This window comes from Serratia sp. CY83965 (genome assembly GCF_052166375.1).
GTDB classification, from domain to species: domain Bacteria; phylum Pseudomonadota; class Gammaproteobacteria; order Enterobacterales; family Enterobacteriaceae; genus Serratia; species Serratia marcescens.
In genome coordinates, this window is record NZ_JBJNOV010000010.1 from 282,397 (window position 1) to 397,739 (window position 115,343).

Annotated in this window: 95 protein-coding genes, 1 tRNA gene and 1 riboswitch (1 of these 97 running past the window's edge); of the genes, 48 read left to right on the forward strand and 48 right to left on the reverse strand. The window is 60.3% G+C overall.

From position 1 onward, the window contains the following. Positions 1-1,573, forward strand: partial view of a PglL family O-oligosaccharyltransferase gene (locus tag ACJ8PL_RS19205; RefSeq protein ID WP_079450129.1) — the 3' portion only. It extends 110 nt beyond the left edge of the window; the window shows 1,573 of its 1,683 coding nt (coding positions 111-1,683); the start codon falls outside the window, past its left edge; it ends in the stop codon at positions 1,571-1,573. Between the two features lie 59 nt (positions 1,574-1,632). On the opposite strand, the gene ACJ8PL_RS19210 is transcribed toward ACJ8PL_RS19205, so the two are convergent. From ACJ8PL_RS19210 to csrD, 10 genes are all read right to left on the reverse strand, one after another. Then, positions 1,633-2,397, reverse strand: coding sequence for a CDP-diacylglycerol diphosphatase (locus ACJ8PL_RS19210; protein ID WP_442531334.1), 765 nt, complete (start codon positions 2,395-2,397; stop codon positions 1,633-1,635). Between the two features lie 151 nt (positions 2,398-2,548). Beyond that, the gene (gene tldD / locus ACJ8PL_RS19215; protein ID WP_016930234.1) at positions 2,549-3,994 is read right to left on the reverse strand and encodes a metalloprotease TldD; all 1,446 of its coding nucleotides are present in this window, start codon (positions 3,992-3,994) and stop codon (positions 2,549-2,551) included. 7 nt (positions 3,995-4,001) lie between these two features. Next, positions 4,002-4,862 carry a deaminated glutathione amidase gene (gene nit1 / locus ACJ8PL_RS19220; RefSeq protein ID WP_060445053.1) on the reverse strand — a complete coding sequence of 287 codons (861 nt, stop codon included), beginning with the start codon at positions 4,860-4,862 and terminating at the stop codon, positions 4,002-4,004. Further along, a complete protein-coding gene (gene yhdP / locus ACJ8PL_RS19225) occupies positions 4,859-8,662 on the reverse strand; it encodes an AsmA2 domain-containing protein YhdP (RefSeq protein WP_442531328.1) in 3,804 nt (1,267 codons plus the stop codon). Before yhdP ends, nit1 begins: the two co-directional genes overlap by 4 nt. A gap of 88 nt (positions 8,663-8,750) precedes the next feature. After that, on the reverse strand, positions 8,751-10,220 hold the full coding sequence (rng, locus tag ACJ8PL_RS19230; protein WP_016930237.1) for a ribonuclease G: 1,470 nt from the start codon (positions 10,218-10,220) through the stop codon (positions 8,751-8,753). Positions 10,221-10,258: 38 nt separating this feature from the next. Beyond that, on the reverse strand, positions 10,259-10,843 hold the full coding sequence (locus tag ACJ8PL_RS19235) for a Maf family protein (RefSeq protein WP_004936921.1): 585 nt from the start codon (positions 10,841-10,843) through the stop codon (positions 10,259-10,261). Between the two features lie 10 nt (positions 10,844-10,853). Continuing rightward, on the reverse strand, positions 10,854-11,342 hold the full coding sequence (gene mreD / locus ACJ8PL_RS19240) for a rod shape-determining protein MreD (protein WP_004936918.1): 489 nt from the start codon (positions 11,340-11,342) through the stop codon (positions 10,854-10,856). Then, positions 11,339-12,364 (reverse strand): rod shape-determining protein MreC, encoded by a 1,026-nt coding sequence (mreC, locus tag ACJ8PL_RS19245; RefSeq protein ID WP_028127540.1) that lies wholly within the window; start codon positions 12,362-12,364, stop codon positions 11,339-11,341. The genes mreD and mreC overlap by 4 nt, the downstream gene beginning before the upstream one ends. 94 nt (positions 12,365-12,458) lie before the next feature. After that, on the reverse strand, positions 12,459-13,502 hold the full coding sequence (gene mreB, locus ACJ8PL_RS19250) for a rod shape-determining protein MreB (protein ID WP_003855260.1): 1,044 nt from the start codon (positions 13,500-13,502) through the stop codon (positions 12,459-12,461). A 412-nt stretch (positions 13,503-13,914) separates the two neighbouring features. After that, positions 13,915-15,849: an RNase E specificity factor CsrD gene (gene csrD, locus ACJ8PL_RS19255; RefSeq protein WP_016930238.1), complete on the reverse strand. Its 1,935-nt coding sequence runs from the start codon at positions 15,847-15,849 to the stop codon at positions 13,915-13,917. Positions 15,850-16,052: 203 nt separating this feature from the next. On the opposite strand from csrD, the gene acuI reads away from it, so the two are divergent. The 17 genes from acuI to ACJ8PL_RS19340 all read left to right on the forward strand — a co-directional run bounded on the left by acuI (position 16,053) and on the right by ACJ8PL_RS19340 (position 32,669). Further along, positions 16,053-17,030 carry an acrylyl-CoA reductase (NADPH) gene (gene acuI, locus ACJ8PL_RS19260; RefSeq protein WP_016930239.1) on the forward strand — a complete coding sequence of 326 codons (978 nt, stop codon included), beginning with the start codon at positions 16,053-16,055 and terminating at the stop codon, positions 17,028-17,030. Between the two features lie 159 nt (positions 17,031-17,189). Continuing rightward, entirely contained in the window at positions 17,190-18,191 is a 1,002-nt protein-coding gene (gene msrP, locus ACJ8PL_RS19265; RefSeq protein WP_016930240.1) for a protein-methionine-sulfoxide reductase catalytic subunit MsrP, read from the forward strand. Continuing rightward, a complete protein-coding gene (gene msrQ, locus ACJ8PL_RS19270; protein ID WP_016930241.1) occupies positions 18,192-18,791 on the forward strand; it encodes a protein-methionine-sulfoxide reductase heme-binding subunit MsrQ in 600 nt (199 codons plus the stop codon). Between the two features lie 287 nt (positions 18,792-19,078). Continuing rightward, complete coding sequence (gene aroQ, locus ACJ8PL_RS19275; protein WP_004936891.1) at positions 19,079-19,531, forward strand: type II 3-dehydroquinate dehydratase; 453 nt, start codon at positions 19,079-19,081, stop codon at positions 19,529-19,531. 32 nt (positions 19,532-19,563) lie between these two features. After that, on the forward strand, positions 19,564-20,031 hold the full coding sequence (accB, locus tag ACJ8PL_RS19280) for an acetyl-CoA carboxylase biotin carboxyl carrier protein (protein ID WP_004936889.1): 468 nt from the start codon (positions 19,564-19,566) through the stop codon (positions 20,029-20,031). Positions 20,032-20,043: 12 nt separating this feature from the next. After that, entirely contained in the window at positions 20,044-21,393 is a 1,350-nt protein-coding gene (gene accC / locus ACJ8PL_RS19285) for an acetyl-CoA carboxylase biotin carboxylase subunit (protein ID WP_004936886.1), read from the forward strand. A 418-nt stretch (positions 21,394-21,811) separates the two neighbouring features. Then, the gene (locus tag ACJ8PL_RS19290; protein ID WP_028127541.1) at positions 21,812-22,879 is read left to right on the forward strand and encodes a cupin domain-containing protein; all 1,068 of its coding nucleotides are present in this window, start codon (positions 21,812-21,814) and stop codon (positions 22,877-22,879) included. 25 nt (positions 22,880-22,904) lie between these two features. Then, complete coding sequence (locus ACJ8PL_RS19295) at positions 22,905-23,858, forward strand: lactate/malate family dehydrogenase (protein ID WP_079450126.1); 954 nt, start codon at positions 22,905-22,907, stop codon at positions 23,856-23,858. Next, positions 23,858-26,089, forward strand: a complete 2,232-nt coding sequence (locus ACJ8PL_RS19300) for a hypothetical protein (RefSeq protein ID WP_442531329.1) — start codon at positions 23,858-23,860, stop codon at positions 26,087-26,089. Before ACJ8PL_RS19295 ends, ACJ8PL_RS19300 begins: the two co-directional genes overlap by 1 nt. 47 nt (positions 26,090-26,136) lie before the next feature. Then, entirely contained in the window at positions 26,137-27,342 is a 1,206-nt protein-coding gene (locus tag ACJ8PL_RS19305) for an MDR family MFS transporter (protein WP_016930245.1), read from the forward strand. A 196-nt stretch (positions 27,343-27,538) separates the two neighbouring features. Continuing rightward, positions 27,539-27,615 (forward strand) — tRNA-OTHER (locus ACJ8PL_RS19310). A gap of 219 nt (positions 27,616-27,834) precedes the next feature. Next, on the forward strand, positions 27,835-28,077 hold the full coding sequence (locus tag ACJ8PL_RS19315) for a YhdT family protein (protein WP_004936865.1): 243 nt from the start codon (positions 27,835-27,837) through the stop codon (positions 28,075-28,077). Next, the gene (panF, locus tag ACJ8PL_RS19320) at positions 28,067-29,512 is read left to right on the forward strand and encodes a sodium/pantothenate symporter (protein ID WP_004936863.1); all 1,446 of its coding nucleotides are present in this window, start codon (positions 28,067-28,069) and stop codon (positions 29,510-29,512) included. The genes ACJ8PL_RS19315 and panF overlap by 11 nt, the downstream gene beginning before the upstream one ends. An 11-nt stretch (positions 29,513-29,523) precedes the next feature. Next, on the forward strand, positions 29,524-30,405 hold the full coding sequence (gene prmA / locus ACJ8PL_RS19325; RefSeq protein ID WP_016930246.1) for a 50S ribosomal protein L11 methyltransferase: 882 nt from the start codon (positions 29,524-29,526) through the stop codon (positions 30,403-30,405). Positions 30,406-30,797: 392 nt separating this feature from the next. Then, positions 30,798-31,802: a tRNA dihydrouridine synthase DusB gene (dusB, locus tag ACJ8PL_RS19330; RefSeq protein ID WP_004936856.1), complete on the forward strand. Its 1,005-nt coding sequence runs from the start codon at positions 30,798-30,800 to the stop codon at positions 31,800-31,802. Next, entirely contained in the window at positions 31,784-32,080 is a 297-nt protein-coding gene (gene fis, locus ACJ8PL_RS19335; protein ID WP_000462905.1) for a DNA-binding transcriptional regulator Fis, read from the forward strand. Before dusB ends, fis begins: the two co-directional genes overlap by 19 nt. 241 nt (positions 32,081-32,321) lie before the next feature. Continuing rightward, positions 32,322-32,669, forward strand: a complete 348-nt coding sequence (locus tag ACJ8PL_RS19340; RefSeq protein WP_016930248.1) for a YkvA family protein — start codon at positions 32,322-32,324, stop codon at positions 32,667-32,669. A 173-nt stretch (positions 32,670-32,842) separates the two neighbouring features. Here ACJ8PL_RS19340 and ACJ8PL_RS19345 read toward each other — a convergent pair whose 3' ends face one another. After that, positions 32,843-33,184 (reverse strand): hypothetical protein, encoded by a 342-nt coding sequence (locus tag ACJ8PL_RS19345; RefSeq protein ID WP_016930249.1) that lies wholly within the window; start codon positions 33,182-33,184, stop codon positions 32,843-32,845. Positions 33,185-33,432: 248 nt separating this feature from the next. On the opposite strand from ACJ8PL_RS19345, the gene lpxO reads away from it, so the two are divergent. The 4 genes from lpxO to ACJ8PL_RS19365 all read left to right on the forward strand — a co-directional run bounded on the left by lpxO (position 33,433) and on the right by ACJ8PL_RS19365 (position 41,008). Beyond that, positions 33,433-34,338 carry a lipid A hydroxylase LpxO gene (gene lpxO, locus ACJ8PL_RS19350; RefSeq protein WP_234213223.1) on the forward strand — a complete coding sequence of 302 codons (906 nt, stop codon included), beginning with the start codon at positions 33,433-33,435 and terminating at the stop codon, positions 34,336-34,338. Between the two features lie 301 nt (positions 34,339-34,639). Next, the gene (gene lpxP, locus ACJ8PL_RS19355) at positions 34,640-35,560 is read left to right on the forward strand and encodes a kdo(2)-lipid IV(A) palmitoleoyltransferase (RefSeq protein WP_016930250.1); all 921 of its coding nucleotides are present in this window, start codon (positions 34,640-34,642) and stop codon (positions 35,558-35,560) included. A gap of 115 nt (positions 35,561-35,675) precedes the next feature. Next, positions 35,676-36,371 (forward strand): CTP synthase C-terminal region-related (seleno)protein, encoded by a 696-nt coding sequence (locus tag ACJ8PL_RS19360; RefSeq protein WP_232036907.1) that lies wholly within the window; start codon positions 35,676-35,678, stop codon positions 36,369-36,371. A 701-nt stretch (positions 36,372-37,072) separates the two neighbouring features. Next, positions 37,073-41,008: a non-ribosomal peptide synthetase gene (locus ACJ8PL_RS19365; RefSeq protein ID WP_442531330.1), complete on the forward strand. Its 3,936-nt coding sequence runs from the start codon at positions 37,073-37,075 to the stop codon at positions 41,006-41,008. A 41-nt stretch (positions 41,009-41,049) separates the two neighbouring features. On the opposite strand, the gene ACJ8PL_RS19370 is transcribed toward ACJ8PL_RS19365, so the two are convergent. Both ACJ8PL_RS19370 and ACJ8PL_RS19375 read right to left on the reverse strand, forming a co-directional pair. After that, entirely contained in the window at positions 41,050-41,739 is a 690-nt protein-coding gene (locus tag ACJ8PL_RS19370) for an LrgB family protein (protein WP_004936833.1), read from the reverse strand. Continuing rightward, entirely contained in the window at positions 41,732-42,154 is a 423-nt protein-coding gene (locus ACJ8PL_RS19375; protein WP_028127545.1) for a CidA/LrgA family protein, read from the reverse strand. The genes ACJ8PL_RS19370 and ACJ8PL_RS19375 overlap by 8 nt, the downstream gene beginning before the upstream one ends. A gap of 140 nt (positions 42,155-42,294) precedes the next feature. Here ACJ8PL_RS19375 and ACJ8PL_RS19380 point away from each other — a divergent pair, with 140 nt between their 5' ends. Beyond that, complete coding sequence (locus tag ACJ8PL_RS19380) at positions 42,295-43,182, forward strand: LysR family transcriptional regulator (RefSeq protein ID WP_016930254.1); 888 nt, start codon at positions 42,295-42,297, stop codon at positions 43,180-43,182. A gap of 75 nt (positions 43,183-43,257) precedes the next feature. Here the strand turns inward: ACJ8PL_RS19380 and ACJ8PL_RS19385 are convergent, their stop codons facing one another. From ACJ8PL_RS19385 to ACJ8PL_RS19405, 5 genes are all read right to left on the reverse strand, one after another. Next, positions 43,258-44,907: a Na+/H+ antiporter gene (locus ACJ8PL_RS19385; protein ID WP_016930255.1), complete on the reverse strand. Its 1,650-nt coding sequence runs from the start codon at positions 44,905-44,907 to the stop codon at positions 43,258-43,260. A gap of 197 nt (positions 44,908-45,104) precedes the next feature. Then, positions 45,105-46,466, reverse strand: coding sequence for an NCS2 family permease (locus tag ACJ8PL_RS19390; protein ID WP_004936819.1), 1,362 nt, complete (start codon positions 46,464-46,466; stop codon positions 45,105-45,107). Positions 46,467-46,798: 332 nt separating this feature from the next. Further along, positions 46,799-47,206 carry a VOC family protein gene (locus tag ACJ8PL_RS19395; RefSeq protein WP_016930256.1) on the reverse strand — a complete coding sequence of 136 codons (408 nt, stop codon included), beginning with the start codon at positions 47,204-47,206 and terminating at the stop codon, positions 46,799-46,801. Positions 47,207-47,253: 47 nt separating this feature from the next. Further along, a complete protein-coding gene (locus ACJ8PL_RS19400; protein ID WP_016930257.1) occupies positions 47,254-47,922 on the reverse strand; it encodes a glutathione S-transferase family protein in 669 nt (222 codons plus the stop codon). Continuing rightward, positions 47,919-48,362 (reverse strand): lipocalin-like domain-containing protein, encoded by a 444-nt coding sequence (locus ACJ8PL_RS19405; protein WP_033639278.1) that lies wholly within the window; start codon positions 48,360-48,362, stop codon positions 47,919-47,921. Before ACJ8PL_RS19405 ends, ACJ8PL_RS19400 begins: the two co-directional genes overlap by 4 nt. A 195-nt stretch (positions 48,363-48,557) precedes the next feature. Here ACJ8PL_RS19405 and bhsA point away from each other — a divergent pair, with 195 nt between their 5' ends. From bhsA to ACJ8PL_RS19425, 4 genes are all read left to right on the forward strand, one after another. Next, entirely contained in the window at positions 48,558-48,818 is a 261-nt protein-coding gene (gene bhsA / locus ACJ8PL_RS19410) for a multiple stress resistance protein BhsA (protein WP_033639277.1), read from the forward strand. Between the two features lie 149 nt (positions 48,819-48,967). Next, positions 48,968-49,717, forward strand: coding sequence for a 3-oxoacyl-ACP reductase family protein (locus ACJ8PL_RS19415; protein ID WP_016930260.1), 750 nt, complete (start codon positions 48,968-48,970; stop codon positions 49,715-49,717). 231 nt (positions 49,718-49,948) lie between these two features. Then, positions 49,949-50,161: a DUF1471 domain-containing protein gene (locus ACJ8PL_RS19420; RefSeq protein WP_004936800.1), complete on the forward strand. Its 213-nt coding sequence runs from the start codon at positions 49,949-49,951 to the stop codon at positions 50,159-50,161. A gap of 220 nt (positions 50,162-50,381) precedes the next feature. Then, positions 50,382-51,338 (forward strand): cyclase family protein, encoded by a 957-nt coding sequence (locus tag ACJ8PL_RS19425; protein ID WP_015379212.1) that lies wholly within the window; start codon positions 50,382-50,384, stop codon positions 51,336-51,338. A gap of 86 nt (positions 51,339-51,424) precedes the next feature. Here the strand turns inward: ACJ8PL_RS19425 and ssb1 are convergent, their stop codons facing one another. Further along, complete coding sequence (gene ssb1 / locus ACJ8PL_RS19430) at positions 51,425-51,955, reverse strand: single-stranded DNA-binding protein SSB1 (RefSeq protein WP_004936793.1); 531 nt, start codon at positions 51,953-51,955, stop codon at positions 51,425-51,427. 277 nt (positions 51,956-52,232) lie between these two features. Here ssb1 and uvrA point away from each other — a divergent pair, with 277 nt between their 5' ends. Beyond that, positions 52,233-55,061, forward strand: a complete 2,829-nt coding sequence (gene uvrA / locus ACJ8PL_RS19435) for an excinuclease ABC subunit UvrA (RefSeq protein ID WP_015379213.1) — start codon at positions 52,233-52,235, stop codon at positions 55,059-55,061. 229 nt (positions 55,062-55,290) lie between these two features. After that, complete coding sequence (locus ACJ8PL_RS19440; protein WP_016930261.1) at positions 55,291-56,343, forward strand: NAD(P)-dependent alcohol dehydrogenase; 1,053 nt, start codon at positions 55,291-55,293, stop codon at positions 56,341-56,343. A gap of 20 nt (positions 56,344-56,363) precedes the next feature. Here the strand turns inward: ACJ8PL_RS19440 and maa are convergent, their stop codons facing one another. The 5 genes from maa to ACJ8PL_RS19465 form a co-directional block, all read right to left on the reverse strand. Then, a complete protein-coding gene (maa, locus tag ACJ8PL_RS19445) occupies positions 56,364-56,921 on the reverse strand; it encodes a maltose O-acetyltransferase (protein WP_049299927.1) in 558 nt (185 codons plus the stop codon). A 149-nt stretch (positions 56,922-57,070) separates the two neighbouring features. Continuing rightward, positions 57,071-57,424: an MmcQ/YjbR family DNA-binding protein gene (locus tag ACJ8PL_RS19450; RefSeq protein WP_016930263.1), complete on the reverse strand. Its 354-nt coding sequence runs from the start codon at positions 57,422-57,424 to the stop codon at positions 57,071-57,073. A gap of 4 nt (positions 57,425-57,428) precedes the next feature. After that, entirely contained in the window at positions 57,429-57,845 is a 417-nt protein-coding gene (locus ACJ8PL_RS19455; protein WP_016930264.1) for a secondary thiamine-phosphate synthase enzyme YjbQ, read from the reverse strand. A 125-nt stretch (positions 57,846-57,970) separates the two neighbouring features. Beyond that, positions 57,971-59,164, reverse strand: coding sequence for an amino acid aminotransferase (locus ACJ8PL_RS19460; RefSeq protein ID WP_016930265.1), 1,194 nt, complete (start codon positions 59,162-59,164; stop codon positions 57,971-57,973). A gap of 82 nt (positions 59,165-59,246) precedes the next feature. Then, positions 59,247-59,714, reverse strand: coding sequence for an Lrp/AsnC family transcriptional regulator (locus ACJ8PL_RS19465; RefSeq protein WP_016930266.1), 468 nt, complete (start codon positions 59,712-59,714; stop codon positions 59,247-59,249). A gap of 215 nt (positions 59,715-59,929) precedes the next feature. Between ACJ8PL_RS19465 and ACJ8PL_RS19470 the strand changes: the two genes are divergently transcribed. Next, positions 59,930-60,697, forward strand: coding sequence for a transporter substrate-binding domain-containing protein (locus ACJ8PL_RS19470; protein ID WP_016930267.1), 768 nt, complete (start codon positions 59,930-59,932; stop codon positions 60,695-60,697). Positions 60,698-60,741: 44 nt separating this feature from the next. Here ACJ8PL_RS19470 and alr read toward each other — a convergent pair whose 3' ends face one another. Beyond that, on the reverse strand, positions 60,742-61,821 hold the full coding sequence (alr, locus tag ACJ8PL_RS19475) for an alanine racemase (protein WP_016930268.1): 1,080 nt from the start codon (positions 61,819-61,821) through the stop codon (positions 60,742-60,744). Between the two features lie 17 nt (positions 61,822-61,838). Next, positions 61,839-63,263, reverse strand: a complete 1,425-nt coding sequence (gene dnaB / locus ACJ8PL_RS19480; RefSeq protein ID WP_025160134.1) for a replicative DNA helicase — start codon at positions 63,261-63,263, stop codon at positions 61,839-61,841. A 173-nt stretch (positions 63,264-63,436) separates the two neighbouring features. Here dnaB and ACJ8PL_RS19485 point away from each other — a divergent pair, with 173 nt between their 5' ends. Continuing rightward, complete coding sequence (locus ACJ8PL_RS19485) at positions 63,437-64,420, forward strand: quinone oxidoreductase (protein ID WP_261106427.1); 984 nt, start codon at positions 63,437-63,439, stop codon at positions 64,418-64,420. A 300-nt stretch (positions 64,421-64,720) separates the two neighbouring features. Here ACJ8PL_RS19485 and pspG read toward each other — a convergent pair whose 3' ends face one another. Continuing rightward, positions 64,721-64,939 carry an envelope stress response protein PspG gene (gene pspG / locus ACJ8PL_RS19490; RefSeq protein ID WP_261106428.1) on the reverse strand — a complete coding sequence of 73 codons (219 nt, stop codon included), beginning with the start codon at positions 64,937-64,939 and terminating at the stop codon, positions 64,721-64,723. A 157-nt stretch (positions 64,940-65,096) separates the two neighbouring features. Continuing rightward, positions 65,097-66,107 carry a tRNA dihydrouridine(20/20a) synthase DusA gene (gene dusA / locus ACJ8PL_RS19495; RefSeq protein WP_016930271.1) on the reverse strand — a complete coding sequence of 337 codons (1,011 nt, stop codon included), beginning with the start codon at positions 66,105-66,107 and terminating at the stop codon, positions 65,097-65,099. 202 nt (positions 66,108-66,309) lie between these two features. Here dusA and ACJ8PL_RS19500 point away from each other — a divergent pair, with 202 nt between their 5' ends. Both ACJ8PL_RS19500 and ACJ8PL_RS19505 read left to right on the forward strand, forming a co-directional pair. After that, positions 66,310-66,843: a tetratricopeptide repeat protein gene (locus ACJ8PL_RS19500; protein ID WP_016930272.1), complete on the forward strand. Its 534-nt coding sequence runs from the start codon at positions 66,310-66,312 to the stop codon at positions 66,841-66,843. Between the two features lie 18 nt (positions 66,844-66,861). Continuing rightward, positions 66,862-67,407 carry an RNA polymerase sigma factor gene (locus tag ACJ8PL_RS19505; RefSeq protein WP_261419975.1) on the forward strand — a complete coding sequence of 182 codons (546 nt, stop codon included), beginning with the start codon at positions 66,862-66,864 and terminating at the stop codon, positions 67,405-67,407. Positions 67,408-67,437: 30 nt separating this feature from the next. On the opposite strand, the gene ACJ8PL_RS19510 is transcribed toward ACJ8PL_RS19505, so the two are convergent. Next, entirely contained in the window at positions 67,438-68,010 is a 573-nt protein-coding gene (locus ACJ8PL_RS19510; RefSeq protein WP_442531335.1) for a sugar O-acetyltransferase, read from the reverse strand. 245 nt (positions 68,011-68,255) lie between these two features. On the opposite strand from ACJ8PL_RS19510, the gene zur reads away from it, so the two are divergent. Further along, a complete protein-coding gene (gene zur, locus ACJ8PL_RS19515; RefSeq protein WP_015379223.1) occupies positions 68,256-68,768 on the forward strand; it encodes a zinc uptake transcriptional repressor Zur in 513 nt (170 codons plus the stop codon). A 101-nt stretch (positions 68,769-68,869) separates the two neighbouring features. Here zur and ACJ8PL_RS19520 read toward each other — a convergent pair whose 3' ends face one another. From ACJ8PL_RS19520 to ACJ8PL_RS19535, 4 genes are all read right to left on the reverse strand, one after another. After that, on the reverse strand, positions 68,870-69,079 hold the full coding sequence (locus ACJ8PL_RS19520; protein WP_004936743.1) for a CsbD family protein: 210 nt from the start codon (positions 69,077-69,079) through the stop codon (positions 68,870-68,872). Between the two features lie 314 nt (positions 69,080-69,393). Continuing rightward, positions 69,394-70,731, reverse strand: coding sequence for an MATE family efflux transporter DinF (dinF, locus tag ACJ8PL_RS19525; RefSeq protein ID WP_079451598.1), 1,338 nt, complete (start codon positions 70,729-70,731; stop codon positions 69,394-69,396). Positions 70,732-70,834: 103 nt separating this feature from the next. Further along, positions 70,835-71,443 (reverse strand): transcriptional repressor LexA, encoded by a 609-nt coding sequence (gene lexA / locus ACJ8PL_RS19530; RefSeq protein WP_004936736.1) that lies wholly within the window; start codon positions 71,441-71,443, stop codon positions 70,835-70,837. Between the two features lie 102 nt (positions 71,444-71,545). Beyond that, positions 71,546-71,914 carry a diacylglycerol kinase gene (locus tag ACJ8PL_RS19535; RefSeq protein ID WP_016930276.1) on the reverse strand — a complete coding sequence of 123 codons (369 nt, stop codon included), beginning with the start codon at positions 71,912-71,914 and terminating at the stop codon, positions 71,546-71,548. A gap of 148 nt (positions 71,915-72,062) precedes the next feature. On the opposite strand from ACJ8PL_RS19535, the gene plsB reads away from it, so the two are divergent. Further along, positions 72,063-74,528 carry a glycerol-3-phosphate 1-O-acyltransferase PlsB gene (plsB, locus tag ACJ8PL_RS19540; RefSeq protein ID WP_028127547.1) on the forward strand — a complete coding sequence of 822 codons (2,466 nt, stop codon included), beginning with the start codon at positions 72,063-72,065 and terminating at the stop codon, positions 74,526-74,528. 66 nt (positions 74,529-74,594) lie between these two features. Here plsB and ubiA read toward each other — a convergent pair whose 3' ends face one another. After that, positions 74,595-75,467, reverse strand: a complete 873-nt coding sequence (ubiA, locus tag ACJ8PL_RS19545) for a 4-hydroxybenzoate octaprenyltransferase (protein ID WP_028127548.1) — start codon at positions 75,465-75,467, stop codon at positions 74,595-74,597. A 17-nt stretch (positions 75,468-75,484) separates the two neighbouring features. Beyond that, entirely contained in the window at positions 75,485-76,000 is a 516-nt protein-coding gene (gene ubiC / locus ACJ8PL_RS19550; RefSeq protein ID WP_015379228.1) for a chorismate lyase, read from the reverse strand. A 392-nt stretch (positions 76,001-76,392) separates the two neighbouring features. Between ubiC and ACJ8PL_RS19555 the strand changes: the two genes are divergently transcribed. Genes ACJ8PL_RS19555 through ACJ8PL_RS19565 form a run of 3 tightly spaced genes read left to right on the forward strand, consistent with a single transcriptional unit; the run spans position 76,393 to position 79,807 of the window. Further along, a complete protein-coding gene (locus tag ACJ8PL_RS19555) occupies positions 76,393-77,775 on the forward strand; it encodes an MFS transporter (protein WP_016930279.1) in 1,383 nt (460 codons plus the stop codon). A 24-nt stretch (positions 77,776-77,799) separates the two neighbouring features. Beyond that, positions 77,800-78,801, forward strand: a complete 1,002-nt coding sequence (locus tag ACJ8PL_RS19560) for a LacI family DNA-binding transcriptional regulator (RefSeq protein ID WP_033639262.1) — start codon at positions 77,800-77,802, stop codon at positions 78,799-78,801. 22 nt (positions 78,802-78,823) lie between these two features. Then, positions 78,824-79,807, forward strand: a complete 984-nt coding sequence (locus ACJ8PL_RS19565) for a nucleoside hydrolase (protein WP_016930281.1) — start codon at positions 78,824-78,826, stop codon at positions 79,805-79,807. Positions 79,808-79,862: 55 nt separating this feature from the next. Here ACJ8PL_RS19565 and malM read toward each other — a convergent pair whose 3' ends face one another. The 4 genes from malM to ACJ8PL_RS19585 all read right to left on the reverse strand — a co-directional run bounded on the left by malM (position 79,863) and on the right by ACJ8PL_RS19585 (position 84,261). After that, positions 79,863-80,768, reverse strand: coding sequence for a maltose operon protein MalM (gene malM / locus ACJ8PL_RS19570; RefSeq protein ID WP_079450119.1), 906 nt, complete (start codon positions 80,766-80,768; stop codon positions 79,863-79,865). A gap of 97 nt (positions 80,769-80,865) precedes the next feature. Beyond that, the gene (locus ACJ8PL_RS19575) at positions 80,866-82,155 is read right to left on the reverse strand and encodes a maltoporin (RefSeq protein ID WP_028127550.1); all 1,290 of its coding nucleotides are present in this window, start codon (positions 82,153-82,155) and stop codon (positions 80,866-80,868) included. 32 nt (positions 82,156-82,187) lie between these two features. Continuing rightward, positions 82,188-83,297, reverse strand: a complete 1,110-nt coding sequence (malK, locus tag ACJ8PL_RS19580) for a maltose/maltodextrin ABC transporter ATP-binding protein MalK (protein WP_016930284.1) — start codon at positions 83,295-83,297, stop codon at positions 82,188-82,190. Beyond that, complete coding sequence (locus tag ACJ8PL_RS19585) at positions 83,290-84,261, reverse strand: alpha-amylase family glycosyl hydrolase (RefSeq protein ID WP_116403823.1); 972 nt, start codon at positions 84,259-84,261, stop codon at positions 83,290-83,292. Before ACJ8PL_RS19585 ends, malK begins: the two co-directional genes overlap by 8 nt. 358 nt (positions 84,262-84,619) lie before the next feature. Between ACJ8PL_RS19585 and malE the strand changes: the two genes are divergently transcribed. Genes malE through malG form a run of 3 tightly spaced genes read left to right on the forward strand, consistent with a single transcriptional unit; the run spans position 84,620 to position 88,350 of the window. Then, positions 84,620-85,813: a maltose/maltodextrin ABC transporter substrate-binding protein MalE gene (gene malE / locus ACJ8PL_RS19590; RefSeq protein ID WP_116403824.1), complete on the forward strand. Its 1,194-nt coding sequence runs from the start codon at positions 84,620-84,622 to the stop codon at positions 85,811-85,813. 57 nt (positions 85,814-85,870) lie between these two features. Continuing rightward, positions 85,871-87,448 (forward strand): maltose ABC transporter permease MalF, encoded by a 1,578-nt coding sequence (gene malF, locus ACJ8PL_RS19595; protein ID WP_016930287.1) that lies wholly within the window; start codon positions 85,871-85,873, stop codon positions 87,446-87,448. A gap of 11 nt (positions 87,449-87,459) precedes the next feature. Then, positions 87,460-88,350, forward strand: a complete 891-nt coding sequence (malG, locus tag ACJ8PL_RS19600) for a maltose ABC transporter permease MalG (RefSeq protein ID WP_004936696.1) — start codon at positions 87,460-87,462, stop codon at positions 88,348-88,350. 208 nt (positions 88,351-88,558) lie between these two features. On the opposite strand, the gene psiE is transcribed toward malG, so the two are convergent. Further along, complete coding sequence (gene psiE / locus ACJ8PL_RS19605) at positions 88,559-88,966, reverse strand: phosphate-starvation-inducible protein PsiE (RefSeq protein ID WP_015379238.1); 408 nt, start codon at positions 88,964-88,966, stop codon at positions 88,559-88,561. 225 nt (positions 88,967-89,191) lie between these two features. On the opposite strand from psiE, the gene ACJ8PL_RS19610 reads away from it, so the two are divergent. Continuing rightward, entirely contained in the window at positions 89,192-90,625 is a 1,434-nt protein-coding gene (locus ACJ8PL_RS19610; RefSeq protein ID WP_016930288.1) for a capsule assembly Wzi family protein, read from the forward strand. 61 nt (positions 90,626-90,686) lie between these two features. Here ACJ8PL_RS19610 and pgi read toward each other — a convergent pair whose 3' ends face one another. Further along, complete coding sequence (gene pgi, locus ACJ8PL_RS19615; protein ID WP_033639258.1) at positions 90,687-92,333, reverse strand: glucose-6-phosphate isomerase; 1,647 nt, start codon at positions 92,331-92,333, stop codon at positions 90,687-90,689. A 229-nt stretch (positions 92,334-92,562) separates the two neighbouring features. Between pgi and ACJ8PL_RS19620 the strand changes: the two genes are divergently transcribed. From ACJ8PL_RS19620 to ACJ8PL_RS19640, 5 genes are all read left to right on the forward strand, one after another. Then, positions 92,563-94,371: a cation:proton antiporter gene (locus ACJ8PL_RS19620; RefSeq protein WP_028128300.1), complete on the forward strand. Its 1,809-nt coding sequence runs from the start codon at positions 92,563-92,565 to the stop codon at positions 94,369-94,371. Positions 94,372-94,423: 52 nt separating this feature from the next. Then, a riboswitch (Lysine riboswitch) is annotated at positions 94,424-94,617 on the forward strand. A gap of 107 nt (positions 94,618-94,724) precedes the next feature. Next, the gene (gene lysC, locus ACJ8PL_RS19625) at positions 94,725-96,092 is read left to right on the forward strand and encodes a lysine-sensitive aspartokinase 3 (RefSeq protein ID WP_028128299.1); all 1,368 of its coding nucleotides are present in this window, start codon (positions 94,725-94,727) and stop codon (positions 96,090-96,092) included. A gap of 143 nt (positions 96,093-96,235) precedes the next feature. Beyond that, a complete protein-coding gene (panS, locus tag ACJ8PL_RS19630; RefSeq protein ID WP_033639257.1) occupies positions 96,236-97,153 on the forward strand; it encodes a ketopantoate/pantoate/pantothenate transporter PanS in 918 nt (305 codons plus the stop codon). 385 nt (positions 97,154-97,538) lie between these two features. After that, on the forward strand, positions 97,539-99,218 hold the full coding sequence (locus tag ACJ8PL_RS19635; protein WP_016930293.1) for a ShlB/FhaC/HecB family hemolysin secretion/activation protein: 1,680 nt from the start codon (positions 97,539-97,541) through the stop codon (positions 99,216-99,218). Between the two features lie 45 nt (positions 99,219-99,263). Further along, a complete protein-coding gene (locus ACJ8PL_RS19640) occupies positions 99,264-104,090 on the forward strand; it encodes a hemagglutinin repeat-containing protein (protein ID WP_442531331.1) in 4,827 nt (1,608 codons plus the stop codon). A 47-nt stretch (positions 104,091-104,137) separates the two neighbouring features. Here the strand turns inward: ACJ8PL_RS19640 and ACJ8PL_RS19645 are convergent, their stop codons facing one another. The 6 genes from ACJ8PL_RS19645 to ACJ8PL_RS19670 all read right to left on the reverse strand — a co-directional run bounded on the left by ACJ8PL_RS19645 (position 104,138) and on the right by ACJ8PL_RS19670 (position 110,519). After that, a complete protein-coding gene (locus tag ACJ8PL_RS19645; RefSeq protein ID WP_016930295.1) occupies positions 104,138-105,787 on the reverse strand; it encodes a Na/Pi cotransporter family protein in 1,650 nt (549 codons plus the stop codon). Positions 105,788-105,994: 207 nt separating this feature from the next. After that, positions 105,995-106,987, reverse strand: coding sequence for an ABC transporter ATP-binding protein (locus tag ACJ8PL_RS19650; RefSeq protein ID WP_033651200.1), 993 nt, complete (start codon positions 106,985-106,987; stop codon positions 105,995-105,997). A 4-nt stretch (positions 106,988-106,991) separates the two neighbouring features. Beyond that, positions 106,992-107,777 (reverse strand): ABC transporter permease, encoded by a 786-nt coding sequence (locus ACJ8PL_RS19655; RefSeq protein WP_033639254.1) that lies wholly within the window; start codon positions 107,775-107,777, stop codon positions 106,992-106,994. A 17-nt stretch (positions 107,778-107,794) separates the two neighbouring features. Then, positions 107,795-108,640, reverse strand: a complete 846-nt coding sequence (locus ACJ8PL_RS19660; protein ID WP_016930298.1) for an ABC transporter permease — start codon at positions 108,638-108,640, stop codon at positions 107,795-107,797. Continuing rightward, positions 108,637-109,446, reverse strand: a complete 810-nt coding sequence (locus tag ACJ8PL_RS19665) for an alkaline phosphatase family protein (RefSeq protein WP_016930299.1) — start codon at positions 109,444-109,446, stop codon at positions 108,637-108,639. The genes ACJ8PL_RS19660 and ACJ8PL_RS19665 overlap by 4 nt, the downstream gene beginning before the upstream one ends. Before the next feature lie 11 nt (positions 109,447-109,457). Next, positions 109,458-110,519, reverse strand: a complete 1,062-nt coding sequence (locus tag ACJ8PL_RS19670; protein WP_016930300.1) for an ABC transporter substrate-binding protein — start codon at positions 110,517-110,519, stop codon at positions 109,458-109,460. Between the two features lie 190 nt (positions 110,520-110,709). On the opposite strand from ACJ8PL_RS19670, the gene ACJ8PL_RS19675 reads away from it, so the two are divergent. Then, positions 110,710-111,420 carry a UTRA domain-containing protein gene (locus ACJ8PL_RS19675; protein ID WP_004936656.1) on the forward strand — a complete coding sequence of 237 codons (711 nt, stop codon included), beginning with the start codon at positions 110,710-110,712 and terminating at the stop codon, positions 111,418-111,420. A gap of 38 nt (positions 111,421-111,458) precedes the next feature. Here ACJ8PL_RS19675 and metH read toward each other — a convergent pair whose 3' ends face one another. Continuing rightward, positions 111,459-115,154: a methionine synthase gene (gene metH, locus ACJ8PL_RS19680; RefSeq protein ID WP_028127552.1), complete on the reverse strand. Its 3,696-nt coding sequence runs from the start codon at positions 115,152-115,154 to the stop codon at positions 111,459-111,461. Positions 115,155-115,343 lie beyond the last annotated feature (189 nt).

A 115,343-nucleotide genomic window follows, 5' to 3' on the forward strand; every position in this document is an offset into this window, starting at 1 on the left:
TCTGGCGCTGCCGCAAAACATTCAGGCCTGGGGCGTCATGGCGCTCACTACGCTGATCGTGACGTTTACCGTTTGCCTGGGTCGCATCCGCCTTTCGCTTACCCCCACCGCCCGGCTATTGCTGCTCGGCATCGCCGTGCTGGCGCTGCCGCTGCTGTATACCCGCCCCGAGTGGCGCGAAGACGCCCTGTGGCGCTGCGCCGGCCTGCTAGGCGGTTGGCTGTTCTATGTCGCCTGCCTGCAGCTGCGCCTAACCCCCAGGCAGCGCAACCTATTGCTGTACGGTCTGCTGTTCGCCGCTGGCGTTCAGGCGCTGCTGGCGGCTCTGCAACTGTTCGCCCCCACGCTGGCGTGGGTATCCCCTCACGGAAGCCGGGTCTACGGCGTCTTTCAGCAACCGAACGTGCTGGGCAGCTTTATCGCCACCGGGCTGGCTTTGGCGCTCTGGCTGCTGCTTGCTCCCCTCTCTGCGCCGATGCGGCGGCGGCAAATCCCGCTGCTCGCGCTGCTGGCCGTTTTCTCCGCCCTGCTGGTGCTGATCCAGTCGCGCGCCGCCTGGCTCGGCGGCGCCTTGGCGGCGGCATTGCTGCTGTGGCGTTTTGCCCGCCAGCGCCCGGCCGCAAGCCGCTGGGCCGGCGGCGCGCTGCTGTTGGGTATGGCGATCGGCCTCACGGTGCTGTTCACCGGTTTCGGTCTGGAGGGTCACACCGGCCTGATCGGTCGGGGGCTATCCAACAGCGCGCGTCTGACCATGCTGCACGACGTCGGCGCCATGATCCTGGCCAAGCCGCTGCTGGGCTGGGGTTACGGCGGTTTTGAATACGGCTTCGCGCACTTCCGCCTGCAGGAAATGCCCTGGCGAGAAGTGCTGGAAGTCGCCGGGCATCCGCACAATGAAATCCTGCTGTGGTGGGTTGAGGGTGGTCTGCCGGCGCTGGCGGGTATCATGATCGTCCTCGTCGCCGGCGCGCTGCTGCTGAAATGCGCCTGGCAACGGGATCGCGCGCAGCGGGACGGCGCGCGCGTCGGGCTGTTCCTGGTGCTGCTGCCAATGCTGGTGCATACCCAGCTGGAATACCCTTTCTATCTGTCTGCGCCGCACTGGCTGGCGTTTCTGTTGCTGCTGGCGTTGCTGGACGGCCAAACCGGCGAGCCCCGCCCGCTGCCGTTCGCCAAAGCCCTGAGCCTGCCGGTGGCGATGGCGGCGGTCGGCGTGCTGGCGATGGCGGTTTTCGCCTGGCAAGGGCGCATGGCGCTCACTCAGTCGGAACGCACGATGCTGGCCAACATCGACAGCATCGAGCAAATGCCGCCGCCAGCCGCCTGGATCTACCGGGAGCGCAAAACGTTCGACGAGCAATCTCACGCGCTGCTGGTCTATAACCAGACACGTGACGATGCCCTGTTGACCGGCTATCGGCAGTGGGCCAATGCCTATCTGCAGCGCCGTATCGACGCCAACGTCTACGCCACGCTGATCATGATCTTGCGCTATCAGGGGGCCCAGGCGGAAGCCGACGCTCGCCTGCGGGAAGCCGCTTTCCTGTTTACGCGGGATGCGCGGTTTAGGTAGGGACAACAAGGTGAGAGCGATGCCTCGTCGCTCTCACCTGCGTCATTTATGTAGCAAAATTAACGCGGCAATATCGCGCACTCTTTATCCAGCAGCGATTCTACCGACGCGCGATTGCCGACGTCCCAGCCGCGCTTCGAGGCCAGCAAGATAAAACCCCGTTGGCCGCCAAACGTGGTGGGCACTAACGCCACGCCATATTCCGCCATCTGCGGCGGCGACAGATGGAAATAATCCGCCAAATCCTTAATCGGGTAGATGCCCATCACGGCTGGCTGCATCACGCGGCGAGCATAATAGGTGTGGCGCAACAACTTATCCGGCAAAGGCCGCCATCGCTCCTGTATGTAGGGGCGTTCCGCCTGCAATTGGCGCCGCACATCTTCGCGCAGACAGGTCAGGTGAATATGCAATTGGTTCTGGCTGCGGCCATAAGCGGAGTTGATCGCCATGCCCAACATATCATCCGGCACCGGCCCGCCATACTCAGCGGCCAGCCGGTAACGCATCAGCCATGCATAGCCAAAATAGTCCGTCCGTTCCCCGGCCAGCAGCTGCGGGCTTTCGATGCCGGAGAGCGGCGCCGTCGGCACCAGGATGAAGTGATAGGGATAACGCGGGTTTTGCAGCACGCTGAAGCCCTGCGCTTTCCCCTGCGGCATATAAATCTGCTCACACGGGGCCGGATCGCGCTTTTGCTGATAGTTGGCCATGCAGAGCTTATCGACCACGCCCCACAGCGCATCGGAACGGGCGCACCCCGTCAGAGAGAGAACCCCCAGCACCAGCAGCCAATGCCGGGCGGATAAAGCCAGGCGCGTCATTCTCGTAGTGATCTGTTTTTTCGCCACGTCAATTTTATTCCATTATGTCGTACAGGCTACGGCGTCCTGCCGCGCTTAGCGTTACGAATGCGAGAAAGGCCGCAAAATGGAGAATGGTTGAGGGGCCAACGCGCGGCCCCTTGAGGAAAGATTACGCCGTGCCGCCGACGGTCAACGTATCCAGTTTCAGCGTCGGTTGGCCGACGCCTACCGGCACGCTCTGGCCTTCCTTGCCGCACACGCCCACGCCTTTATCGAGCGCCAGATCGTTGCCGACCATCGAGATCTGCTGCATCGCCTCAATGCCGGAGCCGATCAGCGTCGCCCCTTTCACCGGCTTGGTGATACGGCCCTTTTCGATCAGGTAGGCTTCGGTGGTGGAGAACACGAACTTGCCGGAGGTGATGTCCACCTGGCCGCCGCCAAAGTTCGGCGCGTACAGACCGTACTCGACGCTGGCGATGATCTCTTCCGGCGTCGATTGGCCCGCCAGCATGTAGGTGTTGGTCATGCGCGGCATCGGCAGATGCGCGTAGGACTCGCGGCGGCCGTTGCCGGTCGGGGCGACGCCCATCAGCCGCGCGTTGAGCTTGTCCTGCATGTAACCTCTCAATACGCCGTTTTCAATCAGCACGTTGTACTGGCCCGGCACGCCTTCGTCGTCGATCGCCAACGAGCCGCGGCGCCCTTGCAGAGTGCCGTCATCCACCACGGTGCACAGTTCGGACGCCACCAGCTCGCCCATATGGCCGCTGAACACCGAGGTGCCGCGTCGGTTGAAGTCGCCTTCCAGGCCGTGGCCCACCGCCTCATGCAGCAGCACGCCCGGCCAGCCGGCGCCCAACACTACCGGCATATTGCCGGCCGGCGCCGCCACCGCGCCAAGATTAACCAGCGCCATGCGCACCGCTTCTTTGGCGTAGGCATCGGCGCGCACGTCGCCGTCGACGGTTTCCAGGAAATAGTCGTAACCGAAACGGCCGCCGCCGCCGCTGGAGCCGCGCTCACGCTTGCCGTCCTGCTCCACCAGCACGCTGACGGAGAGGCGCACCAGCGGGCGAACGTCCGCCGCCAGCGTGCCGTCGGTGGCGGCCACCAACACCTGCTCGTAAACGCCGGTAATGCTGGCGTTCACTTCCTGCACTCGCGCATCGGCGGCGCGCGCCACCTTGTCGACGCGGTGCAGCAGGGCGATTTTCTCTTCGCGCGGCAGACTTTGCAGCGGATCGAGCAACGGATACAGCGCCCGGTAACCGATCTCACCCAGGGTATGCGCCCGCCCGTCGCCCTGCTCACGCACGATGCTGCGCGCCGCCTGGGCGCTCTGCTGCAGCGCATTCAGGGTGATCTGATCGGCATAGGCGAAGCCGGTCTTCTCACCACTTACGGCGCGCACGCCGACGCCCTGGTCGATATTGTAAGAGCCATCCTTGATGATGCCGTCCTCGATCACCCAGGCTTCATGATAGCTGGACTGGAAATAGAGATCGGCGTAGTCGATACGGCGTTCTGCCAGTTGACCCAGTACCCTGTACAGGTCTTGATGACTCAGCTTGTTGGTAGCGAGTAACTGCTCACTGACAAACGTCAGGCTCATAATGGTTTCACTCTTGATTGGAGGATAGCTTGTCAGACGGCGCCGTCAGCGACGTCTGGAATCGGTTGTGCTGCAGCACCGGCATCTGCGCACGAATATTTTTCAGGCTTGCGGCGTCCACGCGCACTTTCAGCGCCGCCACGGCGTCCGCGTTCTCGGCCAGCACCTTGCCCCAGCCGTCAACCGCCAGCGTGTGGCCCCAGGTGCGACGAGTCGGCCCGTGGCGCCCCACCTGCGCCGGCGCCAGGATCACGCACTGGTTCTCGATCGCCCGGGCGCGCAGCAGGATTTCCCAATGCGCCTCGCCGGTGACCCGGGTAAAGGCCGCCGGCACCGAAATCAATTCGGCGCCCTGCGCCCGCAGCGCCTGGAACAGCGCGGGGAAGCGCAGATCGTAGCATATGGTCATGCCCAAACGCCCGACCGGCGTATCCACCACCGTCAGGTGCTGCCCGTGCTGGTAGGTATCCGACTCGCGGTAGCGGCCGTGCGCATCGTTGATGTCCACATCGAACATGTGCAGCTTGTCGTAGCGGGCGCGGATCTCGCCCTGCTCGTCGAACAACAGGCTGCTGGTGGTGATAAGTTCCGGGTTTTCACGGCTGATCAAGGGCATCGAGCCCACCAGCAACCACACGCCATAGCGGCGCGCCAGCTCGCGCACCGCGTTCTGCAGCGGGCCATCGCCCTGTTTTTCCGCCTGTTGGCGGTAGGCCGCGGAGTTGGCGAACAGCAGCGCGTTCTCCGGCGTCATGACCAGTTTTACCCCGGCATTGAGCTGCTTGATCTGCTGTTCAATCTGGGCCAGGTTATCGCGCACCTGATCGCCACTGCACAACTGCAACAACGCAACGTTAGCATTCCTCATGACGCCTTATCCTCCTTTGCCTTACGAAGTACCTCATTGATCTTCGGCTGGTCGAGATCGCCGCCGATATGGTAGCGAATCAGCGAAATCTTGCTCCACAGCGGCCCCAGCACCTGCGAGGCGGCAAATACCGCCGCGCCGACGATCGGGTTGACGACAAACGCCGTGGCCACGCCGACGGTCGCCGAAATCGCCGGCGCCACCACCGCCTCCATATCGATGCGGCGGCGCGCCAGATCGATCTGGCCGCTCATGGCGATGTCCGCCGCCAGGCCATCGATCAATAGATTATCAGTATGCATTATGCCATCTTTCAGCCAGGCGGTGCTGCGGATGGAATCAAAGTAGAAACCTTTGCCGAAGGTATCGCTGAAATCGAACTGCAGCTTGCGCAGCAGGGCGTCGAAGCTGACCAGCCGCAGCAGCTGGCCGGCGCGGCCGCCGCCCATGCTGTCGATCTCGCCCTTGCCCATCTTGACCTGCAGCGCGCCGCTCAACGTATTCACCTGCGGCTGCCACGGCGCGCCGTGCCAGTACAGATCGAAGTCCACGTCGTAAGGCGCCCCTTTCAGCGGGATAGTGATGCCGAAGAAGGCGGCGGTTTCATCGATCTTGCCGCCGAGCAGTTTGCCTTTCAGCGAGCTGCGCTCTTCCTGCGCGTTTTGTTTCCACAGGCCGGTGGCGGTCATGCGCCCTTTGCCGGTATCGACCAGGCCGTGATCCAGCGTCAGGGTATCCCCCCGATTAGTCAGATCCGCCTCGACCTTGCCAAGGTTCTGCCCCAGCACCCAGCACGACTTGCAGCGCAACATCAGCGAAGGCCAGTCGCGGAAGGAAAGTTTCTCGGGCGACGGCGCCGCCGCGCCCGCCGCGTTTTTCGTCTCGGCGAACTGTGGGTTGTAATACAGGTAGTTGATATCGGCGCGCCACGGCCCGCGATCGGCCACCCGCAGGCTGCCGTCCACTTCGTCGCTCTTGGCGCTCACCAGGGTAGCGCCAAGCTGTTTTTCGGCCGACAGCGTCAGCTTATGCCAGGCCTGGCCGCCCAACAGCAGCTGCGGCGTGGTCAGCGCCACGGTGGTGGGGAAGCTGAAACCGCCCACCTGACCGCTGCCGCCGCCCTGTTTCAGCGCCGGCGCCAGCAGCGCCAGCCATTGCTCGCCGTCCAGCGCCGGCAGGTTCAGCGTCATCGATTTGCCGGCCGGCAGCGGCGGGGTGCCGCCACCGTTGGTTTGCCACGCGGCGCGCGCCAGATTCACCTGTTTTTTGTCGAAGTTCCATTCACTGTTGAAGCGGTTCTGTTTGCCCGCGCTGCCGGTCAACATGAAGCCGTTCAAACCGCCTTTGACCTTGACGTTCACCGGTAGCGCTTCGCCCGGCGCCTTGTCCAGCGGTGAAGATAAGTGACTGCTCACTTTCTTCAGGTCTGCGTCAAGTCCGATATCGTAGCTGGCCGAACCTTGGTGCGGCAGCGTGATGGCCACCTGGCTCTGCCAGGGTGCGCTGCCGCTGAGCGCATCGGCGGCCTCTTTCGGCAGGCCGGGGAACTTGCCCGGCAACCAGTCTCCTTTCAGGCCGACGTTGACCTTGTAGTCACGCTCGCCTTCCTGCGTGGAAAAGTTGACCGCCACCGGCTGCCCGAACCAGTTGGCCGACAGGGGGTCGCTCTGCAGGTTGCCGTTGTCGAAGCGGAACTTGCCGCTGAGCTTTTGCAGTTCGCTGTCCAGCGGCTTTATCAGCAACGAATTGTTGTTCAGCGCCACTTCGCCGGTGGCTCTGACCTGCTCGCCGTCCAGGGGGATATCAAGATGTAAGCGCCCACTGACATCACCGCCAATCTGCAGCTGCTCCAGCGCCGCCCCCAGCGAATCGTGCAACGGTGTCTGCATGAAGTAGTCATGTACGTCGCTGCCCGCACCCGCGACGTCGGCGTCGATCAGCAACCGCTCTTTCAGGTAATCCGGGATCACCGCGCTGATATTTTTGCCCGCCACCTTGCCCAATCGGGTTTGCGGCGCATGCATCCACAATCCCTCGTTGGCGAAATCGAGATCGATAGCCAAATCGGTCAGCGCCGGCCAGCCCGGTTGGAACTGGAAGGTGGCGTGACGCAGCGGCACGAAAACTTCAAACTGCCCTTCGTTTTTACGATACGGGAAGTGCTGCGGATCGCCGGAATAAATCAGCGTGGCGTTATCCACCTGGCCGCCCTGAATGGCGCCGCTCAGGTAGTCCACCAGATGCTTGCCCATCAACGGCTCCGGGAAATAGCGCCAGGCGTCGGCGCCGTCATACAGGCGGATGCCCGCCAGAATGTTCAGCCACGGCTCGCCCTTGGCCGGCTGCTGATAACGGAAATCACCGTTGACCCACAGCGACTTCGCCTTGACGTCCAGGCCCTGGCTCGCCAGCTCCCAACCTTGGTCGTTGTAACGCCAGGTCAGCGCGCCGCGTGCGCTGCTGATTTCAAGCGGAGCGCGGAACATGTCGCCGTAAGGCAGGGTGCTGTCAGTGAGCCCCAGCGTCAGGCGGCCGTTCTCCACCCCGCCGCTCAACGCGCCGGAGAAGTGGTTGACGCCCGGCAGCAGTTCCCAACGCTGCCAGCTGACATCGCGCCACAGCGCCTGAAAACGGCTCTTTTCCGGCTGCTTGAGCGGGATGTCCAGCGCCAGCGCAGCCACCTGCCCCTGCGGCTGCAGATCGTTCCAGCGCTCGAGCGCGTCCGGACTGAGGAACGAGAAGGTCGGCAGCAGCGCCGACAGGCGCTCCAGTTGAAGGTGAGTCGCGCGCACCCGCAGCTCTTCATTCTGCGCCGGCCCCATGAATTCGGTGTTTTCCGGCAGCCACAGCGCGGAAAGCGCGCCCTGCGGCCAGGCCTGGCCGTCGGTGCTCAACCGCAGCTGCGGCACGTCGAGCTGCCAACCGGTGCCCTGGCGGCGCAACGACAGCGCCAGATTGTCCACGTCCAGCCGGTGCTGCGCGGCGCCGGTATTCCAGTTGGCCGCCCCCTGCTTGAGCAACGCATGGCCGCCGGCGATTTCGCCGTTCTGCACCTGCAGCCAGGCCGCCAGACTGAAGTCGGCGCTTTCCAGCCCGGTATTGGCGCGCAGCCAGCGGGTAAACCAGGGTTTCATGTCGATGTTATCGGCCTGCAGATAGACCGTGCCGGTGTCCAGCAGGCCCTGATTATCGCGCAGGTCCATGCGCAGCTGCACCACGCCGTGTTGGCCATTCAGCGTCGACAGGCTGATCTGCCCCTCGGCGCGGTGGCGATCGCGGCCGTTGAGCCAGGTCAGTTGGGGAATGTCGAATTCGGCGCGCGCGCCGGCAGGTGTCAGGAACGAGATACGGCTGTCGCGCAGATCGAAATGGTCGAGCTGGCGCAGCATCAGATCGCTGATTTTACCGGGCTCAAGGCCGTCGCCCTCACGATCGCCGCCCAGCGTGGCGTTCAGATCGAGGCGGAATTGATAGAAGGTCAGATCGCGGAACTGCCAGCGCCAATGCAGCAGCGATTGCCACACGTCCAGCGCCAGCGTCACGCGTTCGATATGCACATCGCTTTTGGGCAGCGTAACGCTCAGGTTGCGCACTTCAAGCTGTGGGCCGAAGGTTTCCCAACTGCCCTGCAGGAAATCCATCTGCACAGGCACACCGGATAGCTTCTCCACCTGCGCCAGCAGTTGGGGACGATAGTCGTTCAGCTTCGGCAGCATCAGGCGCAGCCCGCTGATCAGCAGCGCCACAATCACGATTAGGGTGGCGCCTGTTGCTAACAGAATCCCAGGCAGTCGCCTCACGCAGTTCTCCTTGCTCCGCTGCCTGGCAACGGGAATATCTATGCACTGACGGGCCCGGCGTGCCGGACCCCTACCGATGTCGGGCGGGCTACATCATGACGACGTCGAACTGCTCCTGGCTGTACAACGGTTCGATCTGCACCTTCACCTGTTTGCCGACGAAGATCTCCACTTCGGCCAGCGCATGCGACTCTTCGCTCTTCAGCGCTTCGCCGACCGCCGCGGAGGCGTACACCAGGAAGCGATCGGAATCGTAAGCATGGTGCACGCGCACAATCTCGCGCAGGATCTCGTAGCACACGGTTTCCACCGTTTTCACGGTGCCGCGCCCATTGCAAGTAGGACAATCGTGACAGAGCACATGTTCAATGCTTTCACGCGTGCGTTTACGCGTCATTTCAACTAAGCCTAGCTGAGAGAAGCCGTTGATCGTGGTTTTTACCCGATCTTTACTCAACGCCTGCTCCAGCGAGTGCAGCACCCGGCGGCGATGCTCTTCGTTGTTCATATCGATAAAGTCGATGATGATGATGCCGCCCAGGTTGCGCAGCCGCAGCTGGCGCGCGATGGCCTGCGTCGCCTCGATGTTGGTATTGAAAATGGTTTCGTCGAGGTTGCGGTGGCCGACGAAGGCGCCGGTGTTGATGTCAACCGTGGTCATCGCCTCGGTCTGATCGATGATCAGATAGCCGCCGGACTTCAGCTCCACCTTGCGCTCCAGCGCGCGCTGGATCTCGTTTTCCACATCGTACAGATCGAAAATCGGCTGGCTGCCGGTATAGAGCTCGAGCTTGTTGGTGATGTCCGGAATGTACTCGCCGGTGAACTCCACCAGCAGATCGTGCGTCAGCCGCGAATCGACGCGAATGCGATCCAGCGCCGCGCCGGCGAAATCGCGCAAAATGCGCTGCGCCAACGCCAGCTCGCCGTACAGCTTGTATTTGGTCTGGTTGCGCTTCTTGCGCTCCATCACCTTGGTCCACAAGCGTTTGAGGAATGCGGCGTCCTGCGCCAGCTCTTCCTCGCCGATGCCTTCCGCCGCAGTGCGGATGATAAAACCGCCCAGCTCGTCGCAGTGCGGCGCCACGATCGCCTTCAGGCGCTCGCGCTCGGCTTCGCTTTCGATACGCTGCGACACGCCGACGTGCGCCGCGCCCGGCATGAAGACCAGATAACGCGAAGGCAGCGTGATATCGGTGGTCAGACGCGCGCCCTTGGTGCCAAGCGGATCTTTCACCACCTGCACCATCAGGTCTTGCCCCTGGCGCACCAGCTCGGCGATGTCGCGCACGTGGAAGTTTTTCCGCTCGTCGCCGGCGACGCATTCGGTATGCGGCATGATGTCGGAGGCGTGCAGGAAGGCGGCCTTGTCCAGGCCGATGTCGACGAACGCCGCCTGCATGCCCGGCAGGACGCGGCTGACGCGCCCTTTATAAATATTGCCGACGATGCCGCGTTTGGATTCGCGTTCGATATGGATCTCTTGCAGAATGCCGCCATCGATATAGGCGACCCGCGTTTCAGACGGTGTGATATTAACCAGTAGCTCAGCTGTCATGCCTTCTCCTCAGAGCCGGTCGATAATGGCAGCGCCCATCAACCGGTTCTTACATCACGTAATGCGACAAAATTACTGAGCAGCTCATGTGTTTCGACCAGCGGCAGACCAACCACTGCGTGATAACTCCCGGTTATCGTTCTGACGAAACAACCACCCTTTCCTTGAATTCCATAGGCGCCCGCCTTATCCATCGGTTCGCCCGTAGCAATATAGTCGCGGATATCCTGTTGTGACAGGCTGCGGAACGTCACGTCGGTCACCACCAGTTGGCAACGCACGTCGTGGCGATCGGCGATCGCCACTGCCGTCATCACCTGATGCTGCTTGCCGGACAGGGCCGCCAGCATGTCCGCCGCATGGGCTTCGTCGCGCGGCTTCTCCAGCACCCGGCCGTTGAGCACCACGATGGTGTCGGCGCCCAGCACCGGCCGATCTTCCTGCGCCAGCGCCACGCCCGCTTTGGCCTTGTCCTGCGCCAGGCGGCGCACATAGGCCTCCGCGGCTTCGCCTTCCCGGCGCTGCTCTTCGGTATGCGTCAGCAGAATGTCAAACGACACGCCCAGCAGGGTCAGCAGTTCACGTCGACGTGGGGAGCCGGAGGCCAGATAAAGCGAAGTCATTGATATACCCTTACTGTACGGCGAACTGACGGCGGATTTTGCGCATCAACAGGAATAACCACGGCCACAAAATGCCGTTTACCACACTACTCCAGAACACCTCTGGGCGGAAAGAGACGTTGATCACTAAAAACTCAGCCCAGAACACCACCACATCCATCGACAGCGACAGCAGCACGACGATAAGCGCCTGTTGCCACAGCGCCATATTGCGGAACAGTTGGAATTTGAACGCCACCAGATAGGCGATGATGCCCAGCGCCAGCGCGCGCACGCCCAGCGTGGAACCGAGGATCAGATCCATGATCAGCCCCAGCACGAAGCCGGTGCCGACGTTGACCCGGTGCGGCAAGGCCATCACCCAGTAGATCAGGATCAACACCAGCCAGGAAGGCCGGAACATGTAGATCTGTTCCGGCCACGGCATGATTTGCAGCACCAACGCCACCAGGAACGACAGCCAGATTATCCAGCGCCCGTGGCTGCGGTAGCTGTTCATTGCACCACCCCCGCCGCCGCGGGCTGAACCTGAGGCTGAGCAGAGGCCGGAGCCGTGGTTTGCGGCGCCACCCCGGTGGCCGGAGCCGGCAGTTGCGGCCCGACAGAACCGGCAGGCGGCAGCACCTGCGGCATCATCTGCATCAGGCGTTCATTGGCCACGCGGTGCACTTCGTCCGGCGGCAGCGGCATGTCGCCGTTGCGATCGGCGCCCCACAGCAGCAACAGATAACGCAAGCGCTGCAGACCGGCGGTCGGCCGCGCCTGAATCACAGTGTAAGCGCGCTGGTTGTCGACCTTGACCGAGGAGACCACCGCCACCGGATAGCCTTCCGGGAAGCGGCCGCCGAGACCGGAGGTGACCAGCACGTCGCCAACGCGGATATCGGTGTTGTTCGGCAGATGCTCCAGTTGCAGATCGTCGGCGCAGCCGCTGCCTGCGGCGATCACCCGAATATCGTTGCGCAGCACCTGGATCGGCAGCGCATGCGAGGCGTCGCAGATCAGCAGCACGCGGCTGGTGACTTTCGCCACCGCCACCACCTGACCGACCACGCCCTTGTCGCTGATGACCGGCTGGCCTTCATAGACGCCGTTGTCCGACCCTTTGTCGATCACCACCTGATCGCTATACGGATCGGAACCGGTGGAGATCACCTGGGTGACCATCTTGTGTTCGTCCTGACGCAGCGGAGAACCCAGCAGCTCGCGCAAGCGGGCGTTTTCCTGCTTGAATTGGCCAAGAAGAAGAATATCGCTGTTTTTCAGCAGCAGTTCCTGCCGCAGAGCGCGGTTTTCCAGCTCCAGCTGTTGGCGGGTGGCCAGCGTCTCTGACACGCTGTCCAAAACTTTACGTGGCCCGTTGGCCAGAAAATAGAAAGGGCTGACTGCGGTGTCCATGTAGTTGCGTATCTTCACGAACGTGCCGAGCCGGCTGTCGGCAACGATCAGGCCAATGGCCGCAATCACCGCCAAAAAAAGTCGCAGTTGCAGGGAAGGCCCCCTGCTAAAAATCGGCTTCATAAATTATGCGAGTTCCTCGACAACAGAAAGAGGAACCGTACCCGATTCTCGCTGTGCGCATTCATCCGATACGATTCCTCCTTCCAGGGGCTGACTATTCTTCGCTGAACAAATCGCCGCCGTGCATGTCGATCATTTCCAACGCCTTGCCGCCGCCGCGCGCCACGCAGGTCAGCGGATCTTCCGCCACTACGACCGGGATGCCGGTTTCTTCCATCAGCAGGCGATCGAGGTTGCGCAGCAGCGCGCCGCCGCCGGTCAATACCATGCCGCGTTCGGAAATGTCGGAGGCCAATTCTGGCGGGCACTGCTCCAGCGCCACCATCACCGCGCTGACGATGCCGGTCAGCGGCTCTTGCAGGGCTTCGAGGATTTCATTGGAGTTCAGGGTAAAGCCGCGCGGTACGCCTTCGGCCAGGTTACGGCCGCGGACTTCGATTTCGCGCACTTCGTCGCCTGGATAGGCAGAACCGATTTCGTGCTTGATGCGCTCGGCGGTGGCTTCGCCGATCAGCGAGCCGTAGTTGCGACGCACATAATTGATGATGGCTTCATCGAAGCGGTCGCCGCCGATGCGCACGGAAGAGGAGTACACCACGCCGTTCAGCGAGATCACCGCCACTTCAGTGGTACCGCCACCGATATCCACCACCATGGAGCCTGTCGCTTCGGAGACCGGCAGACCTGCGCCGATCGCCGCCGCCATCGGCTCTTCAATCAGAAACACTTCGCGCGCGCCGGCCCCTTGGGCGGATTCGCGGATCGCGCGGCGTTCAACCTGGGTCGCACCGACCGGCACACAGACCAGCACGCGCGGGCTTGGGCGCATGAAGCTGTTGCTGTGAACCTGTTTGATAAAGTGCTGCAGCATTTTTTCGGTCACGAAGAAGTCGGCGATCACGCCGTCTTTCATCGGGCGAATAGCCGCGATGTTGCCGGGGGTGCGGCCCAGCATCTGTTTGGCGTCATGACCGACGGCCGCAACGCTCTTTGGGGAGCCGGCACGATCCTGACGAATGGCAACCACCGAAGGTTCATTCAGTACGATGCCTTGCCCTTTAACATAAATCAGGGTATTGGCGGTACCCAAGTCGATGGACAAGTCGTTGGAAAACATGCCACGAAATTTCTTAAACATAACGAAAGGATAATCCTGCAAGCTGGGGGCGGAAAATAAAATCCGCCTACTTTACCAACCACACGAAGCAGCGACAAGGCGCAAAAACGTTCTACTTCGGTGAAAAATAGTCTGTATTGTTTCTGCTCGAATGCACGGAAATTGGATGAGGCCTGAATTCCCTGAACAAAGGCTCAGTTTACCACCCTGTCAACGCACGAAACGGCGTAACACAGCTCATAAAATCTAACATATTCCCTGATTGCCGCCGATGGTAAGCACCTACCAACGCCAACCAGATAAAAGCTGACAAGAGCCTATCTCAAATAGGCGTTGTTGTCGCAGGCAGTTTGGAAAAAACTCCAAAAAGACGGTAACGAGGCCCAGATGGATCCGGCCCTCATTCTACGTCAATTTTTGTCCGTCAATCAGCTTAAACGCGATAACGACGTGAATATTTTTTACGCCCTACGTCGATAGGTTCCGGCGATGCGAAAAAGTCGCCCTGCCCGCCATGGATCCCACGCTCTTTCAGCGTCTGCCATTCGTTGCGCGTGCGTACGCCGGCGGCGAACACCTGAGCACGCGTGCCCGCGCAGGCGCCGGTCAGGCTCTGCACGAACAGCTGGTTTTCGTCCCGCTTATCGATGCTCCGCACCAGCCCCGGGTGGAGCTTGACGATCTCCACCTGCAGCGACTTGATATAGGACGTACTGACCACGGTTAAACCCGCTTTGGACACCGCGAGACGGCAGCCCAGCCCTGACAGCAGCCTCAGCACCGGACGCAAACGGTCGATATGTTGACACACATCTGCCTCCGCAAGTTCAATCAGAATTCGCCGACGTTGGCTTTTTTCGCATTGCAACAGCGTATCGCGCAGCCAGCGCTGGAAAGAGCGCTGCAAAATCGAGTCCACGCACAGCGGAAACGCCAGCGTTTCCTCGGGCCACTGCGCCAACAAGGGAATGATGCGGCTCACCTGTTGGCGATCGTAACTCTCCGCCAAGCCGAGCTGCTGCACCAGCGGCATATATTCCGCCGGTAGCAATTCCTGGGTGCCGTCATAGATCCGGCTCATGATCTCACGATGGTGCACCTCGCCTTCCACGGTCACCGCCGGTTTCTGATACAGCCGCGGGCCACCGCGCGCCAGCACCTGTTCCAGCAGCGTGCGCCACTTGACGCTGCCGCGCCCCTTTTCCGGCACCTGGCTGTCGTACACATACCACCCGTTTTCGCCCTGCAGCGTAGCGTGGCGCGTCGCCTGCTCCGCATAGTCGATCACCTGCTCGGTGGTTTGACCGCTGCGGTACGCCACGATGCCGATGTGCAGGAAGGCCTCGCGATCGATCAGCGCCGTGGAAGGCAAGGCATCGATGGCGTTGACCAGCTGTGAAGCGATGCCGTCGGCTTCCTTCAGAGTTCGATGCGGCAACAGCACGGTAAAATCGCTGTGGAAGTAGCGTGCCAGCAACGCCGACGGGTAGCGCATCACGAAGGTAGACAGCAGGTTGACCAGCGAATACATCAGCTCTTGCACCGCCACGCTGCCGTGCGTCTCGCGCAGGGTCTCGAAATCGGGCAGTCGCACCATCATCACGATGCCGTGCGAGCCTTCATCTTCCAGCTGAGTGGTCAATTGGTTATCGAAGAACAGGCGATTATTCAGCCCGGTTTTGGCGTCCTGCGCGGCGAAGGCGCGGATCAGCGTATCGACCCGGCTGCGCTCTTCCCGCGCTTCCGCCAGATCGGCCAGCAGGCGGTCGAGCGCGCCGCTGACGTTGGCCGGCCACTCACGCACGTCGCCCTGCATGACGTTTTCACGCTCGCCGTTCAGAATGCGCCGCGCGCGGCGTTCCAGACGATCTTCGCCGTCGGCCTGCTCACGCAGCCAGCGCAGGCTGAACAGCAAAATCACCACCATGACGACGATCGACAGCGTGACGGCGGCGGTGGATTGCAGCGTGCGCACGTCGCTGGCGAAGGGATCGAGGTAGGTGATGTGCAGCGTACTGCCCGGGTGCTGCAACAGAGTTCGCGAGACCTGACGATAGCCGTTCAGCGCATCCCAGGGCTCTTTTTTCAGCGTCGGCAATTTATAGTCGAGCAGTTGGCTGGTCCCGGCCTCTACGCGGATCGACACAATGCCGAGCGGGCGCATGACAATCGGCAACCACTTCTCCTGATCGCGCGGCGATTCATGCAACATGGCTTGATCGAGAGAGGTGGCCAGCGAATCAAAGCGGCGCTCCTGGCGATCCTGGGTAACGTAAAAGAAGCTGTATGAGCATCCCATCAGCATCAAAAACATCGCCAGCGCGACCAACAGAGTGATCAATGCAGAGAGTTTGGTGGTAAATCGCATCCCTGTGCCTTGTCCGCTATGGTTAAGTGAGTGTGCCCCTTTTGCTAAAAGGAGCCGTCCAACCCTAACAAGCCTTGCCGAGGAATAAAACCTGCAAGCGCCGTTTTTGTCCTTTATCAGGACTTGGGCCGCTTATTATGCATATAGTCAAATAAATGTGATTCAGCCATTGATAGAAAAGTGTAAACGAGAGGAAGAGTGACATGCGTGCACTGTTATTGGAACAACAAGACGACCAAACTCTGGCTCATATCAAAGATATCGGCAGCGATCGGTTGCCGGAAGGCGATGTCACCGTCGACATCAACTGGTCCAGCCTAAATTATAAGGATGCGCTGGCGATCACCGGCAAAGGCAAGATCGTGCGCAACTTCCCGATGGTGCCGGGCATCGATTTCGCCGGCACCGTGCGCCACAGCCGCGACGATCGCTTCAAAGAGGGGCAAAGCGTGGTGCTCACCGGCTGGGGCGTGGGCGAACACCACTGGGGCGGCCTGGCCGAGCAGGCGCGCGTCTCCGGTGAGTGGCTGGTGCCGCTGCCGAACGGGCTGGATGAGCGCAAGGCGATGATCATCGGCACCGCCGGCTTTACCGCCATGCTGTGCGTGATGGCGCTGGAGGAAGGCGGCGTGCACCCGGACGACGGCGATATCCTGGTCACCGGCGCCAGCGGCGGCGTGGGCAGCACCGCCATCGCCCTGCTGGCGGCGCTGGGTTACCGGGTGACCGCCATCAGCGGCCGCGACAGCAATACCGAGTACCTGAAAGCGCTCGGCGCCAAAGAGGTGATGTCGCGCGATGGCTATATCGAAACGCCGCGTCCGCTGGAGAAACAACTGTGGGCCGGCGCAGTGGACACCGTCGGCGACAAACTGCTGGCGCGGGTGCTGGCGCAGATGAACTATAACGGCACCGTCGCCGCCTGCGGCCTGGCGGGCGGTTATCAGCTGCCGACCACCGTGATGCCGTTCATTCTGCGCAACGTGCGCCTGCAGGGCGTGGATTCGGTGCATACGCCGCTGCACCGCCGCCAAACCGCCTGGGAACGGCTGGCCGGCATTTTGCCGGACAGCTTCTATCAGCAGGCCACGCATGAAATCGCCCTCGAGCAGGCGCCGGCCACCGCCGCCGCGCTGCTGAACAACCAAATCACCGGCCGCACCCTGGTGAAAATCCGCTGACCTTCTTCCCCCCGACAACGGGGGGAGTTCTCCCGCTTCTGCGAAATTTCATATTTTCCCGTGCCCCCTCGCTTCCGGCCGGCTTTAGCGCCATGCTTATTTCATGAAGACCCGTCAGCCGCTCGCGGACGGCGGGCATCAGTCGCGGAGAACATAAGCATGAACAAACACCCGAAATTAACCGAGGCCGACGTCACGCCGGAGAGCGTGTTCCACCAGCGGCGCAAGGTGCTGCAGGCGCTCGGCATCACCGCCGCTACGCTGGCACTGCCTACCGGCGCGCAGGCGGACCTGCTGTCGTGGTTCAAGGGCAACGATCGCCCCAAGGCTCCGCCGGGCAAAGCGCTGGCATTCAGCAAACCGGCCGCCTGGCAGGCGCAGCTGGCGATGACGCCGGAAGACAAGGTGACCGGCTACAACAACTTCTATGAGTTCGGCCTCGACAAAGCCGATCCGGCCGCCAACGCCGGCGGGCTAAAGACCGAAGGCTGGAAAGTGCGCATCGATGGTGAAGTGGCGAAACCGATCACGCTGGATATCGACGATCTGATGAAGCGTTTCCCGCTGGAACAGCGCATTTACCGCATGCGCTGCGTCGAGGCCTGGTCGATGGTGGTGCCGTGGATCGGTTTCGAACTGGGCAAGCTGATCAAGCTGGCCGAACCGAACAGCAACGCGCGCTACGTGGCCTTCCAGACGCTGTACGATCCGGAGCAGATGCCCGGCCAGAAAGATCGCTTTATCGGCGGCGGCCTGAAATATCCCTACGTCGAAGGGCTGCGGCTGGACGAGGCGATGCATCCGCTGGCGCTGCTGACCGTCGGCGTATACGGCAAAACCCTGCCGCCGCAAAACGGCGCGCCGCTGCGGCTGATCACGCCGTGGAAATACGGCTTCAAAGGCATCAAATCGATCGTGCATATGCGTTTGGTGCGCGATCAGCCGCCGACTACCTGGAACCAATCCGCGCCGAACGAGTACGGTTTTTACGCCAACGTGAATCCGCACGTCGATCATCCGCGCTGGTCGCAGGCCACCGAGCGCTTTATCGGCTCCGGCGGCATTCTCGACGTCAAACGCCAACCGACGCTGCTGTTCAACGGTTATGCCGACCAGGTAGCGTCGCTGTATCGCGGCATGGATCTGCGGGAGAATTTCTAAGTGCGCCTGACGCCTGTTCATATCAAATGGCTGAAAGCCGCCCTGCATCTGGCGGCGTTTTTGCCCTTTTTGTGGTTGGTGCTGGCAGTGGATCAAGGCTGGTTCAGCGCCGATCCGTCCAAGGACATCCAGCATTTCACCGGCAGGATGACGCTGAAACTGCTGCTGGCCACGCTGGCTATCGCCCCGCTGGCGCGCTACGCCCGGCAGCCGCTGCTGATCCGCTGTCGCCGTCTGGTGGGGCTGTGGTGCTTTGCCTGGGGCACGCTGCACCTGATAAGCTACTCCACGCTGGAGCTGGGGCTGAGCAATCTCGGCCTGCTGGGCAGCGAACTGGTGAACCGGCCCTATCTGACGCTCGGCATCCTCACCTGGCTGATCCTGCTGGCGCTGGCGGCCACGTCGACGCTGTGGGCGATGCGCAAACTGGGCGCCAAATGGCAAACGTTGCACAACTTCGTCTATCTGGCGGCGATCCTCGCCCCCATCCACTACCTGTGGTCGGTCAAAACCTTTTCTCCCCAGCCGTTCATTTACGCGCTGTTGGCGGTGGCGCTGTTGGGCCTGCGTTACAAGAAATTCCGCGCCTGGTGGCGCTGAATCGCACGGCGATACGCGTTATCGCCGTAGAAAAACGCACGCCGCCGTCGGGAACTTTTTCTGTGTTCCAGCGCTCATATTCCCGTCGCGGCCCCCCGAGTTGGTCGATTTGGGGTTGAATATCTTCGCTGATAAGACCAGTATTTAGCTGCGAATTGCTACGATATCGTTATAATGCCCGACCTTGTTTCTGTTCTCAGGGTGAATTTGCCCCTTAACAGGTGACAAATCGGTAACATCGGGTTATTTTCTACGATGATGGTTTTATTGCCGGAGATACCAGCACAATGGCGGATAAGTTTCACATTTTGCTTCTGAACGGCCCCAATCTCAATCTGCTGGGGACGCGTGAGCCGGAGAAGTACGGCAGCACGACGCTGACAGAGATTGTTAACGGATTGGAAAACCAGGCATCCGCATTGGATATTACCCTGAGCCATCTGCAGTCCAACGCCGAGCATCAGCTGATCGATCGCATCCATCAGGCGCGCGGCAACACCGATTTCATTCTGATAAACCCGGCGGCGTTCACGCACACCAGCGTGGCGTTGCGCGATGCGTTGCTGGCGGTGCAGATCCCGTTCATCGAGATCCACCTGTCCAACGTGCACGCCCGCGAACCTTTCCGCCATCACTCTTATCTCTCAGACGTAGCGGTAGGCGTGATTTGCGGCCTCGGCGCGGATGGCTACGCTTTCGCTTTACAGGCAGCGGTTAACCGTCTGTCGAAAACCCACTAATTGCTCCACAAAAAGAGTACGGAATCACACTCATGGATATTCGTAAAATCAAGAAACTGATCGAACTGGTTGAAGAATCAGGTATTTCTGAACTGGAAATCTCTGAAGGCGAAGAATCGGTTCGCATCAGCCGTGCCGCACCGGCGCAGGCTTATCCCGTCATGCAGCAGGCTTACGCGATGCCGGCACAGCAGCAGCCAGCCCTGGCTACCGCCGTTGCCACCGCGCCTGCGGCAGAAACCCCTGCAGCACCGGCGGCCGTGAGTGGCCACGTCGTTCGTTCCCCAATGGTAGGCACCTTCTACCGCACCCCAAGCCCGGACGCGAAAGCCTTCGTGGAAGTGGGCCAGAAAGTGAACGCCGGCGATACCCTGTGCATCGTTGAAGCCATGAAAATGATGAACCAGATCGAAGCGGACAAGTCCGGCGTCGTGAAAGCCATCCTGGTGGAAAACGGCCAGCCGGTCGAATATGACGAGCCGCTGGTCGTCATCGAATAACGAGGCGCCCCCATGCTTGATAAAATTGTTATCGCCAACCGAGGCGAGATCGCGCTTCGCATCCTGCGTGCCTGTAAAGAACTGGGCATCAAGACCGTTGCGGTTCACTCCGCGGCCGACCGCGATCTGAAACACGTGCTGCTGGCCGACGAGACCGTCTGCATCGGTCCTGCGCCATCGGTAAAAAGCTACCTGAACATCCCGGCCATCATCTCGGCGGCGGAAATCACCGGCGCGGTGGCGATCCACCCTGGCTACGGCTTCCTGTCCGAGAACGCCGACTTCGCTGAGCAGGTTGAACGCTCCGGTTTCATCTTCATCGGCCCAAAAGCCGAAACCATCCGCCTGATGGGCGACAAGGTTTCCGCGATCAACGCCATGAAAAAAGCCGGCGTGCCATGCGTGCCGGGCTCCGACGGCCCGCTGACCGACGACATGGATAAAAACCGTGCCTTCGCCAAGCGCATCGGTTATCCGGTGATCATCAAGGCCTCCGGCGGCGGCGGCGGTCGCGGCATGCGCGTGGTGCGCAGCGACAAAGACCTTGAGCAGTCCATCAACATGACGAAAGCGGAAGCCAAAGCGGCTTTCAACAACGACATGGTGTACATGGAAAAATACCTGGAGAATCCGCGTCACATCGAGATTCAGGTATTGGCCGACGGCCAGGGCAACGCCATCTATCTGGCCGAGCGCGACTGCTCCATGCAGCGCCGCCACCAGAAAGTGGTCGAAGAAGCACCGGCACCGGGCATCACCAGCGAAATGCGCCGCTACATCGGCGAGCGCTGCTCGAAAGCCTGCGTGGAAATCGGCTACCGCGGTGCGGGCACCTTCGAGTTCCTGTATGAAAACGGCGAGTTCTATTTCATCGAAATGAACACCCGTATTCAGGTAGAGCACCCGGTTACCGAAATGATCACCGGCGTGGATCTGATCAAAGAGCAGCTGCGCATCGCTGCCGGTCAGCCGCTGTCGATCAAACAGGAAGAAGTGAAGATCCACGGCCACGCGGTAGAATGCCGCATCAACGCCGAAGATCCGAACACCTTCCTGCCGAGCCCGGGCAAGATCACCCGCTTCCACGCGCCAGGCGGTTTCGGCGTGCGTTGGGAATCTCATATCTACGCCGGTTATACCGTACCGCCGTACTATGACTCCATGATCGGCAAACTGATCACCTTCGGCGAAAACCGTGACGTGGCGATCGCCCGCATGAAAAACGCCCTGGCTGAACTGATCATCGACGGCATCAAAACCAACGTTGAGCTGCAGCAGAAGATCATGAACGACGAAAACTTCCAGCACGGTGGCACCAACATCCACTATCTGGAGAAGAAGCTGGGTCTGCAGGAAACCTAAGGCAGCCACGCAGCATCGTCTGACGAAAGGCCGGTTAATCACCGGCCTTTTTCTTTTCTCACGCCCGCCTGATTTTTTCATTCAATCGCGCAAAATAGAATCAAATCTTCACAGATAACTTTCTCTTCACATTTATCGACCCCCTCCCCCACATCGCCACAAAAAACATAACACATTATTTTTAAACAAAAAATATTTAACTCATAGCTTGAAAATAAATATTAGCAAGAAAAAAACTCAACTCCTCGCATTTTTACACGCCATAAGCTTTAACAAAATTAACGTATTAATTACAAAGCTTGACCCCGATCACATCCGCTCGGTGATAGCCCGTGCTATTGTCGCCGTCGATCGAATGCAGCGCGCTCTTTTTCTCTTTTTATTTATCCTTTTTATTGACTTAGATGAGTATGTCTTAATGAGCCATGTAACTGAATACGACCGTAAGCCCGTGTTTTCCCAGTACCACCGTGCTGACATGGAAACCATAAAAAGCATTAAGGAAAACGGGATAGAGAAGCTTTTGGGCGAAGTGAAGAATTTCCGCGCCAATGAGGAAATGAACCGCTTTATTCCCGAACAGGCACGCCTGGCAGTAAGCTGGGTGCGTCTGGCGAAAAACGAAAAGCTGGATGTGCATGTTCATCCAATATCTTCGCTGTATATCATTTGTGAAGGGGAAGCGATCCTGCTGGGAGACGGCGTTGACCGCCGGGCCGTTCCAGGCGATGTCATCTGCATTCCACCAGGCGCGGATCACGGCTTCATCGGCGCGGGCGACAACGGCTACTGGGGGCTGTCAATCCAGTTTGAGGAGCGCGGGCTCTATGAAGATCCAAGCAAGCCGCTGGTGACTTTCGATCAAGATCCCTACGCTTACTACCATCAGCTTAAAGCGCATAACGCCCGCTACATCGAGCGCTACCAGGACAACAAGATCTTTACCGCATTCGCCAAGGATAAAACGTTCTCCGAGGCGAAAAAATCCTTGTTCCTGGACTACCTGCAGATCCTGTCCGATCAGTTCCAAAAAATGGTGCTGCTGCGTAGCGCACTGTGTGAAGACGTTCGCTTCTCACGTTTCTTCAGTGAGCATCTGAAAGAAGAATTCGGCCATGACGAAGTGCTGCGCAACAGCCGCGATAACCTCCAAGTTCGCGAAGACGCGATCTTTGAAGCACTGTGCATCTGGTTCAACCACCAGATGATCACGCTGGATAATCTGGAACAGGCTATCCTGGTGCACTTTGTCATCGAAGGTTCGGCTTTCGTTTTCTATAACAACATCAAACACGTGTTCGATCCGAGCAAACAGAACCATTTCGAGGATCACTCCGAATTCGATGGCGATCATCAGGAAGTGGATAAAGCGTTCTTCAAGGGGATGACCGAAGAACAATTCCAGCGTGTCAAAGCCGTACTCGATAAAGGGTGGAGTATGGTTGAGAAGCAGTATGCAAGACTGGCCGAACTGATCGAAGCATAAGCCGGGCAGGTCATCAGGAGCGGTCATGAAAATTGTTTTATTGGGATTCGGCGGCATTGGGCAAGAGACGCTAAACGCGCTGTTAAGTACGACCGAGCGACGTGGCAGCGTCAATGAAGTCGTGATCATCTGCCGAAATACCGAAAAGTATTCAGCCGTTTGCGAAGATATTCTTGATGGCCTGCTGGCGGAAGCGCTCTTCTCACGCCATAACCGAACGTCTTTACCCAAGATTGTTGTGACGGATGACTACCGCCACATCGAGGGAGCTGGCGTGATCCTCTGTTGCTATGGCGTGCCTTCAACCTTTCCGATGCATGACCGCCAGGCGTTGCTGGACGATCACGTACGGCTCAGCGAGGCCATTTTTAGCCGAGCCAAACCCTTCATTGCTCCCGGCTGTCACATCATCAATGCGGTCAATCCGGTGGATAGCATCAGCTATTACATCGATAAAATCCTGCTCGACTCTCGCTGCCGGGTGATAGGTATCGGCGCCGCGCACAATACCGCCAGGCTGCTGAAAAGTATCTGCCGCATTTCCGGGATCGACATGCAGCGCATCGACGCGCGTAGCCTGACAGTCTGCGGCGAGCACGGCGCCGGGTTGGTGCCCTTGCTCAGCCAGGTAACAACCGACGAGGGACCGCTGAACCAGGTACTTTCGGCACAGGCGCTGGCGCAAATCGTCACCGATACCCGCAATCAAGGGTTGGACATATTTCACAAAATGCGGCGCCCTCCTAAATATGGCCCGTCCGCCTCCATTCTTATCTTGCTTGAGCGCATCATCCAACGGGACGAAACCCCCTGCTGCGGTTCGGTCTGGCTGCCGGAACTGGGCGTGTTCATGTCCTGGCCGCTGGCTCTGCGCGACGACGTCTTTACGCCGCTGTCGCTGATGCCCAATCAGGATGAACAACAACAAATCCACCAGGCGGCGCTCAAGTTAAAAAACATCATCCAAGGTTTTAGCTGATGACGACCGATCAAACCAGACAGACTTTCCGCGATCTCTACATGCCGTTCCGCCCTGAGTATCGTTTTCTTTCGCCACTGTACGGGGTGCTCTGGTGCAACAACGAACTCGCGGAAAAGTATTACCGTTTTCTTGGCGCCGATCACCCGATCGGCCAGGTGGCGCGCGCGTTGTTCTACCGTACTGACCTGGTCGAGTTTGACGTAAGCAAAGAGGTGAAGAACCCGTTCACCTGGTTTTCCCCCTCTACCCTTGCACGGCTGGTGGCTTTCATGAGCAGCCAGCGTTTCACCGACAATGATATCGCCTCGTTATATCAGCATGTACGAGATGAAACGGACTTTCACGCTGCCATTGAGCAGCAACATCGGCTTTCTGTGCAAATACGCCGGCTTTGCGACAGCGTGCTGCAACAGTTCGAGGACACAAAAGCGCAGATCGCGGCCGCAGAACGCGAAGCGCTCTCCCTCGGCGCCCATTTGAAAGCGCAAGAAAAAGCGCTGAACCAGATCCTGCAACAGGCGGAAAATGCCGCCAAAGCGCAGCCGTCACGGATCCCGCCACTTCGAACCGCGATCGCCGCGCTAAAAGCCGGTAAAAAAGCGCTGGGCAAGAGCGCTGCGGAAAATAAAGAGGCGCAACTGTTGGCGCTCAATGCCGAAATCGCCGAGCTGGAAGCACGCGTGAATGCGGCGCAGCAAGAAGCCGTGCATCAAGCCGGCCTGTTCCCCGCCTGGCAAAACGCGCAGGCCGCCGTCGAACATGCCCGCCAGCAAAAAGATGAAGCCACCTTGCGCGCCAGCATGCTGGCGGAAAGTTTTACCGAAAGCACCGTCACACGGCTGCAAACTGAGGGATTCAGCGCCGACTTCATTGCATTGCATCTGCCTTTCAACAAGTATCACCGCTATCTGCCGCGACGTGTGCAGGATTACGTCGGTATCCACTGTGCAGATCGCGACAGCTTGCTGGCCGAGTTGCACAATTTATGTCGTTTACTGATCGCGGCCAGCCGCACCGCCGGGCACGACAGAGAGGTGTTTCATTTGCTCAACGCGGCGCTGTGGCTGAAATGCAAGGGTAACTTCGGCAAGTTGACCGCCTACATGCAGCAACTGCGGGAGCTGAGCGGGGAGCTGTTCGGCGAAACGGCGACGGGCGAGACGCATTTCCCCGATCGCTGCCATGACTACTACGATCGCGAAGTGTACGGCCGCTATTTTCCGCCGCTGTGCATCACCAAAACCTGCCGCCCCGCGCCGGATTCTGACGTCTCGTTCTCAGATTGCGGGGAGAGTTCGCTGCGCAACTTCATCAATGTCCTGGTGAAAAACCAAGCAAGCGCGCAGCTTGACGCCGGAATACTCAAACGCAGCGGCCTGGCTGTCGATCCGCGCGTCATCGCGTTCTATGAAAAAAACCCTCGTTTGGAAACGATCAGAAGCCAGGAAGTACATAACCAGTGGGCTGAGATTGCCTCATCACTCAATGCACGCGACAGCCGAATCAAATACCTGACGCCAGGCAAAGACGCCTATTGCGAGTTGGCCGCCGGCGGTAACAACATGCAGCATATGCTGCAAGCGCTATTGGGCGAAGCTGATATCGCCACCATTTGCCGCCGAATCGCCTCCTCTTCCGGCATCGATATTCGTTGCGATCTCAGCGAATTCCACCCGGAACGGCACGATCTGGAAGACTTCACCAACGTTGTTCGCCTCGAATTCGACGGCAAATATGTCTTTCACTGGTATTTCCTCAAACAGCATTTCCGCTGCGCTTCGGCAGATCTGTTCAACGAAGAGGAAAATTATGTACGCCAGGCACTCGCCATGCTGAATGACGAGATGAAACAGGGCCGTCTGAATCGCGACCAGTTCCGCGCACTGCTCAGTTTCCATCTGAAAGAGAAGCCCGTGGCGCAAGTCAAAATGATATTCGACAGCCTTGGCGCTACCCTCGTCGGAGATGAAATGACGTTCTTGATGTTGGGTAAATTGAACTCCGTCGATTCCATGTTTGAATACTGCATGAACGTTCTGGCGATTCCAACGCTGGCGCATAGCGCGCCAGTCTCGGCGACTGTCGCCGCGATTATTCAAGGCATCAGCCCGCATCCGGTTATCTTCGATCAGCGGAAAAATCTCATCGCGAGGATTAGAGAGGCCGGAGTGACGCCGTTACTCACTCTGGCTAACCGATGGGAAAAGGAAAGTTTGGAAAAGGTGTAATACACTCGGTTCAACAGACGACGAGCAACATTTAAGGAGAAACCGCCTTGAGGTCAACATTCATCCCTTATTTCCCAAAAGAAATATGGGTTATCTTTATCGGGACGTTTTTGACGCGCGCCTGCTTTTTCATGATTTGGCCATTCATTACCATTCTCATGAGAAATAACTACGCGATGACTCCGGTGGAAATCGGCGTCATGATGAGCGTATCACTTATCGTGTCTATTTCTTTCGGCTATCTCTTCGGTGGCGCTTCAGACAAATATGGCCGTCGCACGTTGATTATTCTCGGTGCAATTGCCGCTATCATTTCATTTAGCGTACTTGCGTTGGCCAACTCACCGGCGTGGTATTTTGTCGGTATTTTACTCAATGGCATTTCGCGCTCATTGATCGAACCCGCCAGCAAAGCGGTGATCGGCGATATTCTCCATGACAGGCAAGAGCGAGAACGCGCGTTGAACATCCGCTACTTCCTGATGAACGTGGGCGCAGCCGTAGGCCCATTAGTGGGTGTCGCTCTCGGGCTGACGGCGCAGAAGGCCACCTTCTTCGTCACCGCATTGTCGTTCCTTTGCTATTTGCTGCTGGTGCTCGCGGTATTCAAAGCGGGGCACGGTAAAGAAACGCGCAACGCCACCTTCTCGTTCATTGGCTCTTTGCGGATTATCTGGAACGATCAGGCGTTCAAGGTTTTGGTTGTCGCCAACATTTTGGTGATGCTGGTCTACGGGCAGATCGACGTGACGCTGCCGCAATACCTCATGATCAGCCAGGTGCACAACCCCGAATACCTGCTCAGCGTGCTGATATTCATCAATGCAGCCACGGTGATAACGCTGCAGTATTTCACCGAGCGCTTTACCCGTCGCATGTCATTGGCACTGAAAACCAGCCTGGGCGTGTTCTTTCTCGCGCTTTCACAAATTGTCTTCCTGCTGGTTTCCAGTGAAAGCTGGGGGCTGTGGTTGGTCGCCATGTTCCTGCTCAGCCTCGGTGAAGTCATCCTGTTCCCTACGCTCAATATACAAATTGATCGTATGGCGCCGGCTAACCTAAAAGGGGCTTACTTCGGTGCCGCCACGTTTTACGAATTTGGCCTGGCGCTCGCCCCTTTTGTCGGCGGTTTGCTGTTAAAACAAGGTGGCGGTGGCGCCCTGTATGCCGTGATGTTCTTTTTATGCATCGGCGTCATCGTTCTTTATACTATTTCAGAAAGAATATCTGAGAAAAGAACGATAACCGTGTGACATTGTTAATCCGCTAATTAACGCCGCCCTTGTTTAAGCACATTAACGGGGCGGCTTTATCGTGATATTAATCACAGTAAATAAATAGCGAAGGATATGCAGGTTATTATTTAATCGAACGATTTATTTAATGCCAAAAAATAAAAGAAATCTATTTACATGAATGATTAGGAGATGTTATAAATTTGTTTATTGCAGGCGTGTAGCTCAGTGGTAGAGCGCTGTGTCATACTTCACAGAGGTCACCTGGTTCGATTCCGGTTGCGCCAACCAATATAAAACCCATTCCTTTCCCATTCTCTTTAATTATTTTCTCATCGAAATAAACCGGCAAAAATTTATATATTTACCCCTCTCTTTTCTTTCCATCGCCCCGTTGCGTTCACCGGAAAGGTGAATAATTTATTAGCCAAACGCCGCACATTCCGTACAATCCTGTTCCTTCATCTGTTCTTGTCACAAGCCATCATCGTAAACCTATGGGGGACACTGATGGACAAACGCTTTATTCAGGCGCACCGCGAAGCGCGCTGGGCGCTGGGGCTGACGCTGCTCTACCTGCTGGCCTGGGGGCTGGCGGCCTACCTGCCGGACAGCGCCATCGGCGTCACCGGCCTGCCGCACTGGTTCGAAATGGCCTGCCTGCTGGTGCCGCTGCTGTTCATCGGCCTGTGCTGGCTGATGGTGCGCACGGTGTTCCGCGACATTTCGCTGGAGGATCGCGATGCAAACTGAAGTGATCCTGCCGCTGGTCGCCTACTTGTTGCTGGTGTTCGGCCTGTCGGTGTACGCCTATCGGCGCCGCCAGAACGGAAACTTCCTCAGCGAATATTTCCTCGGCAACCGCTCGATGGGCGGCTTTGTGCTGGCGATGACCCTGACCGCCACCTACATCAGCGCCAGTTCGTTTATCGGCGGGCCTGGCGCCGCCTACAAATATGGCCTGGGCTGGGTGCTGCTGGCGATGATCCAACTGCCGGCGGTGTGGCTGTCGCTCGGCGTGCTGGGCAAGAAATTCGCCATCCTGGCGCGGCGCTACAACGCCATTACTCTCAATGACATGCTGTATGGCCGCTACCAAAGCCGCCTGCTGGTGTGGCTGGCCAGCCTCAGCCTGCTGGTGGCGTTCCTCGGCGCCATGACGGTGCAGTTCATCGGCGGCGCACGCCTGCTGGAGACCGCCGCCGGCATTCCTTACGACACCGGTCTGTTGATCTTCGGCATCAGCATCGCGCTGTACACCGCCTTCGGCGGCTTCCGCGCCAGCGTGCTGAACGACGCCATGCAGGGGCTGGTGATGCTGCTCGGCACCGTGCTGCTGCTGGTGGCGGTGATCCATGCCGCCGGCGGACTGGACAGCGCTGTGAGCAAACTGCAGCAGATCGATCCGGCGCTGGTGTCGCCGCAGGGCGGCGATCAGATCCTCAGTCTGCCGTTTATGGCGTCATTCTGGATCCTGGTGTGCTTCGGGGTGATCGGCCTGCCGCACACCGCCGTGCGCTGCATCTCCTACAAGGACAGCAAGGCGGTGCATCGCGGCATTCTGCTCGGCACCGTGGTGGTGGCGGTGCTGATGTTCGGCATGCACCTGGCCGGTGCGCTCGGCCGCGCGGTGTTGCCGGATCTCAAGATCCCCGACCAGGTGATCCCGACGCTGATGATCACCGTGTTGCCGCCGTACGCCGCCGGGATCTTTTTGGCGGCGCCGATGGCGGCGATCATGTCGACCATCAACGCCCAACTGCTGCAGTCCTCCGCCACCATCATCAAGGATCTCTACCTGGGCGTGCGGCCGCAGCAGATCCACAACGAGCGGTTGATCAAGCGCTTCTCCAGCCTGACCACGCTGATCCTCGGCCTGCTGGTGCTGCTGGCGGCCTGGCGCCCGCCGGAGATGATCATCTGGCTCAACCTGCTGGCTTTCGGCGGGCTGGAGGCGGTGTTCCTGTGGCCGCTGGTGCTGGGTCTGTATTGGGAACGCGCCAATGCTCAGGGAGCGCTTAGCTCAATGGTGTCGGGTGCGGTATGCTATACGCTATTGGCCAGCTTCAACCTGCAACCGGCGGGGCTGCATCCTATCGTGCCTTCGCTGTTGCTCAGCCTGTTGGCGTTTTATCTCGGTAACGTCGTCGGCGAAAAGCGCCGGGCGGCGTCATCATTACCCTCTTGAAGAGAATTGCTATGCCTTGGATCCAACTCAAACTGAACACCACCGGCAGCCAGGCGGAAGACCTGAGCGACGCGCTGGTGGAAAGCGGCGCCGTGTCGGTGACCTTCCAGGACACCCACGACAACCCGGTGTTCGAGCCGCTGCCGGGTGAAACCCTGCTGTGGGGCGATACCGATGTGATCGGCCTGTACGACGCGGAAACCGATATGGCCGAGGTGGTGGCGATGCTGGAGCAGCACCCGCTGCTGGGCGCCGGTTTCCGCCACAAGATAGAACAGCTGGAAGACAAGGACTGGGAGCGCGAGTGGATGGACAACTTCCACCCGATGCGCTTCGGCGAGCGCTTGTGGATCTGCCCGAGCTGGCGCGACGTGCCGGATCCTGACGCGGTTAACGTGATGCTCGATCCGGGCCTGGCGTTCGGCACCGGCACCCACCCGACCACCGCGCTGTGTCTGCAGTGGCTGGACGGCCTCGATCTGGCCGGCAAAACCGTCATCGACTTCGGCTGCGGTTCCGGCATTCTGGCGATCGCCGCGCTGAAGCTGGGTGCGGCGCGCGCTATCGGCATCGACATCGATCCCCAGGCCATTCAGGCCAGCCGCGACAACGCGCAGCGTAACGGCGTCTCAGAGCGTCTGGAGCTGTATCTGCCGAAAGACCAGCCGGCGGACCTGCTGGCGGACGTGGTGGTCGCCAACATCCTCGCCGGCCCGCTGCGCGAGCTGGCGCCGCTGATCGGTTGCCTGCCGAAGGCCGGCGGTCATCTGGGGCTGTCCGGCGTGCTGGCCAGCCAGGCGAGCAGCGTAGCGGAAGCCTACGAAGAGAAGTTCACGCTCGATCCGGTCGCCGAGCGCGAAGAGTGGTGCCGTATCACCGGCCGCCGTAAATAAGCACCACGGTATATTGCTCCCTCATCCACCGGCCCCTCGCCGGTGGATTTTTTTTGTCCGGCGATCGGCCACGGGCAAGACAAAATTTTATGCAATTTTTCGCCTTTCAACGATGGATCGCCCTGACAATGCGCCTTCCAGGCAGGCTATCCCGGCAAAAATAGCGGGCGAATGCAGATAATATCCTGTGCAAAGGCGAATATTTTACCGCACACAAAACAAGCGCTTTTCGTCAACTCATTGTAAAATATATACAATATTTTTATGAATCACTGCGCAGCGCATTTTTTGCCCTAATAGCGAGCCAATTGGTTAAAGTTTGGCCTTTCATCTCGGCGCAAAAATGCGTAATATACGCGCCCTTGCGGACACAGTATGGTCACTCTTTGTCTATGCGCATTGGACACCACCAGCTTACTAATTGCCTGATTGCGGCCCCGATGGCCGGTATTACAGATCGCCCGTTCAGAACCCTCTGTCATGCAATGGGTGCTGGGATGGCCGTATCCGAAATGCTCTCCTCCAACCCGGAGGTGTGGCGGACGGATAAGTCGCGTCTGCGTATGGTGCATAGCGATGAACCAGGGATCCGCTCCGTGCAGATTGCCGGATGCGATCCTGATGATATGGCCGCCGCCGCGCGTATCAACGTGGCCAGCGGCGCGCAGATCATCGACATCAATATGGGATGCCCGGCCAAAAAAGTGAACCGGAAGCTTGCCGGGTCCGCTTTGTTGCAGTACCCGGATCTGGTTAAACGGATCCTCCACGCGGTGGTTGACGCGGTGGATGTGCCGGTAACGCTGAAGATTCGCACCGGCTGGGCGCCAGAGCATCGTAACTGTGTAGAGATTGCCCAACTGGCCGAAGACTGTGGTATTCAGGCCCTGACGATTCACGGCCGAACCCGCGCCTGTCTGTTTAACGGCGACGCGGAATACGACAGCATTCGGGCAGTTAAGCAGAGTGTTTCCATTCCGATTATCGCGAATGGGGATATTACTGACCCGCATAAAGCCAGAGCAGTGCTTGACTACACCGGGGCCGATGCCCTGATGATAGGCCGCGCTGCTCAGGGGAGACCCTGGATCTTCCGGGAAATCCAGCATTATCTGGACACTGGGGAGTTGCTGCCGCCGCTGCCGCTTGGCGAGGTGAAGCGCTTGTTGATTGGGCACATTCGGGAATTGCACGGCTTCTATGGCCAAGGCAAGGGATTCCGGATTGCTCGTAAGCACGTGTCCTGGTATCTCCAGGAACACGCTCCGAATGACCAGTTTCGGCGCACATTCAACGCCATAGAGGATGCCAGCGAACAGCTGGAGGCGTTGGAGGCATATTTCGAAAATCTTAGCGTAAAAAAAGAGCTGACAGAACTATGTTCGAACAACGCGTAAATTCTGACGTACTGACCGTTTCTACCGTTAACTCACAAGATCAGGTGACTCAAAAGCCTCTGCGTGACTCGGTTAAACAAGCACTGAAGAACTATTTTGCTCAACTGAACGGTCAAGACGTAAATGACCTGTATGAGCTGGTACTGGCTGAAGTTGAACAGCCACTGTTGGACATGGTGATGCAATACACCCGTGGCAACCAGACCCGCGCAGCCCTGATGATGGGCATCAACCGCGGCACGCTGCGCAAGAAGCTGAAAAAATACGGCATGAACTGATACTAGTCAGTTAACGTGTTGATAAAAGGCGCTTTATCTCATTTGATAAGCGCCTTTTTCTTTTGGGTAATTTCATTTCCAAGCGTACTATCCTTCCTCATCTCATTGCTGCTCATCTTACAAATGGTATTCTGGCAGCCGCATTCAAAGCAGGATGCTTGCCAATCCTCAAATAAGTTAAAGAACAATAATCAAACTCAATAATAATTAGTATAATTAATTGTTTTAAAAGGAAATTAAATTGGAAAACAAACATACTACAGCAGAAGATTTCGACGACAGCAGCTTCTGGAATAAAATCATGCGTTACGCAAAGAAAGCAGGAAGCGAGGTGATTGAGAAAGCACTTTGGCTTTACTTTGCCGCTCAACGTCCTAATACCCCACTGTGGGCCAAAACAGCCATCTACGGGGCGTTGGCGTATTTTGTATTGCCAATTGATGCGATCCCTGATGTCGTGCCTGTGGTGGGATACACGGACGATCTGGGTGTACTCGCTACCGCTTTAGCTTCTGTTGGCATGCATATCGACGACGAAGTAAAAAATGATACAAAGGAAAAAATGGCTGATTGGTTTGATGCAAAATAATCATGACAACCAGGCATATATGTCCCAGTAAAAAGCGTTAGCTGATACCAGTCGTTAACGTGTTGAAAAGGCGCCCTCTTGCAAGAGGCGGCGCCTTTTTCTTTTGTGGCCTGCCCGGTTTGCGGGCAATAAAAAAGGCCGCGGCGCGGCCCTTGGGGTAAAAAGCGGAGACCTTACTCGGTCGCTTTGTTCTTGAGGCTTTCCGCCCCTTGCTTGGTCTTGTCCCAAGCCTTCTCCGTACCCTGTTTGGTGGAGTGCCAGGCTTTTTGCGAGCCTTCGCTCACTTTGCTGCCGACGCTGTCGCTCTTGCCTTCAGCGGCGTGCTTGGCTTTCAGCTTCAGCTCTTCACCCTTGTCCTGAGACTGGTGCAGCTTTTCTTTGGCGGTATCCGCCCCTTTATGCGCCTCAGCGACGACCTCGTTGCTGGCGTGAGCGGCGGTGTCGGTCGCGGTTTCAGCAGCGAACACCGGGGAAGCGAGCAGCAGTGCAGACAAGGCAATGATTGATTTCTTCATAAGTCCCTCTTTTCTCAGATACGTGCCATTCGTCATGACACAAGATGGCATGAAACACCCCTTGAACGATTTAAGAATAGGACTAAAACCAAAAAAATCGATATAAAATTTCATTACCAAGGGTTTTATTGATTTTTTATGCCACCAAGCAGTATGAGCGGGGAAAGCGCACGAAAAAGTTAAATTTTTCCTGTCACAAAACTATAATTTGTACGAATTTTTAACAAGCACCAACAGGGATGGATTCTATGGTTGCCGCGATCATTATCGGCATTTTTATCATCAGCTTCCTCTACGCACACTCCCGCGGCAAAGAGAAACAAAAGCTTACCCGCCAACTGTTCGATCACTCCACCTTTATGGGGCCGATCAACATGTTTATGACCGGCTTCTCCCGTTTGCCCGCCAAACAGCCCTATTTCGACGAAAAAGGCTTCCCGGAGCTGCAGACGCTGACCGACAACTGGCAGGTGATCCGCGAGGAAGCCGTGCGCTTGCAGGATCACATCAAAAAGGCGCAGTCGCACAACGACGCCGGATTCAACACCTTCTTCAAACGCGGCTGGAAACGTTTTTATCTGAAGTGGTACAGCGACAGCCACCCTTCGGCGCAAACGCTGTGCCCGAAAACCGTCGAACTGCTCAACCGCATCCCATCCGTAAAGGCGGCGATGTTCGCCGAGCTGCCGCCCGGCAGCCATTTGGGTAAACACCGCGATCCTTACGCCGGCTCGGTGCGCTATCACCTGGGGCTGATGACGCCCAACGACGATCGCTGCTTCATCGAGGTGGACGGCGAGCAGCACAGCTGGCGCGACGGCCAAGCGGTGATCTTCGATGAAACCTACGTGCACTGGGCGCAGAACGCCACCGATCAGACGCGCATCATTCTGTTTTGCGACGTCGAGCGGCCCATGAAATGGCGCTGGGCGCAAGCGGTCAACCACTGGGTCGGCGCTACGCTGATGTCGGCGGCCAGTTCGCCGAATGACGATCAGGACCGCACCGGCGGCATCAACCGCATCTTCAAATACGTCAACGCGGTGCGCGACGCCGGCCAGCGCCTGAAGGCGCGTAATCGCCGCGGTTACTACCTGCTGAAGTGGCTGGTGATCGCCACCATTTTCGCCGCCATCATCCTCCCCAGTCTGTAAACCGCCGCCAATCGTCAATCCAGAGGCAACGCGAATGAGAATATTCGCATGCCTCTCTTCCTCTGTACCCCGTACCCTGTGTTAACATACGCATTCCTAGAGCCGCCTCCGCTGGCCAACAGCTATCCCTCCGAAGCCTGATAGCAGCGCAAACCGCCCTTCGAATGTAAATGTTTAGTCAATTATGGAATTCCGACTAAACCCTGGCCGTACCTGGGTGTCTGAGTAGTCGTATCGCTATCGAGTGGAACCTTTATGCGTTACAGCTTGCTGCCCCTTTTAACGTATAAAAAGAGTTTCTATGAAATCAGCCAAAGCATTTCAACTGGCCTTGCTGCACCCGCGCTACTGGTTAACCTGGTTCGGCCTCGCCCTGCTGTTCCTGCTGGTCCAACTCCCCTACCCGTTGCTCAATCGGCTGGGAGTGTGGATGGGGCGCACCTCGATGCGATTTCTCAAACGCCGCGTCACCATCACCCGTCGCAACCTCGAGCTGTGCTTCCCCGAGATGGACGAAGCGCAGCGCGAGCGCAAGGTGGTGGGCAACTTCGAATCGCTCGGCATGGGCCTGTTGGAAACCGGCATGGCCTGGTTCTGGTCGGATAAACGTGTCAAACGCTGGTTCAACGTCTCCGGCATCAACCACCTCAAAATGGCGCAGCGCGACGATCGCGGCGTGCTGGTGATCGGCGTGCACTTCATGTCGCTGGAGCTGGGCGGCCGGGCTATGGGCCTGTGCCAGCCGATGATGGCGATGTACCGTCCGCACAACAATAAAGCGATGGAGTGGGCGCAGACCAAAGGCCGCATGCGTTCCAACAAGGCGATGATCGACCGCAAGGATCTGCGCGGCATGGTGCACGCGCTCAAGCGCGGCGAGGCGGTATGGTTCGCGCCGGATCAGGACTATGGCCCGCGCGGCAGCGTATTCGCGCCGCTGTTCGCCGTCGATCAGGCCGCCACCACCAGCGGCACCTTCATGCTGGCACGCATGGCCAACCCGGCGCTGGTGCCGGTGGTGCTGATCCGCCGCGAAGGCGGCCGCGGCTACGACCTGCTGATCCAGCCGGCCCTGGAAGACTACCCGCTCAGCGACGAACAGGCGGCGGCGGCTTACATGAACAAAGTGATCGAGAAAGAGATCATGCGGGCGCCGGAGCAATACATGTGGCTGCACCGCCGCTTCAAAACCCGACCGGCTGGTGCGCCGTCGCTGTACTGAGCCCCATTTTCCAGCCCGGCCGACGCCGGGCTTTTTTGTGCGCCGCGTTTAAAAAATCTGCGGCTCAAAATCCCGCTTTCCTGTAATCTCCTTCTTTACCCGCACAGGAAAGGAAATGATGAAAGCTCAAGTCCGCATTGCTCTGGTCGGTGATTACAACCCGCAAGCCGTGGCCCATCAGGCCATCCCCGTGGCGCTCCAGCTCACCGCCGCCCATCTCGACATCGACGTGCAGCCCCAGTGGCTACCGACCGAATCCTTGACCTCCCCCGATGTCCTGCAAGATTTCGATGCCATCTGGGTGGTGCCGGGCAGCCCGTATCGACACGACGACGGCGCCTTTATGGCGATCCGCCATGCGCGGGAAAACGACGTGCCGTTTCTCGGTTCCTGCGGCGGTTTTCAGTACGCCATCATCGAGTACGCCCGCAACGTGATGGGCTGGCACGACGCCGGCCATGCGGAAACCGACAGCGGTGGCCGGTTGGTGATCGCCCCGCTGAGCTGCTCGCTGGTGGAAAAAACCGGCGACATCGTTTTTCAGCCTGACACGCGCGTCGCGCAGGCCTACGGCTGCCTGAACACCCATGAAGGCTACCACTGCAACTTTGGCGTGAATCCGGACTTCGTCGCCGACCTTGAGCGCTTCCCGCTGATTATCAGCGGCCACGATGCCGAAGGCGACGTGCGCGCCATCGAACTGCCGGGCCGGCGTTTTTACGTCGCCACGCTGTTCCAATCAGAACGCGCTGCGTTGCGCGGCGAGCTTTCGCCGCTGGTGGTGGAACTGATCAAAGCCGCCGTCTGCTAACCTGCACCTCTCCCGTAGGATCCAGCCGCAGCGAGACACGGTTCTCGTTGCGTCTTTCATTTCGGGTATCAACTCGACATCAACGTTTCACATTTATTATCTCATTAAAGTTAATCCATTAATCGCCCAATAACGGATCATTCATCGCAGTTTAATTGAAACGTCATAATCCTATGAAAGTTAACAGCAGCATTACGAATAAAGAAATGCATGAAATCACAATAAGCTTTATTTCTTATTATTCATTATTATTTCTTTTATAATAATACAGCATAAGAAATTCTTTATAATTTTTTATGATTCAGCCTGTTATCTCTGGCAGAGAAGCCATCGAACTTGCCCGCTTAGATACCACTCCGTTATCGCTCACGATCCGCCTCAGCTCCGCCTCTTTTTATCAAAAATAAAAAACACAAACAAAACATAGCATTACACCATCACACCTGCTGATGACACGCAGGGAAACCAGTCAATCGCGATTAACACGCCACAAAAGCAATGACAAAAAATTAGTTTAAAAATAAATAAAATATAAATCATTAATCATGAAAACATTGAATTAATTATAATTAAACAAAACTATTAAAAATATTTAATGTGAAAACAGGCCAACTTAATAATCACCTTTTATAATGTTCGAGTGCTTGGCTGCGACTCACTTTATTTAATTCGATTCATTCCTTATTTGTGGAGGTGGTTCCGTGTCCGCTTATTCCCTGACGACCGTGCAACAAGCCGTGTGGCTAGACCAATCTTTAAACCCCGATATCCCCTTATATAACGTTGGGTGTTTATGGCGCGTAGAGCGCGAGATTTCGCTACCGCTTTTTCAAGAAGCCATACGGCAAATACAGCAACAACATGATGCGTTGCAAACCACGCTGAAAGAAACGCCGCAAGGCATTACCCAGGAAACCTGCGACCGGGCCTATATCGACCTGCATTACCATGATTTTTCGCAGAGGCAAGATGCCATCAGTCTGGCAGAAACACACCTTCGTTCTCAATTCCTGCAGCCTTATTCACTGTATGATGGCCTGCTTTGGCGCTGCCACCTGGCCAAAGTCAGCGGATCCAGCACGCTATGGCTGCTTGCTTCCCATCATCTGATTGCGGACGGCACCTCAATTTCCCTGCTGAGCAAAATGATCATGGAGCGCTATAAACAATTAAAAGCAGGGATAAAAAACGAAGCCCCCCGCTCGCGTTACCAAGACTTCGTCATCAGCGATCGCGCCTATCAGCAGTCTCCACGCTACGAGCGCGATCGTGATTTCTGGTTGAAGCGTTTCATCGACGCGCCCCCCTCCATGCTGGAACGCCGCCAAAATCACTGTGAGCAACAAACCTACCCCAGCCATCAGATAATCAAACGGTTGCCACGCGAGCGTTTCCTTCAGTTGGAACAATACGCCGCCGCACAGGGCGGTTCTGCCATGCATTTTTTTAGCGCTTTGCTGGCCACCTGGTTCGGCCGGATTTGGCAAACCGATCAATTCACGCTGGGCGTGCCGGTACATAACCGCAGTACCGCCGAACATAAGCAAACTTTGGGCATGTTTTCCTCGATGATCCCACTGCGCATCACGGTCGATTCACAGCAATCCTTCGGCCACTTACTGCGGCAAATCGGCAGCGAGCTGCGCCAGTGTTATCGTCACCAGCGTTTTCCCATTGCCGAACTCAACCGCCAGTTGAACCTGCATCAGCAGGAGCGGCGCCAGCTGTTCGACATCAGCTTTTCGCTGGAGGTTTTTCCGACCGACATCGAACTGGAGGGCAGCCAGTTCAAGGTTGAAAACCTGCACCACGGTCAGGAACAGCTGCCCCTCGGCGTCTACCTGCGCCATTACCATCCGGGCGACGACCCGCTGCTGGAGTTCAACTTCAATCAGGCCTGGTTCAGTCAGGAAGACGGTGAACGCATCGCAGCCCGCATACTGCACCTGCTGAATACCCTACTGGACGGCGATCCGGCGCTGCCGCTGGGGCAGTTGCCGCTGCTGTTGCCGCAGGAAAGACAGCAAATCTTCCATCAATGGAATGAAACCCGACAAACATGGGCAGACATGCCGCAAGGCGTACATCAATTCCTGGAACGGCAGGCCGCGCTGACGCCAGAAGCGCCGGCGCTGTGCTACGAAGACCACGAGATCAGTTATCAACAGCTGAATCAGCGGGCGAATCGATTGGCTGCCTTTCTCAGGCTGCAGGGATTACAGCCTGACGATCGCATCGCGGTATGCGTCAACCGCAGCCCGGATATGGTGATTGCCCTGTACGCCATCCTGAAGGCGGGCGCCGCCTATGTACCGCTCGATCCCGACTATCCGCAAGACCGTCTGCGCCACATGCTGCAAGATTGCGGCGCCAGATTCGTTCTGGTCGACAATGGCGGCGAACACGCGCTGCACCCGCTGCGCGATATCGCCGTGCCGCGATTGCATCTTCAGCGTGAGAGTCATCTGTGGCGGCAAGCGCCGGATGGCAACCCGCCGCCGCTGGCCGCCGATCCACAGCGCAGCCTGGCTTATGTGATTTACACCTCCGGCTCGACGGGGAAACCCAAAGGGGTGATGAACGAACACCGCGGGGTGATCAACCGACTACTGTGGATGCAAAAGGCTTATACACTGACGCCGGATGATGTCGTGCTGCAGAAAACGCCGTTCAGCTTCGACGTCTCTGTGTGGGAGTTTTTCTGGCCGATGATGGTTGGCGCCCGGCTGGCCATCGCCAAACCGGGCGGTCACCAGGAACCGGATTATCTCAGCGCCTGCATCGCACAACATGGCGTCACCACACTGCATTTCGTCCCCTCTATGCTGCAACTGTTTCTGCGCCACGGCGATATGGCGCAGTGCGCCTCCCTGAAACGCATCGTGTGCAGCGGCGAGGCGTTGCCGCTCGCTACGGTACAACGTTGCCTGCAGCAGTTGCCGCAGGCGGAACTGCACAATCTCTACGGTCCGACGGAAGCCGCCGTAGACGTTTCCAGTTGGCAATGCCTGCCCGATGATCCTCGCCCACTGGTACCGATCGGTAAACCGATCGCCAATACCCAGCTCCATATTCTGGATGACCAACTGCAACCGTTACCGCCTGGTATCGCCGGCGAATTGCATATCGGTGGTATTCAGGTTGCCCGTGGTTATCTGAACCGCGCGGCGCTGAGCGCCGAGCGATTTATCGCCGACCCTTTCAGCGCCGAGCCGCAGGCTCGCCTGTATAAAACCGGCGATCTGGCCCGCTGGCTGCCGGATGGCAACATTGAGTATCTGGGCAGAAACGATTTCCAGGTCAAAATCCACGGCCTGCGCATTGAATTAGGTGAGATAGAGCAACAGCTCAGACAGTGTTCAGGGGTTGAAGACGCGGCCATTCTGGCGCGGGAAGACGAAAGCGGCGGCAAGCGCCTGGTCGCCTATGTCATCGCCCCAGAGCAAACGGCCGCCGCCGAATGGCGTCGGCAATTGCAGCAACACCTGCCGGACTTTATGGTGCCGTCCTGTTTTATCCGGCTGGATGCTTTTCCGCTGTCGCCCAACGGCAAGCTGGATCGCAAAGCGTTACCGGCACCGGCCAACATGCAGGAAACCGCTGCTTATGAAGCCCCACAAGGCGAGCTGGAACAGCAGTTGGCCGAACTGTGGAGCGAACTGCTGGGCACAACGCGCATTGGCCGCGACGATGATTTCTTCGCGCTGGGCGGCCATTCGCTGCACGCCATTCAACTGCTGGTTAAACTGAAGCGACACGGGCATTCGTTAGGCATTAAAACGCTGTTTGCTCACTCGACGCTGCGCGGCCAGGCCCGTATCCTCACCGACGGCGTGCCCGCAACGGCTCCAGCCACCTCCGAACCCCTGCAGCAGCTGTTGACGCGTCTGAATCAGGCCAGTTTTACCTTTAAACAGGTAGAGCGCCTGAACCACGCCATCACCCCCGACAGCGTTTGGATGATCCATCCCGCCGTCACCGGTTGCGATGTTTATCGCGATCTGGCGAACTATTTAGAAAAAGATTTCAATGTGTTAGGCATCAACAATTATAACCTGTTCCAACAGCCGCACATCACTTCGCTACGCGAGCTGGCGGCGTATTATCTCGGTCATATGCGGCTGTCGCCGGCGCGCCCCGTCCGTCTGTTGGGTTGGTCGCTAGGGGGCCTGATCGCGCTGGAGATGGCAGCTCAACTGGAAAGCCAAGGCTATCGCGATATCCAACTGTTCCTGCTTGATACCTTCTACCGAACCCCATTCCAGATCCGCAGCGAGCCGGGCATGCTGGCGGCGATGCTGGCCATGCTGGGTATTGACGGCGAGGCCGCCGACCGGGCATTAAAGGCCGAGCCGACGGAGCTGGCATTGGCGAAACAAACGCTCAGCACACCGTTGCAACATGCACGCATCACGCTGTTCAAGGCGACCGAAGATGCAAATCTGAATATCACCGGCCTGGGCGATGAGCGGGAGCTGCTGGCGATTGCCGACAATGGCCTGTCGGCAATCTGCCAACATCTGCAGGTGCATCCGTTGCCCTGCAATCATCACTCTATTATCTTCAGCCACGAGGAGATAGGACGCGCCTTGCGCCAGTCATCGCGCACGCCGGCGATGCTCGGCAACCTTCCTTGACGCTCTACGGTCTGCGGCGCCGTTCGCCGCAGACCGCCTCCTTACCACATCAGCCGGCCGATCAGTGGCGCGGCCACCACCGTGATAATGCCGGCCAACATCATCACCAGGCTCGACACTACGCCCTCCTGTGGCCCCAGTTCATAGGCGCGGGCGGTGCCGGCGCCGTGCGACGATGCGCCAAATCCGGCCCCTTTCGCCAGGCGGCTGCGTACCGCCAGCCGCAGAAACAGAATGTCGCCCACCGCCATGCCGAACACCCCGGTGATCACCACGAACAGCGCCACCAGGTCCGGCTGGCCGCCCATCTGCTTGGCGGCCTCCAGCGCAAACGGCGTGGTGATCGACCGCACCGCCAGGCTGCGCTGCACCTCTTCCGGCAGCGTCAGCAGGCGCGCCAGCCACACCGAGCTGTACACCGCCACCAGCACCGCCGTCGTCACCCCGGCGGTCAGCGACAGCCAGTGGCGACGAATGATATGCAGGTTCTCGTACACCGGCACCGCGAAGGCGATGGTCGCCGGCCCCAGCAGCCACAGCAGCCAGTGGGTTTCACCGATGTAGTCCTGATAGGAGATGTGGGTGACCACCAGCAGCAACACCAGAATCATCGGCGTCAGCACCAGCGGCATCAGCAGCAACGTGCGGCGGCGGCGATAGAGTTTCTTGTTGGCGAAATAGAGCGCCAGCGTCGCCAGAAAACAGGCCAGGCTAAGGATAAAATCATTCATGGCGCTGCTTCCGCCGCTGCAGCCAAATCTCCAGCCGATACACCCTGTCCACCACCAGCCCGGTGGCGCCCAGCGTCAGCATGGTGCTGATCGCGATCACCAGAAAGATCTTCCAGCCCTCGACCATCAGCAGCTGGGCATAGTTGACCACCGCCACCACCGCCGGCACGAAAAACAGCAGCATTTCCGCCAGCAGCCAGCGGGAGCCGGCCTTGACCCAGCTGAGCGGCAGAATGCGCAGCAGGATCAGCGCCAGCAGCATCAGCATGCCGACGATATTGGCGGGGAGCGGCAGGTGGAATTGTTGCACCAGACGATCGGCGATCAGGAACAGCGCCGCATACAACGCCACCTGGATCGGTACCTGCAAACGGGTCAGCAGGGAGGGGGCAACGCGGCGTAACGCCAGAGACATGAAAGATGACCTCGAACAATAAATTGACGGCCTACAGTATACGCAGCCGGGAAACCACGCCTGAAATGAATTAAAATTATCGTCATCATGCCGTCCGGGAATAGTTTCCCGCCGGTAGCGTCCCCAAGGAGAACCCTAACGTGGATGTCCGCACCCTGCGCTACTTCGTTGAAGTGGTGCGCCAGCAAAGCTTCACCCGCGCGGCGGAAAAACTGTTCGTCACCCAGCCCACCATCAGCAAAATGCTGCGGCATCTGGAGGAAGAGCTGGAATGCACGCTGCTGATCCGCGAAGGCCGCAAGCTGCGCCTGACCGACAGCGGCCAGGCGGTGTACCAGCGCGGCCTGACGATCCTCGACGAATTCCGCCAGCTGGAGGCGGAACTGGAAGACATCAGCTCGGTGAAAAAGGGCGTGCTGCGGCTGGGCATTCCGCCAATGGTCGGCAGGCAGATCGCCGATCTGATCCGCCGCTTTCGCCAGACCTACCCCGGCATCGAATTGAAGATTTCCGAACTGGGCGGGCTGTCGGTCGAACAGGCGGTGATGTCCGGCGAACTGGATCTGGCGATGACCGTGTTGCCCTTCGATTCGGCGCAGCCGCTGACCTTTCTGCCGCTGCTGGGCCACCCGATGTGCGTGGTGGCGCCGCGCACGCCGCAGTGGCTCAACCGCACCCGCATCAATATCGCCGAATTGGCCGACAGCCCGATCCTGATTTATAACGAAGACTTTGCGCTGTACAAGATGCTGATGAAGGCGTTTCGCCAGGCCGGTTTTGAACCGCAAATCGCGGTGCGCAGCGGCCAATGGGACTTCCTCGCCTCGATGGTGCAGGCCGGCGTGGGCATCGCCATGCTGCCTGAGCCGGTTTGCCGCTGGCTGGATAAGGAAAACCTGGTCTGGCTGCCGCTGGAGCCGCGCATGGAGTGGAAAATCGGCCTGATCTGGCGCCAGGGTAGCTACCTGTCGCACAGCGCGCAGGCCTGGATCGCCTGCTGCCGCGACTACTGGCCGCCGCTCAAGTAGCCAAAAAAACAAGGGCCGCACAGGCGGCCCTTCAGGACAGAAAAAAGAGGAAAACGTTTATTCCTCTGCTGAGATTTACCCTTCGCGTTCGATCAACAGCGCTTCGAGCAGGTCGAGATCGTGCAGCAGTTTTTGCAGCGTCTCGTTGCTGATTTTCTGCGTGGCGCGCAGGTGGTACAGCTCGCCGCGCTCGGCGCGCAGCGCCGTCAGGCGGAAACGCCGCTCGAGGTTTTCCATCGCCAGCGCATTCTCGATATCGTCTTTCGACGCGATACGCCGCCGCAGCATGCCCGTCACCCGCGAGCTGACCTCTTTCAACACCTGCGGATCGAGGTTTTCTTCGGTATCGGCAACCAGGCGCTCTTCCATTTTATTCACGCTCTCGATCGCCACCTCGGCCGCCATGGCGATCGCCATGCGCTCTTCCTGCTTGCTGGCGCTCTTGTCGGCCACCTGCACGCCGCGCAGCAGCAGCGGCAACGCCAGCACGCCGACGATCAGCGACAGCAGGATCACCCCGGCGGCGATAAACACCAGCTGATAGCGCGCCGGGAAGGCAGTGCCGTCGCTCAACAACAGCGGTATCGACAGCACGCCGGCCAGGGTAATCGCCCCGCGCACCCCGGCGAACGACGCCACCCACAGCTCACGCGTGCTGTAATCGCCGAACTGCAGCGGACGCTTTTTCATAAAGCGGTTGCTGGCCTTCTTCATTATCCACAGCCAGGTAAAACGCAGCACCAGCAGCGCGGCGTAGATGGTGGCCACGTCGGCGAACAGATACCAGGTCTGGATGGTCGGATCCAGCTCCGCCTGCAGGATGGAGGTTTCAAGAATGCCCGGCAGCTGCAGGCCCAACATGATGAACACCATGCCGTTGAACACGAACTCCAGCATCGCCCACACGCTGTTGGCGCGCAGGCGCATCGCCAGCGGCGCGTTGCGGATCACGCCGGACTGGCTGATGGTCATCCCCGCCGCCACCGCCGCCAGGATGCCGGAGACGCCGATATGTTCGGCGATCAGATAAGAAGCGAACGGCAGCAGCAGCAGGAACACGATCTGGGTCGCCGGGTCGTCGCCGCTCCAGCGGCTCATCACCCGCAGCGATTTACTGTAGGTCCAGGTGACCGCCACGCCGGCCAGCAGGCCGCCGATCGCCACTTTGAGGAATTCAAGGGTCGCGCCGCCCACGGTGAACACCATAGTGCCCATCGCCACCGCGATGGCGAACTTGAGCGACACCAGGCCGGACGCGTCGTTCATCAGCGCCTCGCCCTCGAGCACGCCCATGATCGGCTTGGGAATGCGCCCTTTGCCGACGATGCCGGACAGCGCCACGGCATCCGTCGGCGACAGCACCGCCGCCAGCGCGAAGGCCGCCACCAGCGGAATGCCCGGCACCATGGCGTAGATCAGATAACCGACGCCGACCACGGTGATCAGCACCAGCACCAGCGCCAGGCCGAGAATTTCACGCCCGTGATGCAGGAACTCCCGCGTCGGCGTTTTCCAGCCGTCGGCGAACAGCAGCGGCGGGATGAACAGCACCAGGAACAGTTCGGGATCAAAATCGACGTGCAGCCCGAAATGCGGCCAGGCCAGCAGGGCCCCGATGGCGATTTGCATCAGCGGCAGCGGCACCTGGAACGGCAACATGCGCGTCACCACCCCGGACAGGGAGACCACCAGGATCAAAATGAGGATTGTAAAAAAGATTTCCATGCTTTCCTTAGACTCTACGATTCAGACGACATCGGCTCAGGGCCTGCGTTGGTCACGATAGTAGATCACTTTTTTTACAGCCGTTAAAGCTTGTTGTGCCTTTCAAAACGCGGTGCAGAGCAGAAGAAGACTTATCTTAAGAAGGGAATTGCCGTAACAGGCTCCCCCGCCCGGCGGGCGAGGGAAACCCAAGAGGCTTAAATCGCCCAGCCGCCGGCGTAGAACGCCACCAGCGCCACGGCGATCAGCACGGTGCCGATGTTCAGCTTGCGCCATTCGCCGGAGAAGATGCGGCCGATGACCAGCGAGCTGAAGCCCAGCATGATGCCGGTGACGATGTTGCAGGTCAGCACGATGAACACGGCGCACAGCAGGCCGGCCATCGCGTCGACGAAGTCGTTGAAGTCCAGCTTGGTGACATTGCTCAGCATCAGCAGGCCGACGTACATCAGCGCCGGCGCGGTGGCGTAAACCGGCACCAGATAGGCCAGCGGCGACAGGAACAGGATCAGCAGGAACAGAATGCCGACCACGGTGGCAGTCAGGCCGGTCTTGCCGCCCGCGGCGGTGCCGGCGGCGGACTCGATGTAAACCGCAGCGGGCGCGGCGCCCACCAGGCCGGAGAATATGCTGCTCAGGGAATCCGAGGTCAGCGCCTTGCCGCCGTTGATGATCTGCCCGTCTTTATCCAGCAGATTGGCCTGCCCGGCCACCGCGCGGATGGTGCCGGTGGCGTCGAACACCGCGGTCATCACCAGCGCCAGCACGCTCGGCAACACCACCGGCTGCAATGCGCCCATGATGTCCAGGCTGAAGATCAACGATTTGCCGTCAGCGTCCGCCAGGCTCGGCATGGCGAACAGCCCCTGGTATTTCACCGCCGGGTCGAAGATCAGGCCGATGATGGAAATGGCGATGATCACCAGCAAAATGCCGCCGGGCACGCGCAGTTTCTCCAGGCCGAAGATCACCGCCAGGCCGACCAGCGTCATGACGACCGGGAAAGAGGTGAACGCGCCGAGCGCCACCGGCAAGCCATCCAGCGGGTTCTTCACCACCAGGCCGACGCCGTTGGCGGCGATCAGCAGCAGGAACAGCCCGATGCCGATGCCGGTGCCGTGCGCCACGCCCATCGGCAGGTTGCGCAGGATCCAGGCGCGGATGCCGGTGACCGAGATAATGGTAAACAGCACGCCCATCAGGAACACCGCGCCCAGCGCCACCGGAATGCTGATGTGTTGGCCCAGCACCAGGCTGAAGGCGGTAAAGGCGGTCAACGAGATCGCACAGCCGATGGCCATCGGCAGGTTAGCCCACAGCCCCATCAACAGCGACCCCAGACCGGCCACCAGGCAGGTGGAGACGAACACCGCCGCCGGCGGGAAACCCGCTTTGCCCAGCATGCTCGGCACCACGATCACCGAGTACACCATCGCCAGGAAGGTGGTCAGCCCCGCCACCACCTCCTGACGCACGCTGCTGCCGCGCGCGGAAATTTTAAAATAGCCATCAAGCCCGCCGGTTGGTTTTGCGGCGTGGTTCGCTTGAGAGTTCGACATAGGTTACTTCCCCTGTGTTTCATGAATCGGCCCGTCACAGCAGGCCTGTAATCTCGCCCGCGCCCGATCGCCACGTAATCGTTTACGTCACGTTCCGCATCCTTGCCCTTATGCCACACCGCCAACGGCGATGCGCACCCAGGCAAACGTTTAACTCGCAGCGCGCGGTACGGGTGATTTATGGTGGTTTATTCAAGGCAAACGATTATCCTGCCTTCCCTAGCGTCTAATCAACTAAAGATCGCGGCAATTTATGCAGAAAGCGGCGGGAATGGCGCTCGCGCGATAAAACCGGGACGACGGTCGCCCCGGCGAACGCCGTCATGGCGGGGTTATTGCGTCTGCACCGCAGCGGGATCCATATACATCAATTCCCAGATATGACCGTCCAGATCCTGAAATCCATGGCCGTACATCACGCCGTAGTCCCGCGGCGGGTGGTAGGTGTTGCCGCCGCCGGCGACCGCCTTGCGCACCAGTTCGTCCACCGCCACCCGGCTGGGTTGCGACAGGCACACCAACACTTCGGTGGCCTGATTGGCGTCGCCGATCGGGTTCGGGGTAAACATCCTGAATTTGTCGTGGGTCAGCAGCATCACGTAAATCGTGTCGCTGACCACCATGCATGCGGCGGTATCGTCGGTAAATTGCGGGTTGAAGCTGAAGCCGAGCTGGGTAAAAAACGCCATTGAGGCGGGCAGATCGCGTACGGGCAGGTTAACGAAGATTTGCGTAGCCATGGGCTACCTCCGATGAAGAATGACCCCATCGAGTATAGCCCATCCGCTTAACTCAGCAGGTCGTAAGGGCCGCCCTGCTCCAATGCCCGCTGGTAGGCGGGCCGGGCGTGAATGCGCTGCAGGAAGCCGCGCAGTTTCGGGCAATCATCCAACGCGCCGCGCGCCGCCATCGCCTCCAGCGGGAAGCTCATCTGAATATCCGCTGCGCTGAAGTCGTTGCCAACGAACCAGCTGCCCTTATTCAGGTGCTGTTCGAGGTATTCGCAGTGCGGCGCGATCTGCTTGTCGAGGTATTCCCGCTGCACGCCTTTGCCGATCGCGCCGGCCACCGGCCGCAGCAGCCAGGGGATCGGCGGCTGGCCGAGACGGCTGAACACCAGCTTCATCACCAACAGCGGCATCAGCGATCCTTCGGCGTAGTGCAGCCAGTAGCGGTATTGCTGACGCGCGTGGAAGTCGGTTGGCATAAACATGCCCTGTGCGTCGTAGGCTTCCTGCAAGTATTCGATAATGGCGCCGGATTCCGCCAGCGTCAGATCGCCATCGACGATCACCGGCGATTTGCCCAGCGGGTGGATCTTTTTCAGCGCCGGCGGCGCCAGCATGGTCTGCGGATCGCGCTCGTAGCGCTGCACCTGATAAGGCACGCCCAGCTCTTCCAGAAACCACAGAATGCGCTGCGACCGCGAGTGATTGAGATGATGAACGATGATCATGACGAAGCCCCTGTCCGCTGCCACACCAGTTCGCCAACCTGCACGCCGTTGCCGAGCTGCAGCGGCACCGTGCGCAACGTCAGCCGATCGCCGCTGAAAGCGTAAAAACGCACCTGACGGCTGCCTACCCAGTTGGGGAACGAACAGCCTTCGACCTGATGCACCACCCGCTGCTCGCTTTCTTCCACCTGATAGTGGCCAAAGTAGCAAATCATATTGATGAAGGCGGCGCGGATCTCCCGCTCAGACCCCTGCGCCAAATCGGCGGCGGCGAAACGCGGCCGCACGGCGCTGTAAAGCTGCGCCGCCATCGTGCCGTTGGCCTCATAGTGGATGCGCCCCAACACCTGCTCGCCCAGCGGGTAATTCAGCTCGCCGTTCTGGTTTTTGAACACCGACGACACCAACGCCCAACTGCCGATAAACGCGCTTATCGTCATGACGCTTCTCCGGTTAAGGATCGTCTGTAAAGGGTAGTGGCGATTTTTGCCCCGCGCCAGCGGATGAAGGGCAATCAATTTATTTGACAGAGATACTCAAAACTCTCCGATTTTTTATTCACATCCGGTGCACTAGCATTTAACACATCGAGAGACAACGGGCTCTCACCTAACAAACACTCTGAGGAACGCATCATGAAAAACGTCAAAATTTTTGCTACCGCTGCGCTGCTGGCTACCGCTTCTTTCGCTACCTTCGCCGCTGACCTGCCTTCCAGTCAACCTGCTGCAGACGCCCAGAAGATCGGCGTCGTCACCGTGAGCGGCGCCGCTAACCTGAGCGCGCTGGAAAGCGAACTGGCCAGCAAAGCCGCCGCGTCGGGCGCCAGCTCCTACCGCATCGTCGCCGCCGGTGGTCAGAACAAACTGTACGGCACCGCAGAAATCTTCAACTGATCGTCGGACAGCCAACCGACGGAAGAAAGAAGCCCCGCAAGGGGCTTTTCTCGTTGTGGGCAGGCAAAGCTCTTTGTGAACAGTGGCCGCCGGACATTTCACCGATACTGGGAATAACGCCTTACCCTCACCCACTTTGGAGAAATAACATGACCACAGCACTCCCACTGCAAGGCAAAGTCGCATTCGTTCAGGGCGGTTCCCGCGGCATCGGCGCCGCCATCGTTAAACGCTTGGCGAGCGAGGGCGCCGCCGTCGCCTTTACCTACGCCGCCTCGGCCGATCGCGCCGAAGCGGTGGCGAGCGCCGTGACCGCCGCCGGCGGCAAAGTCCTCGCCATCAAGGCCGACAGCGCCGATGCGGCGGCGCTGCAGCAGGCGGTTCGCCAGGCGGTGAGTCACTTCGGCAACCTGGATATTCTGGTGAACAACGCCGGGGTATTTACGCTGGGCGGCACCGAGGAACTGGCGCTGGACGACCTGGATCGCATGCTGGCGGTCAATGTGCGCAGCGTATTCGTCGCCAGCCAGGAGGCGGCGCGCCACATGAACGACGGCGGCCGAATCATCCACATCGGCAGCACCAACGCCGAGCGCGTGCCGTTCGGCGGCGCGGCGGTGTACGCGATGAGCAAATCGGCGCTGGTCGGGTTGACCAAGGGCATGGCGCGCGATCTCGGCCCACGCGGCATCACCGTCAATAACGTGCAGCCCGGCCCGGTGGATACCGAGATGAACCCGGACGCCGGCGAGTTCGCCGATCAGCTCAAGCAGCTGATGGCGATCGGCCGTTACGGCAAAGATGAAGAGATCGCCGGTTTCGTCGCCTACCTGGCGGGCCCGCAAGCGGGTTATATCACCGGCGCCAGTCTGAGCATCGACGGCGGCTTCTCGGCGTAGCGCTCAAAGCCCCGCAAGGGGCTTTTTTTCATTCGCTCGCCGACGACCGCTCCCCACCTTGCACGGCATATTCGCCTTCAAAGACAATAATAGAATTAGTTTATGCGCAAAAATGGAATAGTTTATTGACGATTCTGTTATTTATTCACCAGGCCGACGTCTTTATCCTTCGCTCCATCGTGTCGTACCGGACACCCTTATTTTTCGAACCTTCGAACACAGGATAAAGATATGAAAACCATGACCACCGTTATTTCACTCGCTCTGTTTTCCATGCTGTCGTTTAACGCCGCGGCAGAAAGCGTGACCGCAACCGGCAGAACGCTGGACTCCACCGAAGCCCTCATCGCTAAAAAAGCGCAAGAGGCCGGCGCAAGCGGCTACAAAATCACCAGCGCCTACATGGGCAATTTCGTCACCATGAGTGCAGAGCTGAAAAAATAATATCAATGACGCCGCTCGCACGGCGTTATTTATTTCCGCATAAGGAAGTCATCGTCGGGTGGTTATTCACCACGCGTTATAAAGCATTACGCTAAAGCACCCGCGTACTAAAAATGAGCCTCTTTCTCCACCGGTTATTATTCGGCGGCCTCACGCCGCCAATTTCCGGGGGCTCATTTTCATTCACCCTGCAATACTCCGTTATAAGGATGAGTCACTGATGAAATCATTGTATCGCCTCTCCCTCTTGCTGCCCTTGCTGGCCGCAGTGCCCGCGCACGCCGCAGAATCCGCCGCGCAGTCGTCAGACTGGTATCCTTCCGTTTACGGCGCAAAAGACGAAATCGGCGCAGCCAACCTGCTCACGCCAGAGGTCGTATTACAGTCTGTGCAGTTGGTAAAACAAGGCAAGACATTGCCATTGGCGGTGCCCGTCGATAAAGATTTCCCGGCGTTCCGCCACCGCAGCTTCCGCTTATATAATATTCAGCCTGGTCAGCAGGACGGTAAAACGCTTGGCCCAAATAAATTCACCTTTAATGATGAATTGGTGAATGCCTGGACCGGCGTCGGCACCCAGTTGAATGGCATTGGCCATATCGGCATCGACAACGTTTATTATAACGGCAATAAGGCGGCGGACTTCGTCACCGTAGATGGCGTGAAAAAATTGGGCGTGGAAAAAGTGCCGCCCATGGTCACACGCGGCGTGGTGCTCGATATGACGGCTTATTATAATAAAGCGATCGTTCCGGGCGGCACCGAATTTTCCGTTGCGGATATTCAAGCGGTGCTTAAAAAGCAGGGCATCAGTTTACGCAAAGGCGACGTTGTCTTGTTCAATACCGGCTGGCTGGAGCTGATTGGCAAAGACAATAAAAAGTTCCTGGAAGTTGAACCGGGCATCGGCATGGAAGCGGCGAAATGGTTGGCCGACCAAGGCATCGTGGCCTTCGGCGGTGATACCTGGGCCTCCGAAGTTTACCCCAACCCGAAAAATGACGAAGAGTTCCCGGTCAACCAGTACCTGCTGGCCAAACGCGGCGTCTATAACCTGGAGCTGATCGACAGCCGCCCACTGGTGCGCACGAAAACCTGGGAATTCCTGTTCGTACTGGGGCAACCGCTGTATGTCGGTTCAACCCAGGTCAACATCAACCCGGTAGCAATTTACTGATTGGCGACACCGCCGCAGAAAATCAGCGGCTAACGAGCACAAAAAACCCCGCCTGAGCGGGGTTTTTTTTTGCGCTGTCGCCAGGCTTAGAACGGAATATCGTCGTCGAAATCCATTGGTGGTTCGTTGCTGGTCGCCGGTGCGCTGTTCTGCGCCGGGCGAGACTGCTGCTGGCCGCCGCTGAACTGGTTGCCGCCCTGTGGCTGCTGAGGCTGGCCCCAACCGCCCTGGCCGCCGGCAGATTGACCTGCCGGTGCGCCGCCGCCCTGACGGCCGCCCAGCATCTGCATGGTGCCGCCGACGTTAACCACGATCTCGGTGGTGTAGCGATCCTGGCCGCTCTGATCCTGCCATTTACGGGTCTGCAGGGAGCCTTCGATGTAGACCTGAGAGCCTTTACGCAGGTATTCGCCCGCCACTTCGGCCAGTTTGCCGAACAGCACGACGCGGTGCCATTCGGTCTTCTCTTTCTGTTCGCCGGTCGCCTTGTCACGCCAGCTTTCGGAGGTCGCCAGGGTAATGTTGGCCACTGCGCCGCCGTTCGGCATGTAACGGACTTCTGGATCCTGACCCAGATTCCCGACCAGAATTACTTTGTTTACGCCTCTGCTGGCCATGAGCACTTCTCCCGATGATTGATTTCTACACAGTATAAACGCGTCAGTTTACCACGCTGAGTGCGAAACCACACCCGTGTTGATAAGTGCGAATTGCATTCCAGAATTGTCTTTTCGATCGGCCTTGTTGCATTCGCATACTGGATATTCATTCAGGTTTTTTTGTGTCATAATTATGCGTTTCGACCAGGCTGTGCCGGTTTTTTGCGAGATCCATCACAAAATCCCCCGCAAAAATCGCGACAGGCGCGGTGTATCATCAAGACGGGAAGTGTAAATGGACAATATCGAAGTTCGTGGTGCTCGAACCCATAATCTGAAAAACATCAACCTGATCATCCCGCGTGACAAACTGATCGTCGTCACCGGCCTGTCCGGTTCCGGCAAGTCTTCGCTGGCTTTCGATACGCTGTACGCCGAAGGGCAGCGGCGCTATGTCGAATCACTCTCCGCCTATGCGCGCCAGTTCCTGTCGCTGATGGAAAAACCGGACGTCGATCATATCGAAGGCCTGTCGCCGGCGATCTCCATCGAGCAGAAATCCACCTCGCACAACCCGCGATCCACGGTCGGCACCATTACCGAGATCCACGACTACCTGCGCCTGCTGTTCGCCCGCGTCGGCGAGCCGCGCTGCCCGGACCACCATGTGCCGCTGGCGGCGCAAACCGTCAGCCAAATGGTCGATAACGTGCTGAGCCAGCCGGAAGGCAAGCGCCTGATGCTGCTGGCGCCGGTGGTGAAAGACCGCAAGGGCGAGCACACCAAAACGTTGGAAAACCTGGCCGCCCAGGGCTATATCCGCGCGCGCATCGACGGCGAAGTGTGCGATCTGTCCGATCCGCCGAAGCTGGAGCTGCAGAAGAAACACACCATCGAAGTGGTGGTCGACCGTTTCAAGGTGCGCGACGACATGGCGCAGCGCCTGGCCGAGTCGTTCGAAACCGCGCTGGAGCTGTCCGGCGGCACCGCGGTGGTGGCGGACATGGACGACGAAAAAGCGGACGAGCTGCTGTTCTCCGCCAACTTCGCCTGCCCGATCTGCGGCTACAGCATGCGCGAGCTGGAACCGCGCCTGTTTTCCTTCAACAACCCGGCCGGCGCCTGCCCGACCTGCGACGGCCTGGGCGTGCAGCAGTTCTTCGATCCGGATCGCGTGGTGCAAAACCCCGAGCTGTCGCTGGCCGGCGGCGCGATCCGCGGCTGGGATCGCCGCAACTTCTACTATTTCCAGATGCTGCGCTCGCTGGCGGAGCACTATGAGTTCGACGTCGAAGCGCCATTCAACACCCTGAGCGCCAACGTGCAGAAGGCGGTGCTGAGCGGCTCCGGCAAAGAGTCGATAGAATTCAAATACATCAACGATCGCGGTGACACCACCGTGCGCCGCCATCCGTTCGAAGGCGTGCTGCACAACATGGAGCGCCGCTATAAAGAGACCGAGTCCAGCGCGGTGCGCGAAGAGCTGGCGAAGTTCATCAGCAACCGCCCTTGCGCCTCGTGCCACGGCACTCGCCTGCGTGAAGAAGCGCGCAACGTGTTCGTCGAAGACACCACGCTGCCGGAGATCTCCGATCTGAGCATCGGCCATGCGATGACCTTCTTCCAGAACATGAAGCTCAGCGGCCAGCGCGCCAAGATCGCCGAGAAAGTGCTGAAAGAGATCGGTGACCGCCTGAAATTCCTGGTGAACGTCGGCCTGAACTACCTGTCACTGTCTCGCTCGGCGGAGACGCTCTCCGGCGGCGAAGCGCAGCGAATCCGTTTGGCCAGCCAGATCGGCGCCGGCCTGGTGGGCGTGATGTACGTGCTGGATGAGCCGTCGATCGGCCTGCACCAGCGCGACAACGAGCGCCTGCTGGAAACGCTGATCCACCTGCGCAACCTCGGCAACACGGTGATCGTGGTGGAGCATGACGAAGACGCCATCCGCGCCGCCGATCACGTGATCGACATCGGCCCCGGCGCCGGCGTACACGGCGGCCAGGTGGTGGCGGAAGGCACCGTCGACGACATCATGGCGCAGCCGGAATCGCTGACCGGCCAGTTCCTCAGCGGCAAGCGCGAGATCGCCATCCCCGCGCAGCGCGTGCAGGCCGATCCGACCAAGGTGCTGAAGCTGAGCGGCGCGCGCGGCAACAACCTGAAAGACGTGACGCTGACGCTGCCGGTCGGTCTGTTTACCTGCATCACCGGCGTTTCCGGTTCCGGCAAATCGACGCTGATCAACGATACGCTGTTCCCGATCGCCCAGCGCCAGCTCAACGGCGCCACCATCGCCGAACCGGCGCCGTTCCGCGAAGTGACCGGCCTGGAGCATTTCGACAAGGTGATCGACATCGATCAGAGCCCGATCGGCCGCACGCCGCGCTCCAACCCGGCCACCTACACCGGCATCTTCACCCCGGTGCGCGAGCTGTTCGCCGGTGTGCCGGAATCGCGCAGCCGCGGTTACACGCCGGGCCGCTTCAGCTTCAACGTCAAGGGCGGGCGCTGTGAAGCCTGCCAGGGCGACGGGGTGATCAAGGTCGAGATGCACTTCCTGCCGGACATCTACGTGCCGTGCGACCAGTGCAAGGGCAAGCGTTATAACCGCGAAACGCTGGAAGTGAAGTACAAGGGCAAGAGCATCCACGAAGTGCTGGAGATGACCATCGAAGAAGCGCGCGATTTCTTCGACGCGGTGCCGGCGCTGGCGCGCAAGCTGCAGACCCTGATGGATGTCGGCCTGTCCTACATCCGCCTCGGCCAGTCGGCCACCACGCTCTCCGGCGGTGAAGCGCAGCGCGTCAAGCTGGCGCGCGAACTGTCGAAGCGCGGCACTGGCCAAACGCTGTATATCCTCGACGAACCGACCACCGGTCTGCACTTCGCCGATATCCAACAGCTGTTGGCGGTGCTGCATCAGTTGCGCGATCAGGGCAATACCATCGTGGTCATCGAGCATAACCTGGATGTGATCAAGACCGCCGACTGGATCGTCGATCTGGGGCCGGAAGGCGGCAGCGGCGGCGGCGAGATCCTGGTCGCCGGCACGCCGGAAACGGTGGCCGATTGTGAGAAATCGCACACCGCACGCTTCCTGAAGCCGCTGTTGAACCAGTAATGCCGCCGGCGTGCGGGCCGTCGCTCAGGCGGTCCGCACGCTGACCCGTTTCCCCGCAATCAAACAGAAACGGGCAAGATTTCGACATTTTCAGGCATTTCCCTCCGCACTCACCGCTTTTATCATCAATGTTCCCTCGGCGGCCGCCCTGTCTGATTCAGGCCGCGTCTCGCCGGCACTTCGCTGCCGGTCAAACGTTGTCCCCCATACATTGATAACTGGAGCGACCATGAACATTACCCATGCCTATGCCGCGCATGACGCGAAGTCTGCGCTGGTGCCTTTCGATTACCAGCCGCGCGCCCTGCGCGACCACGATGTGCAAATTCAGGTGTTGTTCTGCGGCGTCTGCCACTCGGATCTGCACCAGGCGCGCAATGAATGGAGCAATACGATTTACCCGGTGGTGCCGGGCCACGAAATCGTCGGCCGCGTTAGCGCCGTCGGCGACCATGTCTCGCGTTACCGGGTCGGCGATCTGGTCGGCGTCGGTTGCATGGTGGATTCCTGCCGCAGCTGCCCGAGCTGCGATGAGGGGCTGGAACAGTATTGCGAGAACGGCTTTACCGGCACCTATAACGGCCAGGATCGCCACACCGGCGCCGTAACCTACGGCGGCTACTCCACCAATCTGGTGGTGGATCAGGACTTCGTGCTGCGCGTGCCGGAAAACCTCGATCCGGCCGGGGTCGCGCCGCTGCTGTGCGCCGGCATCACCACCTATTCGCCGCTGCGCCAGTGGGGCGCGGGGCCAGGCAAAAAGGTCGGCATCGTCGGCCTCGGCGGGCTGGGGCACATGGGCGTCAAACTGGCGCGGGCGATGGGCGCGCACGTGGTGCTGTTCACCACCTCGCCGTCGAAAATCGAAGACGCCAAGCGCCTCGGCGCCCATGAAGTGGTGATTTCGCGCAACCCGGATGAGATGGCGCAGCACGTTAATAGCTTCGACTTCATCCTCAACACGGTAGCGGCTCAGCACGATCTGAACCCGTTCCTCAACTTGCTGCGCCGCGACGGCACCCTGACGCTGGTCGGCGCGCCGGAGCACGATCATCCGTCGCCGCAGGTGTTCAACCTGATCATGAAGCGCCGCCGCATCGCCGGTTCGCTGATCGGTGGCATCGCGGAAACGCAAGAGATGCTGGACTTCTGCGGCCAACACGGCATCACGTCCGATATCGAGCTGATCCCGATGCAGCAAATTAATGAGGCCTATGAGCGCATGCTGAAAAGCGACGTGAAGTACCGCTTCGTGGTGGATATCGACTCGCTGCGAGCCTGATGACGGCGGCGCCCGTTTTTTTATAGCTGCTTGATGACCCTGGCCGGGTTGCCGCCCACCACGCAGTTGGCCGGCACGTCTTTGGTCACTACCGCGCCGGAGGCCACGACCGCATTATCGCCGATGGTCACCCCCGGATTGATCACCGCGCGCCCGCCGATCCACACATTGTCGCCAATCCTGACAGTCTTACCGAACTCCGCGCCGCCGACGCGGGTCTCGGCGTCCAGCGGATGGGTCGCGGTGTAAATATGCACGCCCGGCGCCAGCAGGCAGTTGTCGCCGATATGCACTTCGCACACGTCGAGGATCACGCAGTCGAAATTGGCGTAGAAGTTCTTGCCGAGATAAATGTTATAGCCGTAGTCGCAGCGGAAGGTCGGCTCGATGGTGCCGCCCTGATAGCCGCCCAGCAGCTCACCCAGCCACTGTTTGCGCAGCTCACCCTCTTCCGGCGAGGAGTGGTTATAGCGATGCGTCAACTGGCGCGCGTGCCGACGTTCGCTGCGCAGCAGGTCGTCGCCGGCGTCGTACAGTTCCCCGGCGATCATCTTGCGCTTTTCTTCGCTCATGGCCATGTCGGCCTCCTTAATCTTATCCGCGTTTCTTGAATGCCCAAGCGTAGCCGCTTTTGCCCGGCGACAAAAAGGGAACGTTCCCAATTTAAAACCGCGATCACGATTTAACACGGGAAAACAGGAGAAAAACGGGGGCCGCCGCCCGGCTATCAGGCGCGCAGTTCCTGGCGCACGTGTTCGGGCAGGCCTTCCACCACCAGCTGATAGGAGCTGTCGATCAGCGTGTAAAACTGCGAGTTCGGCAGGTTGCCGTCGAGAAACACCGTATTCCAGTGCGCCTTGTTCAGGCCGTCGCAGGCGACGATCTCCGGATGGTGTTCACGCAGGCTTTCCGCCAGCTCCGGGCTGGACTTGACCGCCAGCGCCGGCCGCCCTTCGATCTCGCACACCATGGCGAACATCACGTCGCCCACCTTGATCTGGCTGGCCTGCCACTGGTTCTGGTCGCTCTGCTCCGCGCCCGGCTTCGCCATGCAGTACTCCAGCAATGCGCTGTTATTCATTGGGTTATTCCCCCTGTAATGTGGCCACAATACGGCGTGCTCCGCCGTGGATGCGGTGCTCCCCCAGCCAGATGCCCTGCCATGTGCCCAACATCAGCCGCCCATGCCTGACGGGCAGCGTCAAGGAAGCGCCCAGCAGCGAGGATTTGATGTGCGCCGGCATGTCGTCCGGCCCTTCGTAGTCATGCTGATAGGGTGCGTTTTCCGGCACCTGACGCAGGAAATGCTGCTCCATATCTGCTCGCACCGTGGGATCGCAGTTCTCGTTGAGCGTCAGCGAGGCCGAGGTGTGCTGCAGCAACAGATGCAGCAGGCCGGTTTGCAGGCGGTGTAAGTGGGTTAACTGGTTGGTGATCTCGTCGGTAACCAGATGAAAGCCACGCGCTTTTGCGCTGAGGATTAGCGTTTGCTGATGCCACATGAGTGAGCGCCCCTCAATCAGTATATTCTCTCTCCGGTTTGCGGCAACTTCGGCGGCGCGCCGGCAATAAAAAAGGAGCGATATCGCTATCGCTCCCGATGAACGTCCGTTCAGACTAACAGGCGTTACTGCACCGCGGCAAACGCCTCGGCCACCTGACGCACGTTGTTGTGGTTCAGGCCGGCCACGCACATGCGGCCGCTGTGGATCAGGTAGACGCCGAACTCTTCACGCAAGCGATCGACCTGCGCCGCGCTGAAGCCGGTGTAGCTGAACATACCGCGCTGCGCCAACAGGTAGTCAAAGTTGCGCTGCGGCAGCGCGCTCTTCAGGGTGTCCACCAGCGCGTGACGCATTTCGAGAATGCGGGTGCGCATGCTCTCCACTTCGTCCAGCCACTGGGTTTTGAGCTGGGCGTCGTTCAGCACCTTGGCCACCAGCTGCGCGCCGAAGTTTGGCGGGCTTGAGTAGTTGCGGCGCACGGTGGCCTTCAGCTGGCCCAGCACGCGCCCGGCCGCCTCTTCGCTTTCGCACACCACCGACAGGCCGCCGACGCGCTCGCCGTACAGCGAGAAAATCTTCGAGAACGAGTTGCTCACCAGGCACGGCAGGCCGGCCGCCGCGATGGCGCGAATGGCGTAGGCGTCTTGCTCCATGCCGCCGCCGAAGCCCTGATAGGCGATATCGAGGAATGGAATGATTTCACGCTCGGCGATCACCTTGACCACCTCATCCCACTGGGCGGGGGTCAGGTCGGAACCGGTCGGGTTGTGGCAGCACGGGTGCAGCAGCGCGATGCTGTGCTTCGGCAGCTGTTTCAGCGCAGCGAGCATGGCGTCGAACTTCACGCCCAGGCTTTCGCTGTCGAAATACGGGTAGGTATTCACTTTGAAACCGGCGCCGCTGAAGATGGCGACGTGGTTTTCCCAGGTCGGATCGCTGACCCACACCTGCGAATCCGGGAAATAGGTTTTCAGGAAGTCGGCGCCCACTTTCAACGCGCCGGAACCGCCGACGGTCTGAATGGTGGCGATGCGCCCCTGCTGCAGCATCGGGTGCTGCGCGCCGAACAGCAACTGCTGGATAGCGGAACGGTAGGGTTGCAGCCCTTCCATCGGCAGGTATACCGAGGCGCCATGCTCGACGCTGTTCAACTGCGCTTCCGCCGCAGCGACCGCCCGCATCTGCGGAATGATGCCCTGCGCATCGTAGTACAGGCCGATACTCAGGTTCACCTTGTGCGCACGCGGGTCTTGTTTGAATTTTTCCATCAGCGACAGAATGGGATCGCCGGCATAGGCGTCAACGTTCTGGAACACGGGGTTTTTCTCCTGGTTTATTGTGGTTTGGGCACAGCGTTACGTTCCTAATATAGACGGAAAAGCGCATTCGGTTTTAGCTTTATCTCGTCACCGGCAACAAACCGTTTTCCTTGATGCGATTGAGCACCACCGCCGTTTTGATATGCGCCACGCTTTTGTGCGGCGACAGCGTCTGGCTGATGAATTCGCTCAGCGCCGGCAGGTCAGCCACCGCCACTTTCAGCAGGTAATCGGCGTCGCCGGTGGTCTTGTAAGCGTCGAGGATCGCGTCCACGTCCTCCAGCATCTGATGAAAGCTGTCGATCTGCTCCTGCGCGTGCGTGATCAGGCTGACTTCGATCAGCCCCACCAGCCCCAGGCCGACCGCCTCCGGCGCCAGCCGCGCGTGGTAACCGCGGATCAGCTGCGCCTGCTCCAGGCTGATGCGCCGCCGTGAGCACTGGGAAGCGGAAAGCCCCACCAACTCGCTCAGTTCCTGATTGGTCAGACGGCCGTTGGCCTGTAACAGCGTCAGGATTTTCATATCAAAATCGTCAATGTTGTACATAGCCACCTGTAAACTGTGTTAATAAATGTTGACGTTACAGCCTACCAGTTTTTTTACCGTTGCCGACGTCACACCCTGGCGTTTGAATCGCGTACAGCAGCAACGCCCGGCGTTTTCGCCGGTAAGCGGCATAAAAAACGGCTAACTCATGCAGGCAAACGACAATTAACGGCGAAGTAACGCATAAAACCACGAATGTATAAAAAGGACGCCAGATGAAAAAGCTTCTCCCCCTCGCGCTGCTGCTCGCCGCCGGCGGTGCCGGTGCGCAATCCCACCTGGACAAGGTGCTGCAGCAGAAGACCCTGGAGGTCTGCACCACCGGCGACTACAAGCCCTATACCTTCCTCAAGGAAGACGGCGGCTATGAAGGCATCGATATCGACATGGCGGAATCGCTGGCGAAGAGCCTGGGCGCCAAGGTGAAGTGGGTGAAAACCAGCTGGAAAACCCTGACCCCGGACTTCGTCGGCGGCAAGTGCGACATCGCCATGGGCGGCATCTCCGTCACGCTGGAGCGGCAAAAGCAGGTGTTCTTCGCCGACAAGCTGGATACCGACGGCAAAATCCCGCTGGTGCGCTGCACCGACGTGAAGAAATACCGCACGATAGAACAGATCAACAAACCGTCGGTGCGTCTGTTGGAACCGGCGGGCGGCACCAATGAAGCCTTCGTGCACGCCTATCTGCCGAAGGCCAAACTGACGCTGACGCACGACAACATGAGCATTTTCCAGCAGTTGGTGGATCGCAAGGCGGACGTGATGATCACCGACGCCTCCGAGGCGTTGTACCAACAAAAGCGCTATCCGAAGCTGTGCGCGGTGAATCCAACCAAACCGATGCAGTACGGCGAGAAGGCTTACATGCTGCCGCGCGACGATCTGAGTTGGAAACTGTATGTGGATCAGTGGCTGCACCTGGCCAAGGCGACCGGCGAGTATCAGAAGGTTATCGATAAGTGGTTGGCGGTAAAGAAGTAACGCGCTGAGAAACGGGGCCGACGCGCGTCGGCCCCTGCGGCGCATCAGTCGCCGATGTATTCCATCGCCACGCGCTGCGTGAGCTTGGTGATCAGTTCATAAGCGCTGATGCCGGTGCAGGCGGCGATACGCTCGACCGGCAATGCCGGCCCCCACAGCACCGCTTCATCCCCCACCTTATCGGCGGCATCCGGCCCGAGATCGACCGAAATCATGTCCATCGACACCCGGCCGACGATCGGCACTTCACGGCCGTTGATCAGGATCGGCGTGCCGGTCGGCGCGCTGCGCGGGTAACCGTCGCCGTATCCCATCGCCACCACGCCCAGCCGGGTATCGCGCGGACTTACCCAGGTGCCGCCGTAGCCGACCGCTTCGCCGGCCTTGTGCTCGCGCACCGCGATCAGGCTGGATTTCAGGGTCATCGCCGGCTGCAGACCATGCTCGGCGCCGCTGCCGTTATCCAGCGGCGACACGCCGTACAGAATGATGCCGGGACGCACCCACTCGTTGTGGGCGTCCGGCCACAGCAGCGTGCCGCCGGAGGCGGCGACCGAGCGCTGGCCCGGTTTGCCGCGCGCGAACTGCTCGAAGCAGGCGATCTGTTTCAGGGTGGCGTCGGACTCCGGCTCATCGGCGCGGCTGAAGTGGCTCATGATATTGACCGGCTGCGCCACGTTGCGGCAGGCGCACAGGCGCTGATAAAACGCTTCCGCCTGTTCGGGACGCACCCCCAACCGATGCATGCCGGTATCGAGCTTCATCCACACCGGCACCGGGCGCGCCAGTTCGGCCTGCTCCAGCGCTTCGAGCTGTTCGATGCAGTGCACCGCGGTTTCGATGTTGTTCGCCACCAGCACCGGCAGGTCTTCGGCACAGAAGAAACCTTCCAGCAGCAGGATCGGTTTGACGATGCCGCCGGAACGCAGCATCAGCGCCTCGCCGATGCGCGCCACGCCGTAGCAGTCGGCGTCTTGCAGGGTGTGTGCTGTTTCCAGCAGGCCATGTCCATAAGCGTTTGCTTTCACAACGGCAATCAGGCGGCTTTGCGGCGCCTGGCGGCGCACCTGTTGCAGATTATGTCGCAGAGCGCGGCGGTCGATTACAGCGGTTGCCGCTTTCATTTCAGTTCCTTAGCTGATTATTCGTCATCGTATTGTGGCCCCGCGTAGTTGTCGAAACGCGACCACTGGCCGTTAAAGGTAAGGCGCACGGTGCCGATGGGGCCGTTACGCTGCTTACCGATAATAATTTCCGCGATCCCTTTCAGATCGCTGTTCTCGTGATACACCTCATCACGATAGATGAACATAATCAGGTCGGCATCCTGCTCGATAGAGCCGGATTCACGCAAGTCGGAGTTGACCGGGCGTTTGTCGGCGCGCTGCTCCAGGCTTCGGTTCAGCTGCGACAGCGCCACCACCGGCACCTGCAGCTCTTTCGCCAGCGCCTTCAGCGAGCGCGAAATCTCGGCGATCTCCAGCGTACGGTTGTCGGACAGGGCCGGCACGCGCATCAACTGCAGGTAGTCGATCATGATAAGGCTAAGCCCGTCGTGCTCGCGGAAAATACGCCGCGCGCGCGAGCGCACTTCGGTCGGCGTCAGGCCGGAGGAGTCGTCGATGTACATGTTGCGCTTCTCCAGCAGGATGCCCATGGTGCTGGAAATGCGCGCCCAGTCCTCGTCGTCGAGCTGGCCGGTACGGATGCGCGTCTGATCCACGCGCGACAGCGACGCCAGCATACGCATCATGATCTGCTCGCCAGGCATCTCCAGGCTGAAGATCAGCACCGGTTTTTCCTGGGTCATCGCGGCGTTTTCGCACAGGTTCATGGCGAAGGTGGTTTTCCCCATCGAAGGACGGGCGGCGACGATGATCAGATCGGACTTTTGCATGCCCGCGGTTTTCTTGTTGAGGTCCTGATAGCCGGTATCAACCCCGGTCACGCCGTCGTGCGGCTGCTGATACAGCTGCTCGATGCGCGACACGGTGTCTTCCAGGATGCGCTCGATGCCCTTCGGGCCTTCGTCTTTGCTGGCGCGGTTCTCGGCGATTTGGAACACGCGGGATTCCGCCAGATCGAGCAGATCTTCGCTGCTGCGCCCCTGCGGATCGTAGCCGGCGTCGGCGATTTCGTTAGCCACCGAGATCATTTCGCGCACCACCGCGCGCTCGCGCACGATGTCCGCGTAGGCGCCGATGTTGGCGGCGCTCGGGGTGTTTTTCGACAGCTCGGCCAGGTAGGCGAAGCCGCCGACCGAGTCCAGCTCGCCCTTCTGCTCGAGCGATTCGGACAGGGTGATGAGGTCGATCGGCTTGCTCATCTCCAGCAGACGCTGCATCTCGGTAAAGATCAGGCGGTGCGGGCGGCTGAAGAAGTCGTTGGCGACCACGCGCTCCGCCACGTTGTCCCAGCGCTCGTTATCCAGCATCAAACCGCCCAACACCGACTGTTCTGCCTCCAGCGAGTGCGGCGGCATCTTCAGCCCTTCCATCTGACGATCTCTGGAACGCTCTCTGGTTTCGTCCGCGTTTGTTTTGTTGGTTGGTTTTTTTCCTGCCATGAAACGTAGTCTTTATCCGGTTGCGAATGAGGGTGAGGCTGCTGACGCAAGAGTATACGTGATTTTTCCGCACGATTCCGCCGCATAATTGCCACAGGCCGGCGCACGGGCAGGCTAGATCTCCGCAGCCAAAAGGCATAGGGTGAATTCAGATAACCAAATGAGGGTAGAACATGGCCAAGCGCATTCAATTCTCCGCCACCGGCGGGCCGGAAGTCTTGCAATACGTTGATTTTACACCGCTCGATCCGGCGGCCGGCGAAGTGCAGATCGAGAACAAGGCGATCGGCATCAACTACATCGATACCTATGTACGCAGCGGCCTGTATGCGCCGGCGAGCCTGCCGAGCGGCCTCGGCACCGAAGCGGCCGGCGTGGTGACCAAGGTCGGCGCCGGGGTCAGCTTCCTCAAACCGGGCGACCGGGTGGTGTATGCGCAATCAGCGCTCGGCGCCTACAGCGAGATCCACAACGTGCCGGAAGAAAAAGTGGCGCTGCTGCCGCACAACCTGAGCTTTGAACAGGGCGCCGCCTCTTTCCTGAAAGGGCTGACGGTACACTACCTACTGCGCCAGACCCACGACGTGCAACCGGGTGAAGTGTTTCTGTTCCATGCCGCCGCCGGCGGCGTCGGCCTTATCGCCTGCCAATGGGCGAAAGCGCTGGGCGCGCGCCTGATCGGCAGCGTCGGCTCCGACGAGAAGGCCGCGCTGGCGAAGCAGGCCGGCGCCTGGGCCACCATCAACTACCATAAAGAAGATATCGCCCAGCGGGTGGCCGAGCTGACGCAGGGCGAGAAGGTCGGCGTGGTGTACGATTCGGTGGGTAAAAGCACCTGGCTGGCCTCACTCGACAGCCTGAAGCGGCGCGGCCTGATGGTCAGCTTCGGCAACGCCTCCGGCCCGGTGACCGGCGTCGATCTGGCGCTGTTGAATCAGAAGGGCTCGCTGTACGTCACCCGCCCTTCCCTCAACGGCTACATCACCAACCGCGCCGAGCTGCAGTACGCCAGCAACGAGCTGTTCTCCCTGATCGGCAGCGGCGCCATTCGGGTGGAAGTGAAAGACGAGCAGAAATTCGCGCTGGCCGACGCCCAACGGGCACACCAAGTATTGGAAAGCCGCAGCACCAGTGGCTCCAGTCTGCTGATCCCCTGATCGCGGCAAAAGAAAAGGGCTCCTTGCGGAGCCCTTTCTGTTACTGCGTTTTGTAGGGGTAGAGCAGAGTCCGCCAGAGACCGGGGGTTGCTTCAGCAACACGAATTTTGGTTGTCTCTCACGGTGATGAAATCGGTCGCATCACTGCATCGACCAACATCCTAACAGCCCCGTCCGGCAAAAAACACGCTTTATGTGCCACATCGCCGGGTAAAACTGCCAAGCTGTGATCGCTGCCGCATTAGCGTGGCGGGCAGTTATGCAAGTTTCATCGCGACTGACTGATTATTCGGCAAAAAATCAGTAACGCCGGATCTGGGGTTTCTGCATCGAACGGTAAATCCATACCCCAACCACCGCCAAAATCAACCACGGCAACAGCTTAATCATCACCGCGAACAATCCGCCCAACAGCATGAACGCCGCCGCCGCCAACAGCGCAGCGAAGATCCCCAGCAGCGAGATGCCGGTCACCATCAGCATCACCACAAAGCCAATGAGAAAGAAGATTTCCAACATGATTGCTCCTTTGCAACTCAACGTATCTGCAGAGTGGATTACAAGAAGCGTGCCAGAATGGCGGAAGGGCTAACCTATTGAAAAAACGGGGCAGACATCCGGCAACACGCCGAATGCCTGGCGAAAAAGACTAACTGTTGGTCAAACTTTTTGTGGGTTACGCCATTTCGACGCGCGGCTGACGCACCAACGCCAGCGCCTGCTCCACCACCCGCGCATCGGCGCCCGGCTTGTGGGCGTTCTCGCTCAGGTGGCGACGCCACTGGCGCGCGCCCGGCACACCCTGGAACAAACCGAGGATGTGGCGGGTGATGTGGCCGAGATAGGTGCCGTTGGACAGCTCGCGCTCAATATACGGATACAGCGCTTCGACGATCGCCACGCTGTCCGGCACCGCGGTCTGCGCGCCGAACAGTTCGCTGTCGACCCGCGCCAGGATGCCCGGATTCTGGTACGCCTCGCGCCCCATCATCACGCCGTCCAGATGCTGCAGGTGCTGTTGCGCCTCTTCCAGCGTTTTCACTCCACCGTTGATGGCGATGGTCAGCGCCGGGAAATCCCGCTTCAACTGATAAACGCGCGGGTAGTCCAGCGGCGGCACTTCGCGGTTCTCTTTCGGGCTGAGGCCGGAGAGCCAGGCTTTGCGAGCGTGGATAGTGAACATGTCGCACTCGCCGCGCCCGGCGACGGTCTGGATAAAGTCGCACAGGAAGGCGTAGCTGTCCTGATCGTCGATGCCGATGCGGGTCTTCACCGTCACCGGTATCGATACGACGTCGCGCATCGCCTTGATGCAGTCGGCGACCAGCGTCGCCTGGCCCATCAGGCAGGCGCCGAACATGCCGTTTTGCACGCGATCGGACGGACAGCCGACGTTGAGGTTAATCTCGTCATAACCGCGCTGCTCCGCCAGTTTGGCGCAGTGCGCCAGCGCGACCGGATCGCTGCCGCCCAGCTGCAGCGCCACAGGATGCTCTTCTTCGCTGTAGGCCAGGTAGTCACCCTTGCCGTGTATGATCGCGCCGGTGGTCACCATTTCGGTGTACAGCAGCGTTTCCTTGGTCAGCAGGCGGTGGAAGTAACGGCAATGACGATCGGTCCAGTCGAGCATTGGCGCGATGGAGAAGCGATTGGCGGCGTAGGTTGGGGCGTGGTTGTCTTTCGTCATGCTGAGTTACTGGCTACCTGAGTCTATCTGGGTTCAACGAACGGCGCGCGGCCGCAAACGGCTATTATAACGACAATCGGCGCCGTTGGGAAAACCGCCTTGCCGGCGGCGTAAATAAGCGGGAGTAAGGCGAATAAATTCACGCGTTCAGGTGTTATCTCATTACGGGCGCGCACGGCGCCTCTGCCTTGAGGACACAACCATGAACAGCTTCATTAAACGCCTGCTGGCATCGACCATTGCCGGCTGCCTGCTGTTTTCCGGCGGGGCGCTGGCGATGGGCGGCGACGGCAGCAGCCAAACCCCGCCGACCTGTCCGAAAGGCCAGGTCTATGACAGTAAAACCCAGACCTGCACGGTGGATAAAAGCAGCAAAGTCGACGACGCCGACCGCACTAACTATGCCTATGCACTGGCGAAAAGCGGCCGCTATCAGGAAGCGATCGATATGCTCAATACGCTGAAAAATCCCAACACCGCCGTCGCACTGAATTATCGCGGCTACGCCACGCGCAAACTTGGCCGCACCGATGAGGGTATCGGCTATTATTTAAAATCAGTCGCCCTCGATCCGAAATACCCCAAAGTGCGCGAGTACCTGGGGGAAGCCTATATGCTGAAAGGGCGGCCCGACCTGGCGCGCCAACAGCTGCAGGTGATCCAGTCGCTGTGCGGCACCGGGTGCGAGGAGTACCGTGATTTGGCGGCAGCCATCGACCGCCACCCGGAATCTTGATCCGACGCGCCTGCGGAGGTGACTATCAGCGGCGATGCGATACGCGATGAACTCGGCCACTATCTCTCCCGCCTGTGGCGCTATGCGCTGGTGCTTTCGCACCGGCGGGATATCGCCGACGATCTGGTGCAGGCGACCTGCGTGCGTGCGCTGGAACGCGCCGCGCAATTCACCCCCGGTTCTCACCTGGATCGCTGGTTGTTTTCCATCCTGCACTCCATCTGGCTCAATGAAGTTCGCGCCCAGCATCTTCGCCAGGGGCAAGGCTGCATGGTGGCGGAAGAGCTTGGCGATGCGGACAACGGTGAACAGCCAGTCTGGCTCAATGAAGTGATGCGGCGCGTAAACCGGCTGCCGGCGGCCCAGCGCAACGCGCTGTTTTTGGTGTATGTCGAAGGGCTGTCCTACCGGGAAGCGGCGAAAGTGCTGGCGGTGCCAATCGGCACCGTCATGAGCCGCCTTGCGGCCGCACGTCAGGCCTTGGCCGATGACCGCCAGTTGCCAAACGACGATTCGCACCATAAGAAGCCCCCTCCTCCCCCTTTGCCCCGCACTCGCCGATAAACCGCTGGCCGCCGATTCGTATTCAGCGCCCTATTCCAACGCGCGGATAACCCGGCACGGCTGCCCCAGCGCCAACACATTGGCCTGAATGTCGCCGGTGACGATGCTGCCCGCGCCGATAGTCGTGCCATCGCCGATGGTCACTCCCGGCAGGATCACCACGTTGCCGCCGATCCACACGTTGCTGCCGATGGACACCGGCTGCGCCGAGGTGCGGAAAGGAAAAGCCGGATCGCCGGTAAAGCGTTCACCGGCCTTCAGCGGATGACTCGGCGTGTAGATTTGCACGTTGGGGCCGATCAGCGTGTTGTCGCCGATGGTGATGGTGTTGCAGTCGAGGAACACCGCATTGACGTTGATAAAACAGTTTTTGCCGATGCGGACATGCTGCCCGTAGTCGCACCAGAATGGCGTTTCGATCCAGCTCGCCTCACCCCAGCTGCCGAACAGCTCGCCGAGCAGGCGATTTTTCTCGTCCGCCTGATGCGAATCCAGCGCCTCCAGGCTTTTGGTCAACACCCTGGCTCGATGGTACAGGGCGATCAGTTCTTCATCGCGGCTGTTGTACTCCAGGCCGCTTAACAGTTTCTCTCTTTCCGTCATCACACAAGGCTCCTGCTTATCACGCGGATGAAGCGCGTTATACCGCTCTCGCCCGCTGCTCTCCAGCGCTAAAATCGGCAACGTTGATTTGCCGTCCGGCGGAGGGGAAAAGTTGTGATGCATCTCTCTTTTAGCGCGCTCAGCGCGCCTTTCTCTGCGCTATCCTCAGGGGAAAAGGGGGCAACTCTCGGCGATTCGCCGTAATCATGGTAAAATCGGCTTTTTTACGTACCGGGATATTTGCGATGAACTCAACCACCCAGGAAAAGCTGCTGGCGCAGGCGGAACGCCTCTGCCAGCAACGCAATGTGCGATTGACGCCGCAACGGCTGGAAGTGCTGCGTCTGATGACTCAGCAACCCGGTGCAATCAGCGCTTACGACCTGCTCGATCTGCTGCGCGTCGCCGAACCGCAGGCCAAGCCGCCGACGGTCTACCGCGCGCTGGATTTTCTGCTGGAGCAAGGGTTTATCCATAGGGTGGAGTCCGCCAACAGCTACGTGCTGTGCCACCACTTCGAACAGCCGATGCATACGTCCGCGCTGTTTATCTGCGACCGCTGCGGCCAGGTGACCGAACGCACCACTGAAGGCGTAGAGGAAACGCTGCAAAAGCTGGCTCAGGAGGCCGGATTTGCGCTGCGGCACAGCGTAGTGGAAGCGCACGGTCTGTGCGCCGGCTGCGTGGAAGTTGAAGCTTGCGACAGCAAGCATGACTGCGCCGAACACGATCACAGCATCGCCATCAAGAAGAAGTAAGACAAAATCAGGTACCTCCCTGTACCTGCGGCCGGAGCGCCAGAGGATGGAGCGACGCCGGCCTGCGCTGTGCAAGCCGCCTTCAATGGCGGCCCTGCAGATTACCAGCGGTGTTTGGTGTGATCTTCCCAGGCTTTCACCTCTTTTTCGGCCGCCTCTTTCTGGTAACCGTAGCGCTCCTGGATTTTGCCGACCAGCTGTTCGCGTTTCCCTTCGATGACCGTCAGATCGTCATCGGTCAGCTTGCCCCATTTCTCTTTCACTTTGCCTTTCAGCTGCTTCCAGTTACCGTCGGCTTGATCTTTATTCATAGTCTCTCCGTTAACCTGTGGTGAATCAGTGATCCCTGTCGCCGGCCGGGGTTAACCAGAAATTTTTCTGGCTGATGCTCCCTTCACCTTAAGAAGCAACGCTCCCCTTCATTTACCAGCCACATGATTCATTCTAGTTAAACATGGAAATAAAAAAGCCAATTTGCAGAATAAAAAACCATTAAAAAATACAATAAAAACAAAAAACGCCAACAAACAACGAGCTAACGCGAACGAATCTGGACTAAAAACATGTAAGCAAATATGAGCAAAACATAAGATAAATTAATAAATAACCCAACAAAGCGTTCGACCTAGCGTGCAGCAAACCAACTGCCGCGCACCTGATGACGGTGCCAAATCCAGCCCAACGCCAGGCCGCGCAGCGCCAGAAACACCGCCAGCGCCAGCCAGAGCCCGTGGTTGCCTAGCAGCGGCACGCTGAACAGCGCCAGACCGTATCCCGCAGCGGCCACCGCCATGCTGTTACGCATCTCAGCGCCGCGCGTGGCGCCGATAAACATGCCGTCCAGCAAATAGCACCACACCCCGACCAGCGGCAGAATGACCTGCCAGGGTAAATAATGGGCGGCCAACGCACGCAGTTCCGGCAAAGAGGTCAATGCCGCCACGATCTGCTGGCCGGTAACGGCATACGCCAGGCCGAAGGCCAACGCGACCAGCCCTGCCTGCCTGCAGGCCGCGTGCCACACCTTGCGCAGTTGGCTGTCGTCCCGGGCGCCGTAGGCGTGGCCCGAATGAGCCTCCACCGCATAAGCAAAACCGTCGAGCGCATAGGCGGTGAACGTCAGCAGATTCATCAATACCGCATTGACCGCCACCACCTCGCTTCCCAGGCGAGCGCCGAAAATGGTCAACGACGCAAAGCACAGTTGCAGCAACAGTGAACGCAGCATGATGTCGCGGTTGAGCGCCAGCAGGCGACGCAGATCGCCACGCCAGGCCTGGCGCAGCATCTGCAGGGTAATACCGCGCAGGCGCATCACCCGCCACGCCAACCACAGGCCGAGCAGCAACGTAGCGTATTCGGCGATGGCGGTTGCCGCCGCCGCCCCCCGCACGTTCCAGCCCAGGCCCATCACCAGCCAGATATCCAGCACGATGTTCAGCAGGTTGCCGACGATCAGCAGGATCACCGGCGCCCGCACGTACTGCACGCCGAGCAGCCAGCCCAGCAGCACCAGGTTGGCCAGCGCCGCCGGCGCGCTCAACCAGCGGATCTCAAGAAAACGCCGCGCCTGTTCCAGCACCTCGCCATCGCCGCCGACGATCCGCAGCGCCAGTTCGATCAGCGGGTAGCGCAACAGGACGATCGCCCCCCCGGCCAACAGCGCCAGCAGCAGCGGTTGCATAAAGGCGCGCGCCAGCGCCTGCGGGTTTTTCGCTCCCAGCGCCTGCGCCGCGAGGCCGGTGGTGCTCATGCGCAGGAATAACAGCAGCATGAAGAGGAAACTGGTCGCCACCGCGCCGATCGCCACGCCCCCCAGGTAGATCGGGCTGTCGAGGTGGCCTATCACCGCGGTGTCCACCAGCCCGAGCAGCGGCACGGTAATATTGGAGAAGATCATCGGCAGGGCGAGGCGCCACAGGGCTTTATCGGTGTCGCTGGTGAAGGCGGAAATCAGGCGCATGATGGGATGTTCCTGTGACTGAGTGACAAAGGGCGAAGTCAGAAACAAAAACGCCCCAAAACAGGGGCGATTGATACAGGGAGCGGCGGTGATGGGCCGGCGATTAAATCCAGTCGCCGTTGCGGATCACGCCGACCGCCAGCCCTTCGATAGTGAAATTCTGCTGACGCAGATCGACCACTATCGGTTGGAATTCATTGTTCTCCGGCAGCAGTTCAACCACGTTGCCGTGCTTTTTCAAGCGCTTGACCGTCACTTCGTCTTCGATGCGCGCGACCACGACCTGGCCGTTGCGCACGTCTTGCGTTTTGTGCACCGCCAGCAGATCGCCGTCCAGAATGCCGATGTCGCGCATCGACATGCCGTTCACCCGCAGCAGGAAATCGGCGCTCGGTTTAAACAGGGAAGGATCCACCTGGTAGTGCCCTTCGATGTGCTGCTGCGCCAGCAGCGGCTCGCCGGCGGCGACGCGGCCGATCAGCGGCAGCCCTTCTTCTTCTTCCATCAGCAGACGGATACCGCGCGAGGCACCGGAGACGATTTCGATCACGCCTTTGCGTGCCAGCGCCTTCAGGTGTTCTTCGGCGGCGTTAGGCGAACGGAACCCCAGACGCATCGCGATCTCGGCACGCGTTGGCGGCATGCCCGTTTGCGAAATGTGCTCGCGAATCAGATCGTAGACCTCTTGCTGTCTGGTAGTTAGTGCTTTCATTCCGCCCCCTGTTTGTTTATACAGTCTTGCTGTGAGTATATACAGGTAAGCGCGGATTGGGAACCGAAGAATAAATAAAAATCAGTCAGTAGGCGCTTTTCGTCAGCCGAAATGCTGCCATAAGACCGTGCCCCAAACGAACAGCGCCAGCGCGATCGCCAGCGACACCGCCGCCGATCCCATGTCCTTGGCCCGCCCGGACAGCTCGTGATGTTCGCTGCCGATGCGATCCACCACCGCCTCGATCGCACTGTTCAGGATCTCGACGATCATCACCAGCGCTACCGATCCGATCAATAAAATGCGCGCTATCGCACCCACATCCAGCCAAACAGCCAGTATGATAGCCAGAAGGGTGACCACCAGTTCCTGGCGGAAAGCCGCTTCGTGCTGCCAGGCGGCGGATAGCCCTTTATAGGAATAGCCGGCGGCCTTGATGATGCGGGTCAGTCCGGTTGCTTGGTTTGCCATGTTTTCGTGCCTTTCTCAGAGGTCGGTCATAATAAAAAGAGTCTAGAACAGTCGGCGCTGACGGCTCTCGGTTTTCGAACACCACAGATCTGCTACCCGGTTTCTGGTATGCTTGCGGCGCATTGCTAACAAGAGGCTTCACGTTGTTATGTCAGGTTGGCGTAAAATTTATTATAAAATATTGAATTTACCACTTAAATTGTTGGTAAGAAGTAAGGTCATCCCTTCAGATCCGGTTACCGAGCTAGGGTTGGATCCCTCACGGCCGATTTTGTATGTTTTACCTTACAATTCCAAGGCGGATTTGCTGACGCTGCGCACCCAGTGCCTGGCGCAGGATCTGCCCGATCCGCTCAACTCGCTGGAGATCGACGGCACCGTGCTGCCGAGCTACGTGTTCATTCACGACGGCCCGCGCGTGTTCCGCTACTACACCCCGAAAGAAGAGTCGGTAAAGCTGTTCCACGACTATCTGGATCTGCATCGCAGCAATCCGGATCTCGACATTCAGATGCTGCCGGTTTCGGTCATGTTCGGCCGTTCGCCGGGCCGCGAAGGCCACGGCACGCCGCACCTGCGTCTGTTGAACGGCGTGCAGAAATTCTTCGCCGTGCTGTGGCTCGGCCGCGACAGCTTCGTGCGTTTCTCCAACACCGTGTCGCTGCGCCGCATGGCGACCGAACACGGCACGGATAAAACCATCGCGCAGAAACTGGCACGCGTGGCGCGCATGCACTTCTCGCGTCAGCGCCTGGCCGCGGTGGGCCCAAGCCTGCCGGCCCGTCAGGATCTGTTCAACAAGCTGTTGGCGTCCAAAGCGATCGAAAAAGCGGTCGAGGACGAAGCGCGCAGCAAGAAGATCTCGCACGAGAAGGCCCAGCAGAACGCCATCGCGCTGATGGAAGAGATCGCCGCCGACTTCTCCTACGAAACCGTGCGTCTGTCCGACCGCGTGCTGAGCTGGACCTGGAACCGGTTGTATCAGGGCATCAACGTCACCAACGCCGAGCGCGTGCGCCAGCTGGCGCAGGACGGCCACGAGATCGTCTACGTGCCCTGCCACCGCAGCCACATGGACTATCTGCTGCTGTCCTACGTGCTGTATCACCAGGGCCTGGTGCCGCCGCACATCGCTGCGGGCATCAACCTCAACTTCTGGCCGGCCGGCCCGATCTTCCGCCGCCTGGGCGCGTTCTTCATCCGCCGCACCTTCAAGGGCAACAAGCTGTACTCGACGGTGTTCCGCGAATACCTCGGCGAGCTGTTCACCCGCGGTTACTCGGTGGAATACTTCGTGGAAGGCGGCCGTTCCCGCACCGGGCGCCTGCTGGAGCCGAAGACCGGCACCCTGTCGATGACCATTCAGGCGATGCTGCGCGGCGGCACCCGTCCGATCACGCTGGTGCCGATTTACATCGGTTACGAGCACGTGATGGAAGTGGGTACCTACGCCAAAGAGCTGCGCGGCGCCACCAAGGAAAAAGAGAGCCTGCCGCAGATGCTGCGCGGCCTGCGCAAGCTGCGCAACCTGGGTCAGGGTTACGTCAACTTCGGCGAACCGCTGCCGTTGACAGCTTACCTCAACCAGAACGTGCCGCAGTGGCGCGAGTCGATCGATCCGATCGAAGCTCAGCGTCCAAGCTGGCTGACGCCGACGGTCAACGATCTGGCCGGCCAGATCATGGTGCGCATCAACAATGCCGCCGCGGCCAACGCCATGAACCTGTGTTCCACCGCACTGCTGGCCTCGCGTCAGCGTTCGCTGACCCGCGAACAGCTGGTCGAACAGCTCGAGTGCTACCTGCAGCTGATGCGCAACGCGCCTTACGCGCATGACGTCACCGTACCGACGCAAACGCCGGACGAGCTGCTGGATCACGCGCTGAACATGAACAAGTTCGAGGTGGAAAAGGACAACATCGGCGACATCATCATTCTGCCGCGCGAACAGGCGGTGCTGATGACCTATTACCGCAACAACATCCACCACCTGCTGGTGTTGCCGTCGCTGATCGCCAGCATCGTGATGCATCACCGCCGGGTATCGCGCGCCGAACTGCTGCGCCAGATCGGCATGATCTACCCGATGCTGAAAGCCGAGCTGTTCCTGCATAACGACAAGGAACAGCTGCCGGACGTGCTGCGGCCGATGATCGACGAGCTGATCCGTCAACAGTTGATCTGCGACAAAGGCGACGATCTGGTGCTCAACCCGGCGCGCATTCGCCCGCTGCAGCTGCTGGCCGCCGGGGTGCGCGAAACCCTGCAACGCTACGCCATCACCATGTCGATCCTCAGCGCCAACCCGAGCATCAACCGCGGCGCGCTGGAAAAAGAGAGCCGCATCATGGCGCAGCGTCTGTCGGTGCTGCACGGCATCAACGCGCCGGAGTTCTTCGACAAGGCGGTGTTCTCCACCCTGGTGGCGACGCTGCGTGAAGAAGGCTACATCAACGACAGCGGCGATGCGATCCGCGAACACACCCTCGAGGTGTACAGCATGCTGAGCGATCTGATCACGCCGGAAATCAAGCTGACCATCGAAAGCGTCAACATGCCGGAAGAGACTAACGCTCTGCCGCAAACCGATGCGGAAGAAGAGAAAGACGAGTGATTTCGCCCGGCGCGAAAACACAAAAGGCACCCCTTGGGGTGCCTTTTTTCTTGCTGCAGGAAACCGTTACGCCGGCAGATAGCTCAGCGCGATGCCGATAAACACCACCAGCCCGACATAGTTGTTCTGCAGGAAGGCCTTGAAGCAGGCTTCGCGCTCGCGCCCGGCGATCTGCTTCTGCTGGTGAATGAACAGCGCGCCCGCCAGCAACAGCGACCAGTAAAACGCGCCGCCGAGCTGCGCCAGATAACCCACCCACGCCAGCAGCAACAACGTCGCGAACTGCAACAGCCCGACGATCAGCTTGTCATAACGCCCGAACAGGATGGCGGTGGACTTGATGCCGATTTTCAGATCATCGTCGCGATCGACCATCGCATACAGCGTGTCATAGGCTACCGTCCAGCAGATGTTCGCCAGCAGCAACAGCCAGCAGCTGAGCGGCAACGATTCGCTGACCGCCGCATAGCCCATCGGAATGCCCCAGCCGAACGCGGCGCCCAGTACGAACTGCGGCAGGTTGGTCACCCGCTTCATAAACGGATACACCCAGGCCAGCGCCAGCGCCGCCAGTGACAGCCAGATGGTCATCGCATTCAGCGTCAACACCAGGCAGAACGAAATCAGCACCAGCACCACGAACAGCACTTTGGCCTCTTTCGCGCTCACCCGGCCGCTCGGCATCGGCCGCCCGGCGGTGCGCTTTACGTAGCCGTCCACCGCGCGATCGGCGTAGTCATTCACCACGCAGCCGGCGGCGCGCATCAGGAACACGCCGAGCACGAACACCACCAGAATCGACAGCGGCGGCACGCCTTTCCCGGCCAGCCACAGCGCCCACAGCGTCGGCCACAACAGCAACAGCGTGCCGATCGGTTTATCAATGCGCATCAAATGGCTGTAAGCCCGCCATTTACTTTGAGTCACGCTTCCCTCCAACGTCTTGTTCTCCTCTCTTATGCAGGAACCGCTGAATACAGCGGTGAAGCCGGTAAAAACAGTTCAGTCAGCAGCAGCGGTTTGCCCGCCAGCCGCAGCCGTGAACGACGCGCCCACAGCGCGTCCTGTCGGCCGATATGGATATAGTCGCGGGTCAGATCGCCGCTGCTGAACAAATAGCGCCCCAGCGGCAGCGTGCCCAGATCCACCAGCGCCTGGTCGGGTCCGGTCAGCGTATGTTCCGGGATCACCGTGCGCCCCAGCAGCCAGGGCTGGCCGTCGCCCAGCAGCACCACTTCGCGCAGCCAGTAGCGCGGGCTGTCGGGCAGGTGGTTCGCCTCGTCGCCCAGCGCCTCGCGCGTGACGAAGCATTCGCGCTGCGGTTCAACGCGCACCTGGGCGCAATGGCGTTCAAATCGGCGGGTCATGGAGCCTAACTCCATCAGCCAGTCGCTGACGGCGGCGGGCGCCGGAGGATCCTGTTCGGATAACCACTCCAGCGGCGGCAGGATGGAATCCCTGATGCCAGACATTGCTTTACTCCTCGCCTGAACCGCAGCCGGTACGGCGCGCCAGACGATACAAACTGTTAACAGGCCCCCATTGTAGCGCAGAAATGCGAAAGCGGCAGGCTGATTCGTGGCGAAAACGGCAGGTCTGTCGGCCGGAAAAACCGGGGTTCTGTCATCTTTTTGCCATCCGCATTCTCTATCTTCATTTCCCGGCGCGCTGACGATTCTGTGATCGCCCGCAAAGTTTCAGCTTCCTCGCGTTGTGTTATCTACGCGCGTAGATACCCTGATACGGCAGCGTTGAATCGCCATGCGTCCGACATGATTTGTCGGCACACCTTTGTTGCCGGCACCAGGGAAACCATCTTTAACCGCGCCCCTCCAGGCGCAGAACAAAAGAGGATAGCACTGCCATGAGCGAAACAACGCTTGCCCCTTCACAGACCGCCGACGCCGCGCTGGCGGCCGATGAACGCCTGGCAACCAAAGAGGGGCGCAGCCAATTTTGGCGCGCCACCTTCTCCTGTTGGCTCGGCACCGCCATGGAATACGTCGACTTCGCGCTGTACGGCCTGGCGGCCGGCATGGTGTTCGGCGACGTGTTCTTCCCCGAAGCCACGCCGCTGGTGGCGCTGCTGGCCAGTTTCGCCACTTACTCCGTCGGCTTCGTCGCGCGGCCGATCGGCGCGCTGGTGTTCGGCTGGATCGGCGACCGCAAAGGCCGCCGCGTGGTGCTGATCACCACCGTGGCGCTGATGGGCCTCTCCACCACATTGATCGGTCTGATCCCGTCCTATGCGCAAATCGGCGTCTGGGCGCCCGCCTGCCTGGTGATCCTGCGCTTCGCGCAGGGGTTCGGCGCCGGTGCGGAGCTGTCCGGCGGGGCGGTGATGCTGGCGGAATACGCGCCGGCCAAGCGGCGCGGGCTGGTCGCGTCGATCATCGCCATCGGCTCCAACAGCGGCACCCTGCTGGCGTCGCTGGTGTGGCTGCTGGTGCTACAGCTCGACAAGGAAGATCTGATGAGCTGGGGCTGGCGCATTCCGTTCCTCGCCAGCATTCTGATCGCCGGCGCGGCGCTGTACCTGCGCCGCCACGTGCGGGAAACGCCAGTGTTCGAACGCGAGCTGCAGCAAAACCACCAGCGCATGCTGGACGCCGCCCAGGCCGCGCCGGACTCACGCAGCTACCTGCAACGCACCAAGGCGTTCTGGGTGATGCTCGGCCTGCGCATCGGCGAAAACGGCCCCTCCTACCTGTGCCAGGGCTTTATCGTCGGCTATGTCGCCAAGGTGCTGATGGTCGATAAATCAGTGCCGGCGCTGGCGGTGCTGATCGCCTCACTGTGCGGTTTTCTGGTGATCCCGCTGGCCGGCTGGCTCTCCGATCGCTTCGGCCGCCGCATCACCTACCGGTGGTTCTGCCTGCTGCTGGTGCTGTACGCTTTCCCGGCGTTCTGGCTGCTCGACAGCCGTGAGCCGGCGATCGTCATCTCGGTGATCGTGGTCGGCATGTGCATCGCATCGCTGGGGATCTTCGGCGTACAGGCGGCCTATGGCGTCGAACTGTTCGGCGTGAAGAACCGCTACTCCAAAATGGCGTTCGCCAAGGAGCTTGGGTCGATCCTCTCCGGCGGCACCGCGCCGCTGATCGCCACCGCGCTGCTGTCCGGTTTCGGTCACTGGTGGCCTGTCGCCTGCTATTTTGTTGTAATGGCGGCCATCGGCTTAATCACCACCTTCTTTGCTCCCGAAACCCGCGGCCGCGATCTCAACCTGCCGCAGGATGCCGCGTAGCGGGAAGGCGAACAGGACCTCAATTTGGATAATCACTCCGCGCGCCGCGTTACCCGCGCCGACGTGGCTCGCATAGCGGGCACCTCCGTCGCCGTGGTCAGCTACGTGATCAACAACGGCCCGCGCCCGGTGGCGGAAGCCACCCGGCTGCGCGTGCTGGCGGCGATCGAGCAGACCGGCTACCGGCCGAACGACATAGCGCGGGCATTGGCCTCCGGCAGCACGCAAACCTATGGGCTGGTGGTGCCGGATATTTCCAATCCGTTCTTCGCCACGCTGGCGCGGGCGCTGCAGCAAGAGGCCTTCAGCCGCGGCCGCGTGCTGCTGCTGGGCGACGCCGGCGACGACCGGCAGCGCGAGTATGAGCTGATCAACAACCTGCTGCGCCGCCAGGTCGACGGCCTGCTGTACACCAGCGTCGATCGCCATCCGTGGTTCGAGCTGATCCGCGCCTCCGGCACGCCCTGCGTGATGATAGATACCATCGACAGCCAGGCCGGGGTCTGCGCCATCCGCGTCGACGAGCGCGACGCCGCCTGCCAGGCGACCCGCCATCTGCTGCAGCATGGCTATCGCGACATCGGCATTTTTATCGGCCCGCTAACCATGCTCAACGCGCAGGATCGCCTGAACGGCTGGCGCGATGCGCTGCTGGAGGCGGGCATCGCGCCGCGCGACGAGTGGATTTTCGAGGTCCCCTACACCCGCCAGGGCGGCTACCAGGCCACCCAGCGCATGGTGCAAGGCCCGCGCCCACGCGCCGTTTTCACCTCCAACGAGCAGCAGGCGCTCGGCTGCCTGTCGGCGCTGGCGGAACATGGGCTGCGCGCGCCGGACGATCTGGCGCTGATCTGTTTTAACGGCACGCAGCAATCCGAATTCAGCGTGCCGCCGCTCAGCGCGGTCGAGCAGCCGATCGACGCCATGGCCAAGCGGGCCATCGCCATGCTGGCCGCCGGCGCCGCGCCCGCCGAGCTGCATGAATTCGCTTTTCAACTGCGCATCCGCCATTCATGCGGCTGTTAGCGGATTTTCAGGACACCTTACTATGCGTTTAATCATTGATTGCGATCCCGGTAACGGCGTTCCCGGCGCCAACGTCGACGACGGTCTGGCGCTGGCCCTGGCGCTGGCGGCCAAACCGCAGCTGCAGCTGGAGCTGATCAGCATCGTGGCCGGCAATACCCCACGCGAAGTGGGCTTCGCCGTCGCCACCGATCTGCTGGCGCAAAGCGGCTACCAGGTGCCGGTCGCCCTCGGCGCGGCGCGCGCCCTGAGCGAGCCGCCGGAGCCATGGCGCGCTCATCTGGACCGCCCAATCGCCGATCCCAAGCTGGCGGCGCTGTGGCGCGACTTGCCCGCGCCCTCGCTGGCCAACGCGCCCGCACCGGACGCCGCCATCGCCATCGGCGAACTGATCTGCCGGCATCCCGGCGAGATCACGTTGGCGGCGATCGGCCCGCTGACCAACGTTGCGCACGCCATGCAGCTTTACCCGCAGATGGCGCAGGCGGTGAAAGAGATCGTGATCATGGGCGGCGTGTTCAACGTCGAAGGATACATCAAGGACACCAATTTTGGTTTGGATCCGGAAGCGGCGCGGCTGGTGTTGAACAGCGGCGCCAATATCACGCTGGCCCCGCTGGACGTCACCACCCAGACCATGCTGACCCAGGCGGATCTGGCCGCACTGACCCAGCCGGATACGCCGCTGTGCCGCTATTTGCGCGCCACCACGCAGCCGTGGATCGACTATTCGCGCCATACGCGGCGCCTGCCGGGCTGCTGGATCCATGATGCGCTGGTGATCGCCTGGCTGTTGGAACCGCAGTTGGTCACGACCGAAATGTTCCATGTGGATGTGGCGCTGGAAGGGGCGTTGACGCGCGGCAGCTCACGCCGTTGGCGGCCGGGCGGCCTGCGCCTGACGGTCGGCCTGCCGCCGCCGCAGGGCAAGCCGGTGCGCATCATGCAGCAGGTGGACAACCCCCGTCTGCTGACGCTGATCGGCGCAACGCTGGCGCGCGGATGAAAAAAGGTGCGCCAAGGCGCACCAATCATCGAGCCAGCATCGGCAGCGCCGGGTGTTACCCCTTGCCTTTAACGCTGCTGATAAACGTTTTACGTGCAGTGGTCGAGCCCAACTTCTCGGCCTCATTCATCAGCTTCAGCGCCTTGTCGATATCGCCCGCCTTCACCGCCTGCTTGATGCCGTTATTGAAGTAGCTTTCGGTATCGTTGAGCATCGGCTCCGCCGGTTTCTCCGGGGTCGGTGCCGGCGCCGCCACGGCGGCCGGTGCGGTTGATCCCACCACCACCGGCGCCACGGTCGGCGCAGGCTGCAGCATGCCGATCATCACGTTGCCGGTGCCCTGTTCCGCGGTGACCTTAAGCTTCAGCGTGCCGGTCGTCGCGTGGCCGGCGATCGGATCCGGGATATCCGGCACCGCGTTGCCCACGCCCTGCGCATAGGCCTTGGCCGGATTGGTCAGCTGCGTGGTTTTCGCCAAATCCTGGCGGGTGGTGTACACCAGCAGGTAAATCTGTTTTTGCCCGAGCGCCGGCGTCAGTTTCAACGTGCCTTCGAGGCGATCGGAGGACATCGCTCCCGGCGGCTGGTAAGGGAAATAGCTGCTCGGGTAATATGCCGCCGGGCGCAGATGCTCGTCCAGCACCAGCACGCTCGGCGCGTACAGCGAATTGTTCTTGGCGAGGCTGCTCAGCGTCACTTCCAGCGAACCGCGATCGGCCGGCAGGGTATAGGCGGCGATCGCCCCTTGGATCTCGCCCTGATTGAGCTGCGGGCTGACGGCGTCGAGCTTCACTTCTTGCGACACCGGCGGCTGCAGCGGCTGCCACGGCAGGCTTTGCAGCGTGGCGGCGCTGATGGCCGGCGCGACGGAAACGTTGGCCGGCGTATCGGCATTGGCCGCCAAAGGCACGCCGACGGTCAGCGCCAGCGACAGGCAGAGTGACAGCAGATTCTTTTTCATCGTTATATCCTCTTTCAGCACCGCGATGGATCAGGCAAGAGATCGGGCCGCGGCGAATGCGGTTGGGGGAGAGCCGGCGGCCCTCCCCGTCCTGTCGTTACCACCAAATTTCCATCTGGGCGCCGAAGGTGACTTCGTCATCCTTGCCGCGGCTGAAGGTATGCATGCTGGTGTCGTTGTAAGCGGTGCCGGCGTTATACCCGGTGTCATCGCCGGTGGCGTAGCCCCACTTCTCATCCCACTTGGCGTAGGTGGCGAACAGGCGGATGGCCGGACGCGACCAGATGCTGTTGCCCGCCTGCCATTGCTGCGCCAGAGTCACTTTATACTGGCCGTTGCGATCGCCGGTGCGTTGGGACTTGACGTTGTCATAGCCGGCTTCCAGCAAGGTGCTCATGATCGGCGTCCATTTGTACATCGGGCGCACGCCCACGGTGTACCAGGTGGTGCCGTTGTTGTTGTCGCGGTCGATGTCCTGGAACATGGCGACATACATCAGCGCCCATTGATCGTTGAAATCGATGGCGCCGTGATCCAGCACGCGGATCATCTTGCCGTTGTTATCGATGGTGGCGCCTTCGTTGCGGCCGTTGTTCTGCGAGGTCATCGAGTCGGTGGCGTACTGCAGCACGAACTTGTTGTAACCGTTCAGGATGCTCTGCGTGTGTTCCGCGGTGAACATCCAGCCGTCTTTGCTGGCACCGTCGGCCAGGCGGTAGTTATCCTGCGCATTGGCGCGGCCGTAGTCCACGCCCAGCTCCAGGGTGCCGCCCGGGTTCAACTCCAGGCCGGCCAGACGCAGGTCGAAAGTGTCGTTGACGGTCGGACGCTGTTTCCATTCGTTATCCAGATAGCCGTAAGAACCGCCGGATTCGGAGTTGCGGGTCACGGCGGCGGACAGCTTGCCGAAGCCCAGATCGATGTTTTCCAGACCGGCGCCCGGGCCGGAGATATCCCAGTAGTAGAAGTCGATCATGTGAACGTCATGACGCTGATAGAAACGCTTACCGGCCCACAGCGTGGAGCCCGGCAGCCACTCGATCAGGTTTTTACCCTGCACGTTCACTTCGCGGAAGCCCGGCGTCACGTCTTCCCAGTCGGAACGCTGCGAGACCGAATAGGCCAGGTTAGTGTCGAAATAGAAGCTCTTGTCGCCTTCTTTCCACACTTCCTGCCCCAGTTTCAGTTCGGCGTAGGTTTCGCATTCGTTGCCGAGACGGTATTTGCTCGCGGCGCCGGTGGCCTTGAAGCACTGTTGCTCACCGCCGCTGCCGGTCCAGCCGATGCCAGAACGGGCGTAACCGTGGAAATCCACGGCCAGCGCCTGAGTAGAGAGAACACCGGCGGCGACAGCCAGTGCCAGAGGAAGTTTGCGCAGAGTAGTCATCATTATTCTCCTGTTATACCGACTTTGATGCTTTAAACGCCCGGCTCCTGGTGCAGCCGTTTACATGCCGTACCGTCTTCACGGAACAGATGGCAGCGGTGAGGCGGCAGGCCGATGGCGAATGTGGCACCTTCTTCTACCAGCACCACGTCGTTCTGGCGGTACACCAGGTTTTGACGGATGGCCGGGATTTGGATGTGGATTTGCGTCTCGTTGCCGAGCTGCTCCACCACCTGTACGTCGCCGGTAAGCCGCACTTCAGAGGCTTCGCCGGGCAGCAGATGTTCGGGGCGAATGCCCAGTGACAGGTTGGCGCCGGGCTGAACGCCCGCGCCTTCCACCGGCAGCCAGACCAGTTGGCGGTTGGGCAGTTCGACCTGCACCTGTCGCGGCTCCGCCGCGGTGACCTTGACCGGCAGGAAGTTCATCTTCGGCGAACCGATGAACCCGGCGACGAAGCGGTTGGCCGGGTAGTGGTACAGTTCCAGCGGCTTGCCGACCTGCGCCACGCGACCGGCGTCGAGCACCACGATCTTGTCGGCCAGCGTCATCGCTTCGACCTGATCGTGAGTGACGTAAATCATGGTGCGCTGCAGGCGCTTGTGCAGACGGGAGATCTCGATGCGCATCTGCACCCGCAGCGCGGCATCGAGGTTGGACAGCGGTTCGTCGAGCAGGAATACGTCCGGCTCGGCCACCAGCGTGCGGCCGATCGCCACACGCTGACGCTGCCCGCCGGACAGCGCCTTCGGCCGCCGATCGAGCAGGTGCGCCAGCTGCAGCACCTCGGAGACCTGGTTCACCCGTTGATTGATTTCCGCTTTCTTGGCGCCGGCCAGCTTCAGGCCGAACGACATGTTGTCCGCCACCGACAGGTGCGGATACAGCGCGTAGGACTGGAACACCATGCCGATGCCGCGCTCGGAAGGCGGCACCTCATTCATACGTTTCTCGCCGATCAGCAGGTCGCCGGAGGTGATGTCCTCCAGCCCGGCGATCATGCGCAGCAGCGTCGATTTGCCGCAGCCCGACGGCCCGACAAACACCACAAACTCGCCGTCTTCGATAGTCAGATTGACGTCTTTGGAAATCACGGCCTCACCGAAGGCCTTATAAACGCTGCGCAGTGTCACGCTAGCCATGCGTTACTCCCCTGCTTTCGCAGTTAACATGTCGTGTGAAAATGGCGGAGGCAAAGCCCGCCAAAACCCATTGATGACCCTCTTGCTGCGCGCCGTGCTGCCATACCAACGGCAAGGTCGCCTCAGACGGCGCGGCCGCCTGAGTATAAGGCTGCAGGTTTATCAGCGCTTCAAGGCATTGATCCTGATGGGTAATAAGTAAGCGCACCACGCCGTCCCGCTGGCTGACCGCGTTCAGCTCGCCGCGCTGGATGAGCGGCGAACGGCGCAGGGCCAACAGCGCCTGGCAGTAACGTAAGGTGGAGTGGCTGTCGTGCTGTTGGCGGCTGATGGCCAATGCGCGGTGTTCGATCGCCACCTGCTGATACCAGCTGATCTCCCCGGCGGTGACCTGTTCGGGGGCTTCATGCCACGGCATTGGCGTTTGCGCGCCGCGCGGATCCTGCAGGCCGGCGGCATGCGGCAGCCCCAGCTCTTCGCCCTGATACAGGCAGATCGGCGCCGGCAACATCGCCAACAACGTCAAAAAGGCGGCGGCGGAACGCAGGTCGCCCTGCCCCCAGCGGCTGACCACCCGAGGCTGATCGGCGTCCCCGGTGCTCCACAGGCTGTCCGTCAACGTGGCGCGGCGGGCGTGCAACACCGCCGCCAGCCTCTCCGCGCTGAATGGCATCACGTCCAGCGCCAGCGCGCCGTGGGCGAACCGCTGCGGTGCGACGGCATTGCGAACGCGGTTAGCGTCATCGCCGTACCACAGCGTCAGCCCTTCGCCCGTCACCGTCGCCTCGGCCTCCGGCGCCAACGTCTGCGGCAGCAACAGGCCGTCGATCGACAGCGCTTTCAGGTATGGCAGCGCCGCCAGCATGCCGTGCGCGTCGCCCACGCCGTCCCCGTTTCCGTCACGGAAACTGGCCGGATGGATCCGGTACAGGGTGGGCTGAGTGGCGATAGGCATTGACGACATAAATCCGGTATCCCTGCAGCGCGTGGCGTTAAAAATCGATGGGCCGATAGTGCGGGAGTCGCCGGAAAGGGTAATCATCCGTAACAGGATTTTTCATGGGGGAGGAGGCGGGAGGATGAGAGAACGACCGCGGCGATGAGAAGTTCCGCGCTTGAGGCAAATCTGTGATCCGGCTGGCAAAAATCTCCCCCCTATTTTGTGCCTGACGCCACAGAATAGAGCACAACGTTAACTGGATCACACTCCTCATCTCAGGGGCGTAGAGGGGGGGAGGATGAGAATATGTCGCGTTGTGACCCACTATTACCGCGAAACGTCTCTCCTTGATTTATGTGCCCACAAAAAGAAGGACTGGATTATGACTCGCAGCATTACCCTCGCCCGCACGCTGGCGCTCTCGGCACTGGCCACCCTGGTGCTCTCTTCTTCCGCCTTCGCCAAGATTGAGGAAGGCAAACTGGTTATCTGGATCAACGGCGACAAGGGCTATAACGGCCTGGCGGAAGTCGGCAAGAAATTCGAAAAAGACACCGGCATCAAGGTCACCGTCGAGCACCCGGACAAGCTGGAAGAAAAATACCCGCAGGTGGCCGCCACCGGCGACGGTCCTGACATCATTTTTTGGGCCCACGACCGCTTCGGCGGCTATGCGCAGTCCGGCCTGCTGGCCGAAATCCACCCGTCCAAAGCCTTCCAGGACAAGCTGTTCCCGTTCACCTGGGACGCCGTGCGTTATGACGGCAAGCTGATCGGCTATCCGATCGCCGTCGAAGCGCTGTCGCTGATTTACAACAAGGACCTGATCAAACAGCCGCCGAAGACCTGGGAAGAGATCCCGGCTCTGGACAAACAGCTGCGCGCCAGCGGCAAGAGCGCCATCATGTGGAACCTGCAGGAACCCTACTTCACCTGGCCTATCATCGCCGCCGACGGCGGTTATGCCTTCAAGTATGAAAACGGCAAATACAACATCAAGGATGTCGGCGTCGCCAACGCCGGTTCGCAGGCCGGCCTGCAGTTCATCGTCGATCTGGTGAAAAACAAACACATCAACGCCGATACCGACTACTCGATCGCCGAAGCCGCGTTCAACAAAGGCCAGACCGCGATGACCATCAACGGGCCGTGGGCCTGGAACAACATCGAGCAGAGCAAAATCAACTACGGCGTGACGCTGCTGCCGACCTTCAAAGGCAAGCCGTCCAAACCGTTCGTCGGCGTGCTGACCGCCGGCATCAACGCCGCCAGCCCGAATAAAGAGCTGGCGACCGAGTTCCTCGAGAACTACCTGCTGACCAACGAAGGGCTGGCGGACGTCAACAAAGACAAACCGCTGGGCGCGGTGGCGCTGAAGTCCTATCAGGAAGCGCTGGCCAAAGATCCGAAGATCGCCGCCACCATGCAGAACTCGCAAAACGGGGAAATCATGCCGAACATCCCGCAGATGAGCGCCTTCTGGTACGCCGAACGCAGCGCGGTGATCAATGCCGTCAGCGGCCGTCAGACGGTGAAAGCCGCGCTGGACGACGTACAGACCCGTATCACCAAGTAACGACGTCGTGCGGGGCGCCGTGGCGCTCCGCCGTTGCTTCACAGAAAGGAACGCCCTATGCAATTCGCTCACGCCGGGACGCCCGCGCGTAAAAAATCGAAGTGGTGGCAAAGCGACGCACTGAAATGGCTGGTGGTCGGCCTGTTCAGCCTGGTGACCTGCTACCTGATTGTGTTGATGTATGCACAGGGTGAATACCTGTTCGCCATCCTGACGCTGATCCTGGTCAGCGCCGGGCTTTACGTCTTCGCCAACCGCCGCGCCTACGCCTGGCGCTATGTGTATCCCGGCATCGCCGGCATGGGGCTGTTCGTCCTGTTCCCGCTGATCTGCACCATCGCCATCGCCTTTACCAACTACAGCAGCACCAACCAGCTGACCTTTGAGCGCGCGCAATCGGTGCTGATGCAACGCCAGTTCCAGAGTGGCAAAACCTTCACCTTCGGCCTCTACCCGGCGGAAAATCAGCAGTGGCGCCTGCAGCTGACGCCACCGGACAGTGAACAGCCGCTGCTCTCCGAGCCTTTCCGCCTCGACGCCGCGGCGCCACAAACCCTGACATTGACCACACAGAGCGCCGCGCCGCAGGGCGAGCGCGCCACGCTGCGGGTGATCACCCAGAACCGGCAGGCGCTGAGCCAGCTGGTGGCGCAACTGCCCGACGGCGGTGAATTGCGCATGAGTTCACTGCGCCAGTTCTCCGGCACCCGTCCGCTGTATGCGCTGGACAAAGACGGCAGTACGCTGACCAATAACCAGACCCAGGTGCGCTACCGGCCGAACGGCGACATCGGCTTCTATCAGGCGATCAACGCCGACGGCGGCTGGGCGCAGGAAACCCTGAGCCCGGGCTATACCGTCACCACCGGCTGGAAAAACTTCCTGCGGGTGCTGCAGGACGAGGGCATCAAGAAACCGTTCGTATCGATCTTCATCTGGACCATCGTGTTCTCGGTGATGACGGTGATCCTCACCGTGGCGGTCGGCATGGTGCTGGCCTGCGTGGTGCAGTGGGAGGCGCTGAAAGGCAAGGCGATCTACCGCGTGCTGCTGATCCTGCCCTATGCGGTGCCGTCGTTCATCTCGATCCTGATCTTCAAAGGGTTGTTCAACCAGAGCTTCGGCGAAATCAACATGATGCTCAGCCATCTGTTCGGCATCAAACCCGCCTGGTTCAGCGATCCGCTCACCGCCAAGAGCATGATCCTGATCGTCAACACCTGGCTCGGCTACCCGTACATGATGATCCTGTGCATGGGGCTGCTGAAAGCGATCCCGGACGATCTGTACGAGGCCTCGGCGATGGACGGCGCCAACCCGTGGCAAAACTTCTTCCGCATCACCTTACCGCTGCTGATCAAGCCGCTGACGCCGCTGATGATCGCCAGCTTCGCCTTCAATTTTAACAACTTCGTGCTGATCCAGCTGCTGACCAACGGCGGCCCGGACATGATCGGCACCACTACGCCGGCCGGCTATACCGATCTGCTGGTCAGCTACACCTACCGCATCGCCTTCGAAGGCGGCGGCGGACAAGACTTCGGCCTGGCGGCCGCCATCGCCACGCTGATCTTCCTGCTGGTGGGCGCGCTGGCGATCCTGAATTTGAAAGCCAGCAAGATGAACTTTGATTAGGGAGAATAACGATGGCCATGGTTCAACCCAAATCCCAGCGCCTGCGCCTGTGGATCACCCATATCTTGATGCTGTGCTTTATCGCCCTGATCATGTTTCCGCTGCTGATGGTGGTCGCCATCTCGCTGCGCTCCGGTAACTTCGCCACCGGCAGCCTGATACCGGAAACCCTCTCTTGGGATCACTGGCGGCTGGCGCTTGGCTTCAGCGTCACCCACGCCGACGGCAGCGTGACGCCGCCGCCGTTCCCGGTGCTGCTGTGGCTGTGGAACTCCATCAAGATCGCGGCGATCACCGCCATCGGCATCGTGACGCTGTCCACCACCTGCGCCTACGCCTTCGCACGCATGCGTTTTCGCGGCAAGAGCACGTTGCTGAAAAGCATGCTGATCTTCCAGATGTTCCCGGCGGTGCTGTCGCTGGTGGCGCTGTACGCCCTGTTCGATCGCCTGGGCCAGTACATTCCGTTTATCGGCCTGAACACCCACGGCGGCGTGATTTTCGCCTACATGGGCGGCATCGCGCTGCACGTCTGGACCATCAAGGGCTATTTCGAAACTATCGACAATTCGCTGGAAGAAGCGGCGGCGCTGGATGGCGCCACGCCGTGGCAGGCATTCCGTCTGGTGCTGTTGCCGCTGTCGGTGCCGATTCTGGCGGTGGTATTCATTCTGTCATTTATCGCCGCCATCACCGAAGTGCCGGTGGCGTCGCTGCTGCTGCGCGATGTGAACAGCTACACGCTGGCGGTGGGGATGCAGCAATATCTCAACCCGCAGAACTACCTGTGGGGCGACTTCGCCGCCGCCGCGGTGCTGTCGGCGATACCGATTACCGCCGTGTTCCTGCTGGCGCAGCGCTGGCTGGTGGGCGGCCTGACGGCCGGCGGCGTGAAGGGGTAATTTGTGCCACTGCAGTGCGTTTGATGTTTTTCCTTATCTTTTATCCTATGGATTTCAAGTTACAGCGAGGCGACCAGCTCGCTAAGCCCAGGCGCTTACTTCAGTAAGTAACTGGGGTTAGCGAGTGCAGTCAACAACGCTGTCGCTTGAAAGACGACGGGTAATTATATCCTGTGTCTTTGGCGGCCTTTGGCCGCTATTTTTATCGCTACTCCCGTTTCAGCCGATCGGTATTGGCCAGATAGAGCGTCACCACCAGCACCAATATCGCCGCGGCGTAGATCAGGGTATCGATGGGGTTTTTGTGGTCCACGATAATCAAACGAATAATCGCGGTAATGCCAATGTAAATAAAATAGCGCAGCGGGAAATGATAACCCGACTCAAAATACTTGACGATCAAGGCGATAAATTCAAAGTACAGGAAATAAATCACGATGCCTTCAATCAACAGGTAAGAAGACGACTCTTCGCTGTTGATAAATAACACCTTCGCCAGATGGATGGTTTCCTTGACCAGAAACACCACCAGAATTGCCGCCAGCAGCAACAAGCCCACGTTCAGCACTCGCTGCAGCCCCTTCGCTATCATGATCGAACGCGACGTTTTTGCCATAAAACCTCTCTCTGAATACCGCTTATATGATTCAACCCTGCCAATATAGGCATTGTCCTAAAAATTCCGTCCCAGGTGAAAGCACTTTAAACCCCATTTAATTCATCACGTTATAATAAGATGTTTCTGCCTTATAGATTTGTAGCAAATCGAAATGTCAACTATCATGGGTCACAGAGATCTTTACATAAAACCAATAACCTCGAATTAACAAGGGAATTCTTTATGCGCGCTAAACTTAACGGACTGGTCGCTGCGGGCCTGTTTACCTGTGCATTGTCCGGCCACGCCGCCGGCCTGGTAGCCCCTGACAACGATCTGCGTAACGATCTCGCCTGGTTGTCTGACCGCGGCGTCATCAACGTCAGCCTGTCCACCTGGCCGCTGAGTCAGGAAGAGATCAGTTCCGTTATCGCGCAGGCCAAGCCGGTGACCAACACCGAGAAAAACGTCATCGACCGCGTGCAGCGCCGTGTCGATGCTCTGAAAGCCAACATCCGCGTCAGCGGTTACGCGTCGACCGATAAACCCGGCACCCCGCAGGGCTTCGGCCAAAACGAGTACGCCGACGATCGCCTGACCATCGGCGCCGGCGCCAACGGCGAGTTCTGGGACGTGCGTCTGCAGGGCTCGGTGGAAGGCGATCAGCGCGTCAGCGACGGTTCCAAATTCAACATGAACGGCTCCTACGGCGCAGTGAAAATCTGGAACCAATGGCTCTCCTTCGGCGAGGTTTCCCAGTGGTGGGGCCCGGGTTACGACGGCAGTCTGATCCGCTCCGACGCCGCGCGCCCGGTGGCCGGCTTTATGCTGCAGCGCGCCGACCAATCGCCGTTTGAAACCCCGTGGCTGTCGTGGATCGGCCGCTGGCAATACCAGCTGTCCGCCGGCCAGCTGTCGCAATACGCAGCCGTACCGGACACCAAGCTGATCGGTGGCCGCCTGACCATGATGCCGACCGACTTTCTGGAGCTGGGCGCTTCACGCGTCATGATGTGGGGTGGTGATGGCCGTCCGCACTCCTGGAGTTCCTTCTGGGATGGCGTAACCGGCAACGATAACACCGGCGATCCGAAAAACGATCCGGGCAACCAGTTGGGCGGTTTTGACTTCAAACTCAAGCTGCAGCCGCTCATCGGCATGCCGGTCAGCTTTTATGGCCAGATCACCGGTGAAGATGAAGCAGGCATGTTGCCTTCGCATAACGCTTACATGCTGGGGCTTGAAGGCCATCCGGAATGGGGCCCGACCACGATCAACTGGCATATCGAAGGTTCTGATACCCGCTCTAACGGCAACGCCAACAACGTGATGTACAACCACTACATCTATCGGGGCGGTTACTACCAGCAAGGTTATCCGCTGGGCCACGCGATGGGCGGCGACGGCCAGATGCTGTCCGGGCGCGTGGAAATGGTGCTGGACGATGGCCAACGTTGGAGCACCCGTCTGGTGTACGCCAAGGTGAACCCGAACAACCAAACCATCAACCGGGCGTTCCCGCGTTCCGATACGCTGAAAGGCATTCAGCTCGGCTGGGGTTACAGCTTCGATTCTCAGGTTAAGTTCGATACCAGCCTGTGGTACACCGACAGCGATCACAGCACCGCCGATGACGTGGGTGCAGGCATCAGCTTCGAAGTGCCGATCAACCTGTAATTTTTTGCAGACGTAAAAAAACCCGCCGCGGCGGGTTTTTTATTGGCTTCAGCTCAGGCGCTTAGCGCCATTCCTTGAAGCGGTTGATCAGCGCATTGGTCGAGCTGTCGTGGCTGCTGATTTTCTCGCTGCCCGCCAGCTCCGGCAGGATGCGGTTAGCCAGCTGTTTGCCCAGCTCCACGCCCCACTGATCGAAGGTGAAGATGTTCAGGATCGCGCCCTGGGTGAAGATCTTGTGCTCATACAGCGCGATCAGGCTGCCCAGGCTGAACGGGGTGATTTCGCGCAGCAGGATCGAGTTGGTCGGCCGGTTGCCTTCAAACACCTTGAACGGCGCCACGTGCTTGACCTGCTCAGGAGTTTTGCCCTGCGCCGCGAACTCGGCTTCCACCACTTCCAGCGACTTGCCGAACGCCAGCGCTTCGGTCTGAGCGAAGAAGTTGGACAGCAGTTTGGCGTGATGATCGCCCAGCGGGTTATGGCTGATGGCCGGCGCGATGAAATCGCACGGCACCAGCTTGGTGCCCTGGTGGATCAACTGATAGAACGCATGCTGGCCGTTGGTGCCCGGCTCGCCCCAAATGATGGGACCGGTCTGGTAATCCACCGGGTTGCCGTTGCGATCGACGTACTTGCCGTTGGATTCCATGTTGCCCTGCTGGAAGTAAGCGGCAAAACGGTGCATGTACTGATCGTACGGCAGAATGGCTTCGGTTTCGGCGCCAAAGAAGTTGTTGTACCAAATACCGATCAGCGCCAGCAACACCGGCAGGTTTTTCTCCGCCGGCGTTTCGGCGAAGTGCTTGTCCATGGCGTGCGCGCCGCTCAGCAGCTGCTCGAAGTTGTCATAACCGATGGACAGCGCAATCGACAAACCGATCGCCGACCACAGGGAGTAGCGGCCGCCGACCCAGTCCCAGAATTCGAACATGTTGTCGGTATCGATGCCGAACTCAGCCACCGCTTTGCCGTTGGTGGACAGCGCGGCGAAGTGCTTGGCCACGTGCTGTTGATCGGCGGCGCTGCTCAGGAACCAGTCGCGCGCGCTGTGGGCGTTGGTCATGGTTTCCTGAGTGGTGAAGGTTTTGGAGGCCACCAGGAACAGCGTGGTTTCCGGATTCAGCGGCTGCAGCGTTTCGGCGATGTGGGTGCCGTCGACGTTGGAGACGAAGTGCATGTTCAGGTGGTTTTTATAAGGGCGCAGCGCTTCGGTCACCATGTATGGGCCGAGATCCGAACCGCCGATGCCGATGTTCACCACATCGGTGATCGGCTTGCCGGTGTAGCCTTTCCACTCGCCGCCGATGACGCGCGCGCAGAACTGTTTGATCTTGGCCAATACCGCGTTCACTTCCGGCATCACGTCTTTGCCGTCGACCAGGATCGGGCTGTTGCTGCGGTTGCGCAGGGCAATATGCAGCACCGCGCGATCTTCGGTGCGGTTGATTTTCTCACCGGCGAACATCGATTTGATGGCGCCTTGCAGATCGGTTTCTTTCGCCAGCGCCTGCAGCTTCTCCAGGGTTTCCTGCGTGATGCGGTTCTTGGAATAGTCCACCAACATTTGGTCGTTGAAGGTCGCGGAGAACCTGGAGAAACGATCGCTGTCCTGGGCGAACAGGTCGGCGATCCGTACGTCTTTCATCTGTGCATAATGTTGCTGCAGGGCTTGCCAAGCAGCGGTTTGACTAGGATTGATATTTTTCATAGCAACACTCTTAGGCTTGAGAATAAAAATGACGCGTTTGTCCGATTGTAGCCTGTTCGACTGTGATTATGATCTCTTTTCTTGCGATAGGCGCTAACTGTCAACGCATTGCCGCCTCGTTTCAGCTTTCACTCTATACTTTTGGCTAACGGCCTGTTATCGGGGTTGCCGAATTGTCATCAGGCTGTGTCATCGTCGCTTATTTCGTCATTTGAAAGGGATCTCGCTTATGGAATTATCCGCCCCGCTCATGTTGGTGCTTATCGGTCTGGCGTCGCTGCTGGCGCAGTGGCTGGCCTGGTTGCTGCGCCTGCCGGCCATTTTGCCGCTGCTGCTGTTCGGCATCGTGCTCGGCCCGACGGTGCATCTGGTGCAGCCGGATCTGCTGTTCGGCGATCTGCTGTTTCCGCTGGTGTCGCTGTCGGTGGCGATCATCCTGTTCGAGGGGGCGCTGACGCTGCGCTTCGAGGAGATACGCGGCCTCGGCGGCGTGGTGCGCAACCTGGTCACCGTTGGCATGCTGGTCACCTTTCTGGTCATCAGCCTCGCCAGCTGGTGGCTGCTGGATTTCCCGCCGGAGCTGGCGGCGCTGATCGGCGCGGTGACGGTAGTGACCGGGCCGACGGTGATCGCCCCGCTGATGCGCGTGGTGCGGCCGAACGCCAACATTAACCAGGTGTTGCGTTGGGAAGGGATCGTCATCGATCCGGTCGGCGCCATCTTCACCCTGCTGGTGTTCGAGTTTATCGTGCTGAAGCAGAATGCGGAGTCCTATACCCACCTGTTTTGGACGCTGGGCGTGACCGCCGCCGTCGGCCTGATCGCCGGCGCGCTGTTCGGCTATCTGCTCGGCCTGGCGCTGCGCCGCGTCTGGCTGCCGCGCTATCTGCAGAACCTGGCGGTGCTGGCGATCATGCTGACCGCCTTCGGCGTTTCCAACGCCATCGCCGACGAATCCGGCCTGCTGACCGTCACGGTGATGGGCATCTGGCTGGCCAACATGCGCGACGTGGACACCAGCGATATTCTGGCGTTCAAAGAGGAGCTGTCGGCGATCCTGATCTCGGCGCTGTTCATCATTCTGGCGGCGCGGCTCGACATCCAGGCGCTGTGGCACATGGGCTGGCCGCTGCTCCTGCTGCTGCTGGCGGTGCAGTTCATCGCCCGGCCGCTGTGCATCGCGGTGTCGACCTGGCGCTCTTCCCTGCACTGGCGCGATCGGCTGCTGCTGTGCTGGATCGCCCCGCGCGGCATCGTCGCCGCGGCGGTCAGCTCGCTGTTCGCGTTGACGCTGCAGCGCAGCGGCTATCAGGGCGCCGACCGGCTGGTGACCGTGGTGTTCGCCATCATCATCGGCACCGTGGTGTTGCAAAGCCTGACCAGCGGCATGATGGCGCGCTGGCTGCGGGTGCAGCAGCAGAAACCGCGCGGCGTGCTGATCGTCGGCGCCAACAGCGTGGCGCGCATGCTGGCGCAGGCGCTGATCAAGCTGAACGTGCCGGTGATCGTCACCGACAGCAGTTGGGAATACTACCGTCAGGCGCGCATGGACGGCATTCCGGCCTACTATGGCCACGCCTACTCCGAACACGCCGAGAACTACCTCGATCTGAGCAATATCGCCCAGGTGCTGGCGCTGTCGCCCAATCGTCACCAAAACGCGCTGGCGGTCTACCACTTCGGCCATCTCTTCGGCGAAGATCACGTGTTCGCCATCCGTTCGGGGGCGCCGCTGAAAGGGCGCGGCGCCAGCGCGGAAAGTTCGCGTTTCCGCCGGCATGAAATTTTATTTAATCAGGAAGCCACCTACGGCCGCCTGAGCAGCCTGCTCGCCAGAGGGGCCACCATCAAAGCGACAAAATTGAACGAAAATTTCGGTTGGCTGGAGTATTTGGAGAAACATCAGGGCGTTATTCCGCTATTCAGCCAAAAGGAAGACGGTTCTCTGCAACCGATTGGCGCCGGTTCCACGCCCGCGATGCCCTGTACGCTTATCGCGCTGGTGCAAGATGAAAATCCCTCACCGTCTGTACGTTGACAGAATGGCGATAACCGGCTATTCCTAACAGCCTACTTGCGCACCCGGTGCGCAAGCCAGAAGAGGCGCGTCGCCCAGGTAGAGTGTCAGAGGAGCCGTTTCTCCGTTGACGGCACCCGAGGGGGAGCGACGCCGAGGTACGATAATGGCCGGCCATTATCGTATCGACTACAGGGGCTGAATCCCCTGGGTTGTCACCAGGGGATCGCCACAGGGCGATCGACAAGGTGGGGCGCTTCTGGGTGTATCGTAGCCTGACCTCTACGCCTGCCCCCTGTTTACCGCTCTCCCCTTGTGCCAAGGCTATGGAATTACAGTGCCCCAAACGGGCATCCCTGACACGAGGTTTCTAGATGAACCAAGCAGCACCCCAGAATTCCACCGTGGTAGCCAAGTTCGGCGGCACCAGCGTCGCCGACTTTGAAGCCATGAACCGCAGCGCCGACGTCGTGCTGGCCAATCCGCAGGTCCGCCTGGTGGTGTTGTCCGCCTCGGCGGGCGTCACCAACCTGTTGGTCGCCCTGGCCGAAGGTTGCGAGGCCGACAAACGCAACTACCAGCTTGATGAAATTCGTCGCATCCAGTACGCCATCCTCGATCGCCTCGCGGCGCCTGCGGTGATCCGCGACGAGATAGACCGCCTGCTGGAAAACATCGCCATGCTGTCGGAGGCCGCCTCGCTGGCCACCTCGACGGCGTTGACCGACGAACTGGTCAGCCATGGGGAGCTGATGTCCACCCTGCTGTTCGTTGAAATCCTGCGCGCCCGCAACGTGCAGGCCGAATGGTTCGACGTGCGCAAAGTAATGCGCACCGACGATCACTTCGGCCGCGCCGTGCCGGACAGCGCCGCGCTCAGCGAACTGGCCCGGTCGCAGTTGCAGCCGCGCCTGCAGGAAGCGCTGGTGGTCACCCAGGGCTTTATCGGCAGCGAGCCGAAAGGCCGCACTACCACGCTCGGCCGCGGCGGCAGCGACTATACCGCCGCGCTGCTCGGCGAGGCGCTCGGCGTCGGCCGGGTGGATATCTGGACCGACGTGCCGGGCATCTACACCACCGATCCGCGCGTGGTGCCGGCGGCCAAGCGCATCGACAAAATCGGTTTCGAAGAGGCGGCGGAAATGGCCACCTTCGGCGCTAAAGTGCTGCATCCGGCCACCCTGTTGCCGGCGGTGCGCAGCGATATTCCGGTGTTCGTCGGCTCCAGCAAGGATCCGGCGGCCGGCGGCACGCTGGTGTGCAACACCACCGAGAACCCGCCGCTGTTCCGCGCGCTGGCGCTGCGCCGCAAGCAAACGCTGCTGACGCTGCACAGCCTGAACATGCTGCACGCGCGCGGTTTTCTGGCCGAGGTGTTCAACATCCTGGCGCGCCATAATGTCTCCGTCGATCTGATCACCACTTCGGAAGTCAGCATCGCGCTGACCATGGACACCACCGGCGCCACCTCCGTCGGCGGCAGCTTGCTGACCACCTCACTGCTGACCGAACTGTCGTCGCTGTGCCGGGTGGAAGTGGAAGAAAACCTGGCGCTGGTGGCGATCATCGGCAACCAGCTGTCGCGCGCCTGCGGCGTGGGCAAAGAGGTGTTTGGCGTGCTCGATCCGTTCAATATCCGCCTGATCTGCTACGGCGCCAGCAGCTATAACCTGTGCTTCCTGGTGCCGGGCGAAGAAGCCGAGCAGGTGGTGCGTACCCTGCATCACAACCTGTTCGAATAAGTCATTATCCTGATTGCGGGCGCAGCATGCTGCGCCCCTGCGTCTAAAAAATCCGTTCAAAACCTGCAGGGGTTCAGCATGTTGAGCCCGCAATAAAAACACAACCACACCCGCCGTTCTCAATCTGGCTAAGGAAAACCTGCATGCTGGCACTGCTCACGCGCTTATTCCCCCTCTGGGCGATACTGCTGTCCGTCGCCGCTTATTACACGCCGACCACCTTTACCGGTATCGGCCCCTACGTCAGCCCGCTGCTGATGCTGATCATGTTCGCCATGGGCGTCACGCTGCGGCTCGACGACTTCAAACGCGTGCTGGCGCGCCCCGGCCCGGTGGCGGCAGGCATCTTCCTGCATTATCTGATCATGCCGCTGGCGGCCTGGCTCCTGGCGATGCTGTTCCGCATGCCGCCGGATCTGTCCGCCGGCATGGTGCTGGTGGGCAGCGTGGCCAGCGGCACCGCGTCCAACGTGATGATCTATCTGGCCAAGGGTGACGTAGCGCTGTCGGTGACCATCTCGGCGGTCTCAACGCTGGTGGGGGTGTTCGCCACGCCGCTGCTGACCCGTCTGTACGTCGACGCCAAGATCAGCGTCGATATCATGGGCATGTTGTTGAGCATTCTGCAGATCGTGGTGATCCCGATCGGCTTGGGCCTGATCGTCCACCATACCCTGACCAAGGCAGTGAAACGCATCGAGCCACTGCTGCCGGCGCTGTCGATGGCGTGCATTCTGGCGATCATCAGCGCGGTGGTGGCGGGCAGCCAAAGCCATATCGCCTCGGTCGGTCTGGTGGTGATCGTCGCGGTGATCCTGCACAACGGCATCGGTCTGCTGAGCGGCTATTGGGGCGGCAAGTTGTTCGGCTTCGACGAGTCCACCTGCCGCACGCTGGCGATCGAAGTGGGCATGCAGAACTCCGGGTTGGCGGCCACGCTGGGCAAAATCTACTTCTCGCCGCTGGCCGCGCTGCCGGGCGCGCTGTTCTCGGTCTGGCACAACCTCTCCGGTTCGCTGCTGGCGGGTTATTGGTCCGGCCGCCCTATCAAGAAAAAATAAACCGCCTGCAGGGACGCAAACAATTGCGTCCCTTTTCTTCCCTGCGAAATTTCGTATTTCCCACTGGTCGGATTGTCATAATTTCCCCCATACCCTATCATCCGTGAAAAATAAAAATTCAGATTCTTCCTATCCATGCCGATAATGTTGGCAAGAAGAAGAGATGCTCCACTTTTTTTAATTAATTAAGTCACCAGGGTTGCCCGCCATAAAAGAAGCAGCCTAATTATTATTTAGATATATACCCACCGTCTTATTTGCTGCGGCAAATCAAGATATCTCGCAATGTGCATGTCGCTCATTATTTCGGGCCGGCCGTCGGCCGCCCGTGGTTAACCTCATGGATTGGGCTGGCTGCCCCGGCGGCCTCTCATAATGGATTACAATGATAAAAAAAATCACCGCCTTGACGCTGTTGGTCAGCACGGCCCTTTCCGCTGAAACCCTGCCGGACTCCCACATGATGCAGGATATGTCGATGGGGGAGTCGCGCCGCGCGCTGCAAGACAGCACGCGTGAAGTCAACCAGTTGATTGAGCAACGCCGCTACCAGCAGCTGAAGCAACAGCGCCTGCTGGCGGAACCGGAACCGGCCGCGCCCGCCCTGCCGCAGTCCGCGCAGTGCCTGCCGATCGCCGGCGTTTATCTGCAGGGTGTCACCCTGCTCTCGCCGGCCGATTTATCGGCCCTGAGCGCGCTGCCGGAACAGTGCATCAGCAGCAACGATATCAATCGCCTGACCCGTGAATTAACGCGCCTTTATGTGCAAAAAGGCTATATCACCGCGCGCGTGCAAATTGTTCGCCCTAATTCACAAGGAGAATTGGGGTTAAGCGTGACCGAAGGATTTATCGAGAAAATAGAAGGCGGCGATCGCTGGGTCAACAGCCGTTTATTATTTCCGGGGCTGGAAGGCAAGCCGTTGAAATTAACCGAGCTTGATCAGGGATTGGATCAGGCCAACCGTTTGCAATCGAATACCACCAAGCTGGATATATTGCCCGGCCGCCAGGTTGGCGGTTCGGTTATTCGCTTGCGCAATCAGCATGCCAAGCCCTGGCTGATTACCGCCGGCACGGATAATTACGGACAAAAAAGCACCGGCCGGTGGCTGGCGCGCGCCACCGCCACGTTGGACAGCCCGTTCGGCCTGTCGGACTTTGTCAGCCTGAACGCCAACAGCACGCTGGAAAATCCGGCTCACCGCTATAATCGCGCCTATACCCTGCTCTATTCGCTGCCGTACGGCGCGTTCACCTTCAGCGGGTTCGCCAGCTTCTCGTCCTATGAAAACCACCAGCAGTTGCCGCACAACGTGGTCAAACTGCACGGCCAGACCCAACAGTACGGGCTGCGCAGCGACTACGTGTTTTATCGCGATCACGATCAGATAGACAGCCTGAGCGGCCAGCTGACCTACAAGCGCATCGATAACTACTTCGAAAGCGTGCGCCTTGAGGTCAGCAGCCCAACGCTGACCCTGGCCGAACTGAGCGCCAGCCACCTGCAAATTCTGCCCAATGGCGTGTTCAGCGCCAACCTCAGCGTCGAGCAGGGGATGCCGTGGCTGGGGGCCGGCCGCCACCCGAGTTCGGTGCACCTCGACAGCCAGTTCACCAAGGGCAAGCTGTTCGCCAACCTCAGCCAGCGCCTCAGGCTGGGCGACGCCACCTATCAGCTCAACAACCTGTTCTACGGCCAGTACAGCCGCGATCCGCTGCCCGGCGTGGAGTGGCTGAGCCTCACCGATCGCAGCGCCGTACGCGGCTTCAGCCGCAGCACCCAGTCCGGGGACAACGGCTGGTATCTGCAGAATACGCTGTCGCGCAGTTTCAATCTGGGTGCCACCACGCTGACGCCGCGCCTCGGCGCCGACGTCGGCCGCATTCTGCCGCGTCAGGACAACTCTGGCTGGCGCAGCAGCGCCGGTATAAGCACCGGCGCCACATTGCGTTATCAGCGAGCGCTGGTCGATCTGGAGGTCAGCCGCGGCTGGATTTTGTCCAACCACGCTACGCCGGAAGATCCCGTTCAGGTGTTGGCCCGCTTTTCTTACACCTTTTAATCAACAGTTTTGCAGGACCCCACGGCAATATACGGAGAGACATGGATGAAAAATAATAACTTCAGACTTTCGGCGGCAGGCAAACTGGCCGCTGCGCTGGCGATTATTCTCGCCGCTTCCGCCGGCGCCTACGCCGCAGAGATCGTTGCGGCCAACGGCGCCAACGGCCCCGGCGTCTCCACCGCCGCCACCGGCGCGCAGGTGGTCGATATCGTCGCGCCGAACGGCAACGGGCTGTCGCACAACCAATATCAGGACTTCAACGTCAACCAGCCCGGCGCGGTGCTGAACAACTCCCGCGAGGCGGGACTGTCGCAGCTGGCCGGCCAACTGGGCGCCAACCCCAATCTGGGCGGACGCGAAGCCAGCGTGATCCTCAACGAAGTGATCGGCCGCAACCCGTCTCTGCTGCATGGCCAGCAAGAGATCTTCGGCATGGCGGCCGACTACGTGCTGGCCAACCCGAACGGCATCAGCTGTCAGGGCTGCGGGTTCATCAATACCAGCCATTCCTCACTGGTGGTCGGCAACCCGCTGGTGGAAAACGGCGTGCTGCAGGGTTACAGCACCTTCGGCAACCGCAACACTCTGAGCCTCAATGGCACCCTGAACGCCGGCGGCGTACTGGACCTGATCGCGCCGAAGATCGACAGCCGCGGCGAAGTGATCGTGCAAGATTTCAAACAGTCGAATGGTAAAGTGACCTCGGCGACGATCAACGCCATCAGCGGCCTTAACCGTGTGGCGCGCGACGGTACGGTGCAGGCTAGCCAACAGATGCCGACCGCGCTGGACAGCTACTACCTCGGCAGCATGCAGGCCGGGCGCATCAACATCATCAACACCGCGCAGGGCAGCGGCGTGAAGCTGGCCGGCTCGTTGACCGCCGGCGATGAACTCAAGGTGAAGGCCTACGACATTCGCAGCGAAAGCCGCGTCGACGACGCCAGCAGCAACAAAAACGGCGGCGATAACTATCAAAATTACCGTGGCGGCATCTACGTCAACGATCGCAGCAGCAGCCAGAAGCTGACCCGCACCGAACTGAAAGGCAAGAACATCAGCCTGGTGGCGGATAATCACGCGCACCTCACCGCCACCGATATCCGCGGCGAAGACATTACGCTGCAGGGCGGCAAACTGACGCTCGACGGCCAGCAGTTGAAGCAGACGCAAGGCCATACCGACGATCGCTGGTTCTACTCCTGGCAATACGACGTTACCCGCGAACGCGAGCAACTGCAGCAGGCGGGCAGCACCGTCGCCGCCAGCGGCAGCGCCAAACTCATCAGCACCCAGGAAGACGTGAAACTGCTGGGCGCCAACGTCAGCGCCGACCGCGCGCTGAGCGTCAAAGCGGCGCGCGACGTACACCTTGCCGGGCTGGTGGAGAAGGACAAATCCAGCGAGCGCGGCTACCAACGCAACCACACCTCCAGCCTGCGCACCGGCAGATGGAGCAGCAGCGACGAAAGCGAAAGCCTGAAGGCCAGCGAACTGCGCAGCGAGGGCGAACTGACGTTGAAAGCCGGTCGCAATGTCTCGACTCAGGGCGCCAAGATTCACGCCCAGCGCGATCTGACGATCGATGCAGACAACCAGATCCAGGTCGGGGTGCTGAAAACCGCCAACGCCAAAGCGGTGCGCGATGACAAAACCTCCTGGGGCGGCATCGGCGGCGGCGACAACAAGAACAACAGCAATCGCCGCGAGATCAGCCACGCTTCCGAATTGACCAGCGGCGGCACCCTGCACCTGAACGGTCAGCAAGGCGTCACCATTACCGGCAGCAAGGCGCGCGGTCAGAAAGGCGGCGAAGTCACCGCCACCCACGGCGGCCTGCGCATCGACAACGCGCTGAGCACCACCGTGGACAAAATCGACGCGCGCACCGGCACCGCCTTCAACATCACCAGCAGTTCGCACAAGGCCGACAACAGCTACCAGAGCAGCACCGCCAGCGAGCTGAAGTCCGACACCAACCTGACGCTGGTCAGCCACAAGGATGCCGACGTGATCGGCAGCCAGGTCGCCAGCGGCGGTGAGCTGAGCGTCGAGTCGAAGACCGGCAACATCAACGTCAAGGCCGCCGAGCGGCAGCAGAACATCGACGAGCAGAAGACCGCGCTCACCGTTAACGGCTACGCCAAAGAAGCCGGCGACAAGCAGTACCGCGCCGGTTTGCGCATCGAGCACACCCGCGACAGCGAGAAAACCACCCGCACCGAGAATAGCGCCTCAAGCCTCAGCGGCGGCAGCGTGAAGCTCAAGGCGGAGAAGGACGTGACCTTCAGCGGCTCCAAATTGGTCGCCGACAAAGGCGACGCCAGCGTCAGCGGCAATAAGGTTTCGTTCCTGGCGGCCGACGACAAAACGGCTTCAAACACCGAGCAAACCAAGATCGGCGGCGGTTTCTATTACACCGGCGGCATCGACAAACTCGGCAGCGGCGTGGAAGCCGGCTACGAGAACAGCAAAACTCAGGCGCAAAGCAGCAAGGCGATCACGTCCGGCAGCGACGTCAAAGGCAATCTGACGATCAACGCCCGCGACAAGCTGACCCAGCAAGGCGCGCAGCACAGCGTCGGCGGCGCCTATCAAGAAAACGCCGCCGGCGTCGATCACCTTGCCGCCGCCGACACCGCCAGCACCACCACCACCAAAACCGACGTCGGCGTGAACATCGGCGCCAACGTCGATTACAGCGCCGTGACCCGTCCGGTCGAGCGCGCGGTCGGCAAGGCGGCCAAGCTGGACGCCACCGGCGTCATCAACGACATCGGCGGCATCGGCGCGCCTAACGTCGGCCTGGATATCGGCGCACAGGGCGGCAGCAGCGAAAAACGCAGCAGCAGCTCGCAGGCGGTGGTCAGCTCGGTGCAAGCCGGCAGTATCGACATCAACGCCAAAGGCGAAGTGCGCGATCAGGGCACGCAGTACCAGGCGAGCAAAGGCGCGGTCAACCTGACGGCGGACAGCCACCGCAGCGAAGCCGCGGCAAACCGTCAGGACGAGCAGAGCCGCGACACCCGCGGCAGCGCCGGCGTGCGCGTCTACACCACCACCGGCAGCGATCTGACCGTGGACGCCAAGGGTGAAGGCGGCACTCAGCGCAGCAACAGCAGCGCGAGCCAGGCGGTGACCGGCTCGATCGACGCGGCCAACGGCATCAACGTCAACGTGAAAAAAGACGCGGTCTATCAGGGCACCGCGCTGAACGGCGGCCGCGGAAAAACCGCCGTCAACGCCGGCGGCGATATCCGTCTTGATCAGGCCAGCGACAAACAGAGCGAAAGCCACAGCGGCTTTAACGTCAAAGCCTCCGCCAAGGGCGGTTTCACCGCCGACAGTAAAAACTTCGGCGCCGGGTTCGGCGGCGGCACCCATAACGGCGAAAGCAGCAGCAGCACCGCGCAGGTCGGCAACGTCAGCGGCCAACAGGGCGTTGAGCTGAAGGCGGGCCGCGATCTGACTCTGCAGGGCACCGACGTCAAGAGCCGGGGCGACGTCACTCTGAGCGCGGGCAACCAGGTCGCACTGCAGGCGGCGGAATCGACCCAAACGCGTAAGGAAAGCAAGCTGTCCGGCAATATCGATCTGGGCGCCGGCAGCAGCGACAGCAAGGAAAAAACCGGCGGCAACCTCTCCGCCGGCGGCGCCTTCGACATCGCCAAAGTCAATGAGTCCGCGACCGAGCGCCAGGGCGCCACTATCGCCTCAGACGGCAAGGTCACCCTGTCCGCCAACGGCAAAGGCGATGACGCGCTGCATCTGCAGGGCGCCAAAGTCAGCGGCGGCAGCGCCGCGCTCGAGGCGAAAAACGGCGGCATCCTGCTGGAGTCCGCCAAAAACGAGCAGCATAAGGACAACTGGAGCCTGGGCATCAAAGCCAACGCCAAAGGCGGCCAAACCTTCAACAAGGACGCCGGCGGCAAGGTCGATCCGAACACCGGCAAAGATACCCACACGCTGGGCGCCGGTCTGAAAGTCGGCGTGGAGCAGCAGGATAAAACCACCCACGCCAACACCGGCATCACCGCGGGCGACGTGGCGCTCAACAGCGGCAAGGATACCCGTCTCGCCGGCGCGCGCGTCGATGCCGACAGCGTCCAGGGCAAGGTGGGCGGCGATCTGCGCGTTGAAAGCCGCAAAGACGTTGAGAACGGTGTGAAGGTGGATGTGGATGCCGGTCTGAGCCACAGCAACGATCCGGGCAGCAGCATCACCTCCAAGCTGTCGAAGGTCGGCACACCGCGTTACGCCGGTAAGGTGAAAGAGAAACTGGAGGCCGGAGTGAACAAAGTGGCCGACGCCACCACCGACAAGTACAACAGCGTGGCGCGTCGCCTTGATCCGCAGCAGGACACCACCGGCGCGGTCAGCTTCAGCAAGGCCGACGGCAAAGTCACGCTGCCGGCAACGCCGGCCGGCGAAAAACCGCAAGGCCCGCTGTGGGATCGCGGCGCACGCACCGTCGGCGGCGCGGTGAAAGACAGCATCACCGGTCCGGCCGGTCGCCAGGGGCACCTCAAGGTCAATGCCGACGTGGTGAACAACAACGCGGTCGGCGAGCAATCGGCGATTGCCGGCAAGAACGGCGTGGCGCTGCAGGTCGGCGGCCAAACCCAACTGACCGGCGGCGAGATCCGCAGCCAGCAAGGCAAGGTGGAACTGGGCGGCAGCCAGGTCAGCCAGCAGGACGTCAACGGCCAACGCTATCAGGGCGGCGGCCGCGTCGATGCGGCGGCCACGGTCGGCGGGCTGTTAGGCGGCGCGGCGAAGCAAAGCGTCGACGGCAACGTTCCGTTCGCCAGCGGCCATGCTTCAACTCAGCAGGCGGACGCCAAAGCCGGCGTGTTCAGCGGCAAATAACGCGCCTTTCCTGCACAACGCCCCCGGTTTTCCGGGGGCGTTTTTTTTTACAGCGTGCTCGGGGTATCTTCCCAGTCGCGATCGTCATCCTTGGCATCCTGATCCAACACGTTGTAAGCCACGGCGCAAAACAGCGAGTTCAGGCGCTTCATGTCCCCCAACAATCCCAAATGCAGTGAACTGGTCTCGATGCTCTGCACGTTTTGCTGGTGCAAACGATCGACGTGCGCATGCGCGTAGCGGCGATCCAAAATGCGGAAGCGATGCTTGGAACGGCGCAGGCGTTTGGCGCTGGTTACGTCGCCGGACAGGAACACCGACAGCCCCAGGCGCAGGTTGCCGATCAGCCGTTCGTGCAGCCCGTCCAGCTCCGCCAACCCTTCCGCCGAGAAGGCGCGGCGCGCGGCGTGCGACTTGGCGCCCACGTCGCCGGCCATGCGCTCGATGATGTCGCCCGCCTGTTCCAGGTTAAGCGCCATTTCGATGATTTCCGCCCAGCGGCGCGAGTCTTCCTCGCCCAGATCTTCCTTCTGGATCTGCGCCAGATACAGCTTGATGGCGGTGTACAGCACGTCGACGTCATCGTCGAGGCGCCGCACCTCTTTATCGACTCCCTGCTTACCGTGCAGCACTTCACGTTGCAGGATCATCATGTGTTCCACCACGTCGCCCATGCGCAGCGTTTCACGCGCCGCGTTGGCCAACGCCAGCGTCGGCGTGTCCAGCGCGCTGGCGTCAAGATGGCGCGGCCGCATGCGCGGATCGTCGGCCGCTTCGTCGACGATCAGCCGTTCGCACAGCGTCGCCATCGGCCCGGCCAGCGGGATCATCACCAGGCAGCGGATCAGGTTGTAGAACACGTGGAAATAGATCACCAGCTCTTCGCTGCCGCCCGGCAGCTGAGCCATCAAATCCGCCAGATAGGAGACGAACGGCAGCACCAGTATGCAGCCCACCAGCTTGAACAGCAGGCTGCCGAGCGCCACGCGCCGCCCCGCGGCGTTCTGGCCGCTGGCGTTGATCATCGCCAACAGGCCGCTGCCGAGGTTGGCGCCGATCACCAGACAGAGCGCCACCTTCAGCGAAATCACGCCGGTGGCGGTCAGGGTAGCGGTCAGCAGCACCGCCGCCAGGCTGGAATAGCTGACAATGGCGAACAGCGCGCCGGTCAGCGCGTCCAGCATCACATCGCCGGTCAGCGATGAGAACAGCACTTTCACCCCGGCCGCCTGGGTGATCGGCGTGGCGGCGGCCACGATCAGCTCCAGCGCCAGTACGATCAGCCCGAGGCCGATCAGAACGCGTCCGATCTGGCCGATCCGCATCTGCTTGCGGCTGAGGAACAGGAAGACGCCGACCAGGATCAGCAGCGGCGACAGCCAGGAAAGATCGAAGGTCAGCACGCGCGCCATCAGCGCGGTGCCGACGTCGGCGCCGAGCATGATCACCAGCGCAGGCGCCAGCCCCACCAGCCCCTGTGCGACGAAAGAGGTCACCAGCAGCGCGGTGGCGTTGCTGCTTTGCACCAGCGCGGTCACGCCGATGCCGGAAACGAACGCCAGCGGTTTTTTCTCAACGCTGTCGCTCAACACGCGCCGCAGATTGGCGCCGTAAACCCGCATGATCCCGGTGCGCACGATGTGGGTGCCCCACACCAACAGCGCCACGGACGAAAGCAGGTGAAGAAGGGTCAGCACGGAAGATACGCTCCATTAACGCCCGGCCAAAGGAGGCTGATACCCGATGCTTGTCACGCGACGCAGAGAGGCGAGCCAAAGGATGACGGATACAGCGCGCGGTCCCGCCTGCCGGGCGTGGGTCTGGCAGGACAGCGGGCGGGCGGCAGACCGCAGAAGAGAAGGGTTAATGCGGCGGCGAGAAGGCCCCGGCGCCGCGCTGCGAAGTCATGCAACTTCCCGCAATACAACAGGTTCCAAGTGTAGCCCAATTTCCGCGCCGTCGGGCCGCAGGTCGGCCACCGAACGGTTGAGCACGTCAACCAGCAATTCTACCTCGCAAACCTGAATCCGATACCGTACCACATTCCCGAGCAAACTGTGACCCAGGATCACCCCGCCGATCCCCTGTCCCGCCGGCAACAGGCCGATCGATTCGGGGCGGATCGCCACCTTGCCGACATAGCTGCGCCCGGTCAAGCGGCCGGCCTGTTCGGCGCTCAGCAGGTTGTAGTTGCCGATAAACCCGGCGGCGAAGGCATCCGCCGGCTGGGTATACAGGGTTTCCGCATCGCCGCTCTGCACGATCTGCCCCTTGTTCATCAGCACGATGCGATCCGACAGGGTCAGCGCCTCTTCCTGATCGTGGGTGACGAAGATCGCCGTCAGGTTCAGCTCGCGCTGAATGCGCCGGATCTGCTCGCGCAGGTGTTTGCGAATACGCGCATCCAGCGCCGACAGCGGTTCGTCGAGCAGCAGCAGACGCGGGCGAGTGACCAGCGATCGCGCCAACGCTACGCGCTGACACTGGCCGCCCGACAGCTGATGCGGATAGCGCTTCGCCAAATCGCTCAGCTCCACCAGCGCCAGCGCCTCCTGCACCCGCTGTCCGATCTGTCCGGCCGCCAGCTTCTGCATTTTCAGGCCGAAGGCCACGTTGCCTTCCACCGTCATATTGGGAAACAGCGCATAACTTTGAAACACCATGCCGATGCCGCGCTTTTGCGGCGCCAGCGGCACCAGATCCTGGCCCTGCAGCAAAATTTGCCCGCTGTCGACCGGGGTCAGGCCGGCCAGACAGCGCAGCAGCGTCGATTTGCCGCAGCCGCTAGGCCCCAGCAGGGTGACGAACTCCCCCTCTTCGGCGGTGAAATCGATATCCTGAAACACTTGGGTCTGGCCATAGTGTTTGTTCAGGCGGGTGACGTTGAGATAAGCCATCGGGTTAGCCCTTGTTTTTATTCAGCAGGTTCGCCAGCCAGGTGACGAGCAGCACCACGGCGAAATAAGAGATGACCAGCGCGCTGGTGAAATGCCCGCTGCCGTTGCGCATGTTGAACAGGTAGACCTGCAGCGTTTCATACTGGCTGCCCACCAGCAGGTTGGCGAACACGAACTCGCCGATCAGGAACGAAAACGACAGCAGCACGGCGATCGTCCCGCCCTTGCGCAGGTTCGGCAATACCACCCATAGCGCCGCCTGCCAGGTGCTGGCACCCAGCAGGTGCGCGGCGTCCATCAGATCGCGCAGGTTGATCGCCTGCATGTTGTTGCTGATGGCCCGGTAGATAAACGGCAGCGCGATGGTGAAATAACAGCCCACCAAAATCCAGGGAGTGCCGAGCAGCGGCAGCGGATCGGCGGCGAACAGCTGCATCAGCCCCACCGCCGACACCACCGGCGGCACGGCGAACGGCAGCAGAATCAGCACATTCATCACCGCGTCAAGCCTAGGGAAGTAGTAAGCGATTACAAACATCGCCGGCAGGATCACCACCACCGACAGCAGCAGCGTGCCGAAGCAGATCAGCAGCGAGTGCCACAGCGCCTGCAAAAAGCGCGGGTCGCTCCACAGCGCCGTCAGCCACTTCAGGGTAAAGCCGTCCGGTAAAATGGTGGCGCCCCACTGGGTGGCCAGCGCATAAATCAGCGTCGCCGCCAGCGGCAGCAGCAGGATCAGCAGCAGCAGGCCGGTCACCGTGCGGTGATAGAGGCGTTCAGCACGCGACATGAGCATTCTCCATCCGATTATGAGCGCGCATTGAGGTAACTCCTGCGCAGCATCCATTGGTGGATCACCGTGATAAACGCCATCATTACCACCAGCAGCATCGCCAACGCGCTGGCCAGGTTCGGATCGAGGGAAATGTCCCCCGCCACCAGCGCCGAGATGCGGATCGGGATCACGTTGAAGTTGCCGGTGGTCAGCGCGTACACCGTGGCGTAGGCGCCCAGCGCGTTGGCCAGCAGGATGACGAAGGTGCCCATCAGCGCCGGCGCCAGCACCGGCAGGCCGATATGCCGCCAGTAGCGCCAGGGGCCGGCGCCAAGCAGCGCCGCCGATTCGCGCCAGTCGGCGCGCAGCGCGTCGAATGCCGGATACAGCAGCAGCACCCCGAGCGGGATCTGGAAGTAGGTATACAGCACGATCAGGCCGCTCTTCGAATAGAGGTTGAAGCTCTCCATCAAACCGTATTTGCGCAGCAGCAGCGTCAGGCAGCCGTTCAACCCCAGCAGAATGACGAAGGCGAACGCCAGCGGCACCCCGGCGAAGTTGCTGGTCATGTTGGTGAACGACATCACGAAGTCATGAAAGCGGGTCTGGCCGAGCTGGCGAAGTGAGTAACTGCCCACTAATGCAATCAGCAAGCCGTAGACGCTCGACCACAGCGAGATCTCCAGCGAGAACTGAAAGGCCTGCAGGTAGAACGGCGACGTGAGGATATCGACATAGTTGCCCCATCCCCAGCCGCTGCTCTCGCTGAAAAAGCTGTGAACGGCGATCCACACCAGCGGGGCGATCTGAAACGCGCCGAACAGCACGATAAACGGCAGCAGGCACAGCGCGGCGATCCATTTGGTTTTGCTGTTCATCGCGCATCCTGCGCCAGCAGCGCCCGGCAGCGCGGCTTGTCGTGCGGCGCCTGCAGCAGATCGCAGATCGTGCCGCACAGCTCGGTTTGCTGCGGATCGGCGTCATCCAGGCTGAAGCCCGCGCCGAATACGAACAGCGGCACCTGGCGCTCTTCCGGCAACACCCCGCCGTGGCTGCGATCGTCGTTCATGCCGTGGTCGGCGGTAACCAGCACCTGATAACCGGCCGCCAGCCACTCGGGCAGGTAACGCGACAGCGAACCGTCGGCGCGGCGCGCCGCGTTGCGGTACTGCGGCGAAGAGAGGCCAAAGCGGTGGCCGGCATCGTCGATGTTCATCGGGTGGATCAGCAGGAAGTCCGGCTGATGACGCTGGCGCAGGCTTTCGGCGTCGTCGAACAGATGGCTGTCGGGATAGCCGTCGTCGTAATAAAAATGCCCGTGCTGGATAGGCAGCTCGGGGGCGTCGGTATGGCGGTCGCGCGCGGCGTCGAACGGCGTGCGGTTATACAATTCGCTGAACCAATGATACGCGGCGGCGGCGGTGGTCAGCCCGGCGGCGCGCGCGTAATGAAACACGCTTTGTTGATGAGAAAGGCGCGAGACGTGGTTATGCACCACACCGCTCTCCACCGGCGTGACGCCGGTGAGGATGCATTCATACAGCGGCCGGGAGAGCGAGGGCAACTCGCTCTCCAGCAGGTACAACCGCCCGCGTCCCGCCGCGCATTCGGCCTGCAGATACCCCATGGCGTCGTGCGCCACCCGGTAGTTGAGGCCGTCCAGCAGCACGAGGATCGTTTTCATGGTGCGTTAACTCACTGCTGCATAAACATAATGACGTTTTCCTGCCACAGGCGCGGCAGCGCTTTGGCGCTCTGTTCCCAGGCCGCCGGATCGGCGATCGGGTGCGCATTCTTGTACTGCTCGGCCGGCAGCAGCTTGGCCTTGACGTCGTCCGGCAGCGTCAGATGCTCGGCGCGGATCGGACGCGCATAGCCGCGCGCCAGGTTGATCTGGCCGGCGTCGGAGAAGATGTATTCGCGCGCCAGTTTGGCGGCGTTCGGGTGCTTGGCGTATTTGTTGATGATGGTGGTGTAGCCGGAGGTGATCGAGCCGTCCGACGGGATCAGCACTTCAAAACGGGTTTTGTCGATCTGGTCGCGGTAGTTCAGGCCGTTGAAGTCCCACACCACGCCAACCTGCACTTCCCCTTTCTCCAGCGATGCGATCACCGGGTTACTCAGGCTCAGTCGGCCGGCCTTGGCCAGCTTGCCGAAGAATTCCAGGCCCGGCTTGAGGTTTTTCTCGTTGCCGCCCATGGCGTAGGTGGCCGCCAGCACGCCGCTGGCCGCCTGCGACGCGGTGCCGACGTCGCCGATGGTGACCTGATAGTTACCCTTCAGCAGATCGGCCCAGCTGTGCGGGATGTCTTTCACCTGCTGTTTGTTGATGATAAAGGCGATGGTGCCGGTATAAGCCAGCGCCCAGTGGCCGTCTTTGTCTTTCGCCCAATCCGGCACCTGATCCCAGGTAGAAGGTTTGTACGGCTGCGTCACGCCCTTCTGTACCGCCACCGGGCCGAAGGCCGCGCCGACGTCACCAATGTCCGCCGTGGCGTTGTTCTTTTCCGCATCGAATTTGGCGATCTCCTGCGCGGAGCTCATGTCGGTATCGACATGCTTCAGGCCGTACTTGCTCAACAGATCTTGCCAGGTGCCTTTCCAGTTGGCCCAGCTGTCCGGCATGCCGACGCTGTTGACTTCGCCTTCTTTCTTCGCGGCCTGCTCCAGCGCCGCCAGATCGGTATCCGCGGCCCAGCTCATCTGGCTGGATAACACGATGGCACTGGTTAACACAGAAGCGCACAAACGTTTCATAACTGATGCTCCAGGTGGTAGTGTGGGGAGGGCTGGACTAGTCCAGCAAGGACCAAACCAATCTAACGGACGAATGTGATAATTATATGTCAGCTTAAAAAAGCGACAGTTTTATCACCCATTGCAACGGCGAAAACGCGACGCTGGTCTACCTTAAAGGCCAAACGCACTGAAACGGGACACCCACTGTATGAGTGAAGCACCGACGACCGTCGCCACCATCTGCCAAACGCTGCACGCCCGCATCACCGCCGGCGAGTTCGCCGTGGGCGGCAAGCTGCCCTCCGAACGCGCCCTGAGCGAGCAATTCGCCACCACCCGCATTACCCTGCAGGAGGCGCTCGGCCAGTTGGAGGCGCAGGGCGTCATCTACCGCCAGGTGCGACGCGGCTGGTTCATCTCGCCGCCACGTTTGATCTACAATCCGCTGCAGCGCAGCCATTTTCACGCCATGGCGCAGCAGCAGGGGCGCGCCGCGCATACCGAAGCGATCGACAGCGCGGTCGTCACGCTCGACGCGCCGCTGGCCGGCCGCCTGGCGCTGCCCTCCGGCGCCGAGGCCTATCGCATTCGTCGGCTGCGCTACATCGACGGACGTGCGGTGCTGTACTGCGAGCACTACCTCAATCCGGCCTATTTCCCCGGTATTCTGGACGAAGATCTGACCCAGTCGCTGACCGCGCTGTACGCCGCGCGCTACGGCATTCACTACGGCCGGGTGCGTTTCGACATGCTGCCTACCCTGCTGCCGCAGCAGGCCGCCGCCATGCTGAAGGTGACCTACGGCAGCCCGGCGCTGTTCATTACGCGGGTGAATCGCGATCAACATGACCGGGTGATCGATTGCGACCTGGAGTATTGGCGGTACGACGCGCTGCACATCGATGTGGAAGCGCTGTAAATGACAAGGGCGCATCGCTGCGCCCTTAAAGAGGAAAGTCAGTCGGCGTCGTAGCCGAGGTTTGGCGCCAGCCAGCGTTCGACCTCGCTCACGCTCATCCCTTTACGCGCCGCATAGTCTTCCACCTGATCGCGCTGGATCTGCGCCACCGCGAAGTACTTGCTCTCAGGATGGCTGAAGTACCAGCCGGACACCGCCGCCCCCGGCCACATGGCGAAGGACTCCGTCAGTTCCATGCCGGTGTGGCGGTTGACGTCCAGCAGCTGCCAGATGGTCGCTTTTTCGGTGTGCTCCGGGCAGGCCGGGTAGCCCGGCGCCGGCCGGATGCCCTGATAGTTTTCGCGGATCAGTTCCTCGTTGCTCAGGTTCTCGTCGGCGGCATAACCCCAGTGCAACTTGCGCACCTGTTCGTGCAGGTATTCGGCGAAAGCCTCCGCCAAACGATCCGCCAGCGCCTTGACCATGATTTTGTTGTAATCGTCGTGCTGTGCATCGTACGCCGCGGCCAGCGCGTCCTCCTCCAACCCGCCGGTCACCGCGAAGGCACCGAAGTAGTCAGCCTTGCCGCTGCTTTTCGGCGCCACGAAGTCCGCCAGACAATAGTTCGGGAAGTCGGTTTTTTCCGTCTGCTGGCGCAGATGGCGACTCACCGCCAGCACCTCGCCGCGCTGTTCGTCGCAGTACACTTCCACGTCGTCGCCGACGCGGTTGGCCGGGAACAAACCGTAAACGCCGCGCGGGTTGAGGCTACGCTCGGCCGCCAGCCGATCCAACATCTGATTGGCGTCGTGGAACAGGCGCTTGGCCTCTTCCCCCACCACCTCATCCTCGAGGATGCGCGGGTATTTGCCCGCCAGCGACCAGGTCATGAAGAACGGCGTCCAGTCGATATAGTGGCGCAACGTCTCGATGCCGGCCGACACCGGAAACACGCCAAGCTGCCGCGGCGCCGGCGGCTGATAGTCGGCCCAGTCCAGCGCCATGGCGTTGGCGCGCGCCTTCTGCAAATCGACCGGCGGCGTGCGCGGCTTTTTGCGCGCGTGTTGAATGCGCACCGTTTCATACTCTTTGCGGGTGCGCGCCACAAACTCGTCGCGCTGGGTGGCGGACAGCAGCGCCGACACTACGCCCACGGTGCGCGAGGCGTTTTGCACGTAGGTGGTCGGGCCGCTGTAGTTCTGCTCGATTTTCACCGCGGTGTGCGCCTTGGAGGTGGTGGCGCCGCCGATCAGCAGCGGCAGCGTAAAGCCCTGGCGCTCCATCTCTTTGGCCACGTTGACCATCTCGTCCAGCGACGGCGTGATCAGCCCCGACAGGCCGATGATGTCGACGTTCTCCTCGCGCGCGGTGCGCAGGATTTTCTCCGTCGGCACCATCACGCCAAGATCGACGATTTCATAGTTGTTGCACTGCAGCACCACGCCGACGATGTTCTTGCCGATGTCGTGCACGTCGCCCTTCACCGTCGCCAACAGGATTTTCCCCGCGGAGGTGCCCTGCTGCTTGCTGGCCTCGATGTACGGTTCCAGGTAGGCCACCGCCTGCTTCATCACGCGGGCGGATTTCACCACCTGCGGCAGGAACATCTTGCCCTCGCCGAACAGATCGCCGACCACGTTCATCCCTGCCATCAGCGGCCCTTCGATCACTTCGATCGGGCGTTCGGCCTGCTGCCGCGCGTCTTCGGTGTCCAGCTCGATAAACTCGGTGATGCCCTTCACCAGCGAATATTCCAGCCGCTTCTCCACCGGCCAGCCGCGCCACTCCGCCTGCTGCACCGCCGCTTCGCCGTCTTTGCTGCCGCGGTACTTTTCCGCCAGCTCCAGCAGGCGTTCGGTGCCGTCCTCGCGACGGTTGAGGATCACGTCTTCTACCGCCTCGCGCAGCTCGCCAGGCAGATCGTCGTAAATCGCCAGCTGCCCGGCGTTGACGATGCCCATGTCCATGCCGTTGCGAATGGCGTGATACAGGAATACCGCGTGGATTGCTTCACGCACCGGATCGTTGCCGCGGAATGAGAACGACACGTTGGACACCCCGCCGGAGATCATCGCGTGCGGCAGGTGGGTTTTGATGTCGGCGCAGGCTTCGATAAAGTCGACGGCGTAGTTGTTGTGCTCTTCGATGCCGGTGGCGACGGCGAAGATGTTCGGGTCGAAAATGATGTCTTCCGGCGGGAAGCCGACGCGTTCGGTCAAAATTTTATAGGCGCGGCGACAGATCTCGAACTTGCGCTCGCGGGTGTCCGCCTGGCCCACTTCGTCGAACGCCATCACCACCACCGCGGCGCCGTAGCGGCGCACCAGTTTGGCGTGATGGATAAAGGCCTCTTCGCCCTCCTTCATCGAGATCGAGTTGACGATGCCCTTGCCCTGAATGCACTTCAGGCCTTTCTCGATAACGGACCACTTGGAGGAGTCGATCATGATCGGCACCCGGGCGATATCCGGCTCGCCGGCGATCAGGTTGAGGAAGCGCACCATCGCCGCTTCGGCGTCGAGCATCCCCTCGTCCATGTTGATGTCGATGATCTGCGCGCCGCTCTCGACCTGCTGGCGCGCCACGTCGAGCGCCTCGTTGTATTTCTCTTCTTTGATCAAGCGTTTGAAACGCGCCGAACCGGTGACGTTGGTGCGCTCGCCGACGTTGACGAACAGGGTGTTGGCGTCGATGGTCAGCGGTTCCAGACCGGCCAGGCGGCAGGCGACCGGGATATCCGGCAGCCGGCGCGGCGGCACGCCCTCGACCGCCTTGGCCATCGCGGCGATATGTTCCGGCGTGGTGCCGCAGCAGCCGCCGATGATATTGAGGAAGCCGGCCTGCGCCCACTCCCCGACCTGGCGCGCCATCTCGGCCGCATCCAGATCGTACTCGCCGAAGGCGTTCGGCAAACCGGCGTTCGGATGCGCGGTGACATAGGTCTCCGAGATGCGCGCCAGCTCGGCGACGTACTGGCGCAGCTCGTCCGGGCCCAGGGCGCAGTTCAGGCCGAAGGTCAGCGGTTTGACGTGGCGCAGCGAATTGTAAAACGCTTCGGTGGTCTGGCCGGACAGGGTGCGGCCGGAGGCGTCGGTGATGGTGCCGGAAATCATGATCGGCAGTTCCACCCCCAGCGCTTCGAATTCGGTTTCCACCGCAAAAGCGGCGGCCTTGGCGTTGAGGGTGTCGAAGATGGTTTCGATCATGATCAGATCGACGCCGCCCTCCACCAGCGCGCGGGTCGATTCACGGTACGCCGCCACCAGTTCATCGAACGAGATGTTGCGGAACGCCGGATCGTTGACGTTCGGCGAGATGGACGCGGTGCGGTTGGTCGGCCCCAACACCCCGGCGACGTAGCGCGGTTTTTCCGGCGTGCGCGCCGTCCATTCGTCGGCGCAGGCGCGCGCCAGGCAGGCGGCCTGATAGTTAATCTCGGCGGACAGCGACTCCATGTGGTAGTCGGCCATGGCGATGGAGGTGGAGTTGAAGGTATTGGTCTCAAGGATATCGGCGCCCGCCTCAAGATAGGCGTAATGAATGGCGGTGATCACTTCCGGCTTGGTCAGCACCAGCAGATCGTTATTGCCTTTCAGATCGCTGCGCCAGTCGGCGAAACGCTCACCGCGGAAATCGCGCTCGTCCAGACGGTAGCTCTGGATCATGGTGCCCATGCCGCCGTCCAACACCAAAATGCGCTGCGCTAACTGGCGGCGCAGTTGTTCTACTCGATTCGTCACTGTAACCCCTTCCATTGCCATCCAGCCCATTGCTCAACTGCCGCAAACACCAACGAGTCATCCTAGCACAGCTTGTAAGGACAAAGGGCCAGGCGACAATTGAGAGTTTTTCAGGTTGTGCGCCAACACCTCCGATGAGCTGACGGCGGCTTGCAATTCATCGACAAAAAACGAAAATGAATTCCATCATACGGAAAAAGGAAT

Bases quoted from the DNA above. Each gene is read 5' to 3' on its own strand.
- ACJ8PL_RS19210 (WP_442531334.1), bottom strand. From the start codon at position 2,397: ATGACGCGCCTGGCTTTATCCGCCCGGCATTGGCTGCTGGTGCTGGGG.
- tldD (WP_016930234.1), bottom strand. From the start codon at position 3,994: ATGAGCCTGACGTTTGTCAGTGAGCAGTTACTCGCTACCAACAAGCTG.
- nit1 (WP_060445053.1), bottom strand. From the start codon at position 4,862: ATGAGGAATGCTAACGTTGCGTTGTTGCAGTTGTGCAGTGGCGATCAG.
- rng (WP_016930237.1), bottom strand. From the start codon at position 10,220: ATGACAGCTGAGCTACTGGTTAATATCACACCGTCTGAAACGCGGGTC.
- ACJ8PL_RS19235 (WP_004936921.1), bottom strand. From the start codon at position 10,843: ATGACTTCGCTTTATCTGGCCTCCGGCTCCCCACGTCGACGTGAACTG.
- mreD (WP_004936918.1), bottom strand. From the start codon at position 11,342: ATGAACAGCTACCGCAGCCACGGGCGCTGGATAATCTGGCTGTCGTTC.
- mreC (WP_028127540.1), bottom strand. From the start codon at position 12,364: ATGAAGCCGATTTTTAGCAGGGGGCCTTCCCTGCAACTGCGACTTTTT.
- mreB (WP_003855260.1), bottom strand. From the start codon at position 13,502: ATGTTTAAGAAATTTCGTGGCATGTTTTCCAACGACTTGTCCATCGAC.
- csrD (WP_016930238.1), bottom strand. From the start codon at position 15,849: ATGCGATTTACCACCAAACTCTCTGCATTGATCACTCTGTTGGTCGCG.
- acuI (WP_016930239.1), top strand. From the start codon at position 16,053: ATGCGTGCACTGTTATTGGAACAACAAGACGACCAAACTCTGGCTCAT.
- msrP (WP_016930240.1), top strand. From the start codon at position 17,190: ATGAACAAACACCCGAAATTAACCGAGGCCGACGTCACGCCGGAGAGC.
- aroQ (WP_004936891.1), top strand. From the start codon at position 19,079: ATGGCGGATAAGTTTCACATTTTGCTTCTGAACGGCCCCAATCTCAAT.
- accB (WP_004936889.1), top strand. From the start codon at position 19,564: ATGGATATTCGTAAAATCAAGAAACTGATCGAACTGGTTGAAGAATCA.
- accC (WP_004936886.1), top strand. From the start codon at position 20,044: ATGCTTGATAAAATTGTTATCGCCAACCGAGGCGAGATCGCGCTTCGC.
- ACJ8PL_RS19290 (WP_028127541.1), top strand. From the start codon at position 21,812: ATGAGCCATGTAACTGAATACGACCGTAAGCCCGTGTTTTCCCAGTAC.
- ACJ8PL_RS19295 (WP_079450126.1), top strand. From the start codon at position 22,905: ATGAAAATTGTTTTATTGGGATTCGGCGGCATTGGGCAAGAGACGCTA.
- ACJ8PL_RS19300 (WP_442531329.1), top strand. From the start codon at position 23,858: ATGACGACCGATCAAACCAGACAGACTTTCCGCGATCTCTACATGCCG.
- ACJ8PL_RS19315 (WP_004936865.1), top strand. From the start codon at position 27,835: ATGGACAAACGCTTTATTCAGGCGCACCGCGAAGCGCGCTGGGCGCTG.
- panF (WP_004936863.1), top strand. From the start codon at position 28,067: ATGCAAACTGAAGTGATCCTGCCGCTGGTCGCCTACTTGTTGCTGGTG.
- prmA (WP_016930246.1), top strand. From the start codon at position 29,524: ATGCCTTGGATCCAACTCAAACTGAACACCACCGGCAGCCAGGCGGAA.
- dusB (WP_004936856.1), top strand. From the start codon at position 30,798: ATGCGCATTGGACACCACCAGCTTACTAATTGCCTGATTGCGGCCCCG.
- fis (WP_000462905.1), top strand. From the start codon at position 31,784: ATGTTCGAACAACGCGTAAATTCTGACGTACTGACCGTTTCTACCGTT.
- ACJ8PL_RS19345 (WP_016930249.1), bottom strand. From the start codon at position 33,184: ATGAAGAAATCAATCATTGCCTTGTCTGCACTGCTGCTCGCTTCCCCG.
- lpxO (WP_234213223.1), top strand. From the start codon at position 33,433: ATGGTTGCCGCGATCATTATCGGCATTTTTATCATCAGCTTCCTCTAC.
- lpxP (WP_016930250.1), top strand. From the start codon at position 34,640: ATGAAATCAGCCAAAGCATTTCAACTGGCCTTGCTGCACCCGCGCTAC.
- ACJ8PL_RS19360 (WP_232036907.1), top strand. From the start codon at position 35,676: ATGATGAAAGCTCAAGTCCGCATTGCTCTGGTCGGTGATTACAACCCG.
- ACJ8PL_RS19370 (WP_004936833.1), bottom strand. From the start codon at position 41,739: ATGAATGATTTTATCCTTAGCCTGGCCTGTTTTCTGGCGACGCTGGCG.
- ACJ8PL_RS19375 (WP_028127545.1), bottom strand. From the start codon at position 42,154: ATGTCTCTGGCGTTACGCCGCGTTGCCCCCTCCCTGCTGACCCGTTTG.
- ACJ8PL_RS19385 (WP_016930255.1), bottom strand. From the start codon at position 44,907: ATGGAAATCTTTTTTACAATCCTCATTTTGATCCTGGTGGTCTCCCTG.
- ACJ8PL_RS19390 (WP_004936819.1), bottom strand. From the start codon at position 46,466: ATGTCGAACTCTCAAGCGAACCACGCCGCAAAACCAACCGGCGGGCTT.
- ACJ8PL_RS19395 (WP_016930256.1), bottom strand. From the start codon at position 47,206: ATGGCTACGCAAATCTTCGTTAACCTGCCCGTACGCGATCTGCCCGCC.
- ACJ8PL_RS19400 (WP_016930257.1), bottom strand. From the start codon at position 47,922: ATGATCATCGTTCATCATCTCAATCACTCGCGGTCGCAGCGCATTCTG.
- ACJ8PL_RS19405 (WP_033639278.1), bottom strand. From the start codon at position 48,362: ATGACGATAAGCGCGTTTATCGGCAGTTGGGCGTTGGTGTCGTCGGTG.
- bhsA (WP_033639277.1), top strand. From the start codon at position 48,558: ATGAAAAACGTCAAAATTTTTGCTACCGCTGCGCTGCTGGCTACCGCT.
- ACJ8PL_RS19415 (WP_016930260.1), top strand. From the start codon at position 48,968: ATGACCACAGCACTCCCACTGCAAGGCAAAGTCGCATTCGTTCAGGGC.
- ACJ8PL_RS19420 (WP_004936800.1), top strand. From the start codon at position 49,949: ATGAAAACCATGACCACCGTTATTTCACTCGCTCTGTTTTCCATGCTG.
- ACJ8PL_RS19425 (WP_015379212.1), top strand. From the start codon at position 50,382: ATGAAATCATTGTATCGCCTCTCCCTCTTGCTGCCCTTGCTGGCCGCA.
- ssb1 (WP_004936793.1), bottom strand. From the start codon at position 51,955: ATGGCCAGCAGAGGCGTAAACAAAGTAATTCTGGTCGGGAATCTGGGT.
- uvrA (WP_015379213.1), top strand. From the start codon at position 52,233: ATGGACAATATCGAAGTTCGTGGTGCTCGAACCCATAATCTGAAAAAC.
- ACJ8PL_RS19440 (WP_016930261.1), top strand. From the start codon at position 55,291: ATGAACATTACCCATGCCTATGCCGCGCATGACGCGAAGTCTGCGCTG.
- maa (WP_049299927.1), bottom strand. From the start codon at position 56,921: ATGGCCATGAGCGAAGAAAAGCGCAAGATGATCGCCGGGGAACTGTAC.
- ACJ8PL_RS19450 (WP_016930263.1), bottom strand. From the start codon at position 57,424: ATGAATAACAGCGCATTGCTGGAGTACTGCATGGCGAAGCCGGGCGCG.
- ACJ8PL_RS19455 (WP_016930264.1), bottom strand. From the start codon at position 57,845: ATGTGGCATCAGCAAACGCTAATCCTCAGCGCAAAAGCGCGTGGCTTT.
- ACJ8PL_RS19465 (WP_016930266.1), bottom strand. From the start codon at position 59,714: ATGTACAACATTGACGATTTTGATATGAAAATCCTGACGCTGTTACAG.
- ACJ8PL_RS19470 (WP_016930267.1), top strand. From the start codon at position 59,930: ATGAAAAAGCTTCTCCCCCTCGCGCTGCTGCTCGCCGCCGGCGGTGCC.
- alr (WP_016930268.1), bottom strand. From the start codon at position 61,821: ATGAAAGCGGCAACCGCTGTAATCGACCGCCGCGCTCTGCGACATAAT.
- dnaB (WP_025160134.1), bottom strand. From the start codon at position 63,263: ATGGCAGGAAAAAAACCAACCAACAAAACAAACGCGGACGAAACCAGA.
- ACJ8PL_RS19485 (WP_261106427.1), top strand. From the start codon at position 63,437: ATGGCCAAGCGCATTCAATTCTCCGCCACCGGCGGGCCGGAAGTCTTG.
- pspG (WP_261106428.1), bottom strand. From the start codon at position 64,939: ATGTTGGAAATCTTCTTTCTCATTGGCTTTGTGGTGATGCTGATGGTG.
- dusA (WP_016930271.1), bottom strand. From the start codon at position 66,107: ATGACGAAAGACAACCACGCCCCAACCTACGCCGCCAATCGCTTCTCC.
- ACJ8PL_RS19500 (WP_016930272.1), top strand. From the start codon at position 66,310: ATGAACAGCTTCATTAAACGCCTGCTGGCATCGACCATTGCCGGCTGC.
- ACJ8PL_RS19510 (WP_442531335.1), bottom strand. From the start codon at position 68,010: ATGACGGAAAGAGAGAAACTGTTAAGCGGCCTGGAGTACAACAGCCGC.
- zur (WP_015379223.1), top strand. From the start codon at position 68,256: ATGAACTCAACCACCCAGGAAAAGCTGCTGGCGCAGGCGGAACGCCTC.
- ACJ8PL_RS19520 (WP_004936743.1), bottom strand. From the start codon at position 69,079: ATGAATAAAGATCAAGCCGACGGTAACTGGAAGCAGCTGAAAGGCAAA.
- dinF (WP_079451598.1), bottom strand. From the start codon at position 70,731: ATGCGCCTGATTTCCGCCTTCACCAGCGACACCGATAAAGCCCTGTGG.
- lexA (WP_004936736.1), bottom strand. From the start codon at position 71,443: ATGAAAGCACTAACTACCAGACAGCAAGAGGTCTACGATCTGATTCGC.
- ACJ8PL_RS19535 (WP_016930276.1), bottom strand. From the start codon at position 71,914: ATGGCAAACCAAGCAACCGGACTGACCCGCATCATCAAGGCCGCCGGC.
- plsB (WP_028127547.1), top strand. From the start codon at position 72,063: ATGTCAGGTTGGCGTAAAATTTATTATAAAATATTGAATTTACCACTT.
- ubiC (WP_015379228.1), bottom strand. From the start codon at position 76,000: ATGTCTGGCATCAGGGATTCCATCCTGCCGCCGCTGGAGTGGTTATCC.
- ACJ8PL_RS19555 (WP_016930279.1), top strand. From the start codon at position 76,393: ATGAGCGAAACAACGCTTGCCCCTTCACAGACCGCCGACGCCGCGCTG.
- ACJ8PL_RS19565 (WP_016930281.1), top strand. From the start codon at position 78,824: ATGCGTTTAATCATTGATTGCGATCCCGGTAACGGCGTTCCCGGCGCC.
- malM (WP_079450119.1), bottom strand. From the start codon at position 80,768: ATGAAAAAGAATCTGCTGTCACTCTGCCTGTCGCTGGCGCTGACCGTC.
- ACJ8PL_RS19575 (WP_028127550.1), bottom strand. From the start codon at position 82,155: ATGACTACTCTGCGCAAACTTCCTCTGGCACTGGCTGTCGCCGCCGGT.
- malK (WP_016930284.1), bottom strand. From the start codon at position 83,297: ATGGCTAGCGTGACACTGCGCAGCGTTTATAAGGCCTTCGGTGAGGCC.
- ACJ8PL_RS19585 (WP_116403823.1), bottom strand. From the start codon at position 84,261: ATGTCGTCAATGCCTATCGCCACTCAGCCCACCCTGTACCGGATCCAT.
- malE (WP_116403824.1), top strand. From the start codon at position 84,620: ATGACTCGCAGCATTACCCTCGCCCGCACGCTGGCGCTCTCGGCACTG.
- malF (WP_016930287.1), top strand. From the start codon at position 85,871: ATGCAATTCGCTCACGCCGGGACGCCCGCGCGTAAAAAATCGAAGTGG.
- malG (WP_004936696.1), top strand. From the start codon at position 87,460: ATGGCCATGGTTCAACCCAAATCCCAGCGCCTGCGCCTGTGGATCACC.
- psiE (WP_015379238.1), bottom strand. From the start codon at position 88,966: ATGGCAAAAACGTCGCGTTCGATCATGATAGCGAAGGGGCTGCAGCGA.
- ACJ8PL_RS19610 (WP_016930288.1), top strand. From the start codon at position 89,192: ATGCGCGCTAAACTTAACGGACTGGTCGCTGCGGGCCTGTTTACCTGT.
- pgi (WP_033639258.1), bottom strand. From the start codon at position 92,333: ATGAAAAATATCAATCCTAGTCAAACCGCTGCTTGGCAAGCCCTGCAG.
- ACJ8PL_RS19620 (WP_028128300.1), top strand. From the start codon at position 92,563: ATGGAATTATCCGCCCCGCTCATGTTGGTGCTTATCGGTCTGGCGTCG.
- lysC (WP_028128299.1), top strand. From the start codon at position 94,725: ATGAACCAAGCAGCACCCCAGAATTCCACCGTGGTAGCCAAGTTCGGC.
- panS (WP_033639257.1), top strand. From the start codon at position 96,236: ATGCTGGCACTGCTCACGCGCTTATTCCCCCTCTGGGCGATACTGCTG.
- ACJ8PL_RS19635 (WP_016930293.1), top strand. From the start codon at position 97,539: ATGATAAAAAAAATCACCGCCTTGACGCTGTTGGTCAGCACGGCCCTT.
- ACJ8PL_RS19640 (WP_442531331.1), top strand. From the start codon at position 99,264: ATGAAAAATAATAACTTCAGACTTTCGGCGGCAGGCAAACTGGCCGCT.
- ACJ8PL_RS19650 (WP_033651200.1), bottom strand. From the start codon at position 106,987: ATGGCTTATCTCAACGTCACCCGCCTGAACAAACACTATGGCCAGACC.
- ACJ8PL_RS19655 (WP_033639254.1), bottom strand. From the start codon at position 107,777: ATGTCGCGTGCTGAACGCCTCTATCACCGCACGGTGACCGGCCTGCTG.
- ACJ8PL_RS19660 (WP_016930298.1), bottom strand. From the start codon at position 108,640: ATGAACAGCAAAACCAAATGGATCGCCGCGCTGTGCCTGCTGCCGTTT.
- ACJ8PL_RS19665 (WP_016930299.1), bottom strand. From the start codon at position 109,446: ATGAAAACGATCCTCGTGCTGCTGGACGGCCTCAACTACCGGGTGGCG.
- ACJ8PL_RS19670 (WP_016930300.1), bottom strand. From the start codon at position 110,519: ATGAAACGTTTGTGCGCTTCTGTGTTAACCAGTGCCATCGTGTTATCC.
- ACJ8PL_RS19675 (WP_004936656.1), top strand. From the start codon at position 110,710: ATGAGTGAAGCACCGACGACCGTCGCCACCATCTGCCAAACGCTGCAC.
- metH (WP_028127552.1), bottom strand. From the start codon at position 115,154: ATGGAAGGGGTTACAGTGACGAATCGAGTAGAACAACTGCGCCGCCAG.